Genomic DNA, 115,343 nt, shown 5'->3' on the forward strand with positions numbered 1-115,343 from the left:
TGTTGAATTTTCATCTCTTTTATTCCCTTTTACTATTATTTAAAGAAATTAATTACAATTCGTATAGACCATTTAGTGGTTGAGGTGAGGGTTAAGTTATTAAAATTGACATTTGAAAAAACAGATTAAACGGTTATTTCTCAATATGCTACACGGGCAGTTGAAGTGATTATTCATATAAAACATGAATTGTCCACACCATTAAGAAACTTCTGAATAATGCTATATGAAGGCTCAATCCGCATGAAGAAGAATAAAGGAGGGTGATGAAATGGCCATTCTATCAACTGGGCCCATTGAGAATAATATTTCAGGGATAACAGGGATCCGACCGACTCAATCCGTTACGGTCAAAATCGATAACCGGAATGCGACAGATATGTTCACAGTGCTTCTTATGGGCTATTACCTTAATGGGGTCAGGACGTTATATGTAGAAGAACTGCTCAATGTGTTGCCTAATCAGGTCATTACCAAAAATTATTATGGCAATTTTGATGCATTCGAGTTCGTATTTTCAACAGCAGACACGGCTGCTCCAGAAGCACAAATATCCGTATGGGGCAAAAGTGCCCAAGGTGGATTAGTCGCGGCTCACCGATTGGTGTCCCAGGAGTTACTGGGAGAAACGCTGAGCACAACAGGTGTAACTGGAGCCACAGGAGCGACGGGCATTGCGGGAGTAACGGGAAGCACCGGGGCCACTGGAGTGACAGGAGCGACGGGCATTACGGGAGTAACGGGAAGCACCGGGGCCACTGGAGTGACAGGAGCGACGGGCATTACGGGAGTAACGGGAAGCACCGGGGCCACTGGAGTGACAGGAGCGACGGGCGTTACGGGAGTAACGGGAGGCACCGGAGCTACTGGAGTGACAGGAGCCACGGGCGTTACGGGAGCCACAGGTGTTACGGGAACTACGGGTGTGACAGGAACCACAGGAGTTACCGGAGCAACAGGTATTACAGGAGTTACGGGAGTTACGGGTGTGACGGGAGCTACTGGAATTACAGGAGCCACGGGTGTTACAGGGACCACAGGAGTCACGGGGGTCACGGGAGCCACAGGAGTCACTGGTGCAACTGGAGCTACGGGACAAGGTTTATCCTCATATGCTTATATTTTTAATACTTCAGCTCAGACTGTAGCTACCGAAGCGGACATAACCTTTGATAGTAACCAAAATCTCACTAATATTACTCATACGCCCAATACAGCTGCGATTATTATTGGTAATGCCGGGGACTATGCGGTGTTTTTCAACGTTGCAGGTGTGCAGGCAAACCAATTCACACTTTATCAAAACGGAGCCCCTGTAGGTGGCAGTGTCTATGGCTCAGGAGCTGGGACTCAACCGAATCCAGGCATGGTCATTATTACCGCTGCTCCCGGTGATGTGCTGACATTACGGAATCATTCCAGTGCATCAGCTGTTGATCTGCAAACTCTGGCAGGCGGAACACAGATCAATGCCAATGCCTCGATTCTTATTCAACAATTAAGTAGTTAAAAGGCTTTTCGAGCTTGTAATTTTAATTAATAAATGGGTGTGTCCAGATAAATGGACATTTAAAATTGGGGATGCTAATTTTTTAGACATTAAGAGAAGAACCGTAGAAAAGGAAGGTTGGATATTCTTCTGGTAAGTGTCACTCATACAGAAAAAAACCATGTGCCCAGAAAGAAAGAGGCAGCATGGTTTTCTTTTGTCTTTTTTCATATATATTGATCCAGCTGGAGAATAATTATCTGAACATATTCTTAACGACCATCCAGAGATTAGCCGGTTTTTCGGCCAAACGGCGGGTATAGTACGGATACCACATGGTACCATAAGGTACGTAACAGCGAATGCGATAGCCTTCTTTGGCGAGACGTTCCTGTTCGCTCATGCGCAGACCATATAACATCTGAAATTCAAAGGCATCCGGCGAGATTCCCCGATCCTTGGCGTATTGTTTCGTCCAGTTAATGATGTGATCATCATGCGAGGCAACCGCAGTGTATACACCCTGATCGAGGTGATTACGAATCATCGTTTTGAATTGATGAATGACTTCAGAAGCATTCTGATAGGCGACTGATGCGGGTTCTTTGTAAGCACCTTTAACCAGACGAAGCCTAATGCCTTCCCGAATCATATCGCGTGTATCTTCTTCGGTGCGATGAAGGTAGGCTTGCAATACTGTGCCTGTATTATGCAGTCCTTCCGAGTGCAGTCTTCGAACCATATCCAGCGTTGCTTGCGTAAATGGACTATCCTCCATATCAATTCGGACAAATAGATCATGCAATTTGGCTTGTGCGGCAACGGTACGGATATTTCGATAGCCCTCTTCCGGGTCCAGTGCAATGCCCATCTGGGTTGGTTTCAGCGAGACGTTGGAGTCTGCTCGTTCACGTGCAATGCCTTCTACCAGTCGTACATACTCATCCCTGTATAATGCCGCTTCGCTCAGACGGGTGATGCCTTCCCCCAGATGATCGAGCGTAGCCATAATGCCTTTGTTATTGAGTATGCGGATCTCTTTGAGAGCTTCTTCCAAGGTGTTTCCTGCAATAAACTTGCCTGCAAGCTTCTTACCATATTTGATGGACAGGTTCTCTACAGCTTTGTTGCCTGCCACGGTCAATAAGGTTTTGCGATATATTTCCGTTCCCACACTCATCTTCGTTTCCTCCTTCAGCATTGTGCATCCTTAATCCAAGCAAGAAACGTGCCAGAACCAGCAAGATTCAATGTTTTTTATTTTTCAGTGAAAAATATTTCAATCTCAACCGGAGTTGGCACGGATTTTGCTACATATATTTGGTGATGAGTAACATGCAAAATAATTCAGGCGAGCAGCCAGCGAACCCCACATCCTGAAGGAGGAATCATTGATGAATATCCCTTTTGTTAACGAACCATTCACACCCTTTGCGGTCCAGGCGAACCAGGAAGCATTTGAAGACGCACTTCGTCAGGTAGAAGCTCAACTTGGGCAGGAGTACCCGATTATTATTGGTGGGCAAAAAATAACAAGCAGCCGCACGTTAACGTCCGTGAACCCCGCAGCCAAGAATCAAGTTGTTGGAACGATCCATCAGGCAGATCAGGAATTGGCCGAAAAGGCCATTCAGACAGCGGCGGAGACATTCCATACATGGAAACATACGGACCCGAATGAACGGGCTCGTTATCTATACAAAGCAGCTGCCATTATGCGCCGTCGCAAGCATGAGTTCTCCGCATGGATGGTCTATGAAGCCGGCAAGACTTGGCCTGAAGCCGATGCGGATACAGCGGAAGCCATTGATTTTATGGAATTTTATGCACGGGATATGCAGCGACTGAGTGAACCGCAGCCCCTCGTGCGGATTGCAGGGGAAGATAATGAACTGAGTTATATACCGCTGGGCGTTGGTGTTGTTATTCCACCTTGGAACTTCCCGCTGGCGATTATGGCAGGCATGACCTCTGCTGCACTGGTATCCGGCAACACGGTGGTGTTAAAGCCCGCCAGCACAACTCCGGTGATTGCAGCGAAGTTTATGGAGCTGCTCGCAGAAGTTGGCCTGCCGGATGGCGTCGTGAACTTTTTACCAGGACCAGGCAGTGAAGTGGGCGATTATCTCGTGGATCATGCGCTCACCCGGTTTATCAGTTTCACCGGTTCAAGGGATGTAGGACTGCGAATTAATGAACGTGCAGCACGTACAGCACCAGGTCAGAAGTGGATTAAACGGGTCATTGCAGAGATGGGGGGCAAGGATTCCATCGTTGTAGACAGTGACAGTGATCTGGAACTCGCGGCAGAGTCCATTACCGCTTCGGCATTTGGTTTCTCAGGACAGAAATGTTCGGCGTGTTCTCGTGCCATTATTCATAAGGATGTATATGATGAAGTATTGCAAAAAGTGATTGAACGGACACAGAAACTGACGATGGGCAGTCCACTCGAAGTTGGCAGTCAGGTTGGGCCGGTTATCGATGACAAGGCATATGCAAAGATCACGGAATATATTGAAATTGGCAAGGGTGAGGGGCGTCTTGTGCACGGTGGCGGTACAGGGAACGTTGAAGGTTATTTCATTGAACCAACCATAATTGCCGATGTGGACCCGAAAGCCCGAATTGCTCAGGATGAGATTTTTGGACCTGTGCTTGCATTCATCAAAGCAGAATCTTTCCAGGATGCATTGGATATCGCCAATAATACAGACTATGGTCTGACCGGCGCGGTGATTTCACGTAATCGTGAGCATCTGGAACAGGCAAGACGCGAATACTTTGCGGGTAATCTGTATTTCAACCGGAAATGTACCGGAGCACTGGTAGGCACACATCCATTTGGCGGATTTAACATGTCAGGCACAGATTCCAAGGCAGGTGGAAGAGACTATCTGTTGTTGTTTACCCAGGCGAAGCTGGTATCGGAGAAATACTAGACAGAAACCCATGATCCGACTAAAAACTTCTTACATTTGCTTGAATAGTATGCTATTATCCCTGCAAATCCTTTTGTTCGTATAAGAAACATAGATGCTTATTGCCGAAGGCATAAGGAGGGAAACGGATGTTAGGTGTTCAGTTGGTGCAGGAACAACGTATTCGGCTGTCCATCACGCCGGAGATGAAACAATCCTTTCATTTGCTAACCATGTCTGGTCAGGATCTGACCCGTTACTTGCTGGATGCAGCGGAGGAAAATCCAGTTCTTGAGCTGGAAGAACAAGCTGCGCCCCTCGCCCGGATGCCACGGCGAATGGATCAGCGCAGGTATGATTTCTACGATCCGCTGCTTCAGGTGAAAGGTGCAGAACCTACATTGGAACAATTGCTGATTACGCAAATTCGAGTGATGACAATTCCAGACGAATTGGAAAATATGGCGGTATATTTGGCAGGATGTGTAAATGATGATGGTTATCTGACGGTTGAACTGGCAGAGGTGCAAGCAACACTTGAACTTCCGATGAGCAAGATTGCAGCGGGACTGGAGCTTCTCCAATCGCTGGACCCCGCAGGTGTAGGGGCGCGGAATCTGCAAGAGTGTCTGTTGCTCCAGATCAGACGCGATCCATTGGCTGTTCAGTACGCTGAACGTATGGTGGAAGCCGGATTGGAAGCGCTGGTTCCTTTTCACCCAGGCAGAACAGGGAGTCGATTAGGCATAACTTCACGGGAAGCTCAGGTTGCCTACGACTATATTACACGTCTCGACCCCAAGCCCTGCCGATCCATCGGATGTACGGAACGACCACATTACATTATTCCGGATGCCGTTGTTGGGTTGCGTAACGGTGAGGTCCATTTTAGCCTGCATGCGAGAGGTAACCCTCATGTATCGATGAATGAAGCGTGCATCCGCTGGATCAGGGAAGAGGCGCCTGACGAAATCTGGGCAACCCGAGCGGCAGAGGCGAGGGCTATCATTCGGAGTGTACACTTGCGGCGCAGGACTTTAGTGCGTGTGCTGGCGGCCGTGATGGAAGAGCAGAAGCACTTTTTGGTCAAAGGCCCATCCGCGCTCAAACCGCTAAATCTGGCTGTTATTGCAGAGAAGATTGGCATGCATGAATCAACGGTAAGCCGTGCGGTGAACGGTAAATACATTGACACCCCGCATGGTGTATATGAACTCAGGGCTTTTTTTGCCTCGGGAATCAGTACAACGTCAGGGGATAAAACATCGGCATCAGCGGTAAAACGCAGATTAAAAGAAATCATTCGCACGGAACAGGCTCAGCGTCCATACTCGGATAGTCATTTGGCCACACTTCTCGCCGAGGAGGGGATTGTCATCTCCCGCAGAACGGTTGCCAAGTACAGGGAGGAACTTCAGATTCTGCCTTCCCTTGAGCGTAAACGGTGGATTTAATTGAATAGCTGGCGTCTTATCATCTCTGAATACAAGAACCCCCGCAAACCGGATGAATGGTCTGCGAGGGTTCTTGTTAATTATTCGTTCGTGTTTGGGTTGCTGCATCAGTTTTCCTGATTACCTACAAACGTTCCATATTACGCAGGAAGTGTTCTCCGGCAATCCCTGGTGTAGTCATCTGTTCCGGATGAAGAATCTCTTCCAGTTCTTCCGGTGTCAGCAATCCGCGTTCGAGAATAATCTCTTGCAAGGAAAGTCCAGTCTTGAGCGCTTCCTTCACGATGGAAGCTGCCACATTATAACCTAAGTGCGGATTCAACGCCGTAACCACACTGAAACTTTGCTTCATGATTAATTCGCAGCGTTCACGGTTAGCTTCCATCTCTTCAACTGCATAACGTGTGAACACATCGATGCCGTTATTCATAATTTTCAGCGATTGCAGCAAGTTGAACGCAATAACTGGGCCCATGACATTCAGCTCGAATTGACCGGCTTCACACGCCATACAGATCGTATGGTCGTTCCCCATCACCTGGAAGGATACCTGGTTAATGACTTCCGCCATAACCGGGTTGACTTTGCCCGGCATAATGGACGAACCTGGCTGACGTGGTGGCAGGCGCAGTTCATTGAATCCTGCACGTGGACCTGAAGCCATCATGCGAATATCATTACAGATTTTGGACAGGCTGACTGCACATACCTTCAGCGCCGCTGAAAGTTCCAGATAGGCATCCGTGTTCTGTGTTGCATCCACGAGATCCTCAGCAGTTTGTAGGGGCAATCCGGTAACATCAGACAGGTGTTCCGTAACCTTAACGATATATTCGGGTTTGGCATTAAGTCCAGTACCTACCGCAGTTGCACCCATGTTAATGGTAAGCAGGCGGCGATTGGCGAATTCAAGACGCTCGATATCCCGTCCGATGACGCGGGCATAAGCACCGAATTCTTGTCCAAGGCGAATAGGCACGGCATCCTGAAGATGGGTACGGCCAACCTTAACCACATCGTTGAATTCCACTTCTTTTTTATGGAACGCCTCCTGCAGTCTTTTCATGGTAGCGAGTAACGTCTCCGACAGTTGGTACGCCGCAATACGCAGTGCTGTAGGTACCACGTCATTGGTAGACTGGGACATGTTTACATGATTATTGGGATTGCAATGGAAGTAGTCTCCCTTGCTTTTGGTTAACAGTTCCAGCCCGCGGTTGGCCAAAATTTCGTTCATATTCATATTCATGGAGGTGCCTGCACCGCCCTGAATGGAGTCTACAATAAAATGATCCAGATGATGGCCTTTCATCATTTCTTCAGCCGCCATGACGATCACATCGCCAATCTTGCTCGGCAGCATCTTCAACTCCATGTTGGTAATCGCTGCTGCCTTCTTCACCGCAGCCAGAGCCGTGATCAGCTCCCGGTGTACCGGAACGCCGGTAATCGGGAAGTTTTCCACGGCCCGTACCGTCTGAATTCCGTAATAAGCATAAGCCGGGATTTCTTTTTCACCGATAAAATCTTTCTCCGTCCGTGTGGACATAGTAGACATCTCGTTCGCCTCCAGTGGCATCAATAAAAATAGTTCGGCTCCAGCGTTGCTGAAGCGCACTCAGTATATCATTTAAGCAAAATGGATGCCAATCTAAATCATTTGGCCTCTTGTGCCGATAATAAATAAAATTAGGGATATTAAATGGAATATTATTCAATTTTTAAGAAGGGGAGGGGTAGCCAAGCTTGTCTTATACATTATGCGCTTTATGGTAGAGAAGTCATGCATGAACGGCAAGTATGGGGGAAATAGAACGTTTTCAGTGATGTATATCACATGAAATTTGGTACTTGATTGGTAAAATAGGAAAAAAGGACTACGGGGTGTGCACATGAAATGGACTTTAGGAGCAAAGACTGTCGCAGGTCTGGTACTGATTTCGATTATTACCTACGGAACTAGCGGCTTTTTTATATTTTTTGTCAAAGACTGGGTTACGTTAGATATTCCGAATTGGGTATACATATCGATTATCCTGATCATGGGAGTATGCTGGAACGGGATTCTGGGATGGTTTGCCTCACGCTGGCTGACTCGTCCAATCGTTCACCTGTCCCGGGCTGCACAGCAGGTTTCAGCGGGTGATCTGACAACCGAAATTCCGCAGCGACGCACGCAGGATGAACTTACAGTATTATATGATGCTTTTCGCGCAATGGTTTCTAACCTTCGAAGCATTGTAAATGATATTGCAGACAGTACAAGAACGACCTCGCAGAACGCACAGTCTCTGAGTGAAGCGATTACCCAGGCCGCCGAACAGATCGAGATGATGTCGGATGCGGTGGATCATATTGCGGTAGGCGTAGAAGAGCAGAAGGTCACTTCCCATCAATCTCTGATCACTGCGGATGAGATGCTGAACGATTTCCAGCGTATGCATAGCCAGTCCATGGACATGACAGAGATGTCCGGTCAGATGGAACGATCGGTGGATCATACAAAACAGACTTTCTCATCGTTGATGAAAGGGATGGACGAACTGGCCGAGTCACACAATCGTTCTCGCGACATTATGCTGTTGTTGGAGAAGGAAGCCTCCGATATCGAGGTAATTACCCAATCTGTCAAAAACATTGCTGAGGAAACAGGGTTACTTGCCTTGAATGCATCCATTGAGGCTGCACGAGCTGGCGAAGAAGGTTCTGGTTTTGCAGTCGTGGCGCAGCAGATCCGCAAGCTGGCAGACGAAAGTAAGGAATCGGTACACCGTATTAATGAGTTGATTAGTCGTGTGCAAGAGCGGATCAAGGAGACGGCACAACTGTCTCATGAGCAGCATGGTCTCGTGGTTAATGAATCGGAGCGGACAATCTCTGTCGATCAGACGTTGCATGAACTGACAGGCACGGTGGAAGTATTTATGAAGGGTGCGCATGATATCGGTTCCAAGATTGCAGAACAGACTGGTCGCGTGGAGCAAACGCACGGTCATGTGAAGAAGATCCAGGGGAAAGCCGGATCGTTCTCGGATGAGGCGAGACGAATTATGGATGCCGCACACGAAGAGACAGCCATCATGGAGGAGATTTCATCCTCGGCTGAAGAACTGAGACAATTAACCGATCGGTTATTGGACAAAACCAAAGCATTCCGGATGCAGCCTTAAGCTGTGTTCGGGATTTTTTTTGTTTTTGGAGAACAGTTTTGGCATGAGAATTTGCTTATTCTGGTTAAAGCCGAACGTTCTTTCGTGAAAATGAAAATTTGTAAAGATTATTTTATGAAAGATTAACAAATTCGCAACTTGCAGGCGATAAATGAAGATATAATAGGATTATCACAACAGATAAAGGAGCCCAGTATATTGAAAACTTGGACAGGTATCCTGCTGATGATTATTTTGGCGGTAGCTACGATTAGTACAACTTCGGCTGCCAGAACCATGAATGAATCGCAAAAACAGCTTAATATAGATGATCAATCCAGCCAGACCGCAGAGGTCGAGGCTTCCAATATAGATAAACTGCATGACACAGCGAAGACAACACAGGAATCCATTCCTGTGAAAGAGGAATACGTTTCGGTAGCTCCAGAGAATGAAAACGTCAGATTATACCCTATGAAAGTAGAGGGTTCAGGATATATATACAACGGAATGATTTTGGAAGTGGACGGCAAGACAAGAGAATTTAGTGATTGGCAGGGAGAAGGCGGGTCTTACAAACCCGAAGTGCACGAGCTGGATTTGAATGGAGACGGCCAGAAAGAAATTATCGTTTTGTACACGGAAGGTCATGGAACAGGGATTTATTTGGGACAAGCGCGTATCATTAATCCGGTAACGCTGGAAGAGATGAAGATGCAATCTTTGGATGAGATTGCGAAACAGCATGTGAAGTCAAAAGTTACGGTTAGATCAGACCGCGTGGATGTTGATGTCGCCGTTGATGGCGTTCAAGCAGAACCTTTACGGATCGAGGAAGATACGAGTGGCGGCGTATATAACGAAGAGTTGGGATTCGGTAGAGTAACCTATTACAGTGTAGAAGATGGCCAGCTTGTCGTATCAGCAGCAGGATCTTACGGTGCGGCTTTATATGCGGGTGATCTGACATTCACTTATGAGTATCAAGATGGCGAGTGGAAGGCCGTAGATTTGAAGTACAGCATGGAAGTGTATGAAGAAGAATATTATGAATCTTTTGATTGATATCATCCTGTTGATATCGTAGTACAGCGGGAATTGAAAGTTCTCATGTGTGGAGTTAAGTGAACATCTGACAAGAATATCTTCCTTTCTATCTTTGCGGACAGTGGGAAACAGGGCGAGGCTGAAAAAAATCGGGACATACAGCCTCGTTTTGTGCTGCCTACAGATAGGAACTTTGTACTAAAAATGCAGTAAACAATTGACATTATCACTTTAGTCGTTTAAATGTATAAAGGACAAATCATTTTAACGTTCAGGAGGGATTTTGATGAAGAAAAAGGTTGTACTGGGTTTGATGGTAGGCACATTAACGCTTGGGATCGGGACGGGTGCGCTCGCAGCAACAGGGTTGGAACAGATTAAAGCCTATCTAAACAGCAAGATTACGCTAAAAATGGATGGTGCCACGGTGACAGCCAAAGATGCCAATGGTAAAACGGTGTTGCCTATCACTTACAACGGAACAACTTATTTGCCTGTGCGTGCTGTGGGATCCTTGCTTGGGACAGAGATCACTTATGACAGTGCAACTTCATCCGTCCTGATTGGCGGAACGAATGGATCTGCGCCCGTAACCAACGGAAAAGTAACACTGAGTGCACTTGGAACATCCGTACTGGGATCTACAGCTTGGCACACCAAAGATCCTAAGGATACCACATATAAAGGCAAGGATTACAAGGATGTTTATCTGCATAATGATCCTACGAAACAGGGGGATGATATCCAGATTAATACGGGTAAAAAGTATTCTTCTCTGCACTTGGAACTTGCCGCGCTGAAAGGAAATCAGGAGATTCATATCTATGATCAGGATCTCGCTACACTCAAAAAGTTCAATATCACTCCAGAAAGCGGTATGATGAGTCTGGATGTGGATGTTAAAGGTACAGACGCTGTCTATGTAGAGATTGTATCTGAAGATCCGGGTTCGGCTCTGTTTGTACCGCTCACAACATCGTATCTGACGAAGTAAAACACAATCTGCAAGTTTGCGACCTTACAGAAGGGGCAAGGCAAGCATAAACATAAAAAAACGATGATTCACTAGGCGATTCCTGAACCGTATCCGGTATTCAGAGTTGCCTGGTGAACATCGTTTTTATTTTCTTTTTGTTACGAATATTAGCGGATCATGGTATCCAGCGGTTTGAGATTAGCTTCAATCTCAGCGCGGCGACCTTCAAGGAATGGAGGCAAGGCAAGCGATTCTCCCAGATGCTCCAATTCTTCGTCTGTATCAAATCCCGGACCATCGGTTGCCAGCTCGAACAGAATACCGTTTGCTTCACGGAAATACAGGGAGCGGAAGTAGAAGCGATCTACAAAACCGGAGTTAGGAAATTGGAAGTTATGCACCCGTTCCACCCATTGTTTCAGCTCTTCTTCATTATCCACACGGAACGCAACATGGTGTACGCTGCCACGTCCAGGACGTTCTTGGGCAAGGTCATTCCGTTCCTCAACATGCACCTCGGAGCCGCTGCCACCTTCACCGGATTCAAAAACGAGTACATCAGGCTGACCTGGAGTAAAGGCAGGGTAACTTCCTTTGGCTCTGAAACCGAGCAGTTCGGTAAGAACCGGAGCGGTAAGGGAAGCATCTTTTACCGTAAGATGGATGGGGCCAAGGCCTACAATGCCATACTCGGCAGGCACAGGGCTCTGATCCCATGGTTTACCACCAGCGACACCTGTATTGTTTTCATCGGAGACCAGAATCAGACGTTGTCCTTCAAAGTCTGTGAACGAGAGCGTGGCACGGCCACCCCGTTCAACAATCTCTCCATGTGGGACTTCGAATTCGTCAAAACGTTGCTGCCAGTACGTAAGTGCCGCATCACTTGGAACGCGCAGTGACGTTCCAGATATGCTGTTCACCCCTTCACGAGTCTGTCCGGCCATCGGAATCTCGAAGAAGGTAAGTTCGGTACCCGGATGACCTTTCTCATCGCCATAGAAGAGATGGTAGACGGATACATCGTCCTGGTTGACTGTTTTTTTAATGAGGCGCAGACCCATGATGTTGGTGTAGAAACGATAGTTCTGATCGGCATGTGCTGTTAGAGCTGATACGTGGTGAAGTCCTTTGATTTGCATAATAATTCCTCCTAGTTAGGTTATACGTTCAACTAAGGATTATTTACACTGGCACTTCGATGACAGAACAACCTTCCGATCGCTGTTATCCCCAGATTTTTAGATCCTTTTTAAAAGGGGAAATCCGGGGATAGCATATGCTTTCGATGTAGCTTTCTTTCAGAAAGCTTTTAGGCGAACGCTCCGCTTCTTCAGGTTTTTTCTGTCCTCTCCGTTATCATGTAAATGTTTAGTTGAACATTGGTTGAGTGCTGTATTTGTATTATTTCGATTAAGAAAGTTACTAACTTTTCGTTTGTTTTGTTTCTGAATTTATCTTAACATAAAGATATTTAAATTACAATGCTTATTTAGAATTCCAACTGGACAGTAATTTCATTCAATGGCAAAATGAAAAAGTTAACATTAAAGAGAGATAATGTTGGTGAGATGCTTGTAAAGGAGAGAAGAGATGCATGGCGTATCCACCATGGCTGGACCCTTATGACGCAGAGCCGTTTATCCTGTTCTCCACTTCACATATCGTTTCCATTAGCGTAATTACAGCATTGATTGTACTGGTGTTTTTGCTTCGACACCATCTTCGATCATGGTCAGAGAGGGCACGCCGCATACTGCGGATTGTTCTAGCCTGCATCATGTTTGCCTGCGAAATCATGCTGCAGCTCTGGTATGTGTACGGAGGGATATGGAGCCTGCAGACGTCACTGCCACTCGAACTATGCAGTCTGTCTCTGCTATTATCGGCGTTGTTACTACTGAAACGCAGTCGACTGTTACATTCTGCACTGCTGTTTGCAGGCATTGCTGGAGCCCTTATGGCGATCCTGACTCCTAATCTGGGTTATGGTTATGCACATTTTCGATTCATTCAATTTTTCGTCGCTCATGCCTGCATCATTCTGGCTTTACTCTACATGACCTGGGTGGAACAGCTGCGACCTAGCTGGAGATCTGTAGCAGGTTCGATGATATTTGTGAATGTGGCAGCACTAATCGTATACATTGTAGATGTCATGCTTGACGCGAATTACATGTTTTTGAGACACAAGCCGAGTACACCCTCGGTACTTGATATGTTAGGTCCGTATCCCATGTACATCCTTGGGGAAGAGATACTTGCGCTTGTTTTGTTCTCGCTAATGTACATTTTGCTCTTTGCCATTCCAGACTGGTTGAACCATCGTGTGAAAAAAGGTAAAAGCTCTGCGGTGTAATGATAATCCTTGTAGTTGCAACTGCGCAGGATTATAAACTTCTTATAAATAAAACATCCCGCAGTAATCTGACCGGATCAGATCGCTTGCGGGATATTCGGGCGTTGTCCCTGAAAGGGGGCCAACTTATATTTATATTTTATCCACGGAGCAGAGATTCCGCACCATCCACATAGATTCGTGTACCTGTAACATGAGAGGCTTCATCGGAAGCAAGGAACAGAACGAGGTTTGCCACTTGCTTCGACGTTCCAGGTTCGCCCTTGAGCGGATGTTCATGACCCTCAGGGAATTCAACAGGAATCTGTACTTCTTTCAGATCATCCGACGGGTAGGTGTTATCATCGATGTTGGTATCGATGGCTCCTGGGCAGACGGCGTTTACACGGATCTTATAACGAGCCAGCTCCAGTGCAGCCATCTTCGTAAACGCAGTTTGTCCCGCTTTGCTGGAAGCGTATGCAGAGAAACCGATCCCTGAGAAGACCCGGTTACCGTTGATAGAACTGGTGATAATGATGCTTCCGCCGTGTTCTTTCAGATGGGGGATGGCATATTTGACGGTTGCGAAGGTTCCGCGCATATTGATCTCCATCGTCTGGTCCCAGTCCTCGATTTCCATCGTTTCAATCGGGGCCATCGTTCCGTTAATGCCAGCATTCGCAAATATGATATCCAGTTTACCCGCTTCAGCCGCAGCCTGATTGATTGCCTTCTGCACATTATCCGGTTTGGAGATATCACATTCGATCACATACGCTTCTCCGCCAGCCTTTTCAATCGTCTGCTTGGTTTCCTCCGCATTTTCGGGTGTGCGATCCAGCATGTACACTTTGGCCCCATGCTCGGCGAAACGAATAGCGGTAGCCTGACCAATCCCCGATCCACCTCCGGTTACAATCGCGACTTTGCCTTCCAAACGTTGTTCTGTCATCTCTGATCCCTCCATGAGTTAGATTATCGTTGTACGCTCTACTTCTAACATACCCGGCTCAAGATGCGTGAATCATATGTGTATATATCAAAAAGAACAGGACCGCAATGCGGCCCTGTTCTTTGAACAGATCATCTTCATGATCTGTCTGCTGTAATATTATTTTGGCATGTGTGATAGAAGACACCCTTAGGTCATGCCCTGGTTTACTTATGTTTCTTCCAGTCCATAGCGCTGTTATTAAGCAAATATTCGAAGTCGTTATCCCGGCGCTTCTGCTCCGCTTGGCGAGCTTCTTCTGCTTGCTGACGTTCCTGCTCTTTAAGAGCTGCTTCGGCAGCCTTGGCTTCATCCGCCTGAGCTTTCAGCTTCTCCAGCACATCACTGCTAAGCAGATCCTTCAGTGTTGTGGGTTTATCCTGTGCTGCTGCTTTGGGAGCAGGGGGACGTTTTTTGGATTTTGCCATAGGAAAATCTCCTTTCCAAACATGAATCAGGTTCCATTTATCGTACAGTAGTCATAGTATATCAGGTTCCCGTAAAGCATTCCATGAATCTGCGGAACAAAAGCAGGAAAACGAGGGTTGCGTGACGAATGAAAACGGGTATAAAATCATATACTATTACCGATACTGCGACTATTCCCTGGAGAAAGGAGTCGTTGTTCGTGGAAGTAAACCGTGGTTTACTGAAAGGGCTTGCATGGGGCGTTGCCTTTAGCTGCCCGTTATGGATTGCGATTATCGGCTGGTTACGTTTGATGGGATGGATGTATTGAGGATGATGCCGGAAGAGGTCATTTTTTATAAAGTCATATATGTAACCGCTATCATTATTGTCAAAAAATAAAGCTCTGCCTTGCGAGATTCGCAAAGGACAGAGCTTTTGTTTGTTTAGAGTTCATTACAAATCCTAACCATGGAGTATCATTCGTTTGGCAAGGAAGTTAATTAAGGCATTTTTACCGGTTCTGGATACTCCAGACCATGGGTGTCTACCGTAACTTTTTTCATAACTTGATCCTTAACGGGTTTGTCACCTTCACCTATTTCCTGAGCTGCAATGTTATCCACAGTTTCTATGCCTTCCGTTACTTTACCGAAGGAAGCATAGGCGTTATCCAAATGATCCGCGTCAGCTAACATGATGAAGAACTGAGAACCAGCCGAATCCAAATTATCTCCGCGTGCCATGGAAATGACTCCGCGGGTATGATTCAGGTGATTTTTGTGACCGTTGGATGTAAATTCACCCTTAATGGCATACCCTGGGCCACCTCGACCATTACCGTCTGGATCTCCGCCCTGAATCATGAAACCTGGAATAACACGGTGAAAGATTGTGCCATCATAGAAACCCTGATTCGCCAGTGAAATAAAATTGTTCACCGTATTGGGCGCAATTTCTGGATACAGCTCAATGACGATCTTCTGTCCATCTGCCATTTCAATGGTAGCTACCGGATTGGGACCCGTTGGTTCAACTGGAGCTGGTGTTTCTGTAGCGCCACTCGAAGGGCGTCCACAACCACTAATGACGATAAGCAGCATCGCGATTACCAGCGAGACCACTGTATTTTTTTTCCATCGTAAAGACATGAAAACGTTCCTCCTTGCATCTCTGCATTATATATTTGCTCCAAAATCATATTTGGATATTTACCCAACTATCATACCGTTTTTGTGGACAGGATGGCAATGTAATACATGTGTTTATGGTGAACAAGGGATGGCCTTCATGGAATTATGGGTGTAAAATAAGGAAAATGCTTCCGCATCGGGGACGTACGGGTCTGTTCCGTCCGCTCCAATACACGGCAGTCCCGGCGTCAGTAACGGAAAGGGCGTGCGGGTATATGAACTTCTCGTGGAAGCGCAATCTGGTCATATTGTGGATTGGTGTATTTTTTTGCAGCACCGCGTATTCGATCTCGATTCCATTTCTGCCCCTGTTTCTAAGTGCTGACTTGGGGGTTCGTGATCACCTGGAGTTATGGTCAGGACTGGCGTTTGGCATTACGTTTCTCGCGAGTGCACTCGTGTCTCCTTTCTGGGGATCACTGGCTGATAAATACGGACGCAAACCCATGTTGATCCGGTCGGGATACAGCCTTGCCGTCTTGTATTTAATCAATTATTTCGTGCAGGACCCGTATTCGCTGATTGTTGTTCGATTGTTCCAGGGTCTGCTTGCAGGGTTTGTTCCAGCAGCGATTGCCCTGGTAGGTACGAATACACCTGAAGAGAAGACTGGTTATGCACTTGGTATTATGTCCACTGCAGGAGCCACTGGTGGTATTATCGGACCGTTAATTGGTGGCGTGGTGAGTCATTATTATGGCAACCGGAATGCATTTTTGTTTTCGGCTATTGTTGTGTTAGTCTCAGCAATCATCGCAACCTTCTGGGTAAAAGAAGAGAACTTCAACCGGAACAAAGCTCGTTCCCACGTCATGGATGACATTCGTGAAGCGAGAGCGAATCGTTTGTTTATGACGGTGCTTGGCATGATGGGCATATGTACATTCTCCGTCATGATTCTGGAGCCACTATTGACGGTCTATGTGATGGAAATGGGCGTTCAGCCGGATCGTGCCTCACTCAGCTCGGGTATTATTTTCTCAGCGGTGGGGGTAGCAACCGTTATTATGGCGCCGCGTTGGGGCAAGATTGGTTCAAGGATTGGATACGATAAAGTATTGATCATTGGACTGGTTGGTGGGGCTGTAGGGAATCTTCTGCAGTTCTTTACAACAGGTTATATCGCATTCGGCATTTTACGATTTGTGTATGGTTTATTTTTTGCGGCTGTATTTCCGGCAATTAACGCCATGATTGTGCAGGCTACCGCATCGAGTTTCCGGGGAAGGGCCTTTAGTCTGAATCAATCCGCTGCCCAGATCGGGACGATGGCGGGACCGATTATTGGTGGTGTACTTGGGGGCTGGCTGCCGATACGCTGGATATTTATTATTAATGGAGTGGCATTGATCATCACTGCGATTGTAGCGAAGTGGTCAGGATTGGATCACAAACTGCCCGTGGCAAGTAAGGTTTCTGCTAAACAGTGAAGCTGGAGCAGGCATTAAAAGCGGATATCCTTGAAGTTAAAAGGGCAGTGAGAAATAAAATAAAAATTCTATAGAAATGCAAAGAGAGATGACGCTGTAATAGTACAGTCGTCATCTCTCTTTGGTACATATTCAGATAGGAGGGATTTAACCCACATGTTTATAACACATCAATCCCAGTCTGATGTTGGAAGCTTGGAGATCACTTAACGCGCTTGGAAATGGGGTGATCCTCATTCATTTCCAGCAGGTCCCACAAATTTCCGTATAAATCTTTAAATACAGCTACTGTTCCATAAGATTGTTCTTGGGGGGCTCTAACAAATTCGATTCCCCTAGTGACCATCTCATTATAATCTCTCCAAAAGTCATCGGTGTTTAGAAACAGAAATACCCGACCACCAGTTTGGTTACCAACAAATTGCTCTTGTTCAGGTTTAGATGCTCTGGCAAGTAAGATTGTAGTACCAACAGAGCCAGGGGGAGAAACCACTACCCACCGTTTATCTTGTTCCGGTTGATATATATCTTCAACTAATGTGAAGTTTAACTTTTTTGTATAAAATTCTATTGCTTCATCATAATCTTTTACAACCAAAGCAATATGCACAATAGACTGGATCATATACTCATTCTCCTTCAATACCAGTAATAACTTTTATAATATGTATCTTTTTATAATAACGGAAGGGAACTATTTTTACTATACTGCGGATTAGTGTACAAAAGCAGCCGATGACGTTGGTCGAGTGATTCAAGTTGTTAAACGCCAAAGAAACCCCTTTTCAAGAGGTTTCTTTAAGTCTGGAATATTGTTCAAGTGATCATTGATTATCCTAAGAGGGCTTACGAGAAGCCTTCTCTTTAGGAATGGCATGCTCGACCGCATCACGTTGATCCTCATCCTCAAGTGCTTCGGGGAAGGAGTCCTCAGTGAACAGTCCGAAATCCGGGTCAATATCCCGTTCGGTCACGAGATTATCCGGTTCATGCGCATGCTTTTGGCGATCTTCCTTCATCGTGTAGGCACCTCCTCATTCAGGATGTCATAACAGCTGTTAATGTCGTGGTGGAATGTCGTTCTCTGGTTTGGCATCCGCACCAGCACCATTAAGCAGATCGGTACCATGCAACGCATCCGGATCGGGTGCAGCAGGATCAACCGGACTGTTCGGTTGCAGAAGATCTGCATCCGGTACAGATTCCAGCGGTGTCTCAGCCAAACGTGAATCCAATTCCGGCTCGTCCACAGCAGTTGCGGCTACGGGTGCCAGATCCGAATCTTCCGTTACAATCCGTCTGCCGGAAACTTCATCAAAGGTATCCATATCGCCTTCCGGGACTTCCGTCTCTGGCGGAATATCGCGGGACCTCTGATAACGGTCATAATAGCGGTCGCTCTCTTCGTTACTAATTGGTTTGTCAGACATGAGTAACACTTCCTTTCGTTGTCGGTTGCCCAAATGTTTCTTACCCCGTAGTTACCCAAAGCGCTAGTGTTGTAATCTTGCACAGGTTATTATCTCCGGGTGTTCACTACGATATGAATGCCTTAGAATTTGGGGAATACATATTTAACCAAGAAGTATAAGAATCCGAAAAAGATAATGATATATGCGGCATATTTAATAAATGTGGAAGCGACCATACTTGAATCCGATTTATGCTGAACATCCTTATGTTCCACCTCAACCGTACGATGGGGCTCATTCATTGTAATCATCTCCTTAGCGTGTTTGTTTGCTTTGAGAAACCATTACACCCGGAGCAAAGGATTGAATCGCAGCCACCGTTTTTACAGCTTTTCCTGTTTTGCCTATGTTATGATGAAGCTTGAATATGTAAGGGAGGGATTCATGTGGACTGGTATACACTGGGTAATATGATCACACGCATCCGTATCGGGCAAAAGGCGTCCACACCCGGGTTCTCCCGTACCGTCATCCGTCGTCCGGATGGTTTGTTTTGGGTAGGTGGTATATGGTCCGGGCAAGTTGTCCAGTTACGGGATTTCCTTTTTTCCGACATATGGACCATTTATGATGATGAGGAGACAGAGCAGTGGCTTGAATTTCGCAGTCAAGTTGAACAGAAAGAACGGGAAATGATAGTGAACCAGTTCGAAGACCTGCGTGATTAATCGGATAACTTTAACAATAAAATGGAAATAAGACTATAAATCGACTTAAATGTGAAATTTCATTTTATCTCAAGAAGGTGACGTGACAAACGGTGGCGAATGATAAATGAGAGAATCTAAGATAGGGAAAATTAGAACTTTGAGGTGCTGTGAATGAAAAATGTGCCCAAAGCTATCGTCATCTTATGGATGAGTGTATTGATTATTCTAGGCATGCCACATGGGATAGTCTTTGCAACTACAGGAGTGGTTCAGCAACCTGTATCCATTACAGGATGGGAAGTAAAATGGGGGAACGTTGACGATCAAGGGTTCATCAGTGAGGTTAAGGGAGCAGACGAGATATGGGAAAAGCAGGGCAGCGATAAGTTAGAGTATAGCAATACGGATCGATCGAATTCCTTATGGACACGCCTGACCATCCCTGAATTGAGTGAGGAAAGTTCAGCCATTCGATTTGAGAACATTAAAGGCAATCATATTGTTGTTTATCTGGAAGACCGCAAGGTCTACGAGAACTACCATTACAATTATGATAATAATGCTGTGTTGCTGCCCTTATCCAGCGAAAATTCAGGTGACACGCTCTATGTATGGTCGCAAAATGAAAAAGGCCGTTTGGGGATACAAGGTACTGTTCAGGTTGGACCTTATGCCGCGTTACAGGAGAAATATATTCATAACGGACTTATTGATGTGATTTTGGGCGCGACCTTTGTTTTCACAGCGATTACGATGCTGAGTTGTACGTTCTTCCTTGGCAAGTTCCATAAGGGATTATGGATCTCGCTATGTATCGTAATGGGTTCCATCGGCACGATGATCATTACGTACTCGCAATTTTTGTATACGTTCTATCAGGTATATGGTGACCTGTATTCCGTAGTCTTTGATCTGGCGATGCTGCTGGGTATGCCAGCGCTATGTTATTTTTTTGAACAGATTATCGGACCAGGACTGCATGGAATCTTCACCAAACTGCGAAAAATACTATTCATATATTCAGTTATCGCTGTCTTCTCTTTATTTATCTATGTTACTTCAGGTGGGCAATGGGAGATCCTCTACAATCTGCTCGTACAGCGTGTGGTTGGCATGGTGCTTGTCATTCTGCTGACAATCCTGTTGGTTGGTACCATCGCCAAAGCGCTGCAACGAAATAGGGAAGCTATGCTGCTTGCGACGGGATTCGGTACATTTGCCTTGATCAGTGTGGCTGAACTGTTGTGGTATTATCAGCGGAGTGGAACGTATCATCTGTTATGGTGGAAATGGTCCATGGTTGCATTTGTGATCTCGCTGATTGCTATTCTCGGAAGTCGTTTTGCCGAAAAACATACCAAAGTTTTAGAGTATTCCAAGGAACTGGAGCTGTTCAACAATGAGTTGCAGCGATCCGAAAAGATGGAGATTATTAGCGAACTGGCTGCTTCCGTTGCCCATGAAGTACGTAATCCACTTCAGGTGACAAGAGGGTTCCTGCAACTTATGACGGAACAGGAAGACAACAAAAATAAGGGGTATGTGCGAATTGCACTGGAAGAACTTGATCGGGCTTCGGGCATCATAACGGATTTTCTTACCTTTGCCAAACCTGAGTTTGACCATATTATCTCGCTCAATATCTCGGATGAGTTCAATCATATTGAAGGCATTCTTGTACCGATGGCTAATCTGGAAGGTGGTAAAATCACCACTGACATTCCGCCAGATCTATATATTCGAGGCAATTCCTCGAAGTTCAAGCAGGCTTTTATCAATATTATCAAGAACAGTATTGAAGCTCTGCAGGGACAAGGCCAGATTGATATCTGGGCGTACAAGCAGGACGGAATGATTAAGGTGCATGTCAGGGATAACGGAGAAGGAATGGACGAGGAAGCACTTTCCCGGTTGGGCGAGCCTTATTTCTCCAATAAAATCAAAGGCACAGGCCTCGGCATGATGGTGACATTCCGAATTGTTGAAGCGATGCAAGGACAGATCAGCTTTACAAGCACCAAAGGGGTAGGAACAGAAGCGGTTGTATCTTTTGCCGAGTTCGTCGATTGACGAACTCACAGAAGGATACAGCGGCTTTTTTTGTTCCTACCCCTAATTTCTTACATTACCAATAACTCACCCGGTTTAACTTCTCCAAGGTCCGCAATTCACATCATAATTTACTTTGGAAGGATTGGGAGGTATGACAAGCACATAGTCATTTTGCTGCTCCTCAACGGTACGCACCTGAATGTGCTCCGGGATTATGATACCGAAAGCTTCACGAAGCGCCTGCTTCGGATTGGAGTGCAATTGTTGTCTGAAGTGCTCGTCAGTCCAAGCCTTTTCAATAATATCCTCATGCAACGTTTTCTCTGATACCATCATCGTCAACATTCCCTTCATATTTAAAATTAAACTGAATCAGCTTCATCCTTATGTTCAGAATCCCAACTGTTGCTCGCTAATCCAGTGATGAAACCCGCCATGGAGGAGCCGTTTCTTCCGTTGTGTAATGTCCTGAACAGCTTGTACTAAAGTGCTGCATAAATAAGAATTAAACGCCTCAAGATGCGATGTTCCTAAGTTAGACGATGTTAGTGTACGATTATAGTGATAAGCAATGTCTACGTAAGAGTTCATGAGTTGTGTATTGTATACATTGTCATGTATACGTTCGCTTAGAGGATAAACTGGATAGTTGTGATTCAGTGCTGCGGATATGTGGGAGAGGTAGCTGTTGTAGTTTGCATGCACAGCATCTTGTTGCGTGTCTGTGAAGTCATCGGTCATTTGAAGTGTCATGAGTGTAATGTTGATAGCAGAACACACCGGGATGATCCGGTCGGACTGATTCAGCAGAAGCAGTGCACCAGTAGCTCCAATGAGCAGAGGGGCAGCCTTTTGCGCAATCAACAAGGGATTCTGTTGGAAATAATCAATGGAGTGCTCACCCGTAACACTCACGGCCCAATCCACTACATATTGTCTGAAATAGACCCAGAACGTGGAGGAAGGATTGAATAATACCGAGTAAGATTGAAGAGCATCCATGTAATATAGATTACCCAGGGATAACTTCAATGTGGCATTCTCCGGTTGTTCATCCATCACGTCGTCCTGATTCAGAAAATATAACATGTGAATGAGACAGGCTGTACTTAATTGGTGTGCTTTCTCTGGGGGTAGTTTATCTGAGTGTTGCATCCAAAGTGGAATGATGTACCCGATGTAGCTGTGTCCCGAATCTCGTAACAGCGGATTAACCGAACGAAGCTGCTCTAATGCATGTCCTGACAAGGGTTCGGGATATTTCCGTACGAGTTCTTCCGCTGAAGCAAACACGACCTCCAGATCGGATCTAAACGGATCTAACCAATCTTTCCGCATTATTACATATCGTCCTTCCTGCGATAAGGTAATCCAGGACTGTTCAACTATATTAGTTGAAATAATCATTTACACGATAACGGAGAGGACAGAAAAAACCTGAAAAAGCGAAGCGTTCGCCTAAAAGCTTTCTGAAAGAAAGCTACTTCGGAAGCATATGCTATCCCCGTATTTTCCCTTTAGGGAAATAATCAAAAAAATCTGGGGATAACAGCGATTGGAAGGTTGTTCTGTCAGCGTAGTGTCAGTGTAAATAATATGTAGTTCAACTGATATAGATCATGAAGTTACACTTAGTATAGCGGAAATAAACTGAAAAAAATAGGATTTTTTGTGATCAATTGTGAGAAAAATGATGACTTTTTGTATTTTATGGCATAAAAAAGTGGATTTTAGGCTCAAACTAGGAAGGCACAGGATTTCGACATCGGAAAGGCGGCAGAAAAATGAAATTGAAATGGAAAACATGGATGGCAGCCGGATTGGCAGCCGTAGTCATAACAGCAGCAACAGGACATGTAGCATTCGCTGATTCAACGGTTCGGATTGAGGAACATGAAGATGCGTCAAAAGCTTCTTCCTCCGGCAAACCAGCGAAGCCATGCATGCAGGCAGGACACGGTCTGTTCATGATTGGTGAGACGGCAGACTTGCTTGGGATTGGACTTCGGGATCTGAAAGAACAGATGGAACTTGGCAAGACGTTGTCCCAGATTGCGAAAGAGCGCAAGGGGCTTAGTGAGGAGCAGTTATTGCAGAAGTTGAAGCCTACACTCACACAGCGTCTGGATCAAGCTGTAGAAGAAGGCTGTCTCACCAAGGAACAAGCTGCAGCCACGAAGGCGGACATGGATACCAAGTTGAAAAAGGTCATCAATACTCCGCTTCGTGATTTGCGGCGCGAGTTTGCCCACCATGGCAAACGTTCCATGGTAGATAAGGGCGAAATTGCCCGGTTTATTGGAGTCACCCCTGCTCAACTTCACGAGCAGCTTCAGGGAGGGAAATCTCTGGCTGAGATTGCTCAGGCAAAAGGCATTAGTGAAACGCAGCTGGTGGACAAGCTGAAGGAACAATTAACGGGTGATCTGAAGAGATTTGTGAATCAGAAGGGCAACGTGCATCCAGCCCCGGGTCCCCAGGAACCTGTTCCTGGACGATCAACTTCGAGCGAAGTGAAATAAAGAAGAGCGTCTCCGTGAGGGGACGCTCTTCTTTATTTTAAAACGGCTCACTCGTTCCCGGACTGCGAGTTGGGCCGGGTGACGGAGTTCGCTCAGGTGAATTTTTTTTGCCCATAGCAGCTGACGGATTGGGGGTTAAACGTGGTTTACGCATTAACCCTACGGTGAAACGTGAGCCAGGAAGCTTGGACAGCGCCCAACTGATTGCAAGAGCCATAACAACCGTTACAAGGAACGATAGCAACGTTACAGGCAGATGCCATCCACTGAGTTGAAGCGGTCTGGTTACATAAGCGATCGCATAGATCACCAGTGCATGAACCAGATATCCACCAAATGAATAGCGGCCAATCCAGGATAACAGGCGCTGAAACCGTGTATCTTTGCCCCGCATTAGTACAAGGAAACCATACATCATAAACATCTGAGCCATAATGATCAGGAATGTGGTTGGTTTCAGATAGGTGGAGATATTCAGATTAACGACATCCCCGGACCCACGCAGCACATCGTAACCAAGCCATATATACATCCCTATAAACAGACAGATCGTCCATGGCAGGATCTTGGTGGTCCAACTCCTCCAGCTATCCACTGACCAGGCACATACGGCACCCAGTAAAAAGTAGAACCAGTACATCACCCATGAATAGGAGCGATATTGCAGTAACGTTGACCAAGGCTCGGACATGGATTCTGTCCAGCCCCCCATACTATAGTAGGACCATTGCATAAGCAGGGCATATAGTGCTGCTGCAAAGAGAATTAGCCCCATCATGACTTGCATGGGCGTGAAACGTTTGGCGTTCTGGATACGTCTCTGAATGGCTTTCGCTCCCGCCAGGAACAGGGGGAACAGAATATAGAACTGAAACACCATAATGACAAACCAGAGATGGTATCCTGTCTGCGGGACAAACAGTTCACGAATCAGACTGCGAAAATCCGGTATACCTTTAAGCCAGAACGCGGGGGTGAAGATACGGACAGAAAGCCAGTAGATCAGTGTCCATACGACAAACGGCATATAGATATCGCCAAATCGCTTTCGAATGAAGCGAGGATAATCCGGTTTGGTGTTACGGTGATGGTAAAACAGCATTACACCTGATAGAAATACAAACGTTGGCGTACCAAATCGGGTCAGATGATAAATCATGGTCAGCATAATGGAATCCGGTTGTTCAATATCGGCGCGATAGATATACTCAGCGATACTATGCTGCATGACAATCGCCAGAAAGGCAATGCCCCGCAGTTCGGTCCATTCCGCTATTCGTGGTTTTTTCACATTGTAATCCTCCCTCCAGGAACCGGAGTTCATCATATAAGGGTACCTGTTAAACATTAAGGCTGCATTAAATGGAGAAAATAGGTACAAAAAAAGACGGCTTTGGCCGTCTTTTTTTTGATATATCTCATGCTTATTTTTAGTTCTGTTCTTCTGATGATGGGGTCTCTGAGGACGCGGCATCTTCTTCAAACAGTTTCTGAATGTAGGACTGGAGTTTGGTTACATCGACACCGAGCACCTGAGCTGAGCCGACCAGTTCATTGGTGAGCAGCTTGTTCGGTGGAATTTGCTGCTGATCAATATCGTTCACATGGATATCGAAGCCAAGTGATGCGAGTTTTAACATCTGGGTTGGACTAAGGTCTGTCTCAATGTATGGAGCGATGGCTTCCAGGATATCCGGGATTTTGAAGAGCGACGTGGTACTCTGCATTTTCTTGGCCAGCTCGGTCATGAAGATCCGCTGCCGTTCGGTGCGTGTAAAATCCGAGGTGGCATCATGCCGGAACCGAACATATTGTAGGGCGGTCTTGCCGTCCATATGCTGCAATCCTTTTTTCAAGTCAATGTCGTACATATGTTTATCTGCTTTACTGGTGTAATACATGTCTTTCTCCACGTCGATTTCAATGCCGCCTACCGCATCAACAAGTGCCATGAAACCTGTAAAGTCTGTGTAGACATAATGCTGAATGGGAATACCGAGCAGGTCACTTACGGTTTGTTTGGTCAGCTCCGCACCCCCGTAGGAAAAGGCTGCATTAAGTCTGCTTTTGCCATGCCCTGGAATGGCTACATAGGTATCTCGCAGTACGGAGAATAGATGGGCTTTCTTGGTGACCGGATCAATGGAAGCGACCATGACCGAGTCTGAGCGTCCTGCATCATCACCTCTTGAGTCTCCACCAAGGAGCAGAATGTTCACCCGTTCCTGGCCCTCCCATCTGGGAATCGTTGTTGTTGGTGTGTCTGAATCGCTGTCTGTGCCGGAAGAGGACGAGTTGGATGAAGTCCCGGAAGCCGTGGAGATGCTATTGGCAAAATGAACAATCGAATATCCGTAATATACAACGATACCTGTAACCGCAAGTGCCAGGGTCAGGGCTGTACCCCATAACCATTTTTTAAGCATAATCTTCACCTTTCTATGATTGAACTGATATGTAACCCAAACTAGTTTAACAAAAAGAAAGTAAAATGTCCTCTTTGATTTCGTAACTTCGGTCAATGTAAGGATTGTTTGACAAATAGTTAGTGTATATTTATTATGTAAAAAATAATCTTGTTTTGTGTAATGGGGGTATTAAAAGCCAGTTATGAATCAATCACTATTTAATTGGATTAATCAGTTTGCAGACCAAATTCCATTTCTGGACTGGTTTATGATCACATCATCCGAGTATGCGGTTTGGGTCATGATCGCACTGCTCGTTATCGTATGGTTTCTCGGCGATCCATCGAAACAACGAATTGTTTTTTATGCCTGTGTGGCTTCCATTGTAGCGCTAGTTCTGGCCAAATGGGGGATATCACCAGTAGTGGGTCATCCAAGACCTTTTGTAGAAGGGACTGTGCATCAGCTGGTTGCCCATGTACCTGATCCATCTTTTCCAAGTAAACATGCTTCCTTTGTATTTGCTCTCGCGGCTGCTTCATTCTTCATTGGACGTTGCTTCGGGTTATGGATGCTGTTACTCGCTGTGTTGACAGGGGTGTCTCGTGTATATGTTGGTGTGCATTATCCAGGGGATATTCTGGGAGGATTCATTCTCGGAAGTCTGCTTAGTGTGGTTCTGATTACAACCCGCAATTATACCAAGTCGATTCCCGACTTTTTCATTAACATACACCGACGTGTTTTCCGATAGTGTAAGATTGCAATGTCTAGTGAAGTTTTGGTAGTTTAGTTTAATGAAAGAAGTCTCTTATCTCTGGTTCTGCCAAAGATGGGAGACTTCTTTTGTGTTATGTTCGAAGTTACATGAAATTTATAGAAATTGAATTCTAACATCTACAATTCCTGGCGATAGGTGACGATATATTATAAATATGTATTATTTTGAGGAGTGGGACACATGGAAGACACGCGGGGGAATAAGTTGGGGATATTAAAGTTAACGATTCGAGGCAAGTTACTGACTGGTTTTCTAATCGTCGTGGCTCTGTTGGTTGTTGTAAGCGTTTATGCGTTAATACAGATCCATAATATGTCTGGTAAAGCCAATGATGTGGATCAGACCTGGATGCCGAGTGTAAGCCTGCTGGGTATGATGAACGGCGATGTTTCGGATGTAGAGCGTTTGGCGCTTGCAGTCATCGTTGAACAGAACGAAGACGAATCGGTTAAGCTGAATGAAGCGTTGCAGCTACTTCTCAACAAGATTGAAGATGAACGAGCACAACTGCAAACGTACATTGCAAGTAATGAAGAAGCACTTAAGCTGTATAATGAGGATTTCAGTACGAATTATGAAGCCTATCTCGCAAAAATGCCTGCATTCATCGAATTGGGTCTGAAAAACGATTATGCGGGAGCAAGCAGACTTCATACCGAGGCTTATCCAATGTGGTATACAGCAAACGACACCCTTGCCAAGTTAATTACCTTGGGCAATGAAGGATCGGATGCAGCAACGAATGATTCTGTCGAGTTGGCTGAGAATACATTTAATGTGATTTTGGCAGTGACGATTTTTGCATTCCTGGCAGCTGTATTTATTGCCTTCTTCATTGCAAGCATCATCTCACGTCCAATCAAAAAGATGAATGAAGCAGCCATGGCCATTGCCAACGGTGATCTGACGGGTGAGACGATTGTGCTTAAGAACAAGGATGAATTGGGAACGCTGGCAGCTTCCTTCAATACTATGAGTGGCAATTTGCGCTCCATGATTGAATCGGTATCGATGACTTCTGAACAGGTAGCTGCTTCATCGGAAGAACTTCTTGCAAGTGCCGAGCAGAATACCCAAGCTTCGGAACAGATCTCCCAAACGGTCGAGGAATTGGCTGTAGGTACGTCTGATCAAGTTGATATTGTGAAGCGATCTTCACAGGCGATGAATGAAATGGCTCTCGGATCAGAGCAGATTGCCGAGCTTGCTCAGAGTGTATCCGTATCTGCTGTAGATGCGGCGAATCAATCTTCCGAAGGAAATATGATTATTCAGCAAGCGGTTGAACAGATGGGTTCTGTTCGAAATTCTATTGCTTCGCTTACTGAATTGGTTACAGGGCTGGGGGAACGTTCAGCAGAGATTGGAACCATTACCGAGGTAATCAACAACATTGCCCGGCAGACCAATCTGCTTGCACTGAATGCAGCCATTGAAGCCGCACGAGCAGGAGAGCATGGACGTGGTTTCGCTGTAGTTGCGGGAGAAGTACGTAAGTTGGCTGAGGAATCTTCTACATCTGCGCAAAGAATTACAGATCTCGTTCAATTGATTCAGAAAGATACGGATCATGCTGTTCAGGCAGTCAAAGTAAACAGCAGCGAGACAGAAGCAGGAATCGAGATGGTTACTGCCGCAGGACAAGCGTTCGAGCAGATCTCGGATGCGGTCAACAAAGTAGCGGGTGAAATCCAGGAAGTATCTGCAGGTTCAGAGGAAATGTCGGCGAGTACAACTGAGGTTGTAGGATATGTAAGTCAGATCTCCAACATTGCTGGAGAGGCAGCGGGCGGGGTTCATAATGTATCTGCCGCAACTCAACAGCAGTTGGCTTCCATGGAAGAGATCGCATCATCCGCAGGTTCATTATCCAAAATGGCCGAAGAACTGCAGGAGCAAATTAACAAGTTCAAAGTGTAACCAAAGAAAGAGATGTTCTGACACCTAAGGTGTACAGATACACACAGACGAGATGGTCAGAGTGCCATTTGATCTGTGGTGTTGATCAAAGCAAGGGCGAGAAGCTGTTTCTCTAACGCGCATATGCGTCAGAGAAACAGCTTTTTTTGTCGCTTGACGAAGAGGAGGTCACAACAATGTTATTTTAGAAGTCACCAACGCTTATATAGCTAGTGAAACAAACGACTATAATGGTAATTAATGGTGGAAGTTACACTGAAATACACCATGGGGAGGAGCGATATAAACTCGCAGTCCAGAGTAATGCATACGGAACATTGATGAAGAGGAGATGAATAGTTGAACATGAAAGGGAGCTGGTGGAGACGAGTCGCCGTGATCGCGTTATCGGCAGGACTACTGGCAGGGAGTTTATCGATGGGTACAGGAATTCGTAAGGCGGATGCGGCCGCCGGAAATCAAAACTATGCTGAAGCACTGCAAAAGGCCATCTACTTCTATGAAGCACAGCGTTCGGGCCCATTGCCGGCGAGTAATCGGGTCGAATGGCGTGGTAATTCAGGCATGCAGGATGGAGCTGATGTAGGCGTTGATCTGACCGGAGGATGGTATGATGCCGGAGATCACGTGAAGTTTGGTTTTCCGATGGCTGCTTCCGCAACGATGCTTGCCTGGTCTGTCGTGGAATACAGCGACGGATATGAACAGGCCGGACAACTGGAGGAGATCAAGGATAATATCCGATGGGCGACCGACTATTTTATGAAAGCGCATACGAAACCAAATGAATTATGGGGACAAGTGGGGGCAGGCAATACCGACCATGCCTGGTGGGGTCCCGCAGAAGTCATGCAGATGAGTCGTCCCTCGTTCAAAATCGATGCTTCCTGCCCGGGCAGTGATCTGGCGGCAGAAACGGCTGCAGCGCTGGCAGCGTCATCGATTGTATTTGCAGATGATGATCCGGCATATTCGGCCAGACTGCTCCAACATGCGAAAGAGCTGTATAACTTCGCAGATACATATCGGGGGAAATACACCGATTGTATCACTGATGCTGCAGCGTTCTATAACTCGTGGTCAGGATACGAAGACGAATTGGCATGGGGTGGCGCATGGCTTTATTTAGCTACTAATGATAGCGCTTACTTGTCCAAAGCCATTGCGGCTTCGGATCGGTGGTCTGCCAGCGGTGGTTCTGCAAACTGGCCCTATACGTGGACACAGGGCTGGGATAACAAAAATTATGGTGCCCAGATCCTGCTTGCCCGAATTACGTCCAGTTTGAACATGCCGGAGGCGACGAGATTTATTCAGTCGACTGAGCGCAATCTGGATTATTGGACGGTTGGAGTCAATGGGACACGAGTCAAGTATACGCCAGGAGGTCTGGCGTGGCTGGATCAGTGGGGCTCGCTCCGATATGCAGCGAATGCATCCTTTATTTCTTTTGTATACTCCGACTGGGTCAGTGATCCTGTGAAAAAGTCAAGATATCAGGATTTTGCTGTCTCACAGATGAATTATATTCTGGGCGATAATCCACGTCAGAGCAGTTATGTGGTCGGATATGGGCAAAATGCACCTCAACATCCGCATCATCGGACCGCTCACGGTTCATGGCTGAATAACGAAGATATCCCGGCTAACCATCGCCACATTCTGTATGGTGCCATGGTCGGTGGCCCGGATGCATCGGATGGATATACCGATGATATCGGGGATTACGTGAGTAATGAGGTCGCAACCGATTACAATGCTGGTTTTACCGGCGCACTGGCAAAGATGAATTTGCTATTTGGTCAGAATCATCAGCCCCTGGCGAACTTCCCTGCACCTGAGGTGAAGGGAGATGAGTTCTTTGTGGAGGCTGCAATTAAATCATCAGGTGCCAATTATACGGAAATCAGAGCACAGCTTAATAATCGTTCCGCTTGGCCTGCCCGAATGGGAGATCAACTTTCTTTTAAGTATTTCCTGGATTTGAGTGAAGTGTATGCTGCCGGGCGTACGGTATCGGACGTGCAAGTGACAACCTCCTATACGGAGGGGGCGACGGTATCCCAACCCGTTGTGGTGAATGCAACCCAGCATATCTATGCCATTACGGCGAACTTCGGTAATACCAAGATCTATCCAGGTGGGGAAGGAAATTATCGTAAAGAAGTACAGTTCCGCATTACAGGCCCACAGGGTGCATGGAATGCCAGCAATGATCATTCGCTCCAGACGCTGACCACAGGCACTCCTGTGAAGAGCATATACCTTCCAGTCTATGATGCAGGGGTGAAGGTGTATGGACAGGAGCCTGGTGTTACACCGGTCACGGTTCCAGGCGCACCTGCTGGTGTGCAGGCTGTGGCGGGAAGCAGTCAGGTTAATCTGACCTGGGCCGCTGTATCCGGGGCCGAATCGTATACGGTGAAGCGTTCCGAGGTGAGTGGAGGACCCTATACAACTGTCGCCACGGGTGTTAATGGATTGACCTATACAAACACGGGACTGACCAATGGGACGGCTTATTATTATGTAGTGACTGCTGTGAATTCAGCAGGGGAATCATCGGGTTCTGTACAGGTGTCGGCTACCCCGCAAGTAGCTTCGACGGTGCCGGGAGCACTGACTTTAAGTGGGACAGCTGGCAATGCGCAGTCGGTCCTGACCTGGACAGCAGCCTCGGCCGCTACTAGCTATAAGGTACAACGTTCGGTGGCAGGTGGGACATATGCAGATGTGGCAACCGGATTGTCCGTGTTGACTTACACCGATACAACAGCGCTGAATGGTACCACGTACAATTACCGGATTGCAGCTGTGAATGCGAACGGACAGACACTGTCCAATGTCTTGGCACTGACACCTTCTGCACCTCCGGTGACGACCGGTACGCTCGAAGTGCAGTACCGCAGCGGAGGTTCCGGGAATTCAAGTAATGCGGTGACTCCGCAGTTCAACGTGAAGAATACCGGAACACAGGCGATTGATCTCAGTACCGTGAAGATCCGATATTATTTCACCAAGGATGGTGCGGATCAAATGACTTTCTGGTGTGATTATGCCGAAATGGGCACGGCCAATGTTGAAGGTACATTTGTCGCAGTGGATCCGGCGAAGGGTACCGCAGATACGTATCTGGAGATTAGCTTCAAGTCGGGAGCAGGCAGTCTGGCCGCTGGAGCAGAAACCGGCGTGATTCAAGCACGCTTTTCCAAAAATAACTGGAGCAATTTCGATCAAAGTAATGATTATTCCTATGATGCTTCCAAGACGGCTTTTGCCGCATGGAACAAGGTAACCGGGTATCAGGGAAACACCAAAGTATGGGGCTTGGAGCCGTAACTGACTGAATGTCAGAAGAAGATCAGCATGGGCAGACCAACAGCGTTTATATTCAATTTCCACTATTCCAGGGAGGTATATATTAATGTTGAAATCAGCTGCGAAAAAAAGTTTAACAGCCATGCTGGCGGGAACCGTCATGTTGACCGGATACACCGGACTCTGGGCAGGGCCGCAAACAGCACATGCCGCAGATCAGGCCATCGAGATTCAGGCAGACAGCATTAATGAAGCCCGGTTTTTGCAATTGTATGATCAGTTGAAAGATCCGGCGAACGGATATTTTTCGCCAGAGGGTCTACCGTATCATTCCATTGAGACCCTGCTCAGTGAGGCACCGGATTATGGTCATATGACAACGTCAGAGGCATACAGTTACTGGCTGTGGTTGGAAACCATGTATGGCCACTACACGGGAGACTGGTCCCAACTGGAAGCAGCTTGGGACAGTATGGAGAAATACATTATCCCGGTCAACGAAGGTGACGGCAAGGAAGAGCAGCCTACGATGAGCTCATACAACCCAAACAGCCCTGCTACGTACGCAGCGGAAAAACCTTTTCCTGATCAATATCCATCGCAACTTAATGGTCAATATGCAGCGGGTAAAGACCCGATTGATGCCGAACTTAAGGCGACCTATGGTGACAATCAGACCTATCTCATGCACTGGCTGGTCGATGTGGATAACTGGTATGGATATGGCAACCTGTTGAATCCATCACATACGGCTACCTATGTGAATACGTTCCAACGTGGGGAGCAGGAGTCTGTGTGGGAAGCCATTCCGCATCCATCCCAGGATGATAAATCTTTTGGTAAGGCAAACGAAGGCTTCATGAGCTTGTTCACAAAGGAAAATCAGGTACCGTCAGCGCAATGGCGTTACACAAACGCAACGGATGCCGATGCACGTGCTGTACAGGTGCTGTATTGGGCGAAGGAGATGGGATACAACAATCCGGAATATCTGGATAAAGCGAAGAAGATGGGGGACTATCTGCGCTATGGCATGTATGATAAATACTTCCAAAAAATTGGAAGTGCAAAGAGCGGTACACCAACTCCGGGTACCGGCAAGGATTCCAACATGTATCTCATGGCATGGTATACGTCTTGGGGAGGTGGCTTGGGTCAAGGTGGGGATTGGGCTTGGCGCATTGGAGCGAGCCATACCCATCAGGCTTATCAAAACCCGGTTGCAGCCTATGCCTTGTCTGATCCGGCTGGCGGCTTGATTCCGGAATCAGCAACAGCGAAGGCAGATTGGAATGCTACGCTGAAACGTCAGTTGGAATTCTACACTTGGCTACAATCCCATGAAGGAGCTATCGGCGGGGGAGCAACGAACAGTCTGGATGGTTCATACAAAGCCTATCCGGCAGGCGTAAGTACATTCTATGACATGGCCTATCAAGAAGCACCAGTGTATCGTGACCCGGATTCCAACACTTGGTTTGGATTCCAGGCATGGCCGCTGGAGCGTGTAGCCGAGATGTACTATATTCTTGCGGAGAGCGGTGATTTGACCTCTGAGAACTTCCAGATGGCCAAAAAAGTAATCACGAAGTGGATCGACTGGAGTAAGGATTATGTATTTGTAGGTGAGCGTCCGGTGACGGATGCGCAAGGTTATTATCTGAATGCGGCTGGACAGCGCATTGTGGGTGGAACCAATGTTCAGGTAGCAACAACGCCGGCTCCGGGAGAGTTCTGGATTCCGGGTGGTCAGGAATGGCAGGGTCAACCGGACAAGTGGAACGGATTCAGTTCGTTTACGGAAAATCCGAACTTCCGTGTAACGACCAAAGATCCAGTGCAGGACACAGGAGTTCTGGGAAGTTACGTTAAAGCTCTGACCTTCTTCGCAGCGGGAACACAGGCAGAGAACGGCACACTTAGCGCGGAAGGCCAAGAAGCCAAGGATTTGGCCGAGGCTCTGCTGGATACAGCTTGGGATTACAATGATGGTGTGGGGATCGTTACGGAAGAAGAGCGTAAAGACTACTTCCGCTTCTTTGCCAAAGAGATCTATATCCCGGCGAACTGGTCAGGAACCTTTGGTCAAGGCAACACGATTCCAGGTACAGCAGGTGTACCTTCCGATCCGGCGAAAGGCGGCAATGGCGTATACATTGGATACTCCGATCTGCGTCCGGCCATCAAGCAAGATCCGGCATGGGCTTACCTGGATAACCTGTATAAAACGTCGTATAACCCGACCACGAAGCAGTGGGAAAACGGTGCACCTACCTTTACGTATCACCGGTTCTGGTCACAGGTGGATATGGCTACAGCGTACGGCGAGTATGATCGTCTCCTCGGAGATTCTGATAGTCCGGAAGTGGAAGTACCCGCTGCTCCTGCTGGCGTAACAGCAACTGGAGGAAGCGAGCAAGTGGTACTGAATTGGAACGCAGCTGCTGGTGCAGCCTCGTATACTGTGAAACGTGCAACAGTGAACGGTGGTCCTTATACGCCTGTAGCGACAGGAGTCACAGGATCGACATTCACAGACACGGGTTTGACCAACGGCACAACGTATTATTATGTCATCACTGCGGTGAATGCCGTAGGTGAGTCCGCACCGTCGACACAGGCATCTGCAACACCATTGGCAGGTGTCGTAGTGCCAGGTGTATTCAACCTTACTGGAACGGCTGGCAATGCCCAGGCGGTACTGACATGGACAGCATCAACTGGTGCAGCAAGTTATAAGGTACAACGTTCGGTAGGCACCGGGGCATATGCTGATCTGGCAACTGGTTTGACTGCACTGACGTATACCGATGCTACAGCGGTGAATGGTACGGCTTATAATTACAGAGTCGTAGCCATGAATACGAGTGGTCAGACGAATTCGAATGTATTGGTGTTGACCCCATTAGCACCTCCAGTCACAACGGGAACGCTTGAAGTACAATACCGTAATGGTAGTTCAGGAACTTCGGGCAATGCGATTACTCCACAGTTCAATGTGAAGAATACAGGAACAACTGCTGTCGACTTGAGCAAAGTGAAGGTCCGGTATTATTTCACGAAGGATAGTGCCGCTGATCTGAGTTTCTGGTGTGATTATGCACAGGTTGGCAGTGGTAATGTGGAAGGGCATTTTGTTTCGATAGATCCGGCCAAGGGCACGGCAGATACGTATCTGGAGATTGGATTCAAAGCGGGTGCAGGCAGTTTGGCCGCGGGTGCCGAGACTGGAGTCATCCAGGGACGTTTCTCGAAAAATAACTGGACGAATTTTGATCAAACGAATGATTATTCCTTTGATTCCACTCAAACGGCCTTCAGTGCCTGGACAAAAGTGACAGCTTATCAGGATGGCGCCAAGGTATGGGGAATTGAACCTTAAATGAGTTGATCGACTAGCTGTAGAGTGATGTTACTCATCATACAGGTTAAGCCGGGGAGAGATCCCTGGCTTTTCTTTTTTTATGGAAAAGCAAAAATGAAATACGAAATAATCAAACGAACACTGCTGATAAATCGATCCGTATTGAGGCTGGAGGCAAAAATGTGAATTCGGGCAACGGTAATCGGCAAATGAATCATAGTAATGTTTACCATATTTGCGATTTTAAACATTAAAATCTAGGTCATATGGCATATACCCTGAATGAGAAACGACCTAGCTCTTGTATCGCGGAAAAATCAAGCCTATCAAATAGTTACAATAATTTAACCTTTCAAAAAGAAGGGATCAGCAGTGAATTTTTCCAGCAGATTATGGACAGAACCTGATACTTAGTGCTCAAATGTGCCTATATCAATACAGGACTTTCGACTGATGAACGTTATGGATAGCCCGTTTACAATGGGGCAAGCCCGGGAGAACCAAGCCAGGTTAAAATTCTGTAACATCAGGGGGAACTCGACATCATGAACTGGAAGAAAACGATTATTACGGCAAGTGTCACAGCAACGATGCTGATGGGAAGTCTGACGACAGGAGCACTAACGGCACAGGTATCGGCAGCTGCTGTTGACAATTCACAAGTAAAAGTAATTTGGGGCGTAAACCTACGCACAACACCTTCTTCTTCTGCGAAGATTGTTCGCTTGGTTGCTAAAGGGGAAACGGTAACGGTGCTTCAGCAATCCGGTTCGGATTGGTATAAGATTAAGGATTCTGCTAACCGGACAGGCTACATATCTTCTTCATCCAAATACACACAAGCGATTAGTGGCGGCACAAGCGGATCGGGTTCGAATAGTGGTACATCGGTGACCGGCAATGCATCTGTAGAAAAAGTGATTGCAGCGGGAATGAAATATTTGGGAACACCTTATGAGTTCGGAGCCAGTCGTAGCAGCACAGCTACTTTTGACTGTTCCAGCTTTGTACGTCAGGCCTTTATCGACGCACTTGGCATCAAACTTCCAGCGGATTCCCGCAAACAGGGAGCTTATGTAAAAGCCAAGGGTACAGTTCAGACCAACTGGAAAAACCTGAAACGCGGAGATCTGATGTATTTCATGTCGTATAAAGGCAGCTCTGCATCATCGTATTCCGGCGTGAATAAATCTACCGCAACAATTACTCACACAGGGATTTACCTGGGCGACGGAAAAGTATTACACACCTATTCTAACGCTGGCGGTGGTGTAACAACTAGTGATATCTCCGGCAAACACTGGGAGTACCGCTTCCTGTTTGGTGGTAGTGCGCTGTAGGTTAGAACAAGAACCTTCTTAAATAATCCACGCATGTTCATATGCATACAAAACACCTTCCATTCTGCCTTTTACAGGCGAGTGGGAGGTGTTTTTGTGTTATTTATTATTTTGAAAAACTCAATCGTGATAGTACAGTCGGAACAGGATGTCCTGGTTGTAGTTACCGAATCCCTCGCCATATAAGGTAAGCCCGCCCACATGTTGAGCATCTTCCTCCACCGAAAGACGAAGAGTCCATTGGTTGCGTTCAACCGGGATATCTGCGAGTGTAATGTCGGATAGATGTTGTCCATCAATAAACGTACCCTCATTGGTAATTCGGAGAATCTTGAGCATGCCGTATTGATTGACACTGTCACTCCACCATTCCGGGGTGAACATGCCACGTCCGTTGCCTGAATCCCCAGGGCTTGTCCATTCCCCTAATCGGATGCCATTCAGCATGAATGTAATATCCGAGGGCCAATTCGGATTAACCGAAGGGGCTTCTGACCCGATCTCGAGGGACAATTCAATGGCATTGATCTGCTGTCCGGATAAGATATAGTTTGGAATTTTGTACTCCACAAATCCACGACCAAACCACAGAATATGCGCATGCATCCGCTCGGGGTCGAGAAAATAACGAGGATCATCATACTGTCCGATAACATGATTGGACGTAGCCAGACCACATGTCGGGTAGACATCAAAGTGGGTATAGTGTCCCACAGGTACAGAAACTTCGTGCAGCTTGCGCGCTGTCCCGCTTTCCTGCGGCATGGAGATACCAATCCAGTCTACAGCAAGACTGTTCATTTTATGTGTGCCGCCGTCTTTGCGTATCATTTTGGACTGAATAATGCCCACATCCTGAAGTTTGCGGACATGCATGGTCACGATAGCACTACTCAGACCCAGTGAAGCAGCAAGGTCTTTCACATTCATCGGAGTCTCTGCAACAAGGCGGATGATCTGTAGACGGACTTCACTGGCAAGTGCTTCATATAGGGGGAGCCATTCGGCATCGGTATTTGCTCTGATCACAGTTGTTCCTCCATTTTTTCTGTATAGAATTAAGTTAAACATAAATTCAGTAAAAAGAATAACATTTTGCAAAATTCAGGTTGAAATTAAGGCTATAATCGATTTTAATATAAATATGAACGTTGATCCATAGAATATCAATTAATTTTTATATTAATCTTAAGGAGTTGAAATTCATTATGGAAAAAGCAAAAATGACGGTAGATAAAGATTTTACTATTGGTGTAGTGGATAAGCGCTTGTACGGATCATTTATTGAGCATCTGGGACGTGCAGTCTATGGCGGGATTTACGAGCCAGGGCATCCATCTGCGAACGAACAGGGTTTCCGCACGGATGTGCTGGAGATGGTCAAGGAGTTGAATGTACCGATTGTACGTTATCCTGGAGGCAATTTTGTATCCGGTTACAATTGGGAAGATTCGGTTGGACCTGTGTCAGAACGCAAACGCAGACTAGAACTGGCCTGGAGAACGATTGAGACCAATGAATTTGGCTTCAACGAATTCGTGGACTGGGCGAAACAGGCTAATTCTGAAGTCATGATGGCCGTTAATCTGGGAACACGGGGCGCCGATGCAGCACGTAACATTGTAGAGTACAGCAACCATCCAGAAGGTTCGTATTATAGTGATCTTCGCATCAAGCATGGATATAAGCAGCCACATGCGATCAAAACATGGTGTCTGGGCAATGAGATGGATGGCCCTTGGCAGATCGGTCACAAAACGGCAGAAGAGTATGGACGTGCAGCCGTTGAAGCGGCAAAAGTCATGAAGTGGACGGACCCGACGATTGAACTGGTAGCCTGCGGAAGTTCAAACCTGAATATGCCATCATTCCCGGAATGGGAAGCAACGGTGCTGGATCATACGTATGATCACGTGGAGTATCTGTCCTTGCATCAATACTACGGCAATCAAGAGCAAGATACGCCAACGTTCCTGGCACGCTCGCTTGAAATGGATCGTTTTATCGATACCGTGAAGGCGACTTGTGATTATATCAAAGCGAAGAAGCGCAGCAAAAAGACGATGTATCTGTCCTTTGATGAGTGGAATGTATGGTATCACTCCAATGAAAATGATTCGAAGATGGACCCTTGGCAGATTGCCCCACCACAGCTGGAGGATATCTATAACCACGAGGATGCACTGCTTGTTGGTTGTATGTTGATCAGTATGCTCAAACATGCGGATCGGGTTAAAATGGCATGTTTGGCACAACTCGTTAACGTGATTGCACCGATCATGACAGATACGGGCGGTGGTTCATGGAGACAGACGATCTTCTATCCATTCATGCATACGTCTCTCTTCGGGCGCGGAACAGCATTGGTGCCATTGATTCAGTCTCCGAAATACGATACAAAACAAATCACAGACGTACCTTATCTGGAAGCTATTGCGGTGCATAACGAAGAGCAGGGTGAAGTGACTGTATTCGCAGTCAACCGTCATCTGGAAGAATCCCTTCCGCTCGAGGTGGACCTGCGCAGCTTCGGGAAGTGTACCGTGATCGAGCATATCGTGCTGGAAAGTGATGATCTCAAAGCAGTTAATACGGCGGCACAACCAAACCGCGTTGCTCCTCATAATCGCGGTGGTGCAGTCATCTCCGATACACTGATTACGGCGAGCTTGGCGAAAGCATCATGGAACGTGATTCGTTTGAAAGTTCAGTAGGGGATTAGCGTAAAGGGATAGGACACGTTGGAGCCCAATGGCAGGTTTGATGCCTGAGAGGGAAGCCAGCGAACAGCGGATTAGCGTGTTCCTTCAATCAAAAAAGCTGGGTGCGAGTTCATCGCATCCAGCTTTTTTCGTTATATTTTATAGGAAAAGGGAAGGCATGGGAGACATGAGTGATGAAGTGGCAGACAAGGTAGCATATAAGCTAGGTAACGGCGTGTGTTGAAAATGAAGTACATGGTCCTGTCATACGCATACGCGCTAACGAATCTAGGACACCTTATAGTGCCGATTATTGCTATATTAGAAATTTAACGAATCGGAGACATGTTATCCTGACAAAATGATGGGTAAATCTCGGAAAAGCATGCCCAGAGCGGAAATAACGTGTCTAGGATTCGTTAGAAAATTAGAGTAGCCAAAAACAGACTAATAGCGTGTGCTGAGTTCGTTACAATCCACCCACCTATGTGAAAAGGTTAATTCTCTTCAGCTTTGATTCAGCGTAGCTTCCGCTTCAAAATTCAAAACTTTCGCCGTCGCGTGGAATGAGCACCTGACCATCCATCTGCTCGGTTGCCAGATAAGTGGCGAGATCCGTGCGTGATACCACACAATGGTTAATCGCATCCATGTGCACAGCGATGACATGAGCAGAAGGCGCAAGGCGCTTCACGGCGACAACGTCAGGCCCGTCCATCGTAATGGGATCACCCTCCACGAAGCGTGCACCTCCGGCATTCACAACTATGACTTCAGGGGCATATTGGCGGATGGCCTCGGCAGGTTCTTCACACCAGATCGTATCCCCCGCGATATAGGTGACAGGTTCTGCATCTGATTCAAGTACGAAACCGGACACGTCGCCCATACGTTCACCGATTTCACCTGTGCCATGATGCCCGGATGTACGGGCGAATCGGACAGAGTGATGCTCATGTTTTTCATCTACAGCTGTTACATTCGTGAATCCGGCACCCAGGAATACATTCTCGTCCCCAGGCTGGCAGATCAGAGGAATGTCCTTGCGGAGTTGTTTCGCCGCTGCTTCATCCCAGTGGTCCAGATGGGTGTGTGTCACAATCAACAGATCCGGATTCATATAATCCGTTTCGGTTTCAGGCAGAGCCACTCTTGGATTACGTAACTCATTGGGTGTGTTCGGGAATGCAGGCATGACTTCGGCGTCCATCAACATCGGATCAACGAGAATGTTCAGCCCTCCGTATTCTAGCCACAGTGTAGCATTGCGAATCAATTGAATTTTCATTATATTTGCACTCCTTCGAGTTGTTGAATAGTATTACCCTATATGGTATACAACCCGTTTAACGGCGTACATAACATGATGAATGGAATTAGGCCACGCTAATTTCACCGTGAAAGGATTGCTGAAGCAAGATGAATGAAATGATAGATGCCACAGATATACGTATTTTGCAGATTCTGATTCAAGATGCTAAACGTTCTCACAAAGAGATCGGTGAAGAGGTTCATCTCACGGGACAGGCCGTTGGTGCAAGAGTGCGCAAGCTGCAAGATCTGGGTGTGATTGAAGGGTATACGGTAAAATGGAACCCGGAACGCCTTGGTCTCGGCCTACAAGCATTTGTCACAGTTTTCTTGAACTCTGGCGACAGACATGCTGCCTTTCGTACATTCATTGCTGAACGTGAGGACATCGTTGAAGTCCATCGCGTCAGCGGAGAAGGCTGTTATCTGATGCGGGTGCAGACCAGCACCACAGAACAACTTGGTCAACTGCTTGAAGCCTTGCTGCCTTACGGCAATTACAAAGTCAGCCTATCCATAGGTGTGGAGAAATCACAGTGATGTGGAGGGAACTTGTCCTCATCCATCCCGATACTCAACCATTTTGCTGCTGTTCCTGCAAAGTCTCCTGAAGCAAAGTCACTGCCTGGTTCAGCTCTTTTTTGCTGAGTAGATGATCCGTTTGAATATGAAACCGTGTGCCGTCTTTCAAGTACAGGACAAACATGGGAGAAGTAGACAGAAGCCACTTGCTGCGGGCAGGTGAGGCGAGTTCCACTTTGCGAATCCGGCTCCATGGAATCTTCCGTTTACCCTTGCTCAACGCATCATCATCCCAGGATAACAACACGGCGGGAGTTCTGGTTAGTCTTGAGACGAACATGAAGAACAACGGTCCAACAAACCACATACCCAGTACGGCTGCGATAGAATAGTAAATCGTCTCCAGTCTTTCGGCTTGTCCGTCCACGATGATCCATAATAGGCTCACGCACAAGAGAAGGAAAAGAAAGCATAAACTTCCTTTCCATAACGCAGTGCTGCGTTGGTAAAGAATCTGCTGATGGTCACGCTTGGGTGTTTCAGGTTGTTGCATACATGCTCCTCCTAATGAACAATGCTGATCAATATGCCAAACGTGCCGCCTGCATGAGCAGAGCGGCATGTTCAACGTTCTGTATTTACTATAACTCAGGTTCATTACCCTGATATAGCTGAATTTTTACCTGCATCACGCGCATGGGTGTACAAGTCGGCATACACACCTTTGGCTGCGATTAGTTCCTTGTGCGGGCCTTCCTCCACAATCTCACCATTCTCCATCACTAGAATTCGATCGGCATGCATCACCGTGGACAGACGATGGGCAATAACAATGGTGGTGCGTCCCTGGGATACCGATTCCAGCGCCTGCTGCACAAGCTGTTCCGTGTGTGAGTCCAGATTGGCGGTTGCCTCATCCAGGATGAGCACTCGGGGCTGGAACACCACGATCCGGGCAAAGGAGATCAACTGCCGCTCCCCGGCGGATAGTCCGCTTCCGCGTTCGGATAGATGCGTATCATATCCTTGAGGCAAACGTGAAATCATGGCATGTGCTCCGACAAACCGGCAGGCCTCAATCGCCTGCTCTCGCGTAATATCCTCACGAAACATTCTCACATTATCAATGATGGAACCGGAGAACAGGAAGGGTTCCTGTTGAATCAGACCCACGATCCGATGAAGCTTAGCCTGCGGCAGATACCGAATATCGGTACCATCAATCTCAATACTGCCCTTGTTTACATCATAGAAGCGATTGAGCAGGGAGATCAGTGTGCTTTTGCCAGCGCCCGTTGTGCCCACGATACCTACCATTTCACCCGGATAGAGGTGCAGGTTCATCTGCTGGATCAAGGGCCGGTCTGCCCGATAACCAAACGACACATCATTAAAATCAATCTGGCCCATCACATTTTGTGGTTCCAGCGAGGAGGCTATCCTAGGCTCAGGATCGGCAACTTCAGGCCGTGTATTCAGAATGTTCCAGATGCGATCCATGGATACGGTCGTGGACTGGAATGTATTCCATTGCATCGTAATCTGGTTAATCGGTTGAAAGAACTGGCGGATATAGCTGATAAACGCATACAATACTCCGACTTGCAGGGACTCACCCAGTACGGCGCGACCTCCAAGCCAGACCATCATGACCAGTGCTGCATTGCCAAGGATATCAAACGTCCGGTTGAATATGACATTGGAGCGGGCTTGAGCAATGTTGGCTTTCAGATGAAGCGCATTTTGTTCCGAGAAACGTTTCTTCTGTTCTTCTTCTTGGTGAAAAGCCTGAATCAGGAACATGCCGGACAGGTTCTCCGCCGTAAAAGCGATCAGACGGGAAAGCCGGGTACGAGCATTTTGATAAGCTTTCCGCAGTCGACTACGGAATAACACCGCAACAACCGCAATGACAGGCAAGACGATCAGAGAGTAACTCGCCAGTACAGGATCAAGCTGGAACATAAAGACAATAATGAGCACCAGCATCATACCATCTCGAATCAGACTGAGCAGTACTTGCGTGAAAAAGCTGCTGATGGTCTCCGTATCACTGGATACGTTCGTGACCAGACTGCCGATATGAAAGCGGTCAAAGAAGGACATGGACATTTTGGAGATATGTTTGAATAGGTCCTTTCTGATCCGGGATACAATGTTCTGTCCCACATGCTGCAACAGATTATTCTGGATATAGGTAAAAATAAAACTGATGACAGCCAGCCCGAGAAAGATGGCTGCGAGCTGAACGAGAAAGCCCACACTGGTCTGACCCACGGCCAGATGATCATCGATGGCGATCTTCACCAGATAGGGTTGCAGCAGATCTGCGGATATGCCAAGCAGTGAACAGAAGAAGATACCGGCAAAAGCCCATTTATGCGGTTTGGCGTATGCCATCATCGCTTTAAACGAAGTTCGTTTACTCTGATCGTCTTCTGCATCTGGGCGAAGTTCGGCGTTAGAGTTAGACATGATGTAATCCCTCCTCCTGCAAACGGTAGGTGGCCGCATATAACCCCTTGGCAGCCATCAGCTGAGCATGTGTTCCCTGTTCAGCGACTCGTCCGTCATCCAGCACGATAATATCGTCCGCATGACGGACCGCGCTGATGCGATGAGAGATAATCAATGTGGTTTTGCCCTTGCCGATTTCACGCAAACTGCGCAGAATACCACTCTCGGTGACGGCATCAACCGCGCTCATGCTGTCATCCAGGATGAGAAGCTGCGCCTTTTTGATTAATCCCCTCGCCAGACTTGTACGTTGCCGTTGTCCACCTGATAACGTGAGTCCTCGTTCGCCAAGTAGGGTATCGAAGCGGTCGGGAAAACGGACAATATTATCATAGATCATGGCCTGCCGTGCACTATGTTCCACTGTATCCAGCGATACTTCCCGGTCGCTGAATGCGATGTTATCCCGGATGGTGGTACTAAACAGGAAACCATCCTGAGGGACATAGGCGATGCGCGATCTCAGACTTTCCAGCGACAGTTGCCGAATATCGGTACCATTGATGCGAATCGTTCCTTCAGGTGGTTCATATGTACGCAGCAATAGCTTAACGAGGGTACTTTTACCTGACCCGGTCTTGCCTACAATACCGACCGTTCGCCCGGCACGGATATTGAGTTGAATGTTTTTGAGAGCAGGAGATGAACTGCCAGGGTAGGAGAAGGTTAGATTCTCCATCGTGATGTCTTGTACGGTTTGGAGCGCTGTCGCTTCAGGAAGTTCACGTACATCCGCTACTTCGCTGAGCAGGTCATTCACCCGCTCCAGTGATGCGCCTGAGCGCTGAACGGTATTAATAACATTGCCGATCTGTTGAAGCGGTCCCATAATAATGCGCAGATATAAGGTTAAGGCGACAAAACTCCCGAGTGTAATAGAATTCTGCATGGTCATAATACCTCCGACAAGCAGAGAAACGACCAATGAGATAGCTCCCAGCAGCGGGAGCAAAGCCTGAAACAACGAGGACAGACGAACCAGTCGAAGCTGTTTGCTCTTGATTGCATCGACGGTAGTTCCAAAGCGTGCACGAGCACTGTCTTCAATGGCAAACGTCTTGGTTACGCGTATGCCACCCAGCTGCTCTTCTGCTGATTCCGTCATGGTTGCAAGAGCTTCCTGCACGTCGCGAGAGCGCTTGCGAATCCGCGGACCAAAAAACACGACCAGAAATGGAATCGCCAGCAAAGGAACAACACTGATTAGAATGAGCGTCAACGGAATCCCGCTAAGCAGCATCATGACAATGCAGGACAACAGCAGGAAGGTGGCATTGGTCATGAGTGTCACGCCATTAGATATCGCTTCACGTACGGAAGTAACGTCATTCATGACATAACTGAGCAGCTTTCCGTTCCCCTGTTTGGAGAAATAATGTTCGCTAAGTTCGGAAAACTTACTGAATATACGCTCACGCGTCATGAATTCGAAGCGTCGACCGAGCTTCATAATCATGAATTGCCCGGTACCGAACAGCAGATTATACCCGATGGCAATAGCCAAAAGAGACAGGCTGTACCTTACGACCGTCTGCATCTGAAGCGTGTTCTGCATCAACTGATCCGTGAAGCTGCCGAGTATCCGGGGCAGGGATGCTTGCCCGACATTGGAGGCAATAATCAGAAGAACAGCAACCAGATAAACAGGCCAGTTCGACACAACATAACCGCGAAGTAATCCTTTCTTGGACATAAGCGTTGTTCTCCTTTTGTTATAGGTGAAGTCAGTTCAGGCAGGTGAAGTCAAGAAAAGGGCCGACACCTGTTATTAGCGCGTCGTGCCCTCTTACTGTATGCGATCTAGTTCGTTGTTTATCCGTCATCCGATAGATTTCTCTATTCTTATTTTTGCGCTAATCCGATGGGATGTCAACGAAGCCAGTTAGCAAAAAGCAGGTGATCGGATTAGCGACGTCGGAAAGGAGCTCTATGCCGTGTTCCCGTGTTGTATTCACCAGATGTCGAAATTACTGAAACATTTTTCGTGGGTATGCCGTCTGTAGGAATGAAGAGGTAAAAAATAGGCTTTACTAATCATATGGAGGTGCCAGGAAATGAAACATAAAAAAGGTTTGGCTGCAACACTTGCGCTCTGCGTTTCTTTGACAGCAGGAGGTGCATCGGTATTTGCTTTCACAGATGTGAAGGATGAAGGTCAGAAGTCGATTGTGGATTCATTGAAATCAAAAGGCATTGTTAGCGGAGTAACAGCGGATCTGTTCCGTCCAGATCTCGCATTGTCCGAGCCACAGGGTGTTCAACTGATTGTGAACGCATTTGGTCTGAAAAATGAATTTGCGGAAGCATCCGCTCAGAATAAAATCAGTCCGGATACGTGGTATGCCGATGCGGTGCAGGCCGCTACTCAGAATGGACTGTCCATTCCGGTAGAATTGAATCCCCAAGGCAAGATGACACGCGAGCAATTTGTTATTTTGCTGCATGAAGGCATTAACACAACCGGGAATTATCCGGTCATCATGAAGTATAATCTTGTTAAGGACGAAAATAAAATCGGTAAGGACGCCATATCTGCAGTCCAGAACTTGCTGAACATGAACATCATTGAACTGGATAAGGACGGTAACTTCCGTCCAGATCAGTCGCTTACCCGTATGGAGGCTGCAAGCATGATCTTCAATGCACTTGAATTTGTGGATAAACACGGCAATGGCGGCTCGACAGAGCCAGCTCCAACTACTCCAGGTGAAGGCCAACAAGCGATTGTACCTGAAGTAACAACGACGAAGGTTGATGACAAAACAACCAAAGTTAAACTCAGTGCTGAAATGCCGCACCCTGGTTATGGATTGAAGATTGATGATGTGAAATTGGAGAAGGATGGACGCGCTATCGTGCTCTATTCCATTATTCAACCTGATCCGGACATGATGTATCCGATGGTTATCACAAATGTGACTGCAGAAACGGATATCCCAACAGGGTATACAGCAGAAGCTCAACCTTCTGGTAAGTAAATTCACTGCAAACCCTATAAACTGAACATGGTTAAAACGGATGTGAATCTTCAAAACCACTCTCCATATATGTATGGAGAGTGGTTTTTTATTTGAGTTGAAACTGTACACAGGTTTTTATATGATCATTTATATTACATGTAGTGTAATTAATTATGTCATAATTTATGAATGAAATGGATATCTGCTTAGGTTGTAAAGCCAGTTCGTGTTAGCGGAATGGCTTTTTTAATGGTCTTTTCCGAAATATCTACTGTTTTCAGATTTCACACCTTGTGCAAAATCTACATATATGACTCCATATTTCCAGTGTTTATAAGCGTTTTTGTATTATGAAGGCAAGATAAAAACAACATATATACGAAAGAGGGAGGAGAAATATAGAATAAAGGCAAGCCATTACAGGCTTGTAGTATGCGAGAGATGTATGATAGATAATATAACATTGAATCACATCGGTAAAACCTTGAAACCTGCAATCCTTAGAATTCAGTATGATGCTTGTAGACTTGAATACCGTGTCCAATGCGTATATGTGGATTTTGACTTTAAGGTCTGTTTTCTAACCTAAGTTCAGATTCGATATCTTTCAGGTTCATGTGATGAAACTCTCAATGACAACTACAGGAGGGAAATAGGTCAAATTCTACATGTTTTACAACCCCGAAATGACAATGACAAGCTGGCAACAAAAGTGTAAACCCCTGTTGTAACAGTATATTCCGTGATTTTAGAAGTGAAGATTGAAATGGCATATTTACGGATTAGGCAATGAACCATAAACTCGGTATGTAAGCGTTACCAAAAAAAGGAGGAAACAACTGATGCAACCAGATGGGAAGTCCGCCTTATCGCAAAACTTATCGGTATACACCAATCCGAGCAGTAAGAAAAATAAATTATGGAGAAGGACGATTCGGAACTGGGAGTTGTATCTGTTTATTGCGCCAGCCTTTTTATACTTTCTGATATTCCATTATGGTCCGATGTACGGCATACAAATTGCATTTAAAAACTTTATCCCAACGCTTGGTGTCACAGGAAGCCCATGGGTCGGATTCGATCATTTCATCCGTTTCTTCAATTCGTATTATTTCTGGGATCTACTATGGAATACCCTTAGCATCAGCTTGTATGAGCTGGCTATAGGTTTTCCACTGCCGATTATTCTGGCGTTAGCGTTCAATGAAGTGAAGGATTCCTTCTTCAAGCGTACTGTGCAGACCGTCACGTATGCACCGCATTTCATTTCGGTTGTTGTGATGTCGGGGATGATCATTACCTTTTTATCACCCTCGTCAGGCATGATTGTCAATTTGGTACAGGCCCTTGGATTTCAGTCCCCTCAATTCCTGACGGACCCTGCGTGGTTCAAAACAGTGTATGTACTGTCGGGAGTCTGGCAAAGTGCAGGCTGGGGCACCATTATATACCTTGCCGCTCTATCGGGTGTGGACCCGCAACTGCATGAAGCGGCTGTGGTGGATGGTGCGAGCAGGTTCAAACGGATTTTGCATATTAACATACCAGCGATCATCCCTACGATCACCATCTTGTTAATTCTGAATATGGGCAGTATTCTGGGCGTCGGATTCGAGAAAATCCTGCTGCTGCAAAATCCGCTGAACATGGGCTCGTCCGATGTCATCTCAACATTTGTCTATCGATCCGGTCTGGTCGATGCGCAGTACAGTTTCTCTACGGCGGTGGGGTTGTTCAACTCCGTAGTTAATGCGATTCTGCTTATTACCGTGAATCAGATTGCACGCCGCACCAGTGAAAACAGCCTGTGGTAAAAGGAGGGAATACACATGTCATCCGCTGTGAAAGAAAGCAGAAGTGATAAATTGTTCTTATTGTGCAATTACATCTATCTGACGGTAGCGCTCATCATTGTGCTGTATCCGCTGTTATACATCATCAGTGCTTCAATCAGTGATCCCAAATATGTAGCCTCCGGTGAGATGTGGCTACTGCCAAAAGGGATTACGTTTGAAGGTTACGCCCGGGTGTTTGAGAACACCAACATCTGGATTGGGTACAAAAATACGATTATCTATACCGTTGTAGGCACCATCGTTAACCTGATTGTTACACTACCGGCAGCCTATGCGCTCAGCCGCTCGGATTTTGTGGGACGTGGATTCTTCATGGCGATGTTTATGGTAACGATGTTCTTTGGCGGAGGGCTTGTCCCGAGTTACCTGCTGGTTAAGGATCTTGGTATGGTGAACAGCATGTGGGCACTTATTCTGCCCGGGGCTGCATCCATCTGGAATATTATCGTATGCCGGACGTTCTTTCAATCGACCATTCCCAAGGAGTTACAGGAAGCGGCGCATATTGATGGGTGTACTAACACTCGATTGTTCATCAAGATTGTGCTCCCGCTTTCCATGCCAATCATTGCAGTGATGGCGCTCTTCTATGGAGTCGGACACTGGAACAGCTATTTTAGTGCCATGATCTATCTGAATGATTCTTCCAAGTACCCGCTGCAGCTCTTTCTGCGCCAGATTCTGGTGCTTCAAGAAATGGCGGCTCAAGGGGGAGGCGCTATCGATACGTCTTCAGCAACGGCGATGAATACCAAAGCGGAGATCGCTGCACTGGTCAAATATGCTGTCATTATTGTTGCCACCCTACCGGTCATTGCGGTGTATCCATTCCTCCAGCGTTACTTTGTACAGGGTGTTATGATCGGTTCCGTTAAGGGATGATCTTAATCCATATACCACATTAAACAAGGGGAGTTGTTGTCATGAAAAAGCTTCGTAAGGCTTCATCCATTACACTCTGTCTCACCTTATTCGCAACATTGCTTGCAGCTTGTGGTTCAACCAATGAAGACGGAAGCACGACCTCCAAAGTAGAGGGGGTCAAAAAAGAAGGTTTCCCCATTGTAGACAAAACACTAACGTTAAAGGTCATGTCCCAGGATGCGGGCGTGGCCGATTGGAGCACCATGCCTGTGCTGCAAGAAATGGAGAAACTGTCGGGCATCAAGCTGGAGTACCAGCTTTCACCGATCGACAGCTTTGAAACGAAGAAAAATCTGGTTTTCGCGAGCGGAGACTTGCCGGATATGTTCTATGCTGCGGACCTCAAGCCAGCCGAACAGGTGACTTATGGCAGCCAGGGCATCCTGATCCCGTTGGAAAAGTACATTGACGAAGGTTACGCACCAAATATCAAAAAGATACTCGATGAGAACCCGGATGTCCGCAAATCATTTACAACACCAGATGGACATATGTATGCACTCCCATTCATTGATAAAGCGGCTGTGTGGTATAGAGGGCCAATGTGGTACAACGGGGAATTCTTGAAGGCACTTAACGTAGAAGAGGCTAAGACCACGGAAGAATTGTATACCTATCTCAAGCGTGTAAAAGAAGAAGATCCTAATGGCAATGGCCAGCAAGATGAAATTCCGCTTACTTCTGTGAAACTGGATGATCTTCGCATGTTTTTCTTCGGCTTCTGGGGAATGTACAACGAAGGCATCTATTCCGATAAGGACGGTAAAGTTCACTATCCTTATCAAGAAGAGGGCTACAGAGGTTATCTTACATTCATGAACCGCTTGTGGAAGGAAGACTTGCTGGATCATGAGACCTTCTCTCAAACAGGTGATCAGAAAAAAGCAAAAGGTGAAAGCAACAAACTTGCACTGTTCAACGATTACCATCCATACTTCACGCTCGGCGGTGAGCCTAGCACGGATCATCCGCTGATGACACCGGTGAAGAGCGAGGTGGCAGATTCTCCGGTATACGGCAAGCATCCGGGCATGTCGGCTCGCGGTACTTTTGCTATTACGAGCAGCAACCCGTCACCCGAGGCGACGATGCGATGGATCGATTACTTATACAGCTATGAAGGTGCGACTCTGTTCAATCAAGGTCCGGAAGGTGTGTTATGGCAATTCAAGGACAAGGAAAATCACGTAAAAGAGTGGCTCCCCGTTCCTGGCGGCGGTGATCGTGAGGAATACCGGGGTAAAATCACGCCGAACTTTGGTATCTTGACACCGGGTATTAATGATCCGGATGTAGCTAAGGGTCTACGCACCGAATTTGATGAGTGGATTGACCAGCAGAATCAAGAGAAGTTGGTACCTATCGGAAAAGCACCATTTCCTAACGTTTATTTGACGAATGAAGAGCAAAGCGAAGCAACCGCTCTATTGTCTGATCTGGATACGTACGTTAAACAGATGGAAGCGAAGTTTGTGACCGGCCAGGAACCACTTGAGAACTGGGATAAGTACATTGCACAGATGAAGAAAATGGGCAGTGACCGTATCATCGAACTGTATCAGGGGGCATATGACCGCTGGAATTCGGGGCAATAAAGCCTATCGAGATACATCCCATGCAAAAAGACAGCAGTTAGCTTCAATAATGTTAGCTGCATTAAATTTTTCACATATAAGAATTCTCGGGGGAGGTGTGGAGCGTTATGCAGAAATGGTTTGAAGAAGCCAAACTGGGGATATTCATCCACTATGGCATCTATGCGGTGGACGGGATTGCGGAATCCTGGTCCTTCTATAATGGCAGAATATCCTATGAAGAATATATGAAACAGTTGGATGGTTTTACGGCATCGGAATTTAATGCTGAGAAGTGGGCGGACTTGATTGAGAAGTCTGGTGCCCGGTATGCCGTATTGACAACGAAGCATCATGATGGCGTGGCGTTATGGGATACGCAATATAGTGATCTCAATGTTGTCAAACAGACATCAGCGAATCGTGACATTGTGAAGGAATATGCGGAAGCGATTCGGGAAAAGGGCATTCATCTGGGGATGTATTTCTCGCTCATTGACTGGTCACACCCGGATTATCCTAGCGTGTATGAAGGTGGAAAAGTACCGGAGGATCTCAGTAGTGTCAACCGGCATTCAAGTCCTGTGGACGGCGTTCAGGATCAGGCAAAGTGGCAGAAGTTCCTGCAATTTAATAACCATCAACTCGGAGAGATTTTAACAAATTACGGAAAGGTGGATCTGCTGTGGTTTGATGGGGATTGGGAACGGAGTGCCGAGCAGTGGAATCTGCCGGAGTTCAAGCATTATCTGCAATCTTTTAACCCGGATATCATCATCAACTCCCGCCTTCAAGGTTATGGGGATTACAAAACGCCTGAGCAGGGCATTCCGATCACAAGACCGGAGGGACCTTGGGAATTCTGCACCACGATTAACACATCATGGGGTTATGTGCCAACCGATCATAAATATAAATCCCTGAATCAGATCATTCGAATGTTCTGCGACTGCATTTCCATGGGTGGTAATATGTTGCTGGATATCGGTCCGCGTGAAGATGGCACCATCGATCAGAGGCAGGAGGATATTTTGCTTGGGCTGGGAGCATGGATCCGAACCCATGAAGAGGCCGTCTTCGGAACGGGTGAAGGCATTATGCCTCGCTATTATCTGGGGGGAAGCACGGTATCCCAGGATCGAAAGACGCTTTACCTGTTTGTGTATGACGATCCAAAAGAGAATGTGTGCATCAAGGGGCTCTGCAATCCGATCAAGAAAATTACCGTGCTGCATTCGAGCAAAGAGCTTAATCATGAGATTCATGGGGGCGTGCCTTGGTTCAATATCCCGGGAACAACTTGGATTAAGATGACCTCGAAGGATACACATGAACAGGTGACCGTTCTTAAGCTCGAATTTGATGAGGAGCTGGAAATGTACGGCGGCGCTGGAGCCGTTGTCACCCATAACTAACCATTACGGGGAGGGCATGTGCCGATAGATGCATGCCCTCCCTTACGAATTGGAGAGAGTGACATGAACCGAAGTGGAGTGCCAGAACCCAGGATTGAGTATGCTCCCAAACATTATATATGCAAGCGTGCGCAGGAACCACTGGTGTTAGATGGCCGTGTGGATAAGGCATTTTGGGATGCGGCCCATTGGACGGAGGATTTCGTTGATATCGAAGGGGATCTTCGTCCAAAGCCAGAGAAACAGACACGAGTAAAAATGCTGTGGGATGACGACTATTTTTATTTTGCTGCCGAGCTGATTGAAGATCAGATATGGGCTACCCTGACTGAACGTGATTCCGTTATTTTTTATGACAATGACTTTGAGATTTTTATCGATCCCGACGGGGATTCCCATCAATATTATGAGTTCGAGATCAATGCGCTCAATACGGTATGGGACCTGTTATTAGTGAAGCCGTATCGGGATGGTGGGCCTCCGGTTAACGGTTGGGATATTAGCGGTCTCAAGACAGCCGTATATATCGATGGGGAACTGAACAGACCTGGTGCAGAGAACCGGAAATGGTGCGTGGAAGTCGCGATTCCCTGGGCCAGTCTAAAGGAATGTGCCGAAGGAAACCGTCCACCTGCGCCGGGTGAGTTCTGGCGTGTCAACTTCTCGCGTGTGGAGTGGCAGACGGAAGTGCAAGACGATGAGTACCGCAAGGTATTGAATCCAGAGACGGGTAAACCTTATCCCGAGGACAACTGGGTGTGGTCACCTATGGGCATTATCAACATGCATTACCCGGAGTTATGGGGTTATGTTGTATTCTCGGATGACGGAACGGATCAGTCATTTGAATTGCCTGAAGACGAACGAATCAAATGGGAGCTTCGCAAGCTTTATTACCGTGAACGTAATTATTATGAAAAGCATGGTGAATTTACCCAAGATGTGAAGTTGCTTATGGGTGAGGAATCGTGGAGCTGTGAGCCTGTTATTGAAACGACTCGCAGCCTGTTCCAGATTACTGCGCCGTCTTTGGACGGAACGGCCTTGATCTGTATTCGGGAAGACGGAAAGCTGTGGAAGGAGTGAGAACGCAATGACCAGCCAAACCTTGGTATTTTCCCTTGATGCACAGTCATTGGAGAGGATCGAGCAAAAGTTCCAGGAGAAGGTACGTTTTGCAGAGGCCCGCAAAACGGAGTTGTTTCATATTTTTCAGCAGGAGCTAACGCAAGAAGAGACTTGGGCGTTGAAGTATGTCTATGCCTATATGCCGGTAAACGACATGGCTGATTATAACGGGGACTTGTTCTTGAGTCATGTGAGCCGGGCATTGGACACCCGTAAACGTGTGCCTTGGGGAGAACGCGTTCCTGATCATTTGTTCCTTCATTTTGTACTGCCTTATCGCATAAATACGGAAAATATTAAAGATTACCGCGGCTTATTGTATGACGAATTAGCCGAGCGGACTACGAACTTATCCATGGCAGATGCCATTTTGGAGACGAATTACTGGTGTCATGAAAAAGCGACCTATATAGGCAGCGATCTGCGCACGATATCCCCGCTGACGATGATCCGCAATGCTCGTGGTCGATGCGGCGAAGAATCCACGCTGGCGGTGGCCGCTCTTCGCAGCATCGGTATACCTGCCCGTCAGGTCTACACACCGCGCTGGGCTCACTGTGATAGTAACCATGCTTGGGTAGAAGCCTGGGCAGATGGTCAATGGTATTACATCGGTGCATGCGAGCCGGAAGTCCGTCTGAACCAAGGGTGGTTTAGTCCGCCAGCCCGCAGGGCCATGCTGATTAATACAAGAATCTATGCCGACTATCCCGGCCCAGAGGATATTACGCTCTCCGAAAAGGGATATACGGAGATTAATCTGCTTGAGAACTATGCGCCAACACGCAACATCTATGTGAAGGTGAAAAATGAGCAGGGAGAGCCCGTACCCGGCGCGAGCGTCCGCTTTGAGCTGTACAATACGGCTGAATTTTATCCAATTGCCGAGATTAGGACGGATGCACAAGGGGAAGCGACCTTTAAGACTGGCTGTGGTGACCTTTTGATTCGTGCGGTCAGCGGCGGCAAGTGGAGTGAGATCCTATTTAAGGCTCAGGAAAACAAGGTTATAGAGCTTGTGCTGAACTCATCAGAGCAGCCTACAGGGATTGTAGATTTCGATATGGTTCCTCCTCCGGAAAGGGAGGGAGAGGCCGTGATTGTGTTACCGGAAGAGAAGATCCAGATTCACAATCGTCGTCTGGAGGAAGGAGCGCAGACCCGCGGCGGGTACGAGGACACCTTCTTGAGTGAGGAGGAAGCTGTTTTGTTAGCTAGAGGGGTTGGACTGCCCCCAGTGCGAGTATGGGATGTTCTCCGCAAGGCACGGGGGAACAGCCGGGAAATTGCAGCTTTCCTAGAGGAACGTTCCAATCCATACGGTGAGTGGCCGCTCCGGTTGCTGGAGTCGATGAATGAAAAAGATTTAATTGATACCTTTCGCCAGACGCTGGACGATCATCTGATCGGTGCACTCTCGCAGCAAGGATCATGGGCGGAAGATACGTTTGTGAGATACATCCTGTGTCCGCGGATCTCCTATGAGATGCTGGTCCCTTATCGAGGTGTATTCCAAAATGCCTTTTCGGCAGATGAGGCGGCAGCGTTCAGGGAGAATCCCTCGACAATTGCCCGAATGCTGGAACAGCAATATGAATACTATGAAGATCTTCCTAATCTAAAAGGCAAAGGGAATCCAATAGGGACGTTTAGTCTAATGAAGGGAGACTCTCAGTCGCTAGATATTTTGTTTGTGGCTGTATGTCGCAGTTTGGGTATTCCGGCCCGATTACATCCCAGCGCTCAGAAACCACAGTATCTAAGTGACAAAGGCTGGGAGGATGCAGTGTTTAGTCTTACCGCACCTCTAACTCAGGAGAGCACAAGCTGGGGAATGCTCCAACTTCGTGGGGATATAAAAGTTCCGCAGGATACACCAGAAGCATCTTATTTTGAAAATTTCTCGTTTGCCCGTCTGGAAGATGGCGTCTACAAGACGTTGATTTATCCTTATGGCAGTACAGATGTCTATAGTGAGCCATATGAGGTTGAACCAGGCGCTTATCGCTTAACGACAGGCATTCGTCTGAAAGATGGAACGGCAAAAGTACGATTCGTTTACTTTACCGTGAACGCCGGAGATACAACTGAGGTTGTATTGTCTTATCGCGAGACTGAGTTTGATATTCCTGTACTGGGTAAACTGGCACCAGGAAGTATTTTGACCCGTCTGGATGGTTCAGAGGTAGAACTGGAGGAACTTCTGGGATCGGAGGGTGCCATTGCTACCTGGATTGAACCGGAGCGGGAACCGACCAAACATCTGATTCGTGAACTGTGTGAGCTGGCAGAGCCGCTGGATAAGCTGGGTATACCCATCGTACTCATGATCGGAGATATGGAATGGAACGCTGCCTTTGACGCTGCTGGTTATCCAAAGCTGCCTGTACGCACGGTTTTTGTACGAGATTCCAGTTATGCTTCATTGTCCAGCTTCAATTCAAAGCCTGCTGCTCACGAAGCGGGTTATCCACATCTGTTCGTGCTGGATACTCAGCATCAAGTTCGTTATTCGGCTTCCGGGTACAAGATTGGTACCGGGAAGGAAGCCTTGCAGATTGCTGCTGCGATATCTCAATCATCGAACGGATCGGAGTGAAGAGAGTGACCAAATATATTGCTGCCGGTTATGCTGTTGATTCAGTTCTCCCCGACATGACACATGAGGATCTCTTGAAGTTAACACATCTGAACGTAGCCTTCGGACATGTCAAGAATGATGCAATAACAACCGAGCATCTAAAAAACGGTCACGTTATCCAGAACATCAAGCGGGAGCATCCGAATCTTACAGTGCTGTTGTCTGTAGGCGGATGGAGCGCTGGCGGTTTTTCCGAAGCCGCCTCAACACAGGCGGGGAGGGACAGTATGGCTACATCGGCGGTTAGGGTGCTGGAGGAATTTCCTTTTGACGGGATTGATCTGGATTGGGAGTATCCTTGTTACGGTGAAGCCGGTATTGCATCCAGCCCTGATGATAAACGGAATTTCACCTTGTTACTCAAGAAGATGCGGGAGTCACTGGATGTCAAGGGAGCCGAGGATGGTCGTCATTATCTGCTCACCATTGCGGCAGGGGCCGATCAATACTACGTTGATGGTACAGAGATGGTTGAGGTGCAGCAGTATCTGGACTACGTGCAGTTGATGACCTATGATATGCGCGGCGGTTTTCAGGTTCTAACCGGACATCATACGAATCTGTACACGCCAACCGGAGATTTGTTTCGAATTAGTACGGATGCTTCCGTGAACCTGTTTGTTCGCGCCGGTGTTCCGAAGGATAAAATTGTGATCGGTTCCGCCTTCTATTCACGGATCTGGACTGAGGTTCCTGACCGAAACCACGGGCTTCATCAAATGGCCGGTAGTACAGGCGGATATGGACCATCATTTGCCGAACTGGAAGCGAAGTACATCAACAAGAATGGTTACACCCGTTATTGGGATGAAGAAGCCAGTGCACCGTTTCTGTTTAATGGGTCCAGCCTCATATCGTATGATGATGAAGAATCGATTCAATGCAAATGTGATTACGTAAAGGAGCAAGGTCTGGCCGGGATCATGTTCTGGGAGTACGGCTGTGATCCAACTCACCGTTTGCTGGGTGCAGTGCATCAAGGGCTTCATCATTTTTCTGCTGGGAAAATAGAATAAACACCTCAGGGAGCCAACGGGTCAGATGATGTAAACGGACTAAAAACATACGAAGGGTCCGTCCTATAGTCATGAGCATGACGTATAGGACGGACCCTTGTTAGCGTTATTTTGGTCTTATGAATCAGGCACGTTATTCGCTCTCATATGCATTGTTTACTGTTCTGAGATGTAACCATCACAGAGACGATATCTCCCTTTATCCAATACATTCCTCATCATCATCATCAGGGGAATCGGCGGAGCCATTGGGACGGTGCATTTTACGGTATTGCCCTGGGGTATAACCCGTTTCTTTTTTGAATTTGCGGATAAAGTTTGGTGTGTCCAGATAACCGACGCGAGTGATGATATCTTTTAACGGATCGGTTGTATGCAACAGTAGTCGAATGACCTCATCGACCCGTTTCTGCCAGATATATTGGGTGAAATTCATGCCGATCTTTTCTTTGAAAGAACGACTGAAATAGGATGAAGAGATCGTGAATTTCGATGAAATCGTACCCAGACTGAGATCATAATCAGAGAAATTGGCATCGATATAAGCAACAATTTCATCCATCAGGGAGCTTTCTTCCGTTTCACTCTTTGCCTCGACATGGGCGCAGATTTCGGCGGCAAGACCTGTCATTTTTTTCTCCAAATCCTCCAACGAGTCGTAGGAAGTGATCCTTGGAAGTTGATCAACCACATGATGGATTCCAAGCTCCGAAGCGGTTTTGAGCATTGTATTCAGAATATCAAAGCAGATGCAACGCAGCAGCGGTACAGATGGCATTTCGGATTTCAGGGTATTCAACGCAGTTGACACCATCTGAACCGCCACATCATAGCTGCCTTGTTTTAAGCTCTGAACCAGCTTTAATAACACATCCTTAGGGACCCAGAAGGAAGAATCCTGTACATCGGAACCGGAAAGGTTGTTAAAGTATGTACTGCTGCCCTGTCCATGCAGCATCGATGCTTCCAGAGCGGTCGAGGCTTCAATGTAGGACTGATTCAGCTGTTTCGGATAAGTGTACCGATTGCCTATCCCGATTGCGGGCGCGACCCCGGTGTGTTCTGTCACCATCCATTGCAGTTTTTCAACAATAGGCTCCATACGGGCATTCAGTCTACCTTCATGCTCTATTTCGGCATCGAATCCCACGATAAGGGCCAATTGGTCTGCTTGTGGCAGCTCCACGCCGTAAGCATATGCAGACAACTCCGGCAGCTCCACATCGTTCATCAGCTGCATGACAGTAGGTTGCTCGGGGTTATCACCGTTAGGAAAAGCATGCATTTCCCAGCCCATGATCATGACAAAATAATAGGATCGGTTGAAGCGTATACCAAGCTTATCCGTAAACTCAGAGGGGAAATCTCCGGTGTGACCGTGCTTCAGCAACATGAGCAAAATATGATTGCGAGCATAGGGCTCCTGAAGATCTACACGCTGACTATAATCATGCAGTGTTTTCTTGATCCATTCCAGCTCGTTGGTGGTGGAGGATGGATCAGGATCATTTTTCAACCGAATGAACTCCATTAAGTCTGAAATCGGATGGTACTGTCTTCGGGCCAACATAATGGCGAGGAACGTGCCCATCACCACCATGAAGGAGAAAACTAGAACAACAAAGGTGCGAATATGAACGATTCGGCTAAAAAATTGGTTGCTCGGCATAGCGGTTACATAAGTCCAACCCGCATCCGATTTAACGGATACAACCGAATGTGGTTCTTGATTTAAGGAGATGCTGTGCGTTCCGGGTTCAAGAGCAAACAGAGCGTTAACTTCCTGTTCAGATATGATTTCTCCCTTGTAATTGGCTGCCAGTACTTGCCCGAAATTATCGAAAATATAAGTCATCCCGTGATAGTCGCTGAGGATGGAATCAATTAGGCCCGTCAGATTGGACTCGTGAATCAGGTACATGACGGTTCCATGGGCGGGCGTATTGTTAGGTGCAATCGGTACAAGGTAGGCTAGCATGGAATTGGGTATTCTGGTTCCTTGGACGACCTGCTCCGCTGGACGTATCGTGGGGGACTGTACGTTATTCAAATCCCGGATCATGTCTGTTTTGTTCCACGTAGTAAATTTGTAGCGGCCAGTGAATACATCCAGGTTCTCAGAACCTTGAGAAGAATAGATGTTATCATCTCCGCGGAAGAACAGGAATAACTCATCGATAATGGAACTGGTGGCTTTGTATTTGACCAATGCGCCGATTGATTCCCGGCTATAGTACGGATGGTGGGTCCAATACCGCGTTAACTGCTCATCGTAGGCGATGCGAAAAGCGATGTCTTGGAGTTCCTTCATGCGATCATCGATGACAGTTTTGGCTTGAGTGAGCTGATTGACATTGGTCTGTTCAATCTCTGAACGGAGCGTGTCCACAGCGTTGTGATAAATAATGATGGTTAAAATAACAAGAGGGATAAGGAAAATGGAGATATAGGATAGGGTGTACTTAAACAGAAGCTTGGACTTGAAGTGATTCCATTTCATATCTGCAACCTCCCGTTTTTCTTTCGTGCTGCAGCGATAGCGCTCTCATATGGGCAGTGAAGGTATTGCCAAGATGGGAACTGCTGGGGTGTTCCTTCTAAAAATACTAGGAGAACTTCTCTAATAAAGCAATGGTTCTTTTATAAATTCCAGTGCAATCCGTAATAAAGATATAGCTATAGCAAAATCCCCTCAAAGTTCACTCATTTCCTTATGCTACCACACAAGGCTTTTCAAAGAGTATCTACTTTAAGGGGATAATTTTAGCTGATCATATATTATATTTTTCTACTACTGAATATAGGAGTTATAACGATTATTGGTCCAGCGGCTCATAGTCAAACCAATCGTAACTTGCAGGCGTACACTCCCCCGATGGAGCATAAGCGTACATGGCGATCATCACACCTGTGAAACCACTTGCCACTTCGGTAGATAACAGATGTGTTTCCCCTGAACCCACTTCGATGGCATCGGATGAATCTTGCTGGTAGAGGAACGTGAAGTGATTACGGTCAGCCTTGATTTGTAATACAACCGGCCCCTTGTCACAGTTAAGTACCTGTTCGGTTCGCAGAGAGCCGACGGTTCGCCGCAATACGATTTTCTTCTGCCCATCGACCTGTGTTACAGCCAAATCGTAATGATATTTATCATTCATAAATAAGGTTAATCCAGCTTCCTCACCGCTCACATTTGGCTCATAACGTAGCTCGGTTGCCATATTGCATAAGAAATGGCTCAATCGACGCCCGACAAAGGCTGGATTTTGTCCATTATCGAGTGAAACCGAATGACCACGAAGGGTGAGCTGCCCGGGATTTTCAGTGAGCGTCCAACTATCCGGAGCCGGGTTACGTAAGAAGATCCAGTTCATGCCTAATGATGGTTCATCAAAATCATCCCGAATAGCCTGGGGCGACCAAGGGTGCTCAGTCAACAAAGGCCCAGTCATCTCCTGCTCAATATGTCCGTCCACACCGATCACTGGCCAACCGGTGTCCGTCCAAGTGACAGGTGCCAGGAACGTTTCACGTCCCAGATGGTGCCGCATGGGGTAACCTGCTGGACGAATGCCAAGAGATACGGCCCACCAGCTTCCATCCTGGATCTGGACAAGGTCTGCATGCCCGGTCGCGTGGATGCTGGATTTCATGCTCCGATTGGACAGTATCGGATTATGAGGACACGGATCAAATGGACCGTATGGTTCTGTGCTCCGAGCAATGGTCTCCATATGACCATACTCGGTTCCACCTTCGGCAATCATTAGATAGTAGAGGCCGTTTATTTTATACATGTGGGGAGCTTCGGGGGCTGCTCCTCCGGTTCCAGTCCAGATCAATCGGCTATCGGTTAGTCTGGCTCCGGTCGTGATGTCTATCTCGCATTGATAGATGCCCTCACCTTCATCGCCGTTACAGGCCGTTTGAAAATACACATGTCCATCTTCATCAAAGAGAAAAGAGGGATCAATGCCGCCCTGATCAACAAAAATCGGAGCAGACCATGGTCCATCGGGCTGGGCACTACGTACATAAAAATTTCCGCCGCCGCTGACATTGGTTGTTGTCATATAGAACCAGCCATCATGGTACCGGAGTGTTGGGGCAAAAATGCCGCCAGAGTTGCCTGCGTTCGCTAAAGGGAGTTGCTCAGTTGTTGTGAGGACATGGCCGATCTGTCGCCAGTTCACAAGGTCTTTGCTGTGGAAGATGGGCACACCAGGGAAATATTCAAAGGTACTGGTTACCAGATAATAGTCTTCATCTACACGGCAGATACTCGGATCTGGATAAAACCCCGGAATCACCGGATTGGTATATTTCATCATTTATGCTCCTATTCATTTCGAGAGTTTAATATGGATCTGAACGTGAACGTATGAAATGTATCCTTGCTACAAGGGGGATTATATCGTCTTTAATCATTTCCAACCTTGATTTTTCGGTCCTCGAATAGCATGATATAGACATTCAACCCAACATGGTTTGCGGAGGGGAATGCTTTTGAGTAATGCATATTTGAGATGGTTTACTTCGGATCAACAGTTTCCATTTTTCATTCAGTATGGTGGGCACGACCAAGACATGGAACTTCATAATCATGTGGACTTTACGGAACTTGTCATTGTTCTGAGTGGTCATGCAACCCATGTGGTGAACACCGAAGAATTTTTTATTAAAAAAGGGAACGCATTTGTGATTAATGGCGACACCCATCATGCGTATAAAGACCCTCATGATTTTAGGATCTGTAACATTATGTTCAGTCCCGAGATGCTTGCTTCGGCTGGGCCCGATCTGAGAAAATCTAACGGCTTCCAGGCGCTGTTTGTTTTGGAACCTTTTTATCGTAATATTCACTCCTTTCCGAGTAAATTGGCGTTATCCATTTCCAGTCTGGAGTATGTAGAATCGCTGATATCGTTCATGATTGAGGAGTATCAGAGTAAACAGCAAGGGTATCAGACGATGTTGATCTCACGTCTTACGGAGATGGTTGTTTATTTGTCGAGGCAATATGATACGCAGGAGAAAGGGATCGAAGGTAATAATCTGATGCATCTGGCAAATGCCATTTCATTTATTGAAGATCATTATCTGGAGCCACTGTCGCTAGAGGATATTGCGGGGAAGTCGAATATCTCAATAAGGCATCTGAATCGGATTTTTCGATCCTATTATCAGATGACCCCGATCTCTTATCTGCAAAAGTTGCGTCTGGAGAAAGCGTGTCATTTGTTGAAAAACGGGAATCTGTCCATCACGGAAATTTCGTATGAATGTGGATTTAACGACAGTAATTATTTCTCCCGTCAGTTTAAGAAAGCCTTTGGCAAGTCTCCCAAAACATACAGGCAGACTCATTAATACCTACCGAATATAAGACACCAAAACAGGGCCTCCTCATATGGAGGTCCTGTCTGCTGTCTCAGGGAAAATTCAATAGTCCAAAAGCCGTCCGTTGTCATGCCACTGACCGTACATTTTATTTTCCTTAGTGTTGGTTATGAACTTATCCAATCTGCTCTGGAATAATGCTGGCTGATTCTTAACACTTTGGATCGTATCGATCCGAACGTTTTGGTACAGGGTAGGGAAGGTCATGAAATTTGCATAAACCTGATGATCTTCTTTCAGCCTTTGTTCGATCACACCATCAATAGTGAAAGCATTTGGCTCCATAACAGGAAGAACCTTTCTACCCTCGTCATGCATGAAGCCCAACTTTTCAAGACGACGGACACGTTCCTTGTTCAATTCAGTCCATGAGCTACGTTTCCTTCTAGGAGATAATCTCTGTGCTAATTGAGTCTCGGATATTTTCTTTTTGACTCCATCGATCCATCCAAAGCACAGCGACTCCTCAACCACGTCCAAATACAGCAGGGTATTTGGCACGGGTTTTATGCTTATCATTACCCAGCAAGATTTCTCGACTTTTCCATGCGTCTGCAACCAATTTCTCAATTCATCCCTCGACGTCACGGGGATACAATGTACATTTCCATCCGATTGTCAACTATACTTGAGCCGGTTCCTGATACCAGAAGAGTGAATAGTCATTCATGATGGAGGCATGCCCCAATTGACGCAGCATGGTAGAAACATTGCCTCGATGATAGGTTCCGTGGTTAACCACATGGATGACGATGTCCGATAAGCTGGTTTCGCGAACTCCTGCAAATGGATTATCGAGTAGAATGGTTTGCTCCAGATCAGCTTGGCCTCGTAACCACTCACTGTATTGTGCCGACAGGTCGGTAAAACATTGGATGTACTCATCCACAGAATCGTGAATTTCACTATTGAGTGGTATGCATGCTTGCAGTGCCTCGGGCATACCAGTGCCATTCAATACCTCGTACCACATTTTATCTACTGCGTAGATATGGCTGAGTGCGTGAGCAATGGTTGGAAATGAACTGTTCACTTCCTGACTCAGGACAGAAGAGGGCAGTTCCTTGATTCTGCCCAGGATGGTTTGGTTGGCCCATGTGTGGTAGTTATACATTTGTTCCGGATGATTCATTGATGATCGTCTCCTTTAATTTGGCTATAGATTGGGTTAACTTACTGAGATGATTATAAAAAAAGAAGTATGACAACAGCGTGTCATACTTCTTCATAGAGCTTAAGTGCGTTACGAAGTTGTTCTTTCAGAATGTCTCTTAATTCAATCGGTTCAAGCACCTCGGCGCCACTGCCCAAACCAAGTAGAAACGACCATAACCACTTGGCTTGTAACGGTTGATGAACCTGGATACGCATCGTCATACTTCCATCCTCGTGAAATTGCTTATCCGCTTGTTGAAAATGATCCATGGCTTCCGCGAGCGCTTCCGGGTTCACCCGAAATACCACATCACTTACCTGATCTTGCCATGACGGATCTGACACAACTGTCTCTTGGGGAAGATCAAGGTGGGGTTGGAAGTGTACCGATGTCAGTTGCACGTTCATCATCCGGGACAGTCGGAACTCGCGATAATCCTGCCGTGTCTGGCAAAATCCATATACGTACCAATTACGATATTTAAAATGAAGTCTTACCGGTTCCAGATGGCGGGGTGTATGTTCATTTTTTGTATTGATGTAGTCAAAACGGACAACCTGATGATCCGTAATACCTTTACGCAGATGAGGAAGGGCATCAGGTTCTGTTCGGCGAGTCTCCAAATCCACCGACAGACTTGAGGTTTGATGCTCCGGTCCAATCGTTTGCAGACGTTCAATCGTGCCTTGTGCACGTGCATCTTCGAATACTGTGGATAGACTGCTCAGAACTGTGATCAGGGAATCTACATCATAAGAACCGAGCAAGCTTTTATCCATCTTGTATCCGTCCATCATGCCGTAGCCACCTTTGAGTCCCTGATGGGAGACGACCGGGAAGCCGGCGGCACAGATGACATCAATATCCCGATAGATCGTTCTTGGGGACACCTGAAACTCTTCAGCCAAGGTGGAAGCAGACAATACTTCGTGGTTCAGCAGTTTGTATATGATTGAGATTAATCGCTCCAATTTCAAAAGGTATCCCCGCCCGTTATTCCATTTTGTCATTACAGGCCATTATTATATCACGCCAGGGTAAACAACATGGAGGATTACAGAGGTTCTATAGGAGTCATGCCATCCAGTATGTTTTGTTCCAACATGATTGGACAAGTTCTTCGGTGAGAGGAAACAAAAAAAGAGTGCTGGATAGCACTCTTTCGAAGAAACATGATTGTTGTTGTGTTGAACAGTTACGTTAGCAGATCGATCAAACTTCATATCGAGTGAATAGTCAGAGCCGACTCTACTCTTCTTGCACGTTATAGAGAACCCGAGCGAGAAGATTCTGTCCATAGTTACCAAAGTTTTTACCAAAGATCGTTAAGCCCCGTTTGTTCAAAGGTTCGTCCGTAACCGCAATGCGGAAGTGAATATCGCTTTTGTAATCCAGCCCAATCTGGTCCAACGTCACATCCGAGATGCGGCATCCGTCGATATAGCTGCCTTCCTGTGTAATCCGGATCAGCTTCAGCATGCCGTACTGATTCAAGTGCGGAGGCCACCATTCCGGATTAAAGGTACCGCGTGTATTGCCAAAATCCCCCGGACTTGTCCAGCAGCCAATCTCAATCCCATTGACATAGAAGTAAATATCCGAAGGGTAATTGTCACAAAAGCCAGGGGCCTCCGAACCCAGTTCCATCGACAACTGAATTTCGCTAAAGGACTGATTAGGTTTGAGATAGTTTGGAATCCGATACTCGAGATAACCTTCAGCCAGCCAGATCATCTCCGCATCAATTCGCAGTGGATCAGCAAAGTACCGCGGATCATCGAACTCTCCAACAATGCTGTCCCGGGTAGCGAGACCACATGTAGGTGCGGCCTGATAATCGCTATAATGACCGACCTGAATTTCCACCTCATAACGATTGTTAATCTCTTGTGAACGCAGATCAACCATCAATTTTTCCTCATTGAGATAACATATCTTCTGAATTCCATGTTTGCCAACGGCGGTGTTGATCTCGATCAATCCGCTCTCTTCAAGCTTCTTGATATGCATCGTGATGGCGCCATTGCTCAGTCCCAGCTTGGTTGCAAGATCATTGAGATTAAGACTTTGGTTCTTGGCCAGCAGCTCGATGATCTGAATCCGGATTTCCGAACTGAGCGCTTTGAAGATATTCACACCCGACATCAGATCTTTAATATAAATCATAGGTGGATTTCCTTTCCCCGTTCTGAACAAAGTCTTCGACACAGACATTTGCACATTTATATGTTTTATTTCAGATAATTATAAATCATTCCCTCATGGAAGGGAAGGGTGGAGAAATAGAAGCCAAAACCCTTGTATATAGCGTAAATACGAAAATATAATCTATATTTTGTCCACTATTCCGGTTAAAATAAGTGTTAATCAGTTCACATATATTTGAAATATACCATTGAAATGTAATGTAACCGCTTTTATAATCCTATTATACCTAAATTGATTCATTACTTCATGAACCTAATTAACCATTTGATCAGGAAAGGTGGAGTTTGGGTTGGAAAAGTTAAGCGATGTGAAGAGGTTTAAGTGGAAACGGTTGGCGTTACCGGCATTACTTGTGATGGTATTACTGCTCGCAGGTCAGTCAAAAGCTTTGGCGGCGTTCTGGAATCTGACCGGAGATACCGCTGTTCATGATCCGTCGATTATCAAAGAGGGCAGTTCCTGGTACACCTTTTCAACCGGCCCGGGTATTCAAGTATTGAAATCCGATAATGGTTCGTCCTGGTATCGTGTTCCACAAATCTTCTTAAGTAAGCCATCCTGGTGGGCTTCTGCCGTTCCGGGACAAAGCGGATTGGATGTATGGGCACCGGATGTAGAGCAGTATAACGGAAAAGTATGGCTCTATTATTCAATCTCCACCTTTGGCTCCAATCGGTCTGCGATTGGTCTTGCTTCTGCGAACAGCATTGGAGCAGGGCAGTGGAAGGATGAAGGATTGGTGCTTCAAACCACGACCGCCAATAATTATAATGCCATTGATCCAAATCTGGTCATCGATGCTTCAGGCAATCCATGGCTGGCCTTTGGTTCTTTCTGGAGTGGTCTGAAGATTGTCAAGCTGGACAAAAACACGATGAAACCGACGGGAAGTATAACTTCCATTGCTGCACGCCCGAATAACGGAGGTGCAATTGAAGGACCAAGTATTGTATATCGTGGCGGTTACTATTACCTGTTTGCTTCCATCGATTCTTGCTGCCAAGGGGTGAACAGTACCTACAAAATGGTCTATGGACGTTCGACCAGTATAACAGGCCCTTATGTGGACAAAAACGGAGTTAATATGCTGAATGGTGGCGGAACGATATTGGATACAGGCAATGTGAAGTGGAAAGGTCCAGGTGGTCAGGACGTGTACAATGGCAATGTCATCGCAAGACATGCCTATGATGCAGAGGATAATGGCAATCCTAAATTGCTGATCAATGACTTGCTTTGGGACTCGAGTGGCTGGCCGAAATACTAATTTATTTTATATAAATATAAAATGTTTTATAAAAGTGTTGACTAAAGTGATCTGGATTTGATAAATTTAACAACAGAAATCTTATTTCATCCAATTGAATACGGTTACAAGTCCAGATCAGGAGGGGTTCAGATGGTAAAGAAAAAGAGTTGGGTCACATTTATGCTTCTTATGCTGGTAAGTGCACTGGTACTTGCGGGCTGTGGAGGAGGCAGCGGTGCAAGTGGGGACAAGGAGTTAACGTTTATGTTCCGCGGCGGTACAGACGAGCAGAAAGCATACCAAGCGGTGGTCAAGAAATTTGAAGAAGATCATCCGGGTGTGAAAGTCAAAATTATCGTAACGGCTGCGGATCAATATGCAACCAAGCTGAGAGCGGCAATTACAGGCAACAGCTTGCCTGACGTATTTTATATCAATCCGGGTGACGTGAAAGCGTATGTGAACAGCAATGTGCTGATGAACCTCACTTCGTATATTGAAAACAATCCGGATGTGGATCTCGATAATATCTGGAAATACGGCGTGGACCTGTATCGTTATGACGGCCAAATGGCAGGTCAAGGTGATATCTACGGTATGCCGAAGGATCTGGGGCCATTTGCACTGGGCTACAACAAAACGTTGTTTGAAAAAGAGGGCATCCCACTCCCTGACAAGGATAAACCATACACATGGGAAGAGTTCATCAAGGTGAACCAGCAAGCGACCAAGGATACCAATGGAGATGGTAAACCGGATGTATACGGTACTGGATTCAACGTACAGTGGGCACTGCAATCCTTTGTATGGAGCAACGGTGGAGATTGGTTGGATGAGACCAAAACAAAAGTAACGATTGATGATCCAAAATTCGCTGAAGCACTGCAGTTCTTCGCGGATATGCAGAATGTATACAAAATTACACCTTCCATTGAGGAAGCGCAAACATTGGATACGTACCAACGCTGGATGAAAGGTGAAATGGCTTTCTTCCCTGTAGGTCCATGGGATATGAGTACATTTGAGAAATTGCCTTTCGATTATGATTTGCTGCCTTTCCCTGCGGGGTCAACTGGCAAATCGGCAACGTGGATTGGATCTCTGGGAATCGGAGTGTCGGCGAAGACAAAACATCCGGAAGAAGCTGCTGCATTGGTGAATTACCTTACAGCTTCGAAGGAAGGTATGCAGCAACTGGTAGATGCCAAGGTACAGATTCCGAACTTGCTTGATATGGCAGACGAGTGGGCCAAAGATACATCCACGAAACCAGCCAACAAACAGGAATTCATTGATATCGTTGAAGATTACGGCCGGGCTCTGCCAGGTAACTACACGTACAATGCGGAATGGTATGACCTGTTCTTCACGGACATCCAGCCGGTATTGGATGGCAAGATTACAGCCGCAGACTATGTGAAGCAGCAACAACCGAAAATGCAAAAACTGCTCGACAAAGCGGTTGAACAAGAAAAGAAATCTCAGAAATAGTAGATAGGAAAGGGTGATGCCGGCAGCCTGCAATCATGCTGCTGGCATCATTCGTATTGGAACTTATTGGATTCCATACGGGCATGTGGCATTCGTTGATCGACAAGGTTCAATCGAAGAATGCCACATGCTGATACTAGAAACAGGGGTGAACGCCGTGATTACGAAATCGAGTTTGTATCGCAAAGAGATGCTGTACGGATATCTGTTTATTTTACCTCCGATTCTTGGATTGCTGATCTTTGTCATGTTCCCGTTCCTCTACTCCCTTTATGGTTCCTTTACGGATTGGGACGGACTGGGACAGATGAACTTTATCGGTTTGGCCAACTTCAAGGATTTGCTCACGGATGACCTTTTCTACAAAGCGATGTTTAATACATTCTTCCTGATGCTTGGTATTCCGATTGGATTGTTGCTCGCATTGTTGCTGGCAATGGGTCTGAATCGTAAAATTCCCGGCACAACGACATTCCGTGTGATCTATTACATTCCAGTTATTTCTTCCCTCGCTGCGGTGTCCATCATGTGGAACTGGGCGTATAACGGGGATTACGGTCTGGTGAACCAGTTCCTTGATCTGTTTGGGATTAAAGGGCCTAACTGGCTCGCGAACAAAGACACGGTCAAACCGGCTTTGATTATTATGACGGTGTGGAAAGGCTTGGGATACACGATGTTGTTGTACCTGGCAGCACTGCAAAGTGTATCACGTACATACTACGAAGCGGCTGAGCTGGATGGAGCCAATGGGTTCCAGATCTTCCGTAACATCACCTGGCCTATGGTGAAGCCGGTTACCTTTTTCCTCATTGTTACAAATATCATTGGCGGTTCCCAGATCTTCACCGAGATGAACATTATGACGCCTACGGGTGGTCCTGAATATTCTTCGGCATCAATCGTTTTCTACATCTGGCAGAAAGCCTTCAGTAACTTGCAGATGGGTTATGCCTCAGCGATGGCCATGATTCTTGGTATTTTCATTTTTGTCATTACCCTGGTGCAATTCAAAATGAACGAAAAATCAGCCTATGATGGGGATTGATTGTCAAGGAAAGGAGTGAACCGGAGATGTCTTACAGTCAAAAGAGGAAATTAACAAACTCGATCATCTTTATCGTACTCGCGATTGGTGCGATTGCGATGATTGCACCACTGATCTGGATGTTGTCCACTTCATTGAAGGAGAAGCAGGATGTGTTCGCGCTTCCGCCTGTGTGGATACCTGAAGTATTCCAATTTGGTAAGTATAAAGAAATCTGGGAAGCAGGACCGCTGCTCAGCGGGATCAAAAACAGCCTCATCGTTGCGGTGAGTGTAACGGTGGTGGGTACGTTTACGTCCAGTATCGCTGCCTTTGCTTTTGCCAAATTAAGATTCCCACACAAAAATAAACTGTTTCTCGCGTTGCTGGCATCCATGATGATTCCTTATCCAACAGTCATGATCCCGCAATTCATCATGTTTGCAAAGCTGGGCTGGGTGGATACGCTGTTGCCACTGATCGTTCCAGGCCTGTTCGGTAACGTAATCATGATCTTTTTCCTGCGCCAATACCTGCTTAGTGTACCTGATGCGATTATTGAGGCGGCCAAGATTGATGGTAGTTCCTACTTTCGGTTGTACTCCAGTATTACGTTCCCGCTTATCAAACCAGCGATTGCTGCACAGCTGATTCTCTGGTTCATGGGCATCTGGAACGACTATCTGGCACCGATTATTTATCTGAATTCACCGGAGAAGCAGACGTTACAGCTCGTTATAGCAAACTTTAATGCCACGTATGCGATTCAAACCGATTACCCGCTTATTATGGCGGCGTCGATTGTAGCACTGTTACCTGTATTAATCATCTTCCTGATCTTCCAGAAACAGATTATTGAGTCGGTTGCGATTTCGGGAGTGAAGGGATGAACCAGCGGAAGAAATTCCGACGGTGGTCGAATTCAGGAAAAGGAGTGGTTGCTTCCATGTTGTTATTGTTGGTTGTTGGAGCTGCGGGTTGTTCCGGAGAAGGAGCAGGAGAAACGGTGTCCCGTCCCGTCTTTCCTGAAGCTCCTCAAGATACTCAGTTGTATGACACTTCCATTTTGGACGATGAATCACGCTGGACGGTGAACAATGCGCATGATCCGGCCATTATCAAAACAGACCAGGGATACTACGTCTATTCCACAGACGTTCGTGTAGCAGGAGAAGCGAAACCCGGTGTCATGGTACGTAAATCAGATGATCTGATTAACTGGACATGGGTAGGTCAGGCTCTGCCGGGCATTCCGCAAGAAGGGTTGGACTGGACAGGTGCGGTCAATCTGTGGGCACCGGATGTGATCCAGGCTGGCGATACCTATCGGATGTATTATTCGGCTTCTTCTTTTGGCAGTACCCAGTCGGCTATTGGTCTTCAGACATCCTCATCTCCCGAAGGTCCTTGGACAGATGAAGGACTGGTTGTGAAAACTTCTGCGAATGAACAGGACAAATTAAATGCCATTGATGCTAATCCCATCGTAGATGCTGAGGGCAATTCGTGGATGGTATATGGTTCATTCTTTGACGGCATCTATATTGCGCCACTTGATCCGGACACGGGGAAATTCAAGGAAGAGGGTTATGGTACCCGTATTGCCGCTCGGGATCGTGCAACTGAAGAGGGCGCAGTGGAAGGTCCATACATTGTGTATAACCCGGAGTTCAAAAAGTATTATCTGTTTGTCTCATATGACTCCTTATTTGAAGATTATAACGTGCGGGTTGCGCGTGCTGATTCAATCACAGGACCGTACACGGACATAAACGGCATGAACATGCTGGATACGGAGCATCTGCCGCAATATGAGATCGGCACCAAAATTCTCGGCGGTTATCGTTTCACAGAAGGCGAGGGCTGGGTTGCGCCTGGACATAACTCCGTGTTGAAGGACGGAGACGATTATTACATCGTGCATCATGCACGGGGCGAGACGGATAAAAACTGGCCCTATCTGCATGTACGTAAAATGTTATGGACGAAGGATGGCTGGCCTGTGGTTTCACCTGAACGTTACGCAGGTGAGACAGCGCAGGACATTCCGAAATCCATGATTGCCGGGGAGTGGGAAGGCATGGTGCTTGATCCGTCCGTAGACGGGCAGATTCAAGCCGTGCCTTATACCCTAACAAGCAACGGTAAAATTAAAAGCGAAAAAGGTTCAGGAGCCTGGACATTTGACGACAAACAAACACTGACATTGAAGTGGAAAGAAAGCCCATGGGGCGGAGCTTCCACGGAAGAGCTGAAGCTGCTCCCGTCCTGGGACTGGGAGCGAAGCCAGCCCACGCTGGTGGTGACAGGTCTCGATGACCACGGCGTGGCGGTCTGGGGCAAGCAAATTAGCGCAGCGGAGGAGTAAGGGGGCGAGCAGCGAGCGCGTTAAGAGCGAGCTGCCGCTCCGATGGTGCACAAGCAGTGAGGGGGAGGAAGGAGCCGCAGGAGCGAGTTTGGCATCCGATTTCAACCGCCAAGAGCGGTGGGGAAAAGAAATCGGAGGACAAGAGAGCACCAAGGCCCTACCACCCCCGAACGCCCGCTGTGCATGACAAAGTTGGCATGTTAAGGTGCACTAACGCCAAGGTGTTGCAGCTTTTAGACACTCAAGATTCATCTGTGCTGGCCTATGTCTGAGGCCAATCGTTTACTGAATATGAGGAGAGTTGACCCTGCGAAGCGGTCAACCCCATAAGACCGAGCCACACAATGGCTCGAAGTGAGGTTGTAACCCAGCGAGCACGAAAAGAGCGAGCTACTGCTCTAAGGGTGCACAAGCAGTGAGGGGGAGGAAGGAGCCGCAGGAGCGAGTTTGGCATCCGATTTCAACCGCCAGAAGCGGTGGGAAAAGAAATCGGAGGACAAGAGAGCATCAAGGCCCTACCACCCCGGAACGTCCGCTGTGCACCACCCCAAAAGGGTTTTCGCTTTTTCGCAATTGTGTTACATCTCCAAACTTCGAGCCAAACAACATTTGAAAGGGGAGCATTCCCATGACTGATTCTATTACCTTTACTAATCCCATCCTGGAGCAGCGCGCTGATCCGTGGGTGTACCGTCATACAGACGGTTACTATTATTTCTCCGCTTCCGTACCAGCCTTTGACCGGATCGAAATCCGGCGAGCAGAGACGTTGGAAGAGTTAAGAGATGCCGAGCCAGTAACGGCTTGGACCAAGCGTGACACGGGGCCGATGAGTGCCAACATCTGGGCACCGGAGATTCATTTTATCGATGGAAAATGGTACATACACTACGCTGCGGCTCACACCAGTGAGACCAACGAAGGTCTGTTCGATCATCGGATGTATGTTTTGGAGAACGATTCTGCGAATCCACTCGAAGGAGAGTGGGTAGAGAAAGGGCAGATTTACACACGGTGGGAATCATTCGCGCTGGATGCAACAACCTTTGAACATAAAGGAATCCGCTATCTGGTTTGGGCACAGAAAGATCCTGATATTGTGGGCAACTCCAATCTGTACATTGCCGAAATGGAGAACCCATGGACGCTACGCGGCGAACAGGTTATGATCTCTACGCCAGAGTATGATTGGGAAATCATCGGCTTTAAGGTCAATGAAGGAGCAGCCGTGATGCATCGGAATGGGCGGTTGTTTATCGGCTACTCGGCAAGCGCGACCGATTACAATTATTGTATGGGTCTGCTTACCGCAGATGAAAATGCCGACTTGCTTGATCCGGCCAGCTGGGTGAAATCACCCGAGCCGGTATTCCAGACTTGTGAAGCGAACGGCCAATACGGTCCGGGTCATAACAGCTTTACGGTCTCACCGGATGGCAAGACCGATATTCTGATTTATCATGCGCGTAATTACAAAGACATCGAGGGTGACCCCTTGTATGATCCGAACCGTCACGCCCGTGCTCAAGTGATTCATTGGCGTGAAGATGGGACACCTGATTTCGGTGTTCCGGTTCCAGATGGCAGCGCAGTAGCGGAAGCAAAATAAGAGGTAGTGAAACCTTAAATACGAGAGCCCTTAGTTAGCGATTGATGCTGATTAAGGGCTCTTCCGTATGTGAACGATAAGATAGAGCGGTCTGAACTATGTATCCTGGACACAAAACAAAGCAACCACAACGATGATTTCTGCGTATGAGAGAGATACAGATTACGATGCAGAACCTATTAGGAGGATCACATATGGATTCACGCGAGACGTTGGATAAGGAACTTGAACAGATTTTGAAATGGGAGAAACAACAGAAAGACTTGTTTATTTGGGATAAAATCGGGCGTTTGCCCTTTGCGATGTTGGATAAAGTGATGCCTAAAGCCCTGAAACAGAAGATCGGAGATTCCCTGAACGACGTGGGTCAGTATGTGCAGAATGGGGGCAAATTCCTCGTACAGAAGAAAAAGGTAGCCAAGCTGCTGCAAGAGGAAGCTGAGAGGTCCGGTTATTCCATGATGGACACGACTTATCGTCTGGAGCAGGATGCTGAAGCTGAGGGGACAGCGAAGATTCATAGTGTAGAGAATCTGCCACTTCAGGTGCTGGACCAGGTGGTTGATAACATTACCGAGAGTCGAACGAAGTTTGCCGCGGCTCAGGGAGCAGCTACAGGGTTTGGTGGCATTGTAACCATAGCAGCAGATATTCCGATGGTGATGGGGCTTTCTCTGAAGGTACTGCAGGAGATGGCACTATGTTACGGGTATGATCCGGATGAGCCGCTGGAGCGCATCTTTATTGTCAAATGTCTGCAATTCTCTTCCGCCGATATTGTAGGCAAGAAAGCGATCATCGAAGAACTGGCCGCTTATGATGATCCCGACAAACCTATTGAAGTAGTATCGCAGATGCAGGGATGGCGGGAAGTGTTTAACTCCTACAGTGAATCTTTTGGCTGGAAGAAGCTGTTCCAACTTGTGCCGATTGCAGGCATGGTGTTTGGTTCCGTGAGCAACAAAAATACAATTCGAGATGTAGCCGAAGCAGGTAAAATGCTGTACAAAAAACGGCTGATCCTTCAGCGTTTGAAATAAGGTTACAGAATAAGTAGTATTATAAAAGAATATTTATATTGAAAGAGATGAATTTGATATGTTAAACAAACAGGGTTTCTATGATCTTTTAGATCACAATAATATCGTTTACGAAAGTATTGAACATCCCGCAGTATACACGATGGAGGAAATATTCTCTTATCAGATTCCACATACAGAACATATCGTTAAAAATCTGTTTCTGCGTGACGACAAGAAGCGCAACTATTATCTGGTGACGATTGCTGGAACGAAGTCAGTTGATTTGAGAAGTTTAAGCGAAAAGATACCTAGCCGCAAATTAAGTTTTGCCAGTGAAAAGGATTTGTTGGAGTTACTCGGATTGGAAAAAGGGCACGTCAACCCTATGGGGGTTCTCAATAATATTCAGAAAAACGTGACCGTAGTTTTTGACAAGGATTTAGTTGGTCAGAAAATTGGAATTCATCCCATGGAAAATACGGCGACGGTATTCCTTGAATTTGAAGATGTGAAGGAACTAATTACAGGTCAAGGTAGCAACGTTGTCATGTGTGACGTTGAATAATACGTTTGAAGCTAAATACGAGGAAAACATATACAACAAAAAGGTTCCTGCCGTTCTGTATATACAGAGATGGCGGGAACCTTTTTGTTATGGTTCAAACATTTTATTCATACTGCAAATGTAGGTGACTAAAGTGAAATCTAACGAAATCAGCAGACGCTACTGGGCGATATTTCACTAATCCCGATTTCTAAAGAATCTCAGACACGTTATTTCTGCATCTCACACGCACATTCCAAGGTTTTCGGCCTTTTTCTCTGGAATAACGTTGCTTAGATTCTTTAGATTGCGAAACCAGCAGTATTCGTTCAAATAAGTGCTGTCATGTTCGTTAGCGCAAGATAAAGTCTTATAAGGGCGATGCTGCCACGTAAGGATTGGATCTAATATAGAATAAAAAGTGGACACCTGTTGATGTATTCTTTATTCCTCACTACCGTTTTCTTTCGCCCAGATATTGAGTAATTTATCGGATGGAAGCAGGAATGTGAAAATCCCGAGCAGTGGCAGGAAGCTGCACATCTGCATTACCGGTGATACGCCGAAGACGTCAATCCAGTTCCCCAGCACGAGTGCGCCCAGGCCTCCCATACCAAATGCCAGACCAGTAATTAGACCAGAAACCGTTCCGATTTTGCCTGGAATAAGCATTTGCGCGTATACAACCGTAACCGAGAAGCTGGATAACATGATAAAACCAATAATGGTTAGCAGTACGCCTGTCCAGAACAGATTCGCATAGGGTAGTAACAGAGCCAGAGGAGCAGCTCCGGCCATGGACAGGAAGATCAGGTTACGTTTGCCGAATCGATCCGCCAAGGGGCCTCCGAAGAACGTACCCAGTGCTCCGGCAGCCAGGAACAAGAAGATATAGATCTGCGCGTCCTCTGTGGACAATCCAAAAGTATCTTTCAGATTAAACGCATAGAAGCTGCCAATGGAAGCGATATACCAGGAACGAACAAAGACAAGCAAGATCAATAGCGTAATGGCGGCAGTAATCTTTTTGCGCAAAGCAGGATTGGGTGCACGACGGGCAGCAGCCTGTCTACGCAGATATCCTCCCGATTGCAGCATACGTCCATACCAACGGGCTATGTAGATCTGAACTGCAATCCCCATGGCAGCAATGCCTGTAAATCCAATGGCACCGAACAGTCCAAACGGGATAAAGATCCAGCGTGTAAGCAATGGGGCAAGGGACTGCCCGGCGTTACCACCAACTTGGAAGATGGACTGTGCCAGTCCACGGCGTTGACCAGCAGCCATATGGGATACCCGTGAACCTTCCGGATGGAAAGCGGCGGAACCTAGACCGACAAAGATAACGGAAATCAGGACAGCCATATAACTGTCAGCGAAGGCCAACAGCAACATGCCGGTAAATGTAAAACCCATGCCAATGGGCAGGATGGATGGTGTCGGTTTTTTATCAGCAAACCAGCCTACGACAGGCTGCATAATGGATGCGGTAAAGTTAATAGCAAATGAGATCCATCCGATCTGAGTATACGTGAGATGCATAGAGTCTTTCAGAATCGGAAAAATGGCGGGAATGACCGACTGGATCGAATCATTGAAGAGATGAACCAGACTGATGGCAATGAGTATCCGGTAAACGGTGCTTTGGGCATCCGATCCGGGTGGGGCTTTCGAACGCGCTGTGGCGTCCTTGGTTAATGAGGTTTGTGTAGACATGTACAATTCTCCTTTGGTCGCGGTCACGAGGGATCAGCGCCTGATGTTGTAATATATGCGTGTAAGCATATTGTTACATAATAGGATAGATTGATTGGACCGACAAGGGGAACAAGGGAAAACGTTGATGAATTCAACTTTATTTCTGAGGTGTTTGTTTCTAACATTACATTTACAAAATAAACGTATTACTTTAGCATCTACTGTAAGAAGACCCATATTTATGTGTAAGAAGGATAGAGGAGGGATGGATATGAAATCCTTATCACCTTATGAATCCGCCAAACGTGAGTTGGTGATGACTATTTTGTATATGGCTGTAATAACGTTTCAGGCTGTCTATGTTGCACCGAAATCTCTATCTGCTGCCATCGTCATATTTATCATTTTTCAATCGATTGGTGTGCTGATGTTGAGACATTACGTCAAAAAAGTCAGAGAACTAAAGGAAGATCAGTCTACTTGAATGCGCTGCGATCCAATTGCGTTGAGACACTTAGTCTCATACAGGTGTATACTAAACAAAGAAAAAGCCGGATCTCTTCAGGTTTTGAAGAGTTCGGCTTTTCTGTGTCCTATAATTTATTTTAGTTATAGCAGAGTTTATTTACCCGCCAGTTTAACGATTATCAATCGTCTCCGGGTACATATCATGGTTCATCATGCGGTGGTCGGCCATCTGCTCGTATTTCGTTCCAGGCTTACCATAGTTCGTATACGGGTCAATGGAGATGCCGCCGCGCGGTGTGAATTTGCCCCATACTTCAATGAAGCGCGGGTCCATCAGCTTGATCAGGTCGTTCATGATAATATTCACACAATCCTCGTGGAAATCACCATGGTTACGGAAGCTGAACAGGTACAGCTTGAGTGATTTACTCTCGACCATTTTGATATCAGGAATGTAGCTGATATAGATCGTCGCAAAGTCCGGCTGACCCGTAATCGGGCACAGGCTGGTGAACTCCGGGCAGTTGAATTTCACAAAATAATCGCGGTACGGATGTTTGTTATCAAAGTTCTCCAAGATTCCTGGATCATATTCAAACGTATATTTAACGTTCTGGTTGCCCAGCAACGTCACATCTTGCATTTCATCAGGTTGTCTCATCGGTTATTAAACGCTCCTTGTTTCCGTCAAAGCCGAAGCCTCGCGGTATATATGAATAGGCATTTTTTTGCCTATTGAATTCTCTTATTTTCTAAGGACCTTTCGCCCTCATCCTTACATCATGCCGCCCATTCCACCCATACTGCCTATCAAACGCCGCGTTTGTTGCCCCATACCAACGTATGAAGCTGTGGAAGCACACGAACATCATTCAGGTCATCGGAGGCACTGACTTGGTCGATCAGCCACTCATAACGAGCAAGCAGTGAGGACGCCAGATCTGGCGTATCGGCGGAAGTCACATCCGGGTTCCCGGTTTGTAAAAATAAATCCGTGCCCGGATACCGTGCATGCACACGGCGGGCATAGTCCAAGTCTGTCTCATCGAAGATCACGATCTTCAGACTGTGACTTCGTTCTACCGGGCCAGCGGCCAGCCGTCCGATCAGATCATCCAGCACGGCCCAATCCGTGTCCATGCCGGAGCTCGGTGGCTTGGGCGAGACGGTGACTTCGTCAATGTTCGCTAGCCAAGGCTGCCAGCGGGAGCCCTGTGTCTCCACCGCAGTGCGGATGCCGTTCTCCCGCAGCAGGGCAACCAATCCGCCCAGCGAAGCGAGCAGGGCGGGATTACCGCCAGAGATAGTAACATGGGAGAAACGGGTGCCGCCAACGCGGCGCAATTCTGCCCATACATCCTCTGGCGTAATCATTCGAATCAGGTCCTTGCCACTGCCGTCCCAGGTAAAGGCCGAGTCGCACCAGGAGCAGCGATAATCGCAGCCGGCGGTACGAACAAACATCGTTTTTTGTCCGATGACCATGCCTTCGCCTTGAACCGTCGGACCAAAAATCTCCATCACGGGAATACGAGCCTCTTTGCGAGAGCCCGTCTCATCGGCCGTATGCTTCTCAACTGATGTATCGGATGAAGTTTTGACTTTGCGGCCGTCGTTACTTGACGAGGTAAGCTTCTGGTGTGTCACACTACTCATCGATCATCCACTCCCGTCTCGCTTCCGCGTAACTGGTGGGTGTCTCGAAGAGTCGGACAAACTCCGTCCGCCCACCATCGGTCAGCCCAGCATAGGGCTCCGTCTGGAGCGCATGTTCCATCTGTTCGAACAGCCAAACGACCATATTTTCAGCCGTAGTATTCATTAAAGGAAGTGTCTCGTTGAGGTACTGATGATCCAGATATCCTTCAATTTGAGTTTTCCATATATCTTTGATATGTCCAAAATCAACTGTCAGCCCGGTTTCACCCGGATAACCGCTGATGCCAAAAATAACTTTATACGTATGACCGTGCAAGTTCTTGCATTTGCCTTCATAACAATGCAGGTGATGTGCTGCGTCAAAGGTGAATTCTTTGCTTACAAGCACACGTTTGCGGTGATAGCGCAGCTGGGTGGGTAGAATATCTTCTCCGATACGTTGCAGATGCTCAACAATACGGAATGTTCCCGGCTCTCTCATCGTACATCCACTCCCGCCGATTCAGTAGCAGTACGTTGTTGTACATAACGATCCAATCCGGCTTTGCGAAGTTTGCAAGCGGGGCAATCTCCGCATCCATCGCCGATCACGCCGTTATAACAGGTCAGAGTACGCTCACGTACATAATCAAAAGCACCGAGATCATCGGCCATCTTCCACGTTTGGGCTTTGTCCAGCCACATGAGCGGGGTGTGAATGACAAATGGATAGTCCATGGACAGGTTAAGCGTCACATTCATCGACTTCACAAATGAATCCCGGCAATCCGGGTATCCGCTGAAATCCGTCTCGCATACACCTGTAACCAGGTGACGTGCTCCTTTTTGCTTGGCCATAATGGCTGCAAAACTGAGGAACAGCAGATTCCGTCCATCCACAAATGTACTCGGCAGTTCACCTTCTTCATGCGTAATCTCCACATCCGTGCGAGTGAGCGCATTGGGGGCAAGCTGATTTAACAGACTCATATCCAGTACCGTTTGCTGTACGCCCAGATCACGTGCGATCTCTGTTGCACATTCAATCTCTAACTTGTGGCGCTGACCATAATCAAACGTAACGACCTCTACTTCGGCAAACTGTTGTTTGGCCCAGAACAGACACGTGGTACTATCCTGACCGCCGCTGAATACAACGACTGCTTTTTCTTCGTTCAACATAAAAAAACCTCTCTATCTTCTTGAGATCAAACCATGCACATAGGCATAGAGTGTCGGAAGAACAGAGAAGTTCATGAACTGGCATCCATCAAAAAACACACCTTCTCGATAACCGCTTCAAAAAAGCAGGCAAGAGTAAGTGTCCTTAGTTTTTTACGTACATGATTGCATGGTGACCGCAATGTGTACGCAAGACTTATACTGACCATCACATGGTCAAGTCTTATAGAGGGAGTTCGCGAACCTCTCCCATGCCACAGGCATGGATTTTCTTCTTCAATTGTCTGAACCATTATAACATGAAACGGTGTGGTGACCACCCCACTGGAGCATAGTGGCAGCTAATTGGTCGGCTCCATCAACTAACAGCTTATTTGATCAATACATTGCCGAAAGGGATCACTTCTTTCAGAATTCGTTTGAACAGTCCCTCATCGTTAAGATCCTGTTCCAAGCGGTGATTCTCACGTCCCGCCTGAAAGAGTACAGATCCATGTCCTGTCATCTTCCAATGATAATTCATATGCTGACTGGCAAGGTTGTTACCATATACGGTGAGTTCCAGATGTGCATTTTCGGGATAGGCAATAATGCTACCAGCATCCACATAGAGCGGCGCTGTTGGGTGAAGTTCCTGTTGGCAGACCTGACCTTGAGTGAGCAATCCAATTTTGCCTTTGCCGGAAAATTTCATTTTCACTGCATCACGGGTGATTAGCATGTTTTTGATTTTCTGAATTTTGGTATGCATGGTTACACCATCAGAGTAGAAGAACAGGTGGCGGAAGTCATAGAGCAGATCACTGTCCTCCGTGAGCTCCACTTCCTTCATCGTGAATCCGGGAGGCAGGGCAGCCACAAATTGGCAAGGTCCGGTGATTTCGGATTTAATCAGCTTTTTTTTGCGATATATGCCCGTGATATTCATGAATTTATCATTGCGACTCCCACTCGGACCGCGGAAGGCCACAATTTGCTGCGGATGCAAAATATGAAGTCGGTCATCTTTAATCAGTGAAAATGTGACGACTTGTCCTGCTCCGCCTGCTTCAGCATTGTTCAGGTGTATGTTCATGCAGTTGCTCCTGTTCTTTTATACTCGGCCGGAACGGCGACGCATTCCCCAGCGCATTACACGAATCAGAACAAAGTAACCCAATATGAGAGAAACGACAGTGATGATCGTCGTCTGAATTCGTTTGGTGGTAGCTGCTTTGGCATTCTGGTCGTCTTGTAATTTACTTACCATTTCAGTGAGTTTTTGGTTCTGAGCCAGCAGTTGTTCGTTCTGGGTCTTAAATGCTTCGACATTGGCTTGGGCTTGTCCCAACTGAGCAGACGTTTGATTTAATTGCTCCATCGTTTGCTTATAACTTTCCTGCAGAGCGTTCACTTCTCCGGGCAGTTCGGAGACTCGCTCCCATCCGCTGTATATATCCGTAAAAATATTGGCACTGGCTGCACTTACTGTCGAAGCGATCGAAACGGTAAATAGAATGCATGTGGTGAATAACACCCGAATGAAATAACCCTGAATGGATTTTGGCATCGTTAACACCTCTTTCTTCGGTTAGATAGATCAATCGCCGAATTCGTCGTCTATTGTTGAAATACGGCTCTTACATTATACGTCAAAACCGGGACGATGGGTTCAAGATGATATCGTTTTATTACCCGAAATATATAAAATTATTTAGGAACAGGGCTGTTTAGCTTACAAATCTGCGGGGTAATAGAACGATAGGCAAGCATACCGGACCGTTTTACAGATCTTTTACTTCAGTTCCGGGTGCATGCTATTCACAAATGCGCAATTTAATGAACGATACCAATATATCCGATTGAATATAAGATCGTGAACATGAAGGAGTAGAAACATATGTATACAGCAGATCAGAACACATCAACCAAAACAATTATGATCACTGTTAATGGAGAGCCAGTAGGGCGTAAGCTGGTCATTGACAGTGTCACCTATGCACCGGTAAACGAAGCAGATGGTGTACAATATTTACACAAAATGGGAATCGATCATCCTACTGTTTAATTTGGGACTTGTCATAGATAAGTGATTGATAAGCTTGGCCTAGTGCCAGGCTTTTTCGTCGTTTATTGTCGTATTGAGACGGATTTAGGGATATAAAACTAATATATTGGAAAAATTTAATGAGAACATGTGTTCCGTGACAATATAGTGTCCATTCACCCTGATAACTTAGAAGATAATACACATAAATCGGGGGAGAGACTACCAGTGAACTCAGTCTTTGAAGTATCTTATTCGTGGAATAAAGAGGCCATACCGACAGGGGGAGCCGACCCCGTATATATGATGGTAGAGTGGCGTAACGGTGCCCCTGCCAAAAGACTTAGGAAAATAGCACCCAAAATTGTATCAAGAGATTTGGAACTTTTGCTCAAACCGGAATATGGAGTACAGCTAAAAGGCATCTATGGATGTCGTTCCAAGGAAACGGATATTGGCTGGTTATTGAGGCTTGGGGATATGTACAAGGGAGAAAGTAAACAAATTTTGCTTGAATTCGTCATGGGACCCCGTGTATCAGGAAAAGCTGCCGTATGTTCAGCCTACTGGAGCACAAGGAAGTTGAAGCAAAGTCAACGTGTATTGTTACGAAGAGAACAGTTGTATATTCAGTACACCAGTCATTTGGGCATGCTGCGACAGCCGGAAGATCCCAAGGTGGAGAAGACGATCAAATTAAGTGAAACCGTGCCCCTGATCAAACAAGCCCTGCGCGCCTACGAAAGAGGCCGGGTTCAAGAGGGAAGTAATATGTTACGTCGTCATGCTGATGCCTTGTTAATTGAAGCTGCGCGGAAGCAAGATCTGGACTATTACGCGGAAGCCGAGATCGTTGAAAAGTTGCGTTATCACTATGAGATCACGTTTACAACAGGATATCATGATCGTGAAAAAAAGATATTAGGGGAATAGGGTTGATTTCAGGTGGTAACGGTATAGAGAGAGTCTACATATTTGAAGGTGAAGTTTAGGAGAAGGTCGAATGTATGTATCAATATCATATTAAACAATGGATGGAGTTGTATCAAATTTATTGAAACAACATCGTGGAGGGTCCGGCAAAATGACAGACCGACTAATCCGATTAATGCGCATTATAACGCTGGTTCAGGCCAAGCCAGGCATACTGGCACGTGAGCTCGCCCAGCGATGCGAGACGACGGAAAGGACGATATACCGCGACATGGAGGCCCTCAGTGCAATGCATATCCCGATCGCCAATATGGGACACGGGCAAGGGTACATGTTTATCAGCCAATTTGCCATGTATCCGCTAAATTGGTCTGATGAAGAAGCCCTAGCTTTCATGCATCTTGCTGAAGTTATGGAGAACATTCGTCCTTTGCTGAAACCTGCTTTTGAGAGCGCTTATGAGAAAGTGGTTGCTGCGAGTCAGAAAAACAAAACAGAACGAGTGGAATGGTCGGAGCAAATTAGTGGATTGTTCAAAGCGGGATTGCCCGCATGGCAAAATGAAAACAACGATTCGCAGAATCAATCCATGATTACCCTGCTTCAGGCTGGCATTTCACAGAACACCATTGAAGGGGAGTATCTGTCTCAAGGTAAAAAAGGGATCGTACGTATAGATCCTTACTGTCTTATCCCTCGTGAATACAGATTTGAGCTGTTAGGGTATTGTCACCTGTCGGAGAAACTTCGAATATTTCAGGTGAGCCGGCTGCAAAAGATACGGATATTGCCACGCACGTTTCGCAAAGAGGATTATCTCATGCAATCGCACTTCCGCATTCCTTGGGCATACGAGGGAAGTACGGAGTGGACTGCGTTCAAAATTCGATTTGCACCCCATGCTGTGGAGCGTGTGATGCAGGAGCAATTTTTTATGCGACCCATCCTAACCATTGAACCGGAAGGTAGCCTGTTATTTGAAGCCATATTAAGTGATGTTGACGAATTTCTCGTATGGATATCTAAATATGGACCTGATGCGGAAATTCTCGAACCGGAAATCTACCGCATCAAGATGAAAGAACGCCTAAACTATTGGCAACAAATGTACAATAAAAGTTGAGATTAGAATGCCATCCATCCTAAGCCAAGACACGATTAAGTATTGTGCTGTGGACGGTTACTCTTTGGTTTTGAAAAGGCTTGCCAGATTGCCAAATGGAGATTCTTTTTCTTCATCTTCTGTGGAGCTGGAATAAACAACCTTGGATGTAATGCCCTCATCATCGGCTGCACAGTTGTTTTCCAGAGTGAATCGGTCAAATTGATGCATAAACACCTTGGCTGTATTGATGGCATCATCCAAGGCGCGGTGCTGGGTACCATCAAATTCAATTCCACAGATTTCAAGAGCTTGAGCGAGTCCGAGTTGACGGAACTTGCCTTCTTTACGAACGGTGCGGGACCATTGTTGCTGGAGATCGTTATGATTGGTGATCCAGGCCACATCAAGTTGATGGGTGCGACAATGAGAGATCAGTTTGCTGCGGTCATCGGGTCCCCAGGAACACATGTAATAGGGGTCACTTCCCATCCAGGCAATGAATTGGTTCAGTGCTGCCGGAAAAAGGGGGGCTGCATCAATATCTTTCTGTGTGATACCTGTAAACTGAATCGTATCAGTGGAAAGAACAGACTTATTGGAAGGACGAACATACGTATGGAACGTATCCGTTACGACCAATCCATCCGCACTTTCCGTAACTTTGACGGCACCGATATCAATAATTTCAGAAGAATAGCGAGTATTGCGACTTACCGTGAATTCAAGATCATATATGATATATGGCATAGGACAAGCTCCTTTATCGATTAATACCTGTGATAGATTTCTATTTCTCTATATTACAGGGAACGTGCTGCCATGTCAGCCATCGCCAGAGAATTCATTGTAGTCAGGATGAACGAACAGTCTGAGTGTTTAATGATCTTTCTGATGCATTTCCGGTTTTGGTAAGTCTTTACTTCGCCAAAAGTGGTCGTTATAATGAGGAAAGTTAGGGACTTTCCTATGTTTTGTTTGTATTTATGGCAACATAAAAGTAGCATTTTCCGTCTTATTATCAGAACTTCCTAACACCGTTTGAAGTGTTGGGGAGTTTTTTATTATTTATAGCATGCTCATGCAGGAAAGGAGAAAAAGTTAGTCGGTTGTTGGTATAACACAGGAAAACTAGTTCACGAGTTAAGTTAGTATTATTGAATTTAAAGTACATATGGAGGTTTGTTTCTTTGATTAGTAGAAAATTGAAAATAACAGCAATTATAGCCAGTGTGTTTATTGTTTTAATGAGCGCTGCATATGGTGCATTCTATATTTGGAACAAGAATTATAAATTTAATAATAATTATGTATGGCAGCCTTTGGAGGACGTGCAATCTACACTAAACCTGAAAGATTCCTATAACGTTATTGTAGCTGGAACGGATCCGGAAGGTATTACTGCTGCCTTATCAGCTGCCCGTAATGGGATGCGTGTATTGCTGGTGGAAGCAAGAGATCGCAACATGTTGGGAGGATTGTTGACCGAGGGAGGCCTTAATACACTGGATCTAAATTATTCCCCTGAACAACCGCAGTTATTGAGTAGTTTGCGGCAGCCTGACTTTTTGAACAAAGGTATCTTCCAGGAATGGTTTGACCAGATCGAGGGTAGTTCATTTGATACCAACACAGCGGCTAACATTTTCTATCGGATGGTTCGTTCTGAACCTAACATTGACCTGTTGATGAATGTTAAGGAATTAGTCCCCCTTACTGAACAATCTACGGGAGATCACACGACAATAACGGGTATGAGCTTAACTAAAGAAGATGGAACAACTGTTCAGATTTCAACCCGCTCCATCATTGATGCAACGCAAGATGCGGATATTGCAGCCGCTGCAGGAGTTCCATACTCCATAGGTAGACAAGATATTGGAGATGGTAAATCCAAAATGGTCTCTACGCTTGTATTCAAGTTAAGCGGTGTTACTGATGAGGTATGGCAAAAGTTTAGGGAAAGAGAGGGAACCGGGGTTGATAAGATGAGTGCTTGGGGGTACGGTGATGCTAGAAAATATGAATCCTCCAATCCACAACATATTAAGATTCGAAGTCTGAATATCGGAAGACAAAATGATGATACAATCTTGATTAATACGATGCAAATCTTTGGGGTAGATCCGTTAGATCCGATATCTGTGAAAAAAGGTCTGGAAATCGGGCGTAAAGAAGCCCCACTAATTGTTGATTTTCTGAAGAAAAATTATGATGAATTTGCAGGGTTACAATATGTTGGAACAGCAAACGAGCTTTACGTGAGGGAATCACGTCATATCTATGGCGAGTACCGATTAACATTAGCTGATGTCATGGAAAATCGTGATCATTGGGATGCCATTGGATACGGCTCATACGATATTGATATTCAGAGCACGAGTGTTGGAAATCCCGGCACGATTATGTTGAGTCCTATTCAATATGGTGTACCTTTTCGCTCGCTTGTACCGCTAAAGGTTGATGGTTTGCTCGTCGTTGGACGTGCAGCAAGTTTTGATACAATCCCACACGGTAGTGCAAGAGTTGTCCCAATGGGAATGGCAGAGGGAGAAGCAGCAGGAGCGGCGGTCAAGCTGGCATATATCCATAAGGAGTCCTTCCGCGAACTCTCAACTTCCGAAGAGCGAGCATCTGAACTACGTAAGATGCTGGAGAATCAGGGGATGGATCTGAAAGTACATCGTTTCGAGCAGCCTGATTATATGGAGCATAAGGATTACAAGGGATTGCTGGCTGCAGCGAGTATGTATATGACTTCAGGCGATTATAATAACGATGGTTGGGAACTGGATAAAGGAATGAATCCAGAACGATTTTTAAGTAAATTGAAAAGAATGCAAGCGATGTTTCCAGAAGCCTACACAGGCAGTGCCGACAAAGCTCTAGCAAATATGGAGAATGCCGTAACCCTACCTTTAACGTTGGATCAGGCTGCGTATATGTTATGTCTGGCAATGGGAACTTCAGAAACGGAAACTTCACTTGAACAGGCACTTGCTCAATTACAAACGCAAAACTTTATAAGTGCTGACACGCTTGCTGGCATTGCTGACAAGAACAATCTTACCAATGGGGATGCGTTTATGCTCATTCGTGATGTAGTGGAGTATTATTCTGGAGTTGTATTCGACTAATTGGTTGACAATTACTTGTAAATGAACTAATGTGGTCAAAAATGATAACAGCGTTATAACGAGGACATGATTGTGCAATCCAGCTTCAACAGAGAGGGAACAGTGTGGTGCAAGGTTCCTGTAGCTGCTTCATAAATTCCTACCTCGCGAGCTGCGGAAGAGAATGCCCCTACAGGGTTGCAACCTCCGCCGGCAGGGCCCGTTATGCCCCGTAGGACTGCATGTTACAGATCGCAAAGGTTGCGAACGGATTAATTTGCAGTTAAATAAGGGTGGTACCACGACACATTCGTCCCTTGACGGATGTGTCTTTTTGCTGTTTATGCGCCGTATTTAATAACAAAAAGGAAGATTAGGAGTGTGTTATGATGCGTCAAAGTGAAATGCTTGTCCCAACATTACGTGAAGCGCCAGCGGAGGCAGATGCAGCGGGACATCGCTGGTTACTGCGTTCCGGTATGATTCGCCAACTGGCAGCAGGGATATACAGTTACTTGCCCCTCGGACGGCGTACATTGTTAAATGTTGAACGGATCGTTCGTGAAGAGATGGATCGTGCTGGATGTCAGGAAGTGTTGCTGCCGATTATGCAGCCAGCCGAACTGTGGGAAGAGTCCGGAAGGTACACACAGTATGGTCCTGAATTAATGCGTCTGAAGGATCGTCATGCACGGGAATTTGCTCTTGGACCAACACATGAGGAAGTCGTAACCGCTTTAGCGCGGGACGAGGTGAGTTCGTATCGTAAGCTGCCATTCACCCTGTACCAGATCGGAACCAAGTTCCGGGATGAACGCCGTCCTCGATTTGGATTGCTGCGTGGACGTGAGTTCATCATGAAGGATGCGTATTCTTTTGCTTCGGACTGGGAAGAGCTTGATCGGACTTATCAGGCGATGAACACAGCGTACAGTCGCATTCTGGAGCGTTGTGGTCTGGACTATATCCGTGTTGAGGCTGACGCAGGAACGATTGGCGGCCAAGGGGAAACACATGAGTTCATGGCTCTTGCTGATGTGGGTGAGGACACAATTGTAACCTGCAAACATTGTGGATATGCTGCAAATCTGGAGAAAGCGGGTTATCAGACTTCTGGAGATATTCAGAAAAAAGAAGGAAGCTTGGAAGTTCCAGCCGACTCTGCGAGTGCAGACTCCGCGCTTCAAACGGTTGAACATTCAGGAGCGGAAAACCTAGTACGTATCTCGACACCTGGCGTTCGTACGATCGCAGAGTTAACTGCCTTTGTGGGCAAAGGTGCTGAACATATGATCAAAACGCTGCTTTATGTGGCGGATGGTCAGCTCGTCGCTGCCCTTGTGCGTGGAGATCATGAACTGAATGACATCGCATTGAAACAGGTGTTGGGGGCAGAGGAACTGATCCTTGCAGACGATGCAGCCATTGCGGCACATCCAAATCTGAAGGTAGGATTCCTGGGTCCGATTGGACTAAATCTGCCGATGGTGGTGGACGCTGACGTGGCAGTGATGAAGAGTGCAATTACAGGAGCCAATGAAGTGGATGTGCATGTTTCCGGTGTACGCCCAGGGATTGATTTTGCATTGGAGCGAGTAGAACGAATCCGCTTTGCTGCGGAGGGGGATGCTTGTCCAACATGTGGATCACCACTTGTGTTTACCAAAGGTATTGAGGTTGGACACATATTCAAATTGGGAACGAAATATAGTGATGCCATGGGTGCTTCATTCCTGGATCGTAATGGTCGCCAGTGTGCGCCAGTCATGGGATGTTACGGCATTGGCGTATCCCGCCTGATGGCTGCGATAGCTGAGCAGTATGCAGGAGATGAAGGCATAAGATGGCCTGCCGCTGTTGCGCCTTATGATGTGCATCTGGTTACAGTAAGTTGGAAGGATGAGCAGCAGCGTCAGCTCACCCTCGAACTGGAACAACAATTGATCGATGGCGGTTACACAGTATTGGTTGATGACCGGGATGAACGTCCAGGTGTGAAATTCAAGGATGCGGAGCTGATCGGATTGCCTGTGCAGATCGTTATTGGCCGAGGAGCAGCCGAAGGACAGGTCGAACTGGGATCACACGCACTTGCAGCATCAGGTGAATCGAAACGAATCGGGTTGACTGCACAGGAAGCTGTGCTTTATGTGAAGGAACAGCTCACTTCCTAAATAAGTTGAACTAATCATTTACACAGAGACGGAGAGGACAGAAAAAACCTGAAAAAGCGAAGCGTTCGCCTTTATCACCGGATTTTTCCCTTGAGAAAAGGGAATCAAAAAAATCTGGGGATAACAGCGATTGGAAGGTTATTCTGTCATCGGAGTGTACGTGTGAACATATCTTTAGTTCAACTTATATAGATCAAGGAGATTCGCTAATTATATGAGTTCATATAATAGTACCGAATATGATGCGGTAGCTGATTTTGATTGCTGAAATTCCAATCTGAGCATGAAAAAGAGGGCTATAGGCATGCAATTTGGTAGGATTTTATGAGTGATATCATACGAAATAACTATATTTGGACATATGTATTTAGTATACACATGATTTTATAATTAAAGATTTGAAGATGGTCATACTCAGGCGGATTTATGTGCAAGTATGCAAAGTTGAGAAGACAGAGATGTCGAAATTAAATGTACAATAAGCCCATGAACACGGTAATTCCGGAGAGTTTTTATATAGTTCGGTGTCGAAGGCACATGATAAAGTTGGTCCGTAAAGGCCTGGCTGGGATTTATTTTTGCCTCAGATGATTGTCAGGCTCAGCAGGATATGTCCACAGGAAATGTTCAAGTATCTGATGTGGATTGATGTTTAAGAATGGAGATACAAAAGGGTGTCCCCTTAACCAGTAATCTGGCTTTGGGTACACCCTTTTAGTTATGACAAGATAGATCGGTATGCTGATGCACTATAAGCGGTCATGCCTATATGCACTTTGCTTTGCTGAGCTTAAGAAGCTGCAGGCAATTTCAATTGTTGACCTGGATAAATCCAGTGTGGATTTTTGATATTGTTCAGCTTTTGCAATGCCTGCCAAGTTGTGCCGTATTGTTTGGAGATAGAGTACAGGGAGTCTCCGGATTTCACAACATGCAGTTTGGCTGGAGCAGGTTTACTTGGTGTTGGTTTAGACGGTTTTTCCGGTTTTGGTGTTTCTGGTTTTGGCTTAGTTGGAGCTGGTGTTTCTGTTGCCGGAGTTTCCGGCTCTACTGCAGGTTTTACCGCTTCACTGATCCGACCATCTGTTTTGATGTCTACAGCGCCAAGCTTTTGCATGTAATTGATCAATGCTTCGTCCAGCGCGCCATACATACCCGTAGTTGGATATTTGGCAAACATGGTGTATTCGTCACCACCAACAGCTGTGAAATCATTGGTTGCCAGTGTATACGTTGCTTCCGGATCAAGGGCTTTATCGCCCACGGTTACGGAATGTACACGGCTACCTTCTGCAGCGGAAGTATCGATTTTGAACTTGATACCAGATACTTGCGGGAATCCACCGCTTGGTTCCGGGTAGGAAGCTACACCGACTTCAAGGGCTGCCAGAATATCGGACCCTTTCACTTCAAGAGTTACCACTTGATTACCAAAAGGAAGCACTGTGATGATATCACCTTTGGTTACGATCCCTTTTTCGATGGAAGCACGGATACCACCACCGTTAGTCAGTGCAATATCGGCTTTGCTGACATCACGAATGGCATCTGCAAGCAGGTCACCCAGGTTAGTTTCACCTGCACGTACCTGTTCACGTTTACCATCCAGCAGAATAGCTGTATTGGCTACTTCTTCTTTCAAGATAGGTTCTTGTTCTTTTTGAATGGAGTTTACGAGAGTCGCGACTTTCTCATTTGGTTTGATGTCTTTTGCTTCAGTTTCATCAATTAATGTTGCTTGTTTCTTCGTTACTTTACCACCATCTACCCACAGATCGATGACACCTACGTAGTTAGTGTATTCTCCTGCACTTGCAATCAATGTTCCGTTATCGGATACAAGGCCATCTTGCAGTACAGTGTGGCTGTGACCATCGATGAATACATCGATGCCAGGAACTTCTTTAACAACTTTAAAGCTAGTATCCGTGCTGGATGCATCTTGTCCAAGGTGTCCCAATACCACAACAACATCTACTTTGCTGCGGATTTCGTTTACCAGAACTTTAGCTTCCGCAGATGGATCTGTAATATCAAGGCCTTCTACGTTTTTAGGATTCGTTTTGTACAACGTTTCCGGTGTAGTCAAAGCGATGATACCAATCTTCACGCCATCCACCTCTTTAATGAGGTAAGGATCGAAGAGACGTGTTCCGTCTTTTTTCTTCACGTTGGCACTCAGCATGGGGAAGTTCATCATGTCCGCCAGTTCGATCAGGCGATCTGAACCATAGTTGAATTCGTGGTTACCCGGTACGATGGCTTGGTATCCCATTTCATTCATGACTTTTACGATGCTCTCACCATTCACGAGAGTGGCAAATGTTGTACCATGTACAGCATCTCCAGCATCAAGCAAGAGTGTGTTCGGGTTTTCGCTACGATATTTGTCAGCGATTCCAGCTACTTTGGCAAAACCCATAGCAGGTGAAGATTCAACTGAACGGGCATGCGTATCATTCGTATGTAGAATGGTAATGTGTTTACCTGTGCCCGGAGTGGTATCCGTTGCAGCTGCGGCAATACCTACACTGCCAAACAGCAAACAGACCGTTAGCAGAAGTGAAACGTAATTCTTCCAGATTTTCATATGATTCCGAAACCTCCCAAAATAATAATCTACTTGAGCATTTACACAGCTCAAATAGTATTTTAACAGACTATTATTAGGAAATCTCGCGAATTACGTAAAAATAAGTAACCTGAAAGTGACATGTAAATCTGCTGTTGGAAAATATAATCTTCGAAAAGAACGTATGTTCTTAAAGAGTGTAAAAAAAATGCTGCGCTTCACGCGGCAGTCCGGTACGTAAACAAAATTTCTCCAAAGATTCATCCGGCTCAGGCATCACTCCGGAGGTCAGCAATTGAATGGCAAAACGGTTAGCCTGTCTTTCCAGCTTGCCTGGAGCAAAATAGGAATGTTCCTCCAGAAAGAATCGATTAATCCCTTTATGAAGTCGGTCGTGTCCAAGCTCATGGGCGCACACGAACCGTTGCCACTCCGGCGGCAAATCATTGTGTATGACGATAAACCTGCGCCGGAGCTTGCGAAAGTACAGTCCCTTGGTGGACTTCCCCAAATTGGTAAAACGAATCTGTATTCCAACCGCGCGGGCAATGCTGAACGGGCAGTTGGTCCGGTGTTTTCGAATCAGCTTTGTTACGATGTCATCCATATGATCTCACCTGCTGCCTTATTAAATTCAGTGGGTCATGCCTCATGGGCGATTGTCCGATTCGTCTGTCTTTTTGCGTTTGTTCATCTGTTTGGCTTCCCAGAACAGACCTGTCAGCACATCCTTGATTCGTTTCTTGTCCTCTTCATCGAGTGGAATGCCGTCAAACATCAGATCATCATCGTCCTCAAGCATCTTTTTGAAATCACGACGGTCTTTGTATGTAGCCCATTCCGGTACGTCCTGAAGTTCAGCGGCACTCCCTGGTTCAATATAACCAGCCTGCTTCATCATCTCTGTATAGGGCACCGAGAGTGCATCTGAAATCTTGCGGATGGTCGCTGGTTTCGGCACACCCCGGACCCCGTTCTCAATACGTGATATCTGTGAGTTGCTTATCCCGGCTGCTTCGGCGAGCTGATTGATGCTGTATCCCTGTTGCTCGCGCAGTTGTTTCATATAAGGACCAAAAGCGTGCTCCACAATTATGCCAACTCCTTCGATTCGTACAAGTGCTTGAATTAATATTAAGAAGAAAGATGAATGCGACAACTCCTAAACCTCTGCGGGTGCGCCGTTCCGGATTCGGATCGTTCTTTTGATCGCTGTTATCCCCGGATTTCCTGTTTCCCTTTCCTAAAGGGTGAAATCCGTTGATAGCGTATGCTTCCGATGTAGCTTTCTTGCAGAAAGCTTTTAGGCGGACGCTTCGCTTCTTCAGAATCGATTCCGTCTCCTTCACTACGTATGCGCTTGATATGTACCTTAGCGGCATTAAGGAGAAGGGGGGCTTCTTAATATTAAAAATCAAATGACTTGTGCGGAAGTTCATTAATTAAACAGTACTATAACGTATATATACCATTAGGTAAAGAGATATGAAACAATTATGCCAAAAGGCATAGGAAATGAGAGCGAAGGTTTTATTTTATCGTCAAAACGAACCAAAATGAAGGTTTACTCCGATCTCCAGAAAGTGGTATCCTCAAATAGAAATACGAACACTATACGAACAAAATGTAACAATGACACAGGTTGGATTTTAGAAATGACTCTTTGAAGAAGGTAATTCCCCGGATTATACCGATTTGGAGTGATTCCTAAAGGCAACAGCGGGAAATTGAAGACATGTCGTTATTTATTTAGGAAACTGGACAACTCTATGAATAAGAGCGTTTTTCCATCGTGCAAAGAATGATGGCAAAACAACATGACGTGAACGATAGAGTAAGAGATATGAATGGAGTAAAAATATTAGAGGAGGAAGATAAATATGGAATTGATGCTGCCTGAATTGGACCGACGCAAAACGCAAACAGCTGTTGAAGCTGCGCTGGAAAAATACCGTATCTATAAAACCATTGCATTTGAAGAACGAGAGGTTATGGTGACGGCAAGTTATGCCGAGCGTTTCCACGGTGCAACCAATGTAACGGGGGATTCCACGGCGAGAACGGCAATCTACAATGTGGACGTGCAGCGCGCGCGTCAGGCATATTGCGATACGATTGATTTTGTTGTGTCCCGGCTGAGTGAAAAGGAACGTGTACTCGTCTGTGAACGATATTTGAAAGACGATGATGTGTTTGACTATAAAGTGTATAACCATGTGTTTGATCCGCCTGTCAGCAAGGATACGTATACGAAGATTCGTACACGTGCTTTCTACAAAATGGCGCTGGCTCTGTCAGATCGAGGTCTGATTAATATGGAGCCTTTGTCTGTGTCCCGCAAAGAGCGACAGAAGCTGGGCTGAGTGAGCGATTGAAGAAGTTGATCCTTTAATATCCAAGGTGGATTGGTTACAATAGTTGAACAAACCACAGTTGGTACAGCCAAAGGAGAGAATTCTGCGATGTCGGAAGAAGTCGGAATGCAGGAAATGGTCACGTTGAAGACAATCGCGGAAACGCTCAATACGTCCAATGATCTGAACTTAATGCTGGATACCGTTGTCGGCAAATTACTGGAGTTGACCGGATTAACGGCAGGTTGGATGTTTCTGATTAATGAACGTGGAGACTATACCTGTGTTTCGGATTACAATCTGCCCCCGGCATTACTGCGTGAAGATAAAGAGCCCATGCGAACGGGTACCTGCTGGTGTGTGAACCGCTTTAAGGATGGTCAACTCAATCATGCGGTCAACATCATTAACTGTAAACGGCTGGAGAATGCCGTAGAATTCCAATGGGGAGATACCCATAATATTACCCACCATGCAACCGTCCCGTTAAGGTCAGGTGAGAAGATGCTCGGCCTGCTCAACGTGGCTGCGCCAGCCAAGGAACATTTCAGTGACAGTGAACTGGCGCTGTTACAGGGCGTGGCGTACCAGATTGGTAGTGCGGTAGAGCGGATGAGATTGTATCGTGCGGAGCAGCGACGAGCTGATCTGTATGCCAAGTTGGGGGAGTTCAGCACGGCTTTTGGTCTTGCAGTGAACGAATGCAGCAATTCGGATGCTTTTTCTTTAAAAGTTGTACAGCTGCTTGGGCAGCATTATGATTGGCCTTTTGCTACAACTATTCAGCAGAAAAACGGAATGTTCGTTGTGCAGGCAGCCTATGCAAATGATACGGTTCGAACGTTATCAAGTACTCCGTTATCTTCAGAAGTGACGAGCCACATTAACCATATAATAAATTGTCATCGTGTAACATCTCTGTCTGCAATAGAGATCGCTGAGATATTTACCCTGTGCGAGCCTGACCAGACTATGAATTCCATTGCCTCGGGAATTGCTGCCCCCCTTCCGTACCAAATGCCAGGGGAAACGGGAATTCTGGTGATCGGAATAGAAACATCAGGTCCTGCGCAGGCGGACCGTGAGGTGCTGGAGGCATTGGCCGAACATATTGCGGCCTCATGGGAGAGTCTGAAGCTGGCGGAGAATCGCCGCGAACTTGCACGAATGGAAGAGAGAAACCGTTTGGCTCGCGATCTGCATGATTCGGTTAATCAGATTTTATTTTCACTATCGTTAACGGCTAAAGGCGCGGAAAGTATGTTATCCGGCTCCGAGCAGTTGCACCCGGCAGCGGAAGCGATGAAGGATATTAGGGCTTTGTCTCAGGAGGCTCTCAAGGAAATGCGCGCATTGATTATGCAGCTCCGTCCAGCGGGACTGGAAGCAGGGCTGCTCCATGCGCTACAGGAATACGGGACCAGCCAGGGGCTTCAAGTGGTGATGAATCGGACGGGAATGCGGTCTTTACCGCGAAATATAGAAGAAGCATTGTGGCGAATCGGACAGGAAGCGCTGAATAATGTGCGAAAACACGCGGATGTTCCTTCTGCTGAGGTCACCCTCAAGTTAAGTGATCATGAAGTGGTATTCACCGTCACAGATCAGGGAAAAGGTGGTGCGAACAGGCCAAAAGCGTCGTCTGGAAGCTCCCTTGGCCTGTCCATTATGAAGGAACGGGCTCAATCGCTCGGGGGCAGCTTAGAAATAGTGAGTTCTTCCCGCAAGGGGACAACAGTAACGGCAGTCATTCCACTTCCGTTCGAATCTGTATAAAGTCAGGGGGAAGAAGAGATGCCGATTACGATTTTGCTCGCAGATGATCATACGATGGTGAGACGGGGGTTGCACGTTTTTTTGACCACACAGCAAGACATGGAGGTTGTTGGTGAAGCATCGAACGGGCAGGAAGCACTGGCGCAGGCGGAAGCGTTAAAACCTGACGTGGTATTAATGGATCTGCATATGCCGGTCATGGACGGAATTGAAACAGCAAGACGATTGCGTGCATTAATGCCAGAAACGCGAATCATTGTGCTCACATCGTTTTCGGATCAGGATCATGTCGTTCCTGCTGTGCGTGCAGGGGTGAAAGGATATCTACTCAAGGATATTGAACCGGAGGATCTGGCTGTGGCCATTCGCAATGTGCATGCAGGTCAGGTAGAATTGCATCCCGCCGCAGCAGGTCAATTGATGCATGTGATGGCTTCATCCGATTGTTCTATAAATGAACAGCAACCACAGCATGTAGCGACAGATCAGACAGCAGACAGTCAACATCAGGAGCCGAAGCAGGCTGGAAAATCAAATGAAACATCCCTTGGTGGTCTGGATATGCTCACTCGCCGTGAACAAGAGGTTTTGGGGCTGATTGCTCAAGGACTGAGCAACAAGGAAATTGCAGTTCGATTGGTCATCACCGAAAAAACGGTCAAAACCCATGTCAGTCATCTGCTCGACAAACTGGGACTGGCGGATCGAACACAAGCGGCTCTTCATGCCGTAAGAAATGGCTGGGTCGTGTAACCAATTCCGACATATGTTCATACTTAAGTCGTATAAACTCAACCTAAAGGTTGAGTTTTTTGGTATTTCAAGTTAAGTCTATCTGCTGACGATTTGGATGCAAAAGAAAGGTAAGATAAGAGTAGAAATAACAGATCGGTTGAAACATGAGAGTTTGAATTATTAAAAAACCAAGGAGAGTGACATGAATGAATATTGTTATTTTGGCAGGCAGCAATCGGAACAATGCAACCAGTACACGTCTGGGAGAGTATGCTGTGGAGATTATTCGCGGTCAGGGACATCAGGCTAGCCTGTTTGATCTGTATCAGAAGCCACTTCCATTCTACGCGCCAGATGAAAAACAAGCGGATCATGAACATCTGGCAGACCTGAACACACGTATGCTCGCGGCAGATGCCATCATCCTGTCTACACCAGAGTATCACGGCAGTATTAGCGGTGTGCTCAAAAATGCACTGGATCACCTGAGTCAGGCTCATTTCAGCGGCAAGCCCGTCCTGTCCATCAGCTCCTCTGGTGGAGCGGTGGGGGTAAGTTCACTTTTACAACTGCAAGCGATTGTCCGCAATCTGCATGGTATCAATGCCCAAGAGTGGATCTCCATTGGTGGTGCGCAGCGCAGACGATTCGAAGCGACATTTGACGGATATGAAGAGTACGAAGGTAGTCAGGATATAGAAGAACGGGTGCAGCGGGTTATTGGATCGTTTTTAAATCTGGCCCAGACGTTAACGAATGCGCGGAATTCTACCATGAGTTGAGAACCAAGGAAGATGAAAATGGGAAAAGGAAAAGAGGTTGAGCATTATGATTACAGGCATATTTGAAACACATCTAAACGTGACGGATTTGGAGAGATCCCATCATTTCTATGAAACGGTCCTGGGTTTACCCCATGCTTATGGGCAGAAAGAACGTGGGAACTCCTTCTACTGGATTGGTGGAAAAGGCAATGCCATGCTGGGATTGTGGCAAAAGGATCCTTCCGAGGTGAAGCGTCAGCACTTTGCTTTTCATGTATCTCTGGAGGATATGAAACATGCGGTGGCTCACTTGGAGAACAAAGGAATCAAGACACAGAACTTCCTGGATGATGATATCGGTGAACTGTACGTCTTTGGCTGGATGCCTGCGGTATCTGTGTATTTTAACGATCCGGATGGTCACTCGCTTGAATTCATCGCCATGCTCCCAGATGAAGCGAAGCCTGAGCTTGGCATGGTGCCATGGAGTCAGTGGGAGGAGTTGCAGGAGAAGGCCGTATGATGATCGAAGAATTGCAGTTATATACAACACGGCTGGAGGACCTCAAGCATTTTTATCGTGATACGTTGGGAATGGAGGTGTCCAATGCGACAGATCAGGCCTTCAACCTGCAGGTTGGAGGGACAAAGATGATTTTCAAACCGTGTGAAACAGATCATGAGCCCTTTTATCATGTGGCCTGGTTGATTCCGACAAATCAGTTCAAGGAAGCAAAGCAGTGGGCAGCATCACGTGTTGTTTTAAGCAGGGAAAAAAATCGGGATGAGACATACTCTGCTAATTGGGACTCTCATTCTCTCTATTTTGAAGATCCAGCAGGCAATATTATTGAGCTGATTGCTCATCATCGTATTCAGAACGAGAGTGACCATGACTTCTCGACTCAAGATATATTACAGGTGTGTGAAGTTGGACTGGTGACGGAGGATGTTCTGTCTACGGTGGATGAGCTTCAGCGGATTGGACTCACGCGCTGGGGTGAGGTTAGTGATACCTTTGCTCCTGTAGGAGATGTACATGGTTTATTTATTGTGGTGAAGAAGGATCGGACGTGGTTTTTCTCCAAGCAAAAAGCAGAGATCTATCCGCTGGAAGTGTCCATTCGTGACTTGGGCAGGCTTCGAATCGGCTAAACTTTGCATTCCGGGGCAAAACGGGCATATGTGGAGCATTTCCATCATGTTATAGAAGTAAACGCTTTATTTATTCATTAGGATATATAAGTTGAACTAAATTTACACGATAACAGAGAGGACAGATATTAATTCAACTTATATAGTTTCTCTGATGGACTTACATATGATGAAGGGTGGTGGCAAGCTTGGATCGACGTTTGTTGGAAGAGGGACTTGCGATTATCGTTTCCAGTCGGGAACGTACAGGAGATCTGTGGCACGCCCATTATGGGGCGGGTGCGATTGCGGCATATTTTTGGGTACGGGAAAATCGTCTCACTGCCCTTGCCGCCGGTAGTGTTACCGCCGAAGCAAAAGCCATGCTTCGCCAGCATGGAATCAACCCTGGTCAGACCTATCCGATTGGTGAAATGATGCCCAGGGAAGATGCTGAAGCGCGTATTACGGACGCATTGGATCGAACGATTGGAGAGCTGCACTGGGTTGGACATCAGGCCATCTATGGGGCAATCAGCCTGAAAGCCATTCGTGAACTGGATGGATGGGGCACTGCGGAGGACATTGGTCGGTTGGTTGAACTGATTGATTCTTTCGATCGAACCATCCCGGGAAGATCCTGGATGAACACAACCGTGAAAGAAATTCGCAATCTGAAGCTGGAAAAGAGTGATGGTTTCCCCGAGATTAAAGATCCAGTTCAGTTGTCACGCCTGATTCTGGATGAGCTTGGGGCGTTCCAGACCATATATCACGCGGAAGCGCATCATGACCTGATTGGTCATATGCTGACTTACGGACATGCGCTTAACATATTATATGAATTGGGTTATCCGGAATTATTCCACAAAGGCATCCCGCCTTTCCTTACTATGGTGAAGGCACTACGCTTAAGCCGAGATGTGGATATTGAACAGGAGATGCCGACATTGCAATCACCCGTAGACCTGCTGCCACTAGAACGGGCGGAACGATCAGTGGCGCTCCCCCATGAACTGGAATACTGGCTCACCGACAGACGTTCTCGTGACTGGAACGGAGGTCATGTATTTAAATTCCCGTTCAGCTTCTATCATCATGCCAAGAACGGGGAGCCCGTACCGGAAACATGGGAGAATTTTCGTTATATCATCGCGTGAGATAAACATTCATTTCAAAAGGGGTGTCCGTCATGACGGACACCCTTCTAGGCATTATTCTAGTTTACCGAATCGTGGGCAGCCTGCACCTTTTTAACGGGGCCAAATTTCAAGGATAAAAAGGATCAGCATGACTCTGGACACCAGCATGTATGGTGATTTTCGTACGGGCTGACGCGCTGCCCATATTCCCCAGGAACTCATAAGTGCAATACTTCCCCAGAACATCCATAAGGAGATGCCTTCGGGTGTAAATAGAAAGGACAGCTTGGGCAGTCCCCTGTTGCCAGCCCCAAGAAGAACAGTGGTCATATAGACGAGGACAAGGAAAAACAACTCGAAGAGCAGGGTTTGCAGCCAGAAATAATAGATGTTGAACACTCGTAGCATGATGACTGTGATCAGGATAAACAGGATACCAACGGATAAGAATGTTGCCGCGGTCCATCCAATGAGAGATGTCGTTATAACATCTGTTTCCTGATATAAGATGTACATCGCCAACGCATACATAGCGGGGCCCGCCATATAACTGGTGACAGCAATCCAAAGATAGAAGAAATACCTTTTTTTCATGGTCATATCCATCCTTTATTGTTCGTAGGATTTGAAAGCTACTTATGTCATATAAACATCATCAGGATGGGTTTGGTTGGGTTATCGATAGGAGTTTCTCGCGAGAAATCGGCATTTAACCGCCACGGAGACGACCACATTCATGCGTAATTCATCCCGATTTCCATCAGCGCGAGTGGGCAAAGGCGGTAAAATGGTATTATCGGATCAGCAGCAAGGAAGACACACTGACAGCTCATACGCTAACGTACAGACCGGCCATGGGGCCGGTTTTTTAATTCGGTGATTGCATCCTTGCCCTGATCGGGTATTAAAGACTAAACAGATAACAGGAGGCTACGTGATATGAAAACAGTATTGTATGTTCCACTGGATGATCGTCCAGCGAATCTGGATGATGTGATTGTGCAAGGGAAAGCAGCCGGTATCCATATCGTTACACCGAACCTGAGTGATATTAAGAATCGTTTGGACTCGGAGAAAACCGTAGATGGCACAACGCTGCTTGGCACCTCCACGCCGGTTTATGGCAAACCGTCCAAGATTCACGACTTTATTCTGAAACATGCTGCCAAGGTCGACGGATTCATTATCTCATCCGATATGCTCGCTTATGGCGGTCTGATTGGCAGTCGTCAGCTCCGCGAAGATGGAGGAGGCGCCTATCCAGAATACGATGATGAGACCACGCGTTTGCTGGATGTGATTCGCGTGATCAAGCAGAAATATCCACGCAAACCCGTATTTGTCATGGACACCATCATGCGTTTGGCTACAACCTCGTTTGCAGATGGCTTGGCGCTCGATGCATATAATGAGTCCCGTGCGTTGATGCAGCAGCCTCGTCAGACATACACTGAGTTTGAGGATATTATCGAAGGTTATAACCTGTCCCCAGACGGGGTGGAATATGGGACAACGACCTATTTTGATAAAGAACAGTATTACAACACAAGACAACATAAATTCAAAACAAATCTGTACATTCTGGATCAGCTGGCTCGCACAGGTTATATCGATTTCCTCGCAGTTGGTGTTGACGATGCCAACACGCAGGGTGTTCAGATCAATGAAATCAACTATGTAGAAGCGCGGATCAATGAATGGCTGGGTGGAACCAATGGACAAAATCCGGATCGTGCTATCATCTTGCCGGATGCGGATGGTCTGGGGCACGCTTTGGTTGCTCGCATGGCTAACCAGTTGTTCCGAGGTGGGGCGAGGACACGTTACACAGTGAAATATTTTGGTCCTCATGGCAATTCCATCATTAACACGTATGAATACATGGATGTACACGAGAATGTGGTTCGTCATGTGGATATTGTAGGTGGTGTGCTTGTAGCGGATTCGGCATATCCTGAACCTGAGGTGGTGACGGATGTGGGTGCTGGCTTGGAAAATGAACAGCTGGTGGCTGTAGCAGCCGATCAAGTTGTCCCGTTTGACATGGCCTCCGAACTGGATCGTATGACGAAGGGTCACCCGGGTAATTCCGGGGAAAACACGGGCATCGACATTGAGATTATTGCCATTACGGCTCTGGATCAGGTGCAGGCTGCGTTGGAGCAATTGACGCTGAATAGTGAGCAAGGTCTGCCTTCGGTATTGATTGATTTTGTGGGTAAAGGACCAGCCAATGTTGATGTTGCTGAAGCGTTGCTAAACAGTCCATATACCGGGCGGGTTCTGGGTTATAGTGCATGGAATACACCAGGTAACAAGATCGGTATTGCTGTAGGTATGGGGCAGTCGAGGTACGCGTTGATCACAACAGAGAAGCATGAGCATAAGTTGCGGGATGCGATGAACGCGCATTGCTCGTTGTTATTTAAGCGTTTCCTGAAGGATTATTATTACAAAGCGGTAGCGATTGCGGACATCCGTACGTATTCCCGAGCCCATGCGCTGTATACCAACGTGGCTACACTTTCGGATCAAAATATGTTGCTGTTCAACTCAGAGGAAGACTATGCCCATTTGCAAACATTGCTCCGTGATTTGATGCAGACTTATACCACGGCGCTTGCGAATAAAACAGCGTTCCAGACAGGCAATGTGGCGATAAAGCAGATCTGTAATGACGAATTGTCCTACGCGACGTATGCTAGTGCGCTGCTGGAATATGCGAATCCCGATTTCATCTGGGGCCGTGCATTTGAGATTACGTTGAACCCGCAGGTTACGCTGAACTAAACTTTTATCTCACCATGGGCTCCTCATGTTTGGGATCATCACTGGTATGACTGTACTGCTTAATCTCGCCGTTATTAAAAATGATATATTGATACTTCGCTTCGAGTTCATCCGCGAATGTTACTGAGGCACCGTAAGGTGCTTCAGAACTTTTTGAGGAGTAAGTACCTTGTACTTCGATAAGCTGTTCGGGTGAATAACCTTTCTGTTCAATCAGGTAAGTGGTTACCTGTTGTTCAGCATCATTTTTCTTCAGCGTATTACCAAGCAGTCCGAAGTAGGCCCAGCAGGATATTCCGAGTATAAATGCTAAGATGACAAGTGAAGTGATCTTGAATGTTTTACTCATAGGTATTTCTCCTTCTTTTACGTAAGAGACAATGAATTTGATAATGAAATATTAATATATTTGGATAAATTTATCAATTCATTGAACTTAATGCTTAATTATTTGTTCGTTAAAATGATGATTCCAGAATCGTCTTTTTTCCACCCGAACGACTCCCTTAATCGCACCGAAGTCGTACGGAACACCATCCGCGCTAGGAATAAAAGAGTGTAAGATTGTATTATCGGATTAGTAGCAATGGACGCACCGAAAGCACATACGCTAATGTACACAGACCGGCCAGGTGGCCGGTCTTTTTGATGCGGTGAATTAGTCCCGGTACTGGTTCGGTCGGAATACAGACTCTGAGTTAAAAGGGGGAGCCTACTGCTGCTGCATTGACGCTGCATGGTGTGGGCAGATTTCAAACTTGCAGCTAAAGGGGGCGAAATGAATGTGTCTATGAGAAATGAAATTAGCACCGTCATGAGCACCGGTAAAATGAGTACGCTCATTAAAAAAACGCTAAAACAGAAGCTCGCGGTACTTATTCCAGGTTGGGACGGTCGTGTGCTGGATGTACCTGCGTCAGGCGAAGTGTTAACCGGGCCTTGTGCAGTGGTTGCGTTTGCCGAAGAAGTGCCGAAGTCTGCTTGGGCGGGATATCGACGGATCATCAAAATCTCACCATACGCTCGTCCGGAAGATGGAGGCGCTGAACAAGTGGAAGCATGGTCAGCCCTTCTGATCGAAGGGTTACACCAGGTAAGGCTGGTGGATGAAGCAGATGGGGCATTCACCTGTATATATCTGGGTTCTTCAGATATTGACCGGGTGGATGCCGGGTCTGGTATGCTTACGCGCAGTCTGCGGTTCGGGGTGTATGTTCACAAAGACTCGGGAGCTGTCCTCGCTGAAACAGGTGACGCGTGGCTAGCTGCGCTTCAAGACTGGACACAGCAAGAGCTTGGCTCGAACTGGTCGGTATATGGTGATGTCTGGCCTAGAGGATATGAGATGCCGTCTGTGTTATGGCGATTGGCCGGATGCAGCACGTCTGTGGCGGGCACTTCGGCATTGGAGGTTCGACAACAGTGGATTGGGCATGTGCTCACCGATCATTCGGTGTTAACACGCCAGACCGTTACTCGGTTGGTAGAGCAACTTGCGGTCCAAGCTCGTCTTGCCGTCAATGAAACGGGTGGCGAAGAGCAGGAAGGTAACACGCGGTATGTGACGGTGGATGAGGTAACGGCAGATCTGCAAACCGATGCGTATCTGAACGGACAGATTCGCCTGACGTTGCAACAGCGGATTCGTCGTCCGGGTACGAATGTACCTTTGATTCGTGAGATTCACCATAGCAAAGGCATGGAGTAAACGTTAATTGAGAGGAACCTTCTATATAAAGGTGGTTCCAGATTATAGCTTTGAGATGAAAGATGTAGCTTCAACATTATAGCTTCATATTCATAGGTTCATAGGATCAAAAATTCATAGATCAAGCTTAAAGGCATAGTTCTAAGATTGGAATTAAAGCTTGAAACTTAAAGCTTCAAGTTTGTAGCTCGTAGCTCGGAAATCATAGCGATAAGATCATCGATTCACGAAATTAGAAGTCCAACAAATGAGGTGAGATGGCCATGGCAAGCTCAGTGAAAAAAAGCAAACAGACAGCCCTGCGGTATACACGGGCAGAACTGATGAATCATGCAGAAGCCCTCTTTGCCGTTAAGGCAGAGGTGCTGTACGGTGCGCTGTACGAAGCGGCGCAAGAGACGTTTTGCATTGAAGAAACGCAAGAACGAATTAACCAATTTATGAAAGCGAAGGTGAAGGGATAATGGCAGGTGGAACTTGGGAGCAAACGAATCGTCCGGTCCTTCCGGGATTATATATGAATTTTCAGGCGGCAGCATCTTCGGCCATTCAAGCGGGTACGCGGGGAACCGTCGTTGTGCCAGTCAAGGCCAACTGGGGTCCTGTGGGGACTTTTGTTGAAGTAGGGAGCGAAGCGGCGATTGAACGTATCTATGCGGCTAATGTGCTGGACAACGGTACGGCTTATACGTCCTTGAAGCTTGCCCTGTTGGGTGGGCCGAAGAAGTTGCTCGCTTATCGTGTAGCAAGTGCTGCGGCTAAAGTTGCTACGCTTACTTTGAAGGACAGCAGTGATGCCAATGTGCTGCAACTGGATGCGAAGTATCCGGGGGATCGTGCGAATGGGTTCTACGTCACCATCCAGCCGGGTGTGATTGATAATACGAAACATGAAGTGCGCCTTTTTGAAGGTAATCGGATGTTGTATGCGCTCCTGACAGCGGATATTACGGCAGCTTCTCTGGCAAAAGAGATTAACGCGGATGAACAAAATGTCTGGGTAACGGCTCAGGCGATTGGCGATGGTACTGGCGTGGTTGCAACAATTGCGGGTGCGGCATTCAAAGGCGGCGTAAGTGGCAACGATGACCTGACCAATGCGGAGTACATTGCAGTACAGGGTGCGCTGGAAGGGGAGCAATTCGACGTCTTGGCTTTGGATCAGGCGGCAGATGCACCTCTGCTTGCGAGTTTTGCGGCATGGGTGAAACGTGTGCGTAGTGAAGGTAAACCGGTGGTGGCTGTATTTGGCGGTTCCGCAGCGGATGATACCTCTGCTACAGCAGCACAAAAAGCGGCAGCACGTTCGCTTGCGCTGAACCATGAAGGTGTGATTAATGTCGGTACAGGAGTGCGCCTTGGAGATGCATTCTACAGCTCGGCGGAAACATCCGCCTATGTTGCAGGTCTGATCGCCGGACAACGTCTGAACCAATCTACAACCTATGCAGCTACTCCATTCGATGATGTGACACGTCGCTGGACGCGTGCAGAACAGGAGCAGGCAGTACAGAATGGTGTATTTATTTTCTTCCATGATGGACGTCAGGTGAAAGCCCTCCGCGGTGTAAACACACTGGTAACCCCGGCCGCTGGGCAGAATAATGCGTGGAAAAAAATCCGTTCCATTCGTGTGTTGGACGCCATCAACACGGATTTGCAACGTTCCGCGGAAGATACGTATATCGGTAAAGTAAACAATACCGAAGAGGGTCGTCAGGCGCTGATTAGTGCCATGAAGGCCTATTTGGCGCTGCTCGCACAGAGCAATGTGATTGAAGCTGACGGTTATGATGTCATTCTTGACCCGGCATATTATGGCGCGGCACCAGTTCTCAAACCGGAAGCAGATCAAGTATTCCTGCAATGGAATGTGAAGCTGACGGATGTGATGGAGCAGTTGTTTGGTACATTTTACGTGCAATAAGGTTTCTAGAATAATTACTATATGTTGAACTGATGGTTTACACGATAACGGAGAGGGCAGAAAAAATCTGAAGAAGCGAAGCGCTCGCCTTTATCACCGGATTTTCCCTTTTTGAAAAGGAATCAAAAAAATCTGGGGATAACAGCGATCGGAAGATTGTTCTGACTGCGGAGTTATACCGTGTAATATTTATTAGTTCAACCAACCCAAGGAGGAAAATATATGTTGGATGCGTCAAGAGTAATTCTCGGTACCCATGGTCAGTTGCATATCGATGGTGTGTGGCAGACAAACATTAACAAGCTGGAAGCGAGTGTGGAGATTGAAAAGCGTGAGCTGAATCTGGTCGGTAACGACTGGAAGGTGCACAAAAACGGCGCGAAAAAAGGAACAGGCACGATGACGGGCTACAAAGTCACTTCGGATATGATCCAGCGCGGCTTCACCAAATTCGAGATTATTTCCAAGCTGAACGACCCTGAATCGTATGGACATGAGAGTGTATTGCTGAGAGGTTGCATGGTGGACAAAATCCAGCTTGCCAACTGGACAGCGGGTGAGGAAGTACCGGAGGAAACGGGCTTTACATTTGAAGGATTTGAGTTGCTGAATCCGATCGTGGCGAACTAAAAAGGACTTTAATGGAGGCCGAGATGATCTCGGTCTCTTTGTTGTCTACTTAAAGCAAATTTAGTATCTGCACGATAACGGAGAGGACAGAAATAACGTGAAGAAGCGGAGCGTTCGCCTTTATCCCCGGATTTTCCCTTGAAGAGGGGAATCAAAAAAATCTGGGGATAACAGCGATCGGAAGGTTATTCTGTCATCGGAGTGGCTAGTGTAACATTATGATTGCCAAATGTGAACAAGAAGGAGATAACACCCAATGAGTATGAATGAAAATATGTCCGAAGAACAGATTTTGGATCAGTTGTTTGAAGCTGCGGAACGTTTGCCAGAGGAGAATGTGCGCATTCAGCGTCTGGATCTGTTGTTGACCTTGCGTGGACTGACGTCCTCCAAAGTGGATCACATTCGCGAACGCTGTACGATTCGTAAAACGACCAAAGGCCGCACCGAGGAAAAGGTGGACACCGAAACGTTTAACGCGCTGCTCATTTCCGAAGCAACCGTGAAATTAAAAGTCCGCAGCTTGGAGTTGTCCGGCTGGGGGGACACCCGTATTACCGGCCGTATGAAGCTATCCGGTGGCGAACAGGCGGTACGTCGTATGTTGCTCGCGGGTGAATTGGATGCTGTAGGTGATAAAGTGCTGGAGCTGTCCGGCTTTGGTGTGGAGATTGAAGACCTAAAAAACTGATTCACTCCGGCGGGATGACCACGTTCCTGTATCACATGTGGGTGCGTCATCATCTCCGGCCCGGAGAGTTCTGGTCATTGCCACGCGGGGAGCGCTCGCTGTTGATTGCGTTCTCGGAAGAAGAGATGGCAGCAATAACCTCGCAAATGAATCGATAACGAAAAAGGGCAGGAGGTGAAAAAATGGCAGAAATGATTGTAGGTTTATCCAAGTCCAATGTGGAAATGCGGACAACCCTTCGTTATCTGGATCAGATCCAGCGCTCGACAGAGCGTCTGGGCAGAGTTCGTTATCAGAGTCTGATTAAGGTGAACAATGAGCTGAGAACGACTGGACGCAGGTTGGAGCATATTTATAGTATGGCTGTGCGAATCAGCAGGCTGCGAATCACACCGACGATTGGGTTGATTGATAAGCTCAGTCCAGCGTTGGATCGCGCATGGGCGAAACTGAACAGTTTCAGGGACCAGATGGTTACGGCTTCGGGAACAGTATCGCTTGAGGTTCGGCAGAAGATTGAAGTGGCGATGGGTAAAGGAGGGGCTTCGGGTCCAACTATGGCTGTCGTGATTCAAAACAACAAAAATATCACTAATGCTACGAAGGAAGAAGATCCTAAAAAGTGGTGGGAAAAGGCACTAGAAGTAGCTAATAGCATTATGGATGCGTTCAACAATATTGGAGATATTATTGATCGTTTCAAAAAGAAAAAAGAAGAAAGTCCTGCATCAGATCCAACCAGAAGTCCAGCATCCAAATGCTGCTGTTGCACAGGTGGAAAGATGGGCAAAAACCGTAGAGTTCGTTCACCGAATGCAGATGGTGGTGGATCAGATCGTGGAAGACGAAATTACCGAAGCGGTAGAAGGTCTAGTAATCGTTCGAACCGGGGCCCATCACCAGTACCCAATCCTGTACCTGATACTCCAACTCCTCCGGCCGATCGCAACCGTAATAGGGGAGGCGGTAGAAGAATACGAGGAAGCGGTAGATTAGGATTTGCGGATGGTGGATTGGGATCTTTAACCGACATGCTGGCTGGTAATGGATTGATGGATAATTTAAGTAGTGGCTTTGCCAAAGGGGCAAAAAGGTTACTTGGACCCATCAGCATGCTTGCTGATGTGGCAAATGTAGCGACAGCACCCCCGGAAGAGCGTGGCCGAGCGGTGGGTTCCATGATTGGCGGCACAGCAGGTACTGCGATTGGTAGCGCCATCGGTAGCGTTCTTTTGCCTGGCATCGGAACATGGGTTGGTGGTGCAGTAGGTGGTTGGGCTGGAAGTGCAGCAGGCGGCTGGATTGGAGATAAAGCGAAGGATATTGGAAACTTTATGTCTAGTGCTACCGAGGGTGTAGGGGATGCTTTGTCGGGTGCAGCCGATTATGTCTCTGAAAAAACAAAAAAAATCACCGATGGCATATCCGGCTTCTTTGGATTTGGTTCTAAAAAAGAAGAAAAGACTGTCTCGGCAGCAACGGTGGCTGCACCGTCTCCAGTTGCAACAGGCCCGCAGATGGCACCTGCCTATATGCCACCGGCACTGACCATGACAGGCCCAACGGCTTATATGAACAGCAAAGTCGGTCAGCCTACATCTGCTGGATTCATGGGAACAAGCATGATGCAGAGCCAAGCGATGGCGCTTGGTAACGGTGCGCAGACGAATGGGAAATCGTCCACGATGACGGTACAGATATCTGAAGACCAGATGAGCAGTCTGTCCGGATACTTGAAGGATTTCAAAACCGAAACTACCAATCAGATTGCGATCAATATTCCACCAGGTGCGGTGCAGGTGACCGTGCGCGAAAATGCGATTGATTATGACGCAGTTTCTCACCAAGTGGGGCAACGGATCTCTAACGAGTTCCGCCGTGCGATGCAAAATCGCAAAACAATTATGGCCTAAGCAGAAAGGAGGCCGCGGATATGTCAGTACTTGAAGATAAAGTTGGTCCTAACAAAATGTCATTTACGTTGAAGGACGGCAACACTCCATTTCAATTCCCAGTGAACCCTGAAGAAGTTAATATTTCCAGGTCCAAAGGGTATGAAACGGTCAATATGTTGGAGCATGGTGAGTTTGATTTTGCACAAGGGGAGAAGGTGAAGGAGATCACCTTCTCTTCTTTTTTTCCCAAGAGATTTGATCCGTCCTATTGCATGGATGAAAAATCTTTTCTGGATCCACGTGTGGCGATGAATGTGCTGAACACCTTTCTGATCTCCAAAAAGCCGCTGCGTTTCATCATTTCAGAGACGGGCGTGAACGTGCCTGTTTTTATTGTTTCGCTTAATTCGAGCTTTCGTGGGGGGGAGACAGGGGATATTTATTTCGACCTGACCCTACGCACATGGCGGGATTCCAAGGTGGAAAAGGTGGGCTCTGCGGCATCCGGGAGCAAATCAGGTTCTCGTACCGATTTGAAAAAAACCAGCAAGACCTACACTGTCAAATCTGGTGACTCCCTGTCCAAAATAGCAAAGCTGGAGCTGGGCAGCAGTTCCAAATGGAACGAGATCTACAAGCTTAACGCAAAGATCATCGGGAGTGATCCAAACCGGATCAAGCCCGGACAAAAGCTGGTGATGCCATGACCTACAAGGTCATTGTCGACGACAAATATGACATCACCAAGCTGGTGGAGACGATTACGCTAAAGGATTCGCTCGACCAGATTGCCTATCAGGCCAACATCCGGCTGGCGGTTTCTGCGTCTTCTGGTCTGCCTTCGATCTCACCTGGGATGGCGGTGCGGATTAGCGGGGTTCCTTTTGGCGAAAAATCCATGGTTCACTTGCTGCATCCTGCGGTTATCTGGGAGGTGGAAAGCTCGAACAGCGGCACTAAGCGGCTGTCCCTCACGGTGTACGACCGAATGATATATCTCGAAAAATCGGAGGACGAGTTCTTACTGCCCAAAGATCAGACTGCTACGCAACGACTCAAAACCTACGCCAAAGAGTGGAAGATTCCATACGCTACATTGCCGGAAACCAAAACAAAGCTGGGAAAAGCCGTGTATCGGTCACAGACGATTTTCTCGATGATGTTTGCCGATCTGAAGGAAACGGCGAAGTCCGGCGGGGACATGTACCATCCACGTATGACACCCGGCGGCTTGCAGCTCTTTAAGGTCGGAAGTAATGCGAAGGTGTATGAGCTGGATCGACTGATTGATCTTACCCAGATGCGTACGCTCGAAGGGGCGGTTACCAAAGTTAAAGTGATGGCAGCGTCGGAGTCCGGTGGTAGTGGCAAAGAGGTACCTTCGAAAGTGCTGGCGATTGAGCAGAGTGATACGGAGCAGCTAGGTACGTTGCAAAAACTGATCGAGGATGATCAGGTGAAAACAGCCGCCGCCGCGAAGAAGCTGGCAAAAAGCAAGCTGACAGGTATTCAGGAGACCTTTACGATATCCGCACCGGATGTGAATACGATTCGTGCTGGGGACGCAGTGTTGTTAAAAGGACTGAAGCTAATCGTCATGTCGGTCAGCCGTGATCTGTCTGCCGGACCTGGAACGATGACGTTAGAGCTGGGGACGGCTGAGCTGGTGAAAAGGAGGTATTACCTTGAATAAAGATGATCCGTATGGGCATTTTGCCGACGTCATGCGGGGTGCGATGAGCACGCATTCCCGTCAAGCCGTGAGTGGTCTAGGCGCGGTACTGGGCACGATGACATCGTCCGGCGTGAAGCTGGATGATTTCAAGCACGAAGTGCAGGATTATCTGGTGGCCGAGTTGCCGGGCACGCTTGGACTGCCGGAGCGCGAGGCTGCTGGCGCGATCTCCGGTATACCTGACGTGGCAAACGGCGGAACGACGGGCACGGGACGGTTTCTTTTGCAAGAAGAGGAAGTGGAAGAAGCGGTGTGGTCTCTTGGCAAAGGTCTGAAAGCTGGAGATCGTGTGCTGGCGATGCGGGTGAATGGCGGTAACGACATTGTGGTGCTGTGTAAGGTGGTGAGTGCGCATGCCTAGTTTGTTTCCGGAAACGGGAGTGGTATGGGGAGATGAGGAGGATCTGTCGGGGGCGACTTCGGAAGAGGTACGCTTTGGGCGGAGCTGGCGATTCGATTACGATGCAGGGGATTTTGTGCTGACTCCGAGTGGCAAAGTAGCTGCGGCGGGTGCGCATGAAGCCTGGGTGCAGTGGTGTATTAAGGCAGTGAAAACGCCACGGTACAGACATGTGATTTACTCCCGGAACTATGGTTCGGAACTGGAGGAGCTGGTGGGTCATGGAGATAGTCGCGGCGTGATGGAAAGTGAGATTACCCGGATGGTGACGGAGACGTTGCTGGCTGATCCACGCACGGATTCGGTGGACCAGTTCACGTTTGATTGGAATCGGGAGCAGTGTATGTTCTCGTGCCGGGTGGCGAGTGTGCAGGAAGATATGTTTATTCTGGAAAGTGAGGTGATCTGACGGGATGGCTGAGATTCCGCGTTATTTGGAGGACCAGACGGAGGAACAGATTATGCAGCGCATGCTGGATCGTCTGCCCGCGGATCTGGATAAGTCGGAGGGTTCGTTCTTGTGGGATGCGGAGGCTCCGGTTGCGTTTATGCTTTCTGAGGCAGCTTTGTGGGCGCAGGAATTATTGCGGCGGGGGTTTGCGAGTACGGCTGCAAGCAGTGATCCGAATTTTCGTTCGGAAGAGCTGGATCTGCGGGCAGGGGAGCATGGCATTACGCGGCGGGCTGCGGTGGCGGCACAGGGTGCGGTGAGGTTAATGGGTACTCCGGGTAAAGTGGTGCCTGCGGGTACGGTCGTAGCTACGCTCGCGGATGAAGTATCTGCTGAGGCTTCGCTCGAATATGAGACGGTGGGACGTGTGGAACTGGATGCTGAGGGCTCCGGGGTGGTAGGTGTGCGAGCGCTTGTTGCCGGAAAAGAAAGCAATGTGCCTGCGGGCACGGTAACTGTGCTGTCTACACCTGTAAGTGGCGTGACTTCTGTCACGAACGTTGAAGTGATCAAAGGCGGGGCAGATATTGAGGCAGATACAGCACTGCTGGAACGTTTTTATGCCAAAGTCCGCAACCAAGGGACAAGCGGCAACAAGTCGCAATATGTGCAATGGGCCAGTGAAGTGCCGGGTGTTGGTGCAACGCGGGTTATTCCATTATGGCAAGGGCCTGGCACGGTGGGATTGTATTTGTTGGACACGGACAAGCGCGCTGCGGGCACCGATTTAGTTGCTGCGGTGCAGAAGTATGTAGACCCAACGCAGGATGGACAGGGTGAAGGTGTCGCCCCGGCTGGGCCAGTGGTGTCCGTGATGCCAGCTGAGGAAGTGCCGATGAACATTCAGGTAAAGCTGACGCTGGCAAGCGATGCGACACTGGCCGATGTACGGGCATTAATCGAACGCGGGGTGACCGCGTATCTGAAACAGTTGGCTTTTGCCGATCCACTCGTGCGTTACACCCGCATTGCCGCGATTCTGTTGGATATTCCGCCCATTATCGACTATTCGGAGCTGACCGTGAACGGTGTAAGTGACCAGAATATCGAGATGACCGCGAGTCAGGTGGCCGTGCTGGGGACGGTGGAAGTGCATGAGTAGTGTTGAGCAGATGATGGATGAGGAAGTAGTTAGGGAGTGCGGAGAGCAAGGAAGATTGGGAGAAATACGCCAATCCGTATTGGATCTGGTAAGCGAGACGCTCCATATTGATATGCAAGGAAGGGAGGGGACAGGGCATGAGTGCTCCTACTACTGTAGATGTTGGACTGACGAGTGAGAAAGGGCGGGAACTGTTCTCGTATTTGCCAAGGTATTACGAGACTTCGCGTGTAATGCAAGCCGATATGCAGGCCAAAGGCACTGAGATGGATCTGCTGTATCAGGCGTTAGATGAGACGCTGGAGCAGTTTTTTGTCCGCACGGCGACGTGGGGGCTGGACTTCTGGGAACAGGAACTTGGCATTGAGACAGATCGTCTCAAACCTCTGGAGCAGCGGCGTGCGGTGGTGGAGTCGAAGTTGCGTGGGGCAGGAAAGTTTTCGGGCAGGCAGGTTGCGAATGTGGCTGAGGCGTATGCCGGGGGCAAGGTGGACGTAACTTTTCAGTCGGAAGCGTGGAGTTTTACAGTAAGCTTTGTGGATACGATGGGCATCCCGCCCAATATTGATGATCTTAAACGGGCAATTGAAGAATTGAAACCGGCCCATATGGCCGTGGAATATAAATATCGTTATCTGGTCTGGGATGATTTGGACGACAAACAGATGACATGGGACGAACTCGATGCCGCGTCCTTGACGTGGAATGAACTGGAGGTGTGGGCGTAATGCCAAAAGAAACAGATCGACTGAAGTTGCCTCTTCCATTAGGGAATGAAAACGTGACCCGGGAGAGTATTAACGGGATTTTTGAAAAGATTGACGCAGGCGTTGCAACACGTGAATCCATCCTTATACCTGCGGAATCTGATCTTAATAGCTATATTACAGAAGGGGAATATTATTGCCCAACGAATGCGACAGTAGGAACTTTAGCTAATTCCCCAGTAGGAGTAGCCTTTCATTTGACGATAGAAAAACATGCTGGTGTGGTCCAGACTCTAACAACCTTTGAACCGAGTAACCTACAAGTTTTTCAAAGGAACTACTATGTCGGATGGGGTCCATGGAAAAAAGCACCTACAAGGGATGATATCGAAGAGGTAAAGGTATACACCGATCAGAAAATCGGGGAAATCGTTATTAATGATGCATCCATAACAGATAAGGGTATCGTCCAACTGTCCAACGCAGTTGATGGCACCCGTGAAGATTTGGCTGCTACGGAGAAGGCGGTTAGGGATGCGAGGGTTGCGGCTGAGACGAATGCGAAGAATGCTAGTCTGCCGCGTACCGGTGGTGAATTAACGGGCAAAGTCAAATTTAGTA

At 47.0% G+C, this 115,343-nt stretch carries 100 protein-coding genes (1 of these 100 cut by a window edge); 62 read left to right on the forward strand and 38 right to left on the reverse strand.

Translation table 11 applies throughout. The features are described 5' to 3' along the window. Nucleotides 1-271: 271 nt before the first annotated feature. Nucleotides 272-1,510 carry a collagen-like protein gene (locus V6669_RS05800; RefSeq protein WP_338591658.1) on the forward strand — a complete coding sequence of 413 codons (1,239 nt, stop codon included), beginning with the start codon at nucleotides 272-274 and terminating at the stop codon, nucleotides 1,508-1,510. 235 nt (nucleotides 1,511-1,745) lie between these two features. Here V6669_RS05800 and V6669_RS05805 read toward each other — a convergent pair whose 3' ends face one another. Further along, entirely contained in the window at nucleotides 1,746-2,669 is a 924-nt protein-coding gene (locus V6669_RS05805; RefSeq protein WP_338591660.1) for a proline dehydrogenase family protein, read from the reverse strand. A gap of 214 nt (nucleotides 2,670-2,883) precedes the next feature. Between V6669_RS05805 and pruA the strand changes: the two genes are divergently transcribed. Together pruA and rpoN are read left to right on the forward strand one after the other, a co-directional pair. Next, nucleotides 2,884-4,431: an L-glutamate gamma-semialdehyde dehydrogenase gene (gene pruA / locus V6669_RS05810; protein WP_338591662.1), complete on the forward strand. Its 1,548-nt coding sequence runs from the start codon at nucleotides 2,884-2,886 to the stop codon at nucleotides 4,429-4,431. A 128-nt stretch (nucleotides 4,432-4,559) separates the two neighbouring features. Further along, complete coding sequence (rpoN, locus tag V6669_RS05815) at nucleotides 4,560-5,864, forward strand: RNA polymerase factor sigma-54 (protein WP_338591664.1); 1,305 nt, start codon at nucleotides 4,560-4,562, stop codon at nucleotides 5,862-5,864. A 124-nt stretch (nucleotides 5,865-5,988) separates the two neighbouring features. On the opposite strand, the gene V6669_RS05820 is transcribed toward rpoN, so the two are convergent. Further along, on the reverse strand, nucleotides 5,989-7,422 hold the full coding sequence (locus tag V6669_RS05820) for an aspartate ammonia-lyase (RefSeq protein ID WP_338591666.1): 1,434 nt from the start codon (nucleotides 7,420-7,422) through the stop codon (nucleotides 5,989-5,991). Nucleotides 7,423-7,756: 334 nt separating this feature from the next. Between V6669_RS05820 and V6669_RS05825 the strand changes: the two genes are divergently transcribed. The 3 genes from V6669_RS05825 to V6669_RS05835 all read left to right on the forward strand — a co-directional run bounded on the left by V6669_RS05825 (nucleotide 7,757) and on the right by V6669_RS05835 (nucleotide 11,054). Next, nucleotides 7,757-9,034, forward strand: a complete 1,278-nt coding sequence (locus V6669_RS05825) for a methyl-accepting chemotaxis protein (RefSeq protein ID WP_338591668.1) — start codon at nucleotides 7,757-7,759, stop codon at nucleotides 9,032-9,034. A gap of 198 nt (nucleotides 9,035-9,232) precedes the next feature. Beyond that, nucleotides 9,233-10,078, forward strand: coding sequence for a hypothetical protein (locus tag V6669_RS05830; RefSeq protein WP_338591670.1), 846 nt, complete (start codon nucleotides 9,233-9,235; stop codon nucleotides 10,076-10,078). Between the two features lie 268 nt (nucleotides 10,079-10,346). Then, the gene (locus tag V6669_RS05835) at nucleotides 10,347-11,054 is read left to right on the forward strand and encodes a stalk domain-containing protein (protein ID WP_091034085.1); all 708 of its coding nucleotides are present in this window, start codon (nucleotides 10,347-10,349) and stop codon (nucleotides 11,052-11,054) included. 149 nt (nucleotides 11,055-11,203) lie between these two features. On the opposite strand, the gene V6669_RS05840 is transcribed toward V6669_RS05835, so the two are convergent. Then, the gene (locus V6669_RS05840; RefSeq protein WP_338591673.1) at nucleotides 11,204-12,178 is read right to left on the reverse strand and encodes a ring-cleaving dioxygenase; all 975 of its coding nucleotides are present in this window, start codon (nucleotides 12,176-12,178) and stop codon (nucleotides 11,204-11,206) included. A gap of 455 nt (nucleotides 12,179-12,633) precedes the next feature. Between V6669_RS05840 and V6669_RS05845 the strand changes: the two genes are divergently transcribed. Further along, a complete protein-coding gene (locus V6669_RS05845; RefSeq protein WP_338591675.1) occupies nucleotides 12,634-13,395 on the forward strand; it encodes a TIGR02206 family membrane protein in 762 nt (253 codons plus the stop codon). A 139-nt stretch (nucleotides 13,396-13,534) separates the two neighbouring features. Here V6669_RS05845 and V6669_RS05850 read toward each other — a convergent pair whose 3' ends face one another. From V6669_RS05850 to V6669_RS05860, 3 genes are all read right to left on the reverse strand, one after another. Beyond that, nucleotides 13,535-14,329 carry an SDR family NAD(P)-dependent oxidoreductase gene (locus V6669_RS05850; RefSeq protein ID WP_036612094.1) on the reverse strand — a complete coding sequence of 265 codons (795 nt, stop codon included), beginning with the start codon at nucleotides 14,327-14,329 and terminating at the stop codon, nucleotides 13,535-13,537. 206 nt (nucleotides 14,330-14,535) lie between these two features. Beyond that, nucleotides 14,536-14,796 carry a YqkE family protein gene (locus V6669_RS05855; RefSeq protein WP_215077315.1) on the reverse strand — a complete coding sequence of 87 codons (261 nt, stop codon included), beginning with the start codon at nucleotides 14,794-14,796 and terminating at the stop codon, nucleotides 14,536-14,538. A 483-nt stretch (nucleotides 14,797-15,279) separates the two neighbouring features. Beyond that, nucleotides 15,280-15,927, reverse strand: coding sequence for a peptidylprolyl isomerase (locus V6669_RS05860; RefSeq protein WP_091034076.1), 648 nt, complete (start codon nucleotides 15,925-15,927; stop codon nucleotides 15,280-15,282). A gap of 257 nt (nucleotides 15,928-16,184) precedes the next feature. Here V6669_RS05860 and V6669_RS05865 point away from each other — a divergent pair, with 257 nt between their 5' ends. Continuing rightward, complete coding sequence (locus tag V6669_RS05865; RefSeq protein WP_338594853.1) at nucleotides 16,185-17,399, forward strand: MFS transporter; 1,215 nt, start codon at nucleotides 16,185-16,187, stop codon at nucleotides 17,397-17,399. A gap of 202 nt (nucleotides 17,400-17,601) precedes the next feature. On the opposite strand, the gene V6669_RS05870 is transcribed toward V6669_RS05865, so the two are convergent. The 4 genes from V6669_RS05870 to V6669_RS05885 all read right to left on the reverse strand — a co-directional run bounded on the left by V6669_RS05870 (nucleotide 17,602) and on the right by V6669_RS05885 (nucleotide 19,113). Beyond that, nucleotides 17,602-18,024, reverse strand: coding sequence for a VOC family protein (locus V6669_RS05870; protein ID WP_338591682.1), 423 nt, complete (start codon nucleotides 18,022-18,024; stop codon nucleotides 17,602-17,604). Between the two features lie 211 nt (nucleotides 18,025-18,235). After that, nucleotides 18,236-18,418, reverse strand: coding sequence for a hypothetical protein (locus tag V6669_RS05875; protein ID WP_338591684.1), 183 nt, complete (start codon nucleotides 18,416-18,418; stop codon nucleotides 18,236-18,238). Nucleotides 18,419-18,457: 39 nt separating this feature from the next. Beyond that, the gene (locus tag V6669_RS05880; protein ID WP_036611534.1) at nucleotides 18,458-18,829 is read right to left on the reverse strand and encodes a hypothetical protein; all 372 of its coding nucleotides are present in this window, start codon (nucleotides 18,827-18,829) and stop codon (nucleotides 18,458-18,460) included. Nucleotides 18,830-18,951: 122 nt separating this feature from the next. Continuing rightward, entirely contained in the window at nucleotides 18,952-19,113 is a 162-nt protein-coding gene (locus V6669_RS05885) for a hypothetical protein (RefSeq protein WP_017690239.1), read from the reverse strand. A 144-nt stretch (nucleotides 19,114-19,257) separates the two neighbouring features. Here V6669_RS05885 and V6669_RS05890 point away from each other — a divergent pair, with 144 nt between their 5' ends. Beyond that, nucleotides 19,258-19,539 carry a hypothetical protein gene (locus V6669_RS05890; protein WP_036611533.1) on the forward strand — a complete coding sequence of 94 codons (282 nt, stop codon included), beginning with the start codon at nucleotides 19,258-19,260 and terminating at the stop codon, nucleotides 19,537-19,539. A gap of 153 nt (nucleotides 19,540-19,692) precedes the next feature. Beyond that, complete coding sequence (locus tag V6669_RS05895) at nucleotides 19,693-21,591, forward strand: HAMP domain-containing sensor histidine kinase (protein WP_338591695.1); 1,899 nt, start codon at nucleotides 19,693-19,695, stop codon at nucleotides 21,589-21,591. 75 nt (nucleotides 21,592-21,666) lie between these two features. Here V6669_RS05895 and V6669_RS05900 read toward each other — a convergent pair whose 3' ends face one another. After that, nucleotides 21,667-21,909, reverse strand: coding sequence for an NHLP leader peptide family RiPP precursor (locus tag V6669_RS05900; RefSeq protein ID WP_017690236.1), 243 nt, complete (start codon nucleotides 21,907-21,909; stop codon nucleotides 21,667-21,669). A 54-nt stretch (nucleotides 21,910-21,963) separates the two neighbouring features. Beyond that, nucleotides 21,964-22,911 (reverse strand): hypothetical protein, encoded by a 948-nt coding sequence (locus V6669_RS05905; protein WP_338591698.1) that lies wholly within the window; start codon nucleotides 22,909-22,911, stop codon nucleotides 21,964-21,966. Between the two features lie 446 nt (nucleotides 22,912-23,357). Between V6669_RS05905 and V6669_RS05910 the strand changes: the two genes are divergently transcribed. Further along, nucleotides 23,358-24,095, forward strand: a complete 738-nt coding sequence (locus V6669_RS05910) for a hypothetical protein (protein ID WP_338591700.1) — start codon at nucleotides 23,358-23,360, stop codon at nucleotides 24,093-24,095. 37 nt (nucleotides 24,096-24,132) lie between these two features. Here the strand turns inward: V6669_RS05910 and V6669_RS05915 are convergent, their stop codons facing one another. Both V6669_RS05915 and V6669_RS05920 read right to left on the reverse strand, forming a co-directional pair. Further along, nucleotides 24,133-25,386, reverse strand: coding sequence for an acyltransferase (locus V6669_RS05915; protein ID WP_338591702.1), 1,254 nt, complete (start codon nucleotides 25,384-25,386; stop codon nucleotides 24,133-24,135). A 139-nt stretch (nucleotides 25,387-25,525) separates the two neighbouring features. Next, nucleotides 25,526-26,521 carry an LCP family protein gene (locus V6669_RS05920; protein ID WP_338591704.1) on the reverse strand — a complete coding sequence of 332 codons (996 nt, stop codon included), beginning with the start codon at nucleotides 26,519-26,521 and terminating at the stop codon, nucleotides 25,526-25,528. A 184-nt stretch (nucleotides 26,522-26,705) separates the two neighbouring features. Between V6669_RS05920 and V6669_RS05925 the strand changes: the two genes are divergently transcribed. The 5 genes from V6669_RS05925 to V6669_RS05945 all read left to right on the forward strand — a co-directional run bounded on the left by V6669_RS05925 (nucleotide 26,706) and on the right by V6669_RS05945 (nucleotide 37,226). Beyond that, nucleotides 26,706-27,257 carry an undecaprenyl-diphosphatase gene (locus V6669_RS05925; RefSeq protein ID WP_338591707.1) on the forward strand — a complete coding sequence of 184 codons (552 nt, stop codon included), beginning with the start codon at nucleotides 26,706-26,708 and terminating at the stop codon, nucleotides 27,255-27,257. Nucleotides 27,258-27,464: 207 nt separating this feature from the next. Beyond that, the gene (locus V6669_RS05930; protein ID WP_338591709.1) at nucleotides 27,465-29,204 is read left to right on the forward strand and encodes a methyl-accepting chemotaxis protein; all 1,740 of its coding nucleotides are present in this window, start codon (nucleotides 27,465-27,467) and stop codon (nucleotides 29,202-29,204) included. A gap of 345 nt (nucleotides 29,205-29,549) precedes the next feature. After that, entirely contained in the window at nucleotides 29,550-32,543 is a 2,994-nt protein-coding gene (locus tag V6669_RS05935) for a glycoside hydrolase family 9 protein (RefSeq protein ID WP_338594854.1), read from the forward strand. An 85-nt stretch (nucleotides 32,544-32,628) separates the two neighbouring features. Beyond that, nucleotides 32,629-35,904 carry a glycoside hydrolase family 48 protein gene (locus V6669_RS05940; protein ID WP_338591712.1) on the forward strand — a complete coding sequence of 1,092 codons (3,276 nt, stop codon included), beginning with the start codon at nucleotides 32,629-32,631 and terminating at the stop codon, nucleotides 35,902-35,904. 527 nt (nucleotides 35,905-36,431) lie between these two features. Next, on the forward strand, nucleotides 36,432-37,226 hold the full coding sequence (locus tag V6669_RS05945) for an SH3 domain-containing C40 family peptidase (RefSeq protein WP_338591714.1): 795 nt from the start codon (nucleotides 36,432-36,434) through the stop codon (nucleotides 37,224-37,226). 120 nt (nucleotides 37,227-37,346) lie between these two features. Here the strand turns inward: V6669_RS05945 and V6669_RS05950 are convergent, their stop codons facing one another. Beyond that, nucleotides 37,347-38,255 (reverse strand): ArsR family transcriptional regulator, encoded by a 909-nt coding sequence (locus V6669_RS05950; RefSeq protein ID WP_338591717.1) that lies wholly within the window; start codon nucleotides 38,253-38,255, stop codon nucleotides 37,347-37,349. A gap of 179 nt (nucleotides 38,256-38,434) precedes the next feature. Here V6669_RS05950 and V6669_RS05955 point away from each other — a divergent pair, with 179 nt between their 5' ends. Beyond that, nucleotides 38,435-39,940: an alpha-N-arabinofuranosidase gene (locus V6669_RS05955; RefSeq protein WP_338591720.1), complete on the forward strand. Its 1,506-nt coding sequence runs from the start codon at nucleotides 38,435-38,437 to the stop codon at nucleotides 39,938-39,940. Between the two features lie 523 nt (nucleotides 39,941-40,463). Here the strand turns inward: V6669_RS05955 and V6669_RS05960 are convergent. Next, nucleotides 40,464-41,216: an MBL fold metallo-hydrolase gene (locus V6669_RS05960; RefSeq protein ID WP_338591722.1), complete on the reverse strand. Its 753-nt coding sequence runs from the start codon at nucleotides 41,214-41,216 to the stop codon at nucleotides 40,464-40,466. A 131-nt stretch (nucleotides 41,217-41,347) separates the two neighbouring features. On the opposite strand from V6669_RS05960, the gene V6669_RS05965 reads away from it, so the two are divergent. Next, a complete protein-coding gene (locus V6669_RS05965) occupies nucleotides 41,348-41,779 on the forward strand; it encodes an Lrp/AsnC family transcriptional regulator (RefSeq protein WP_338591724.1) in 432 nt (143 codons plus the stop codon). Between the two features lie 34 nt (nucleotides 41,780-41,813). On the opposite strand, the gene V6669_RS05970 is transcribed toward V6669_RS05965, so the two are convergent. From V6669_RS05970 to V6669_RS05980, 3 genes are all read right to left on the reverse strand, one after another. Next, nucleotides 41,814-42,314 carry a hypothetical protein gene (locus V6669_RS05970; protein ID WP_338591726.1) on the reverse strand — a complete coding sequence of 167 codons (501 nt, stop codon included), beginning with the start codon at nucleotides 42,312-42,314 and terminating at the stop codon, nucleotides 41,814-41,816. A gap of 104 nt (nucleotides 42,315-42,418) precedes the next feature. Next, a complete protein-coding gene (locus tag V6669_RS05975) occupies nucleotides 42,419-44,236 on the reverse strand; it encodes an ABC transporter ATP-binding protein (protein ID WP_338591728.1) in 1,818 nt (605 codons plus the stop codon). Continuing rightward, on the reverse strand, nucleotides 44,229-45,971 hold the full coding sequence (locus tag V6669_RS05980; RefSeq protein ID WP_338591730.1) for an ABC transporter ATP-binding protein: 1,743 nt from the start codon (nucleotides 45,969-45,971) through the stop codon (nucleotides 44,229-44,231). Before V6669_RS05980 ends, V6669_RS05975 begins: the two co-directional genes overlap by 8 nt. A 361-nt stretch (nucleotides 45,972-46,332) precedes the next feature. Between V6669_RS05980 and V6669_RS05985 the strand changes: the two genes are divergently transcribed. From V6669_RS05985 to V6669_RS06020, 8 genes are all read left to right on the forward strand, one after another. Further along, nucleotides 46,333-47,256 carry an S-layer homology domain-containing protein gene (locus V6669_RS05985; protein ID WP_076319033.1) on the forward strand — a complete coding sequence of 308 codons (924 nt, stop codon included), beginning with the start codon at nucleotides 46,333-46,335 and terminating at the stop codon, nucleotides 47,254-47,256. An 824-nt stretch (nucleotides 47,257-48,080) separates the two neighbouring features. Continuing rightward, nucleotides 48,081-49,052, forward strand: coding sequence for an ABC transporter permease subunit (locus V6669_RS05990; RefSeq protein WP_133386662.1), 972 nt, complete (start codon nucleotides 48,081-48,083; stop codon nucleotides 49,050-49,052). A 15-nt stretch (nucleotides 49,053-49,067) separates the two neighbouring features. After that, on the forward strand, nucleotides 49,068-49,976 hold the full coding sequence (locus tag V6669_RS05995) for a carbohydrate ABC transporter permease (protein ID WP_338591739.1): 909 nt from the start codon (nucleotides 49,068-49,070) through the stop codon (nucleotides 49,974-49,976). A 41-nt stretch (nucleotides 49,977-50,017) separates the two neighbouring features. Beyond that, entirely contained in the window at nucleotides 50,018-51,613 is a 1,596-nt protein-coding gene (locus V6669_RS06000; RefSeq protein WP_338591741.1) for an extracellular solute-binding protein, read from the forward strand. Between the two features lie 107 nt (nucleotides 51,614-51,720). Continuing rightward, nucleotides 51,721-53,007, forward strand: a complete 1,287-nt coding sequence (locus V6669_RS06005; RefSeq protein WP_338591743.1) for an alpha-L-fucosidase — start codon at nucleotides 51,721-51,723, stop codon at nucleotides 53,005-53,007. Nucleotides 53,008-53,070: 63 nt separating this feature from the next. After that, nucleotides 53,071-54,093, forward strand: a complete 1,023-nt coding sequence (locus tag V6669_RS06010; RefSeq protein ID WP_338591745.1) for a carbohydrate-binding family 9-like protein — start codon at nucleotides 53,071-53,073, stop codon at nucleotides 54,091-54,093. Nucleotides 54,094-54,100: 7 nt separating this feature from the next. Further along, a complete protein-coding gene (locus V6669_RS06015; protein ID WP_338591746.1) occupies nucleotides 54,101-56,734 on the forward strand; it encodes a transglutaminase domain-containing protein in 2,634 nt (877 codons plus the stop codon). 5 nt (nucleotides 56,735-56,739) lie between these two features. After that, a complete protein-coding gene (locus tag V6669_RS06020) occupies nucleotides 56,740-57,792 on the forward strand; it encodes a glycoside hydrolase family 18 protein (protein ID WP_338591749.1) in 1,053 nt (350 codons plus the stop codon). 199 nt (nucleotides 57,793-57,991) lie between these two features. Here the strand turns inward: V6669_RS06020 and V6669_RS06025 are convergent, their stop codons facing one another. Together V6669_RS06025 and V6669_RS06030 are read right to left on the reverse strand one after the other, a co-directional pair. Continuing rightward, a complete protein-coding gene (locus V6669_RS06025; protein ID WP_338591751.1) occupies nucleotides 57,992-60,292 on the reverse strand; it encodes a helix-turn-helix domain-containing protein in 2,301 nt (766 codons plus the stop codon). Between the two features lie 316 nt (nucleotides 60,293-60,608). After that, nucleotides 60,609-62,123 (reverse strand): glycoside hydrolase family 43 protein, encoded by a 1,515-nt coding sequence (locus tag V6669_RS06030; RefSeq protein WP_338594855.1) that lies wholly within the window; start codon nucleotides 62,121-62,123, stop codon nucleotides 60,609-60,611. Between the two features lie 178 nt (nucleotides 62,124-62,301). Between V6669_RS06030 and V6669_RS06035 the strand changes: the two genes are divergently transcribed. After that, nucleotides 62,302-63,165: a helix-turn-helix domain-containing protein gene (locus tag V6669_RS06035; protein WP_338591753.1), complete on the forward strand. Its 864-nt coding sequence runs from the start codon at nucleotides 62,302-62,304 to the stop codon at nucleotides 63,163-63,165. Nucleotides 63,166-63,237: 72 nt separating this feature from the next. Here V6669_RS06035 and V6669_RS06040 read toward each other — a convergent pair whose 3' ends face one another. The 4 genes from V6669_RS06040 to V6669_RS06055 form a co-directional block, all read right to left on the reverse strand. Further along, nucleotides 63,238-63,765 (reverse strand): YdeI/OmpD-associated family protein, encoded by a 528-nt coding sequence (locus V6669_RS06040; protein WP_338591755.1) that lies wholly within the window; start codon nucleotides 63,763-63,765, stop codon nucleotides 63,238-63,240. Between the two features lie 52 nt (nucleotides 63,766-63,817). Next, nucleotides 63,818-64,327, reverse strand: coding sequence for a DinB family protein (locus V6669_RS06045; RefSeq protein WP_338591757.1), 510 nt, complete (start codon nucleotides 64,325-64,327; stop codon nucleotides 63,818-63,820). Nucleotides 64,328-64,410: 83 nt separating this feature from the next. Next, nucleotides 64,411-65,328 carry a YafY family protein gene (locus tag V6669_RS06050; protein ID WP_338591759.1) on the reverse strand — a complete coding sequence of 306 codons (918 nt, stop codon included), beginning with the start codon at nucleotides 65,326-65,328 and terminating at the stop codon, nucleotides 64,411-64,413. Nucleotides 65,329-65,599: 271 nt separating this feature from the next. Beyond that, on the reverse strand, nucleotides 65,600-66,517 hold the full coding sequence (locus V6669_RS06055) for a winged helix-turn-helix transcriptional regulator (protein ID WP_036668788.1): 918 nt from the start codon (nucleotides 66,515-66,517) through the stop codon (nucleotides 65,600-65,602). A gap of 397 nt (nucleotides 66,518-66,914) precedes the next feature. On the opposite strand from V6669_RS06055, the gene V6669_RS06060 reads away from it, so the two are divergent. From V6669_RS06060 to V6669_RS06095, 8 genes are all read left to right on the forward strand, one after another. After that, on the forward strand, nucleotides 66,915-67,826 hold the full coding sequence (locus V6669_RS06060) for a glycoside hydrolase family 43 protein (RefSeq protein ID WP_051154000.1): 912 nt from the start codon (nucleotides 66,915-66,917) through the stop codon (nucleotides 67,824-67,826). A gap of 132 nt (nucleotides 67,827-67,958) precedes the next feature. Beyond that, nucleotides 67,959-69,299, forward strand: a complete 1,341-nt coding sequence (locus tag V6669_RS06065; protein ID WP_338591762.1) for a sugar ABC transporter substrate-binding protein — start codon at nucleotides 67,959-67,961, stop codon at nucleotides 69,297-69,299. A 157-nt stretch (nucleotides 69,300-69,456) separates the two neighbouring features. Further along, a complete protein-coding gene (locus tag V6669_RS06070; RefSeq protein WP_036611613.1) occupies nucleotides 69,457-70,347 on the forward strand; it encodes a sugar ABC transporter permease in 891 nt (296 codons plus the stop codon). A 26-nt stretch (nucleotides 70,348-70,373) separates the two neighbouring features. After that, nucleotides 70,374-71,216, forward strand: a complete 843-nt coding sequence (locus V6669_RS06075; RefSeq protein ID WP_036611483.1) for a carbohydrate ABC transporter permease — start codon at nucleotides 70,374-70,376, stop codon at nucleotides 71,214-71,216. A 56-nt stretch (nucleotides 71,217-71,272) separates the two neighbouring features. Next, nucleotides 71,273-72,694 carry an arabinan endo-1,5-alpha-L-arabinosidase gene (locus tag V6669_RS06080; protein ID WP_338594858.1) on the forward strand — a complete coding sequence of 474 codons (1,422 nt, stop codon included), beginning with the start codon at nucleotides 71,273-71,275 and terminating at the stop codon, nucleotides 72,692-72,694. Between the two features lie 628 nt (nucleotides 72,695-73,322). After that, a complete protein-coding gene (locus V6669_RS06085; RefSeq protein WP_338591768.1) occupies nucleotides 73,323-74,303 on the forward strand; it encodes a family 43 glycosylhydrolase in 981 nt (326 codons plus the stop codon). A gap of 194 nt (nucleotides 74,304-74,497) precedes the next feature. Continuing rightward, on the forward strand, nucleotides 74,498-75,343 hold the full coding sequence (locus tag V6669_RS06090) for an EcsC family protein (RefSeq protein WP_338591770.1): 846 nt from the start codon (nucleotides 74,498-74,500) through the stop codon (nucleotides 75,341-75,343). A 58-nt stretch (nucleotides 75,344-75,401) separates the two neighbouring features. After that, entirely contained in the window at nucleotides 75,402-75,890 is a 489-nt protein-coding gene (locus V6669_RS06095) for a YbaK/EbsC family protein (protein ID WP_338591774.1), read from the forward strand. Between the two features lie 423 nt (nucleotides 75,891-76,313). On the opposite strand, the gene V6669_RS06100 is transcribed toward V6669_RS06095, so the two are convergent. Next, the gene (locus V6669_RS06100) at nucleotides 76,314-77,588 is read right to left on the reverse strand and encodes an MFS transporter (protein ID WP_047841924.1); all 1,275 of its coding nucleotides are present in this window, start codon (nucleotides 77,586-77,588) and stop codon (nucleotides 76,314-76,316) included. A 253-nt stretch (nucleotides 77,589-77,841) separates the two neighbouring features. Between V6669_RS06100 and V6669_RS06105 the strand changes: the two genes are divergently transcribed. Then, the gene (locus tag V6669_RS06105) at nucleotides 77,842-78,054 is read left to right on the forward strand and encodes a hypothetical protein (RefSeq protein ID WP_211085724.1); all 213 of its coding nucleotides are present in this window, start codon (nucleotides 77,842-77,844) and stop codon (nucleotides 78,052-78,054) included. 153 nt (nucleotides 78,055-78,207) lie between these two features. On the opposite strand, the gene queF is transcribed toward V6669_RS06105, so the two are convergent. From queF to V6669_RS06135, 6 genes are all read right to left on the reverse strand, one after another. Then, nucleotides 78,208-78,699, reverse strand: coding sequence for a preQ(1) synthase (gene queF, locus V6669_RS06110; RefSeq protein ID WP_076251365.1), 492 nt, complete (start codon nucleotides 78,697-78,699; stop codon nucleotides 78,208-78,210). A 149-nt stretch (nucleotides 78,700-78,848) separates the two neighbouring features. Beyond that, entirely contained in the window at nucleotides 78,849-79,559 is a 711-nt protein-coding gene (gene queE / locus V6669_RS06115; RefSeq protein ID WP_338594859.1) for a 7-carboxy-7-deazaguanine synthase QueE, read from the reverse strand. A gap of 127 nt (nucleotides 79,560-79,686) precedes the next feature. Continuing rightward, complete coding sequence (gene queD / locus V6669_RS06120; RefSeq protein WP_036611465.1) at nucleotides 79,687-80,178, reverse strand: 6-carboxytetrahydropterin synthase QueD; 492 nt, start codon at nucleotides 80,176-80,178, stop codon at nucleotides 79,687-79,689. Continuing rightward, a complete protein-coding gene (gene queC / locus V6669_RS06125) occupies nucleotides 80,175-80,855 on the reverse strand; it encodes a 7-cyano-7-deazaguanine synthase QueC (RefSeq protein WP_253509410.1) in 681 nt (226 codons plus the stop codon). The genes queD and queC overlap by 4 nt, the downstream gene beginning before the upstream one ends. Nucleotides 80,856-81,228: 373 nt before the next feature. Next, nucleotides 81,229-81,933: an AIM24 family protein gene (locus tag V6669_RS06130; protein ID WP_036668803.1), complete on the reverse strand. Its 705-nt coding sequence runs from the start codon at nucleotides 81,931-81,933 to the stop codon at nucleotides 81,229-81,231. 18 nt (nucleotides 81,934-81,951) lie between these two features. Next, nucleotides 81,952-82,407, reverse strand: a complete 456-nt coding sequence (locus V6669_RS06135) for a hypothetical protein (RefSeq protein ID WP_036611459.1) — start codon at nucleotides 82,405-82,407, stop codon at nucleotides 81,952-81,954. A 330-nt stretch (nucleotides 82,408-82,737) separates the two neighbouring features. Here V6669_RS06135 and V6669_RS06140 point away from each other — a divergent pair, with 330 nt between their 5' ends. The 3 genes from V6669_RS06140 (at nucleotide 82,738) to V6669_RS06150 (ending at nucleotide 84,940) form a co-directional block, all read left to right on the forward strand. Continuing rightward, complete coding sequence (locus V6669_RS06140; RefSeq protein WP_200869404.1) at nucleotides 82,738-82,905, forward strand: hypothetical protein; 168 nt, start codon at nucleotides 82,738-82,740, stop codon at nucleotides 82,903-82,905. Between the two features lie 207 nt (nucleotides 82,906-83,112). Beyond that, entirely contained in the window at nucleotides 83,113-83,817 is a 705-nt protein-coding gene (locus V6669_RS06145) for a hypothetical protein (protein WP_017690195.1), read from the forward strand. A gap of 151 nt (nucleotides 83,818-83,968) precedes the next feature. Continuing rightward, the gene (locus tag V6669_RS06150) at nucleotides 83,969-84,940 is read left to right on the forward strand and encodes a WYL domain-containing protein (RefSeq protein WP_253506185.1); all 972 of its coding nucleotides are present in this window, start codon (nucleotides 83,969-83,971) and stop codon (nucleotides 84,938-84,940) included. 57 nt (nucleotides 84,941-84,997) lie between these two features. On the opposite strand, the gene V6669_RS06155 is transcribed toward V6669_RS06150, so the two are convergent. Continuing rightward, nucleotides 84,998-85,669 (reverse strand): 3'-5' exonuclease, encoded by a 672-nt coding sequence (locus tag V6669_RS06155; protein ID WP_017690193.1) that lies wholly within the window; start codon nucleotides 85,667-85,669, stop codon nucleotides 84,998-85,000. A gap of 440 nt (nucleotides 85,670-86,109) precedes the next feature. On the opposite strand from V6669_RS06155, the gene V6669_RS06160 reads away from it, so the two are divergent. Together V6669_RS06160 and V6669_RS06165 are read left to right on the forward strand one after the other, a co-directional pair. Beyond that, nucleotides 86,110-88,056: an FAD-dependent oxidoreductase gene (locus V6669_RS06160; protein WP_338591790.1), complete on the forward strand. Its 1,947-nt coding sequence runs from the start codon at nucleotides 86,110-86,112 to the stop codon at nucleotides 88,054-88,056. A gap of 368 nt (nucleotides 88,057-88,424) precedes the next feature. Beyond that, complete coding sequence (locus V6669_RS06165) at nucleotides 88,425-90,209, forward strand: proline--tRNA ligase (protein ID WP_338594860.1); 1,785 nt, start codon at nucleotides 88,425-88,427, stop codon at nucleotides 90,207-90,209. Between the two features lie 790 nt (nucleotides 90,210-90,999). Here the strand turns inward: V6669_RS06165 and V6669_RS06170 are convergent. The 3 genes from V6669_RS06170 to V6669_RS06180 all read right to left on the reverse strand — a co-directional run bounded on the left by V6669_RS06170 (nucleotide 91,000) and on the right by V6669_RS06180 (nucleotide 93,874). Further along, nucleotides 91,000-92,799, reverse strand: coding sequence for a 5'-nucleotidase C-terminal domain-containing protein (locus V6669_RS06170; RefSeq protein WP_338591792.1), 1,800 nt, complete (start codon nucleotides 92,797-92,799; stop codon nucleotides 91,000-91,002). 172 nt (nucleotides 92,800-92,971) lie between these two features. Further along, entirely contained in the window at nucleotides 92,972-93,388 is a 417-nt protein-coding gene (locus V6669_RS06175) for an ImmA/IrrE family metallo-endopeptidase (protein WP_017690190.1), read from the reverse strand. 42 nt (nucleotides 93,389-93,430) lie between these two features. Next, the gene (locus tag V6669_RS06180; RefSeq protein WP_082219000.1) at nucleotides 93,431-93,874 is read right to left on the reverse strand and encodes a helix-turn-helix domain-containing protein; all 444 of its coding nucleotides are present in this window, start codon (nucleotides 93,872-93,874) and stop codon (nucleotides 93,431-93,433) included. A 787-nt stretch (nucleotides 93,875-94,661) separates the two neighbouring features. Here V6669_RS06180 and V6669_RS06185 point away from each other — a divergent pair. From V6669_RS06185 to V6669_RS06215, 7 genes are all read left to right on the forward strand, one after another. Further along, nucleotides 94,662-95,144, forward strand: coding sequence for an ArpU family phage packaging/lysis transcriptional regulator (locus V6669_RS06185; RefSeq protein ID WP_017690187.1), 483 nt, complete (start codon nucleotides 94,662-94,664; stop codon nucleotides 95,142-95,144). 99 nt (nucleotides 95,145-95,243) lie between these two features. Further along, complete coding sequence (locus V6669_RS06190; protein ID WP_338591796.1) at nucleotides 95,244-96,911, forward strand: GAF domain-containing sensor histidine kinase; 1,668 nt, start codon at nucleotides 95,244-95,246, stop codon at nucleotides 96,909-96,911. 18 nt (nucleotides 96,912-96,929) lie between these two features. Continuing rightward, a complete protein-coding gene (locus V6669_RS06195) occupies nucleotides 96,930-97,664 on the forward strand; it encodes a response regulator transcription factor (protein ID WP_338591799.1) in 735 nt (244 codons plus the stop codon). Between the two features lie 188 nt (nucleotides 97,665-97,852). After that, the gene (locus V6669_RS06200; protein WP_133386685.1) at nucleotides 97,853-98,428 is read left to right on the forward strand and encodes an NAD(P)H-dependent oxidoreductase; all 576 of its coding nucleotides are present in this window, start codon (nucleotides 97,853-97,855) and stop codon (nucleotides 98,426-98,428) included. A gap of 46 nt (nucleotides 98,429-98,474) precedes the next feature. Then, nucleotides 98,475-98,933, forward strand: coding sequence for a VOC family protein (locus V6669_RS06205; RefSeq protein ID WP_338591805.1), 459 nt, complete (start codon nucleotides 98,475-98,477; stop codon nucleotides 98,931-98,933). Continuing rightward, nucleotides 98,930-99,565, forward strand: coding sequence for a VOC family protein (locus V6669_RS06210; RefSeq protein WP_338591808.1), 636 nt, complete (start codon nucleotides 98,930-98,932; stop codon nucleotides 99,563-99,565). Before V6669_RS06205 ends, V6669_RS06210 begins: the two co-directional genes overlap by 4 nt. A 188-nt stretch (nucleotides 99,566-99,753) precedes the next feature. Beyond that, the gene (locus V6669_RS06215) at nucleotides 99,754-100,704 is read left to right on the forward strand and encodes a hypothetical protein (RefSeq protein ID WP_338591810.1); all 951 of its coding nucleotides are present in this window, start codon (nucleotides 99,754-99,756) and stop codon (nucleotides 100,702-100,704) included. A gap of 93 nt (nucleotides 100,705-100,797) precedes the next feature. Here the strand turns inward: V6669_RS06215 and V6669_RS06220 are convergent, their stop codons facing one another. Next, nucleotides 100,798-101,280: a hypothetical protein gene (locus tag V6669_RS06220; protein WP_091015510.1), complete on the reverse strand. Its 483-nt coding sequence runs from the start codon at nucleotides 101,278-101,280 to the stop codon at nucleotides 100,798-100,800. Nucleotides 101,281-101,625: 345 nt separating this feature from the next. On the opposite strand from V6669_RS06220, the gene V6669_RS06225 reads away from it, so the two are divergent. Continuing rightward, nucleotides 101,626-103,476: a DUF4127 family protein gene (locus V6669_RS06225; protein ID WP_338591816.1), complete on the forward strand. Its 1,851-nt coding sequence runs from the start codon at nucleotides 101,626-101,628 to the stop codon at nucleotides 103,474-103,476. Nucleotides 103,477-103,480: 4 nt separating this feature from the next. Here V6669_RS06225 and V6669_RS06230 read toward each other — a convergent pair whose 3' ends face one another. Beyond that, complete coding sequence (locus V6669_RS06230; protein WP_338591818.1) at nucleotides 103,481-103,825, reverse strand: DUF3139 domain-containing protein; 345 nt, start codon at nucleotides 103,823-103,825, stop codon at nucleotides 103,481-103,483. 435 nt (nucleotides 103,826-104,260) lie between these two features. Between V6669_RS06230 and V6669_RS06235 the strand changes: the two genes are divergently transcribed. The 13 genes from V6669_RS06235 to V6669_RS06295 all read left to right on the forward strand — a co-directional run. Then, nucleotides 104,261-105,184 (forward strand): hypothetical protein, encoded by a 924-nt coding sequence (locus V6669_RS06235; protein ID WP_338591820.1) that lies wholly within the window; start codon nucleotides 104,261-104,263, stop codon nucleotides 105,182-105,184. Nucleotides 105,185-105,447: 263 nt separating this feature from the next. After that, nucleotides 105,448-105,648 carry a hypothetical protein gene (locus V6669_RS06240; RefSeq protein ID WP_338591822.1) on the forward strand — a complete coding sequence of 67 codons (201 nt, stop codon included), beginning with the start codon at nucleotides 105,448-105,450 and terminating at the stop codon, nucleotides 105,646-105,648. After that, on the forward strand, nucleotides 105,648-107,111 hold the full coding sequence (locus tag V6669_RS06245; protein ID WP_338591825.1) for a phage tail sheath subtilisin-like domain-containing protein: 1,464 nt from the start codon (nucleotides 105,648-105,650) through the stop codon (nucleotides 107,109-107,111). Before V6669_RS06240 ends, V6669_RS06245 begins: the two co-directional genes overlap by 1 nt. A 222-nt stretch (nucleotides 107,112-107,333) precedes the next feature. Further along, nucleotides 107,334-107,741 carry a phage tail tube protein gene (locus V6669_RS06250; RefSeq protein WP_036611426.1) on the forward strand — a complete coding sequence of 136 codons (408 nt, stop codon included), beginning with the start codon at nucleotides 107,334-107,336 and terminating at the stop codon, nucleotides 107,739-107,741. Between the two features lie 256 nt (nucleotides 107,742-107,997). Continuing rightward, the gene (locus V6669_RS06255) at nucleotides 107,998-108,432 is read left to right on the forward strand and encodes a hypothetical protein (RefSeq protein ID WP_017690174.1); all 435 of its coding nucleotides are present in this window, start codon (nucleotides 107,998-108,000) and stop codon (nucleotides 108,430-108,432) included. A 182-nt stretch (nucleotides 108,433-108,614) separates the two neighbouring features. Beyond that, a complete protein-coding gene (locus V6669_RS06260) occupies nucleotides 108,615-110,345 on the forward strand; it encodes a hypothetical protein (RefSeq protein WP_338591830.1) in 1,731 nt (576 codons plus the stop codon). A 56-nt stretch (nucleotides 110,346-110,401) separates the two neighbouring features. Further along, the gene (locus V6669_RS06265; protein ID WP_253509411.1) at nucleotides 110,402-111,034 is read left to right on the forward strand and encodes a LysM peptidoglycan-binding domain-containing protein; all 633 of its coding nucleotides are present in this window, start codon (nucleotides 110,402-110,404) and stop codon (nucleotides 111,032-111,034) included. Continuing rightward, the gene (locus V6669_RS06270; protein WP_338591833.1) at nucleotides 111,031-112,020 is read left to right on the forward strand and encodes a phage portal protein; all 990 of its coding nucleotides are present in this window, start codon (nucleotides 111,031-111,033) and stop codon (nucleotides 112,018-112,020) included. Before V6669_RS06265 ends, V6669_RS06270 begins: the two co-directional genes overlap by 4 nt. Next, complete coding sequence (locus V6669_RS06275) at nucleotides 112,013-112,423, forward strand: hypothetical protein (protein WP_145320658.1); 411 nt, start codon at nucleotides 112,013-112,015, stop codon at nucleotides 112,421-112,423. The genes V6669_RS06270 and V6669_RS06275 overlap by 8 nt, the downstream gene beginning before the upstream one ends. After that, on the forward strand, nucleotides 112,416-112,871 hold the full coding sequence (locus V6669_RS06280; protein ID WP_338591839.1) for a DUF2634 domain-containing protein: 456 nt from the start codon (nucleotides 112,416-112,418) through the stop codon (nucleotides 112,869-112,871). Before V6669_RS06275 ends, V6669_RS06280 begins: the two co-directional genes overlap by 8 nt. Before the next feature lie 4 nt (nucleotides 112,872-112,875). Continuing rightward, entirely contained in the window at nucleotides 112,876-114,015 is a 1,140-nt protein-coding gene (locus V6669_RS06285) for a baseplate J/gp47 family protein (RefSeq protein ID WP_338591842.1), read from the forward strand. Nucleotides 114,016-114,152: 137 nt separating this feature from the next. Then, a complete protein-coding gene (locus V6669_RS06290; RefSeq protein WP_338591845.1) occupies nucleotides 114,153-114,743 on the forward strand; it encodes a YmfQ family protein in 591 nt (196 codons plus the stop codon). Next, nucleotides 114,743-115,343 carry the 5' end (the start) of a tail fiber protein gene (locus V6669_RS06295; RefSeq protein WP_338591848.1) on the forward strand. It continues 638 nt past the right edge of the window, so 601 of the gene's 1,239 nt are visible here — the first part of the coding sequence; it begins with the start codon at nucleotides 114,743-114,745; its stop codon lies off the right edge, out of view. The genes V6669_RS06290 and V6669_RS06295 overlap by 1 nt, the downstream gene beginning before the upstream one ends.

Origin of the sequence: Paenibacillus sp. Y5S-9 (assembly GCF_036894235.1) — a bacterium.
GTDB lineage: Bacteria > Bacillota > Bacilli > Paenibacillales > Paenibacillaceae > Paenibacillus.

Excerpts from the sequence above, each read along its gene's own strand:
- V6669_RS05800 (WP_338591658.1), top strand. The coding sequence starts at position 272 with ATGGCCATTCTATCAACTGGGCCCATTGAGAATAATATTTCAGGGATA.
- V6669_RS05805 (WP_338591660.1), bottom strand. The coding sequence starts at position 2,669 with ATGAGTGTGGGAACGGAAATATATCGCAAAACCTTATTGACCGTGGCA.
- pruA (WP_338591662.1), top strand. The coding sequence starts at position 2,884 with ATGAATATCCCTTTTGTTAACGAACCATTCACACCCTTTGCGGTCCAG.
- rpoN (WP_338591664.1), top strand. The coding sequence starts at position 4,560 with ATGTTAGGTGTTCAGTTGGTGCAGGAACAACGTATTCGGCTGTCCATC.
- V6669_RS05820 (WP_338591666.1), bottom strand. The coding sequence starts at position 7,422 with ATGTCTACTATGTCCACACGGACGGAGAAAGATTTTATCGGTGAAAAA.
- V6669_RS05825 (WP_338591668.1), top strand. The coding sequence starts at position 7,757 with ATGAAATGGACTTTAGGAGCAAAGACTGTCGCAGGTCTGGTACTGATT.
- V6669_RS05835 (WP_091034085.1), top strand. The coding sequence starts at position 10,347 with ATGAAGAAAAAGGTTGTACTGGGTTTGATGGTAGGCACATTAACGCTT.
- V6669_RS05840 (WP_338591673.1), bottom strand. The coding sequence starts at position 12,178 with ATGCAAATCAAAGGACTTCACCACGTATCAGCTCTAACAGCACATGCC.
- V6669_RS05845 (WP_338591675.1), top strand. The coding sequence starts at position 12,634 with ATGGCGTATCCACCATGGCTGGACCCTTATGACGCAGAGCCGTTTATC.
- V6669_RS05850 (WP_036612094.1), bottom strand. The coding sequence starts at position 14,329 with ATGACAGAACAACGTTTGGAAGGCAAAGTCGCGATTGTAACCGGAGGT.
- V6669_RS05855 (WP_215077315.1), bottom strand. The coding sequence starts at position 14,796 with ATGGCAAAATCCAAAAAACGTCCCCCTGCTCCCAAAGCAGCAGCACAG.
- V6669_RS05860 (WP_091034076.1), bottom strand. The coding sequence starts at position 15,927 with ATGTCTTTACGATGGAAAAAAAATACAGTGGTCTCGCTGGTAATCGCG.
- V6669_RS05865 (WP_338594853.1), top strand. The coding sequence starts at position 16,185 with ATGAACTTCTCGTGGAAGCGCAATCTGGTCATATTGTGGATTGGTGTA.
- V6669_RS05870 (WP_338591682.1), bottom strand. The coding sequence starts at position 18,024 with ATGATCCAGTCTATTGTGCATATTGCTTTGGTTGTAAAAGATTATGAT.
- V6669_RS05875 (WP_338591684.1), bottom strand. The coding sequence starts at position 18,418 with ATGAAGGAAGATCGCCAAAAGCATGCGCATGAACCGGATAATCTCGTG.
- V6669_RS05880 (WP_036611534.1), bottom strand. The coding sequence starts at position 18,829 with ATGTCTGACAAACCAATTAGTAACGAAGAGAGCGACCGCTATTATGAC.
- V6669_RS05885 (WP_017690239.1), bottom strand. The coding sequence starts at position 19,113 with ATGAATGAGCCCCATCGTACGGTTGAGGTGGAACATAAGGATGTTCAG.
- V6669_RS05895 (WP_338591695.1), top strand. The coding sequence starts at position 19,693 with ATGAAAAATGTGCCCAAAGCTATCGTCATCTTATGGATGAGTGTATTG.
- V6669_RS05900 (WP_017690236.1), bottom strand. The coding sequence starts at position 21,909 with ATGATGGTATCAGAGAAAACGTTGCATGAGGATATTATTGAAAAGGCT.
- V6669_RS05905 (WP_338591698.1), bottom strand. The coding sequence starts at position 22,911 with ATGCGGAAAGATTGGTTAGATCCGTTTAGATCCGATCTGGAGGTCGTG.
- V6669_RS05910 (WP_338591700.1), top strand. The coding sequence starts at position 23,358 with ATGAAATTGAAATGGAAAACATGGATGGCAGCCGGATTGGCAGCCGTA.
- V6669_RS05920 (WP_338591704.1), bottom strand. The coding sequence starts at position 26,521 with ATGCTTAAAAAATGGTTATGGGGTACAGCCCTGACCCTGGCACTTGCG.
- V6669_RS05925 (WP_338591707.1), top strand. The coding sequence starts at position 26,706 with ATGAATCAATCACTATTTAATTGGATTAATCAGTTTGCAGACCAAATT.
- V6669_RS05930 (WP_338591709.1), top strand. The coding sequence starts at position 27,465 with ATGGAAGACACGCGGGGGAATAAGTTGGGGATATTAAAGTTAACGATT.
- V6669_RS05935 (WP_338594854.1), top strand. The coding sequence starts at position 29,550 with ATGAAAGGGAGCTGGTGGAGACGAGTCGCCGTGATCGCGTTATCGGCA.
- V6669_RS05940 (WP_338591712.1), top strand. The coding sequence starts at position 32,629 with ATGTTGAAATCAGCTGCGAAAAAAAGTTTAACAGCCATGCTGGCGGGA.
- V6669_RS05945 (WP_338591714.1), top strand. The coding sequence starts at position 36,432 with ATGAACTGGAAGAAAACGATTATTACGGCAAGTGTCACAGCAACGATG.
- V6669_RS05955 (WP_338591720.1), top strand. The coding sequence starts at position 38,435 with ATGGAAAAAGCAAAAATGACGGTAGATAAAGATTTTACTATTGGTGTA.
- V6669_RS05960 (WP_338591722.1), bottom strand. The coding sequence starts at position 41,216 with ATGAAAATTCAATTGATTCGCAATGCTACACTGTGGCTAGAATACGGA.
- V6669_RS05965 (WP_338591724.1), top strand. The coding sequence starts at position 41,348 with ATGAATGAAATGATAGATGCCACAGATATACGTATTTTGCAGATTCTG.
- V6669_RS05970 (WP_338591726.1), bottom strand. The coding sequence starts at position 42,314 with ATGCAACAACCTGAAACACCCAAGCGTGACCATCAGCAGATTCTTTAC.
- V6669_RS05975 (WP_338591728.1), bottom strand. The coding sequence starts at position 44,236 with ATGTCTAACTCTAACGCCGAACTTCGCCCAGATGCAGAAGACGATCAG.
- V6669_RS05980 (WP_338591730.1), bottom strand. The coding sequence starts at position 45,971 with ATGTCCAAGAAAGGATTACTTCGCGGTTATGTTGTGTCGAACTGGCCT.
- V6669_RS05985 (WP_076319033.1), top strand. The coding sequence starts at position 46,333 with ATGAAACATAAAAAAGGTTTGGCTGCAACACTTGCGCTCTGCGTTTCT.
- V6669_RS05990 (WP_133386662.1), top strand. The coding sequence starts at position 48,081 with ATGCAACCAGATGGGAAGTCCGCCTTATCGCAAAACTTATCGGTATAC.
- V6669_RS05995 (WP_338591739.1), top strand. The coding sequence starts at position 49,068 with ATGTCATCCGCTGTGAAAGAAAGCAGAAGTGATAAATTGTTCTTATTG.
- V6669_RS06000 (WP_338591741.1), top strand. The coding sequence starts at position 50,018 with ATGAAAAAGCTTCGTAAGGCTTCATCCATTACACTCTGTCTCACCTTA.
- V6669_RS06005 (WP_338591743.1), top strand. The coding sequence starts at position 51,721 with ATGCAGAAATGGTTTGAAGAAGCCAAACTGGGGATATTCATCCACTAT.
- V6669_RS06010 (WP_338591745.1), top strand. The coding sequence starts at position 53,071 with ATGAACCGAAGTGGAGTGCCAGAACCCAGGATTGAGTATGCTCCCAAA.
- V6669_RS06015 (WP_338591746.1), top strand. The coding sequence starts at position 54,101 with ATGACCAGCCAAACCTTGGTATTTTCCCTTGATGCACAGTCATTGGAG.
- V6669_RS06025 (WP_338591751.1), bottom strand. The coding sequence starts at position 60,292 with ATGAAATGGAATCACTTCAAGTCCAAGCTTCTGTTTAAGTACACCCTA.
- V6669_RS06030 (WP_338594855.1), bottom strand. The coding sequence starts at position 62,123 with ATGAAATATACCAATCCGGTGATTCCGGGGTTTTATCCAGATCCGAGT.
- V6669_RS06045 (WP_338591757.1), bottom strand. The coding sequence starts at position 64,327 with ATGAATCATCCGGAACAAATGTATAACTACCACACATGGGCCAACCAA.
- V6669_RS06055 (WP_036668788.1), bottom strand. The coding sequence starts at position 66,517 with ATGATTTATATTAAAGATCTGATGTCGGGTGTGAATATCTTCAAAGCG.
- V6669_RS06060 (WP_051154000.1), top strand. The coding sequence starts at position 66,915 with ATGGTATTACTGCTCGCAGGTCAGTCAAAAGCTTTGGCGGCGTTCTGG.
- V6669_RS06065 (WP_338591762.1), top strand. The coding sequence starts at position 67,959 with ATGGTAAAGAAAAAGAGTTGGGTCACATTTATGCTTCTTATGCTGGTA.
- V6669_RS06075 (WP_036611483.1), top strand. The coding sequence starts at position 70,374 with ATGTCTTACAGTCAAAAGAGGAAATTAACAAACTCGATCATCTTTATC.
- V6669_RS06080 (WP_338594858.1), top strand. The coding sequence starts at position 71,273 with ATGTTGTTATTGTTGGTTGTTGGAGCTGCGGGTTGTTCCGGAGAAGGA.
- V6669_RS06085 (WP_338591768.1), top strand. The coding sequence starts at position 73,323 with ATGACTGATTCTATTACCTTTACTAATCCCATCCTGGAGCAGCGCGCT.
- V6669_RS06090 (WP_338591770.1), top strand. The coding sequence starts at position 74,498 with ATGGATTCACGCGAGACGTTGGATAAGGAACTTGAACAGATTTTGAAA.
- V6669_RS06095 (WP_338591774.1), top strand. The coding sequence starts at position 75,402 with ATGTTAAACAAACAGGGTTTCTATGATCTTTTAGATCACAATAATATC.
- V6669_RS06100 (WP_047841924.1), bottom strand. The coding sequence starts at position 77,588 with ATGTCTACACAAACCTCATTAACCAAGGACGCCACAGCGCGTTCGAAA.
- V6669_RS06105 (WP_211085724.1), top strand. The coding sequence starts at position 77,842 with ATGAAATCCTTATCACCTTATGAATCCGCCAAACGTGAGTTGGTGATG.
- queF (WP_076251365.1), bottom strand. The coding sequence starts at position 78,699 with ATGAGACAACCTGATGAAATGCAAGATGTGACGTTGCTGGGCAACCAG.
- queE (WP_338594859.1), bottom strand. The coding sequence starts at position 79,559 with ATGGAGATTTTTGGTCCGACGGTTCAAGGCGAAGGCATGGTCATCGGA.
- queD (WP_036611465.1), bottom strand. The coding sequence starts at position 80,178 with ATGAGAGAGCCGGGAACATTCCGTATTGTTGAGCATCTGCAACGTATC.
- V6669_RS06130 (WP_036668803.1), bottom strand. The coding sequence starts at position 81,933 with ATGAACATACACCTGAACAATGCTGAAGCAGGCGGAGCAGGACAAGTC.
- V6669_RS06135 (WP_036611459.1), bottom strand. The coding sequence starts at position 82,407 with ATGCCAAAATCCATTCAGGGTTATTTCATTCGGGTGTTATTCACCACA.
- V6669_RS06140 (WP_200869404.1), top strand. The coding sequence starts at position 82,738 with ATGTATACAGCAGATCAGAACACATCAACCAAAACAATTATGATCACT.
- V6669_RS06150 (WP_253506185.1), top strand. The coding sequence starts at position 83,969 with ATGACAGACCGACTAATCCGATTAATGCGCATTATAACGCTGGTTCAG.
- V6669_RS06155 (WP_017690193.1), bottom strand. The coding sequence starts at position 85,669 with ATGCCATATATCATATATGATCTTGAATTCACGGTAAGTCGCAATACT.
- V6669_RS06165 (WP_338594860.1), top strand. The coding sequence starts at position 88,425 with ATGCGTCAAAGTGAAATGCTTGTCCCAACATTACGTGAAGCGCCAGCG.
- V6669_RS06170 (WP_338591792.1), bottom strand. The coding sequence starts at position 92,799 with ATGAAAATCTGGAAGAATTACGTTTCACTTCTGCTAACGGTCTGTTTG.
- V6669_RS06175 (WP_017690190.1), bottom strand. The coding sequence starts at position 93,388 with ATGGATGACATCGTAACAAAGCTGATTCGAAAACACCGGACCAACTGC.
- V6669_RS06185 (WP_017690187.1), top strand. The coding sequence starts at position 94,662 with ATGGAATTGATGCTGCCTGAATTGGACCGACGCAAAACGCAAACAGCT.
- V6669_RS06190 (WP_338591796.1), top strand. The coding sequence starts at position 95,244 with ATGTCGGAAGAAGTCGGAATGCAGGAAATGGTCACGTTGAAGACAATC.
- V6669_RS06195 (WP_338591799.1), top strand. The coding sequence starts at position 96,930 with ATGCCGATTACGATTTTGCTCGCAGATGATCATACGATGGTGAGACGG.
- V6669_RS06200 (WP_133386685.1), top strand. The coding sequence starts at position 97,853 with ATGAATATTGTTATTTTGGCAGGCAGCAATCGGAACAATGCAACCAGT.
- V6669_RS06205 (WP_338591805.1), top strand. The coding sequence starts at position 98,475 with ATGATTACAGGCATATTTGAAACACATCTAAACGTGACGGATTTGGAG.
- V6669_RS06210 (WP_338591808.1), top strand. The coding sequence starts at position 98,930 with ATGATGATCGAAGAATTGCAGTTATATACAACACGGCTGGAGGACCTC.
- V6669_RS06220 (WP_091015510.1), bottom strand. The coding sequence starts at position 101,280 with ATGAAAAAAAGGTATTTCTTCTATCTTTGGATTGCTGTCACCAGTTAT.
- V6669_RS06225 (WP_338591816.1), top strand. The coding sequence starts at position 101,626 with ATGAAAACAGTATTGTATGTTCCACTGGATGATCGTCCAGCGAATCTG.
- V6669_RS06230 (WP_338591818.1), bottom strand. The coding sequence starts at position 103,825 with ATGAGTAAAACATTCAAGATCACTTCACTTGTCATCTTAGCATTTATA.
- V6669_RS06240 (WP_338591822.1), top strand. The coding sequence starts at position 105,448 with ATGGCAAGCTCAGTGAAAAAAAGCAAACAGACAGCCCTGCGGTATACA.
- V6669_RS06245 (WP_338591825.1), top strand. The coding sequence starts at position 105,648 with ATGGCAGGTGGAACTTGGGAGCAAACGAATCGTCCGGTCCTTCCGGGA.
- V6669_RS06250 (WP_036611426.1), top strand. The coding sequence starts at position 107,334 with ATGTTGGATGCGTCAAGAGTAATTCTCGGTACCCATGGTCAGTTGCAT.
- V6669_RS06255 (WP_017690174.1), top strand. The coding sequence starts at position 107,998 with ATGAGTATGAATGAAAATATGTCCGAAGAACAGATTTTGGATCAGTTG.
- V6669_RS06260 (WP_338591830.1), top strand. The coding sequence starts at position 108,615 with ATGGCAGAAATGATTGTAGGTTTATCCAAGTCCAATGTGGAAATGCGG.
- V6669_RS06265 (WP_253509411.1), top strand. The coding sequence starts at position 110,402 with ATGTCATTTACGTTGAAGGACGGCAACACTCCATTTCAATTCCCAGTG.
- V6669_RS06270 (WP_338591833.1), top strand. The coding sequence starts at position 111,031 with ATGACCTACAAGGTCATTGTCGACGACAAATATGACATCACCAAGCTG.
- V6669_RS06280 (WP_338591839.1), top strand. The coding sequence starts at position 112,416 with ATGCCTAGTTTGTTTCCGGAAACGGGAGTGGTATGGGGAGATGAGGAG.
- V6669_RS06285 (WP_338591842.1), top strand. The coding sequence starts at position 112,876 with ATGGCTGAGATTCCGCGTTATTTGGAGGACCAGACGGAGGAACAGATT.
- V6669_RS06290 (WP_338591845.1), top strand. The coding sequence starts at position 114,153 with ATGAGTGCTCCTACTACTGTAGATGTTGGACTGACGAGTGAGAAAGGG.